Origin of the sequence: Paenibacillus sp. 11B (assembly GCF_030487755.1) — a bacterium.
Lineage (GTDB): Bacteria > Bacillota > Bacilli > Paenibacillales > Paenibacillaceae > Paenibacillus > Paenibacillus vandeheii.
The window spans coordinates 228,757-322,525 of the sequence record NZ_JAUKNS010000008.1 but is presented as its reverse complement, the minus strand read 5'-3'; the positions used below and the strand labels follow the sequence as shown (position 1 = coordinate 322,525).

The 93,769-nt window shown below is 39.4% G+C and carries 98 protein-coding genes and 3 pseudogenes (1 of these 101 cut by a window edge); 87 read left to right on the top strand and 14 right to left on the bottom strand.

All coding sequences use genetic code 11. From position 1 onward, the window contains the following. The first annotated feature begins 227 nt into the window (after positions 1-227). Entirely contained in the window at positions 228-704 is a 477-nt protein-coding gene (locus Q0V21_RS28975) for a DinB family protein (RefSeq protein ID WP_301881821.1), read from the top strand. A 578-nt stretch (positions 705-1,282) separates the two neighbouring features. On the opposite strand, the gene Q0V21_RS28970 is transcribed toward Q0V21_RS28975, so the two are convergent. After that, positions 1,283-1,693: a hypothetical protein gene (locus tag Q0V21_RS28970; RefSeq protein ID WP_301881820.1), complete on the bottom strand. Its 411-nt coding sequence runs from the start codon at positions 1,691-1,693 to the stop codon at positions 1,283-1,285. Then, a complete protein-coding gene (locus Q0V21_RS28965; RefSeq protein ID WP_301881819.1) occupies positions 1,677-2,150 on the bottom strand; it encodes a MerR family transcriptional regulator in 474 nt (157 codons plus the stop codon). The genes Q0V21_RS28970 and Q0V21_RS28965 overlap by 17 nt, the downstream gene beginning before the upstream one ends. 498 nt (positions 2,151-2,648) lie before the next feature. Between Q0V21_RS28965 and Q0V21_RS28960 the strand changes: the two genes are divergently transcribed. The 8 genes from Q0V21_RS28960 to Q0V21_RS28925 all read left to right on the top strand — a co-directional run bounded on the left by Q0V21_RS28960 (position 2,649) and on the right by Q0V21_RS28925 (position 8,440). Continuing rightward, positions 2,649-3,125 (top strand): hypothetical protein, encoded by a 477-nt coding sequence (locus Q0V21_RS28960; protein WP_301881818.1) that lies wholly within the window; start codon positions 2,649-2,651, stop codon positions 3,123-3,125. A gap of 78 nt (positions 3,126-3,203) precedes the next feature. Continuing rightward, positions 3,204-3,392: a hypothetical protein gene (locus tag Q0V21_RS28955; protein WP_301881817.1), complete on the top strand. Its 189-nt coding sequence runs from the start codon at positions 3,204-3,206 to the stop codon at positions 3,390-3,392. A 173-nt stretch (positions 3,393-3,565) separates the two neighbouring features. Then, positions 3,566-4,012: a hypothetical protein gene (locus tag Q0V21_RS28950; protein WP_301881816.1), complete on the top strand. Its 447-nt coding sequence runs from the start codon at positions 3,566-3,568 to the stop codon at positions 4,010-4,012. A gap of 317 nt (positions 4,013-4,329) precedes the next feature. Next, positions 4,330-5,028 (top strand): response regulator transcription factor, encoded by a 699-nt coding sequence (locus tag Q0V21_RS28945; RefSeq protein WP_079346661.1) that lies wholly within the window; start codon positions 4,330-4,332, stop codon positions 5,026-5,028. 2 nt (positions 5,029-5,030) lie between these two features. Beyond that, on the top strand, positions 5,031-5,954 hold the full coding sequence (locus Q0V21_RS28940; protein ID WP_079346659.1) for a sensor histidine kinase: 924 nt from the start codon (positions 5,031-5,033) through the stop codon (positions 5,952-5,954). Positions 5,955-6,050: 96 nt separating this feature from the next. After that, positions 6,051-6,974 carry an ABC transporter ATP-binding protein gene (locus Q0V21_RS28935; RefSeq protein WP_079346657.1) on the top strand — a complete coding sequence of 308 codons (924 nt, stop codon included), beginning with the start codon at positions 6,051-6,053 and terminating at the stop codon, positions 6,972-6,974. Further along, a complete protein-coding gene (locus Q0V21_RS28930) occupies positions 6,961-7,701 on the top strand; it encodes an ABC transporter permease (RefSeq protein ID WP_301881815.1) in 741 nt (246 codons plus the stop codon). The genes Q0V21_RS28935 and Q0V21_RS28930 overlap by 14 nt, the downstream gene beginning before the upstream one ends. A gap of 10 nt (positions 7,702-7,711) precedes the next feature. After that, positions 7,712-8,440, top strand: a complete 729-nt coding sequence (locus tag Q0V21_RS28925) for an ABC transporter permease (protein WP_301881800.1) — start codon at positions 7,712-7,714, stop codon at positions 8,438-8,440. 1,047 nt (positions 8,441-9,487) lie between these two features. On the opposite strand, the gene Q0V21_RS28920 is transcribed toward Q0V21_RS28925, so the two are convergent. After that, on the bottom strand, positions 9,488-9,775 hold the full coding sequence (locus Q0V21_RS28920) for a DUF6809 family protein (protein WP_301881814.1): 288 nt from the start codon (positions 9,773-9,775) through the stop codon (positions 9,488-9,490). A gap of 152 nt (positions 9,776-9,927) precedes the next feature. On the opposite strand from Q0V21_RS28920, the gene Q0V21_RS28915 reads away from it, so the two are divergent. From Q0V21_RS28915 to Q0V21_RS28855, 13 genes and pseudogenes are all read left to right on the top strand, one after another. After that, entirely contained in the window at positions 9,928-10,152 is a 225-nt protein-coding gene (locus Q0V21_RS28915; RefSeq protein WP_018883096.1) for a helix-turn-helix domain-containing protein, read from the top strand. Between the two features lie 187 nt (positions 10,153-10,339). Then, complete coding sequence (locus Q0V21_RS28910; RefSeq protein ID WP_301881807.1) at positions 10,340-10,846, top strand: DUF1643 domain-containing protein; 507 nt, start codon at positions 10,340-10,342, stop codon at positions 10,844-10,846. A 176-nt stretch (positions 10,847-11,022) separates the two neighbouring features. After that, positions 11,023-11,463 (top strand): GNAT family N-acetyltransferase, encoded by a 441-nt coding sequence (locus tag Q0V21_RS28905; protein WP_024634491.1) that lies wholly within the window; start codon positions 11,023-11,025, stop codon positions 11,461-11,463. A gap of 235 nt (positions 11,464-11,698) precedes the next feature. Next, positions 11,699-12,073 (top strand): hypothetical protein, encoded by a 375-nt coding sequence (locus Q0V21_RS28900; protein ID WP_079346667.1) that lies wholly within the window; start codon positions 11,699-11,701, stop codon positions 12,071-12,073. A 210-nt stretch (positions 12,074-12,283) separates the two neighbouring features. Further along, complete coding sequence (locus tag Q0V21_RS28895; protein ID WP_301881806.1) at positions 12,284-13,015, top strand: class I SAM-dependent methyltransferase; 732 nt, start codon at positions 12,284-12,286, stop codon at positions 13,013-13,015. 223 nt (positions 13,016-13,238) lie between these two features. After that, the gene (locus tag Q0V21_RS28890; RefSeq protein WP_079346665.1) at positions 13,239-13,703 is read left to right on the top strand and encodes a hypothetical protein; all 465 of its coding nucleotides are present in this window, start codon (positions 13,239-13,241) and stop codon (positions 13,701-13,703) included. 330 nt (positions 13,704-14,033) lie between these two features. Continuing rightward, positions 14,034-15,530, top strand: coding sequence for a serine hydrolase domain-containing protein (locus tag Q0V21_RS28885; protein ID WP_301881803.1), 1,497 nt, complete (start codon positions 14,034-14,036; stop codon positions 15,528-15,530). Between the two features lie 382 nt (positions 15,531-15,912). Continuing rightward, the gene (locus tag Q0V21_RS28880; RefSeq protein ID WP_301881802.1) at positions 15,913-16,611 is read left to right on the top strand and encodes a response regulator transcription factor; all 699 of its coding nucleotides are present in this window, start codon (positions 15,913-15,915) and stop codon (positions 16,609-16,611) included. 2 nt (positions 16,612-16,613) lie between these two features. Further along, positions 16,614-17,537 (top strand): sensor histidine kinase, encoded by a 924-nt coding sequence (locus tag Q0V21_RS28875; protein ID WP_079346659.1) that lies wholly within the window; start codon positions 16,614-16,616, stop codon positions 17,535-17,537. Positions 17,538-17,633: 96 nt separating this feature from the next. Then, on the top strand, positions 17,634-18,557 hold the full coding sequence (locus Q0V21_RS28870) for an ABC transporter ATP-binding protein (protein ID WP_079346657.1): 924 nt from the start codon (positions 17,634-17,636) through the stop codon (positions 18,555-18,557). Continuing rightward, the gene (locus Q0V21_RS28865; protein ID WP_301881801.1) at positions 18,544-19,284 is read left to right on the top strand and encodes an ABC transporter permease; all 741 of its coding nucleotides are present in this window, start codon (positions 18,544-18,546) and stop codon (positions 19,282-19,284) included. Before Q0V21_RS28870 ends, Q0V21_RS28865 begins: the two co-directional genes overlap by 14 nt. 10 nt (positions 19,285-19,294) lie before the next feature. Next, positions 19,295-20,023: an ABC transporter permease gene (locus tag Q0V21_RS28860; RefSeq protein WP_301881800.1), complete on the top strand. Its 729-nt coding sequence runs from the start codon at positions 19,295-19,297 to the stop codon at positions 20,021-20,023. A gap of 469 nt (positions 20,024-20,492) precedes the next feature. Then, positions 20,493-20,928 (top strand): annotated as a pseudogene (locus tag Q0V21_RS28855) (IS30 family transposase); the annotation flags it as partial. Positions 20,929-21,110: 182 nt separating this feature from the next. On the opposite strand, the gene Q0V21_RS28850 reads toward Q0V21_RS28855, so the two are convergent. Continuing rightward, positions 21,111-21,818: a CAP domain-containing protein gene (locus Q0V21_RS28850; RefSeq protein ID WP_079346650.1), complete on the bottom strand. Its 708-nt coding sequence runs from the start codon at positions 21,816-21,818 to the stop codon at positions 21,111-21,113. Positions 21,819-22,538: 720 nt separating this feature from the next. Here Q0V21_RS28850 and Q0V21_RS28845 point away from each other — a divergent pair. The 29 genes and pseudogenes from Q0V21_RS28845 to Q0V21_RS28705 all read left to right on the top strand — a co-directional run bounded on the left by Q0V21_RS28845 (position 22,539) and on the right by Q0V21_RS28705 (position 50,823). Beyond that, a complete protein-coding gene (locus tag Q0V21_RS28845) occupies positions 22,539-23,060 on the top strand; it encodes a GNAT family N-acetyltransferase (RefSeq protein ID WP_024634496.1) in 522 nt (173 codons plus the stop codon). Between the two features lie 227 nt (positions 23,061-23,287). Continuing rightward, entirely contained in the window at positions 23,288-24,055 is a 768-nt protein-coding gene (locus tag Q0V21_RS28840; RefSeq protein WP_024634523.1) for a nucleotidyltransferase domain-containing protein, read from the top strand. Between the two features lie 188 nt (positions 24,056-24,243). Next, entirely contained in the window at positions 24,244-24,963 is a 720-nt protein-coding gene (locus Q0V21_RS28835) for a ferritin-like domain-containing protein (RefSeq protein ID WP_024634522.1), read from the top strand. A 234-nt stretch (positions 24,964-25,197) separates the two neighbouring features. Then, positions 25,198-25,980, top strand: a complete 783-nt coding sequence (locus tag Q0V21_RS28830) for a nucleoside phosphorylase (RefSeq protein WP_029881540.1) — start codon at positions 25,198-25,200, stop codon at positions 25,978-25,980. Positions 25,981-26,329: 349 nt separating this feature from the next. Beyond that, a complete protein-coding gene (locus Q0V21_RS28825) occupies positions 26,330-26,725 on the top strand; it encodes a hypothetical protein (protein ID WP_301881798.1) in 396 nt (131 codons plus the stop codon). Positions 26,726-26,904: 179 nt separating this feature from the next. Beyond that, positions 26,905-27,591: a hypothetical protein gene (locus Q0V21_RS28820; RefSeq protein ID WP_301881797.1), complete on the top strand. Its 687-nt coding sequence runs from the start codon at positions 26,905-26,907 to the stop codon at positions 27,589-27,591. A 186-nt stretch (positions 27,592-27,777) separates the two neighbouring features. Continuing rightward, the gene (locus tag Q0V21_RS28815; protein WP_301881796.1) at positions 27,778-28,029 is read left to right on the top strand and encodes a hypothetical protein; all 252 of its coding nucleotides are present in this window, start codon (positions 27,778-27,780) and stop codon (positions 28,027-28,029) included. A gap of 407 nt (positions 28,030-28,436) precedes the next feature. After that, entirely contained in the window at positions 28,437-28,886 is a 450-nt protein-coding gene (locus Q0V21_RS28810) for a DUF1569 domain-containing protein (RefSeq protein WP_301881795.1), read from the top strand. Between the two features lie 125 nt (positions 28,887-29,011). Continuing rightward, positions 29,012-29,092 (top strand): annotated as a pseudogene (locus tag Q0V21_RS28805) (VOC family protein); the annotation flags it as partial. A 228-nt stretch (positions 29,093-29,320) separates the two neighbouring features. After that, positions 29,321-30,004 (top strand): helix-turn-helix transcriptional regulator, encoded by a 684-nt coding sequence (locus Q0V21_RS28800; protein ID WP_301881794.1) that lies wholly within the window; start codon positions 29,321-29,323, stop codon positions 30,002-30,004. A 35-nt stretch (positions 30,005-30,039) separates the two neighbouring features. Beyond that, on the top strand, positions 30,040-31,215 hold the full coding sequence (locus Q0V21_RS28795) for a MalY/PatB family protein (protein ID WP_301881793.1): 1,176 nt from the start codon (positions 30,040-30,042) through the stop codon (positions 31,213-31,215). 32 nt (positions 31,216-31,247) lie between these two features. Next, on the top strand, positions 31,248-32,735 hold the full coding sequence (nhaC, locus tag Q0V21_RS28790; protein WP_301881790.1) for a Na+/H+ antiporter NhaC: 1,488 nt from the start codon (positions 31,248-31,250) through the stop codon (positions 32,733-32,735). 80 nt (positions 32,736-32,815) lie between these two features. After that, positions 32,816-33,199 (top strand): RidA family protein, encoded by a 384-nt coding sequence (locus Q0V21_RS28785; RefSeq protein ID WP_079346636.1) that lies wholly within the window; start codon positions 32,816-32,818, stop codon positions 33,197-33,199. A 428-nt stretch (positions 33,200-33,627) separates the two neighbouring features. Then, complete coding sequence (locus Q0V21_RS28780; RefSeq protein WP_301881789.1) at positions 33,628-34,671, top strand: LacI family DNA-binding transcriptional regulator; 1,044 nt, start codon at positions 33,628-33,630, stop codon at positions 34,669-34,671. A gap of 640 nt (positions 34,672-35,311) precedes the next feature. Then, on the top strand, positions 35,312-36,274 hold the full coding sequence (locus tag Q0V21_RS28775) for an ABC transporter permease (protein WP_301881788.1): 963 nt from the start codon (positions 35,312-35,314) through the stop codon (positions 36,272-36,274). A 15-nt stretch (positions 36,275-36,289) separates the two neighbouring features. Next, positions 36,290-37,174: a carbohydrate ABC transporter permease gene (locus Q0V21_RS28770; RefSeq protein WP_024633886.1), complete on the top strand. Its 885-nt coding sequence runs from the start codon at positions 36,290-36,292 to the stop codon at positions 37,172-37,174. 43 nt (positions 37,175-37,217) lie between these two features. Next, positions 37,218-38,849: a type 2 periplasmic-binding domain-containing protein gene (locus Q0V21_RS28765; protein ID WP_301881787.1), complete on the top strand. Its 1,632-nt coding sequence runs from the start codon at positions 37,218-37,220 to the stop codon at positions 38,847-38,849. A 42-nt stretch (positions 38,850-38,891) separates the two neighbouring features. Beyond that, the gene (locus Q0V21_RS28760; RefSeq protein ID WP_301881786.1) at positions 38,892-40,163 is read left to right on the top strand and encodes a Gfo/Idh/MocA family protein; all 1,272 of its coding nucleotides are present in this window, start codon (positions 38,892-38,894) and stop codon (positions 40,161-40,163) included. A 266-nt stretch (positions 40,164-40,429) separates the two neighbouring features. Further along, positions 40,430-40,798, top strand: a complete 369-nt coding sequence (locus Q0V21_RS28755) for an NIPSNAP family protein (RefSeq protein WP_301881785.1) — start codon at positions 40,430-40,432, stop codon at positions 40,796-40,798. Between the two features lie 287 nt (positions 40,799-41,085). After that, positions 41,086-41,610, top strand: coding sequence for a GNAT family N-acetyltransferase (locus tag Q0V21_RS28750; protein WP_301881784.1), 525 nt, complete (start codon positions 41,086-41,088; stop codon positions 41,608-41,610). Between the two features lie 510 nt (positions 41,611-42,120). Further along, a complete protein-coding gene (locus tag Q0V21_RS28745) occupies positions 42,121-43,245 on the top strand; it encodes a GntR family transcriptional regulator (RefSeq protein WP_301881783.1) in 1,125 nt (374 codons plus the stop codon). A gap of 523 nt (positions 43,246-43,768) precedes the next feature. Continuing rightward, positions 43,769-45,070, top strand: a complete 1,302-nt coding sequence (locus tag Q0V21_RS28740; protein ID WP_301245133.1) for an ABC transporter substrate-binding protein — start codon at positions 43,769-43,771, stop codon at positions 45,068-45,070. Positions 45,071-45,140: 70 nt separating this feature from the next. After that, on the top strand, positions 45,141-46,076 hold the full coding sequence (locus tag Q0V21_RS28735; RefSeq protein ID WP_301881781.1) for a carbohydrate ABC transporter permease: 936 nt from the start codon (positions 45,141-45,143) through the stop codon (positions 46,074-46,076). A gap of 17 nt (positions 46,077-46,093) precedes the next feature. Then, positions 46,094-46,930 carry a carbohydrate ABC transporter permease gene (locus Q0V21_RS28730; RefSeq protein WP_301881780.1) on the top strand — a complete coding sequence of 279 codons (837 nt, stop codon included), beginning with the start codon at positions 46,094-46,096 and terminating at the stop codon, positions 46,928-46,930. Positions 46,931-47,222: 292 nt separating this feature from the next. Then, on the top strand, positions 47,223-47,633 hold the full coding sequence (locus Q0V21_RS28725) for an ApeP family dehydratase (RefSeq protein ID WP_301881778.1): 411 nt from the start codon (positions 47,223-47,225) through the stop codon (positions 47,631-47,633). Between the two features lie 246 nt (positions 47,634-47,879). After that, a complete protein-coding gene (locus Q0V21_RS28720) occupies positions 47,880-48,416 on the top strand; it encodes a GNAT family N-acetyltransferase (RefSeq protein ID WP_301881830.1) in 537 nt (178 codons plus the stop codon). Between the two features lie 31 nt (positions 48,417-48,447). Further along, entirely contained in the window at positions 48,448-49,173 is a 726-nt protein-coding gene (locus Q0V21_RS28715) for a hypothetical protein (RefSeq protein ID WP_301881776.1), read from the top strand. A gap of 184 nt (positions 49,174-49,357) precedes the next feature. Beyond that, positions 49,358-49,954, top strand: coding sequence for a chloramphenicol phosphotransferase CPT family protein (locus tag Q0V21_RS28710; protein WP_301881775.1), 597 nt, complete (start codon positions 49,358-49,360; stop codon positions 49,952-49,954). Positions 49,955-50,490: 536 nt separating this feature from the next. Further along, a complete protein-coding gene (locus Q0V21_RS28705) occupies positions 50,491-50,823 on the top strand; it encodes a DUF3139 domain-containing protein (RefSeq protein WP_301881774.1) in 333 nt (110 codons plus the stop codon). A gap of 83 nt (positions 50,824-50,906) precedes the next feature. On the opposite strand, the gene Q0V21_RS28700 is transcribed toward Q0V21_RS28705, so the two are convergent. Further along, positions 50,907-51,863, bottom strand: coding sequence for an IS30 family transposase (locus Q0V21_RS28700; RefSeq protein WP_301881772.1), 957 nt, complete (start codon positions 51,861-51,863; stop codon positions 50,907-50,909). Positions 51,864-52,206: 343 nt separating this feature from the next. Here Q0V21_RS28700 and Q0V21_RS28695 point away from each other — a divergent pair, with 343 nt between their 5' ends. Together Q0V21_RS28695 and Q0V21_RS28690 are read left to right on the top strand one after the other, a co-directional pair. Then, positions 52,207-52,485, top strand: coding sequence for a hypothetical protein (locus Q0V21_RS28695; protein WP_301881771.1), 279 nt, complete (start codon positions 52,207-52,209; stop codon positions 52,483-52,485). Between the two features lie 212 nt (positions 52,486-52,697). Continuing rightward, the gene (locus Q0V21_RS28690) at positions 52,698-53,489 is read left to right on the top strand and encodes an ABC transporter substrate-binding protein (RefSeq protein WP_301881770.1); all 792 of its coding nucleotides are present in this window, start codon (positions 52,698-52,700) and stop codon (positions 53,487-53,489) included. A 255-nt stretch (positions 53,490-53,744) separates the two neighbouring features. On the opposite strand, the gene Q0V21_RS28685 is transcribed toward Q0V21_RS28690, so the two are convergent. Beyond that, complete coding sequence (locus Q0V21_RS28685; protein WP_301881769.1) at positions 53,745-54,065, bottom strand: hypothetical protein; 321 nt, start codon at positions 54,063-54,065, stop codon at positions 53,745-53,747. A gap of 103 nt (positions 54,066-54,168) precedes the next feature. Between Q0V21_RS28685 and Q0V21_RS28680 the strand changes: the two genes are divergently transcribed. The 19 genes from Q0V21_RS28680 (at position 54,169) to Q0V21_RS28590 (ending at position 71,344) form a co-directional block, all read left to right on the top strand. Further along, the gene (locus tag Q0V21_RS28680; RefSeq protein ID WP_301881768.1) at positions 54,169-55,557 is read left to right on the top strand and encodes a Tle-like phospholipase domain-containing protein; all 1,389 of its coding nucleotides are present in this window, start codon (positions 54,169-54,171) and stop codon (positions 55,555-55,557) included. 5 nt (positions 55,558-55,562) lie between these two features. Beyond that, the gene (locus Q0V21_RS28675) at positions 55,563-55,868 is read left to right on the top strand and encodes a WXG100 family type VII secretion target (protein ID WP_301881767.1); all 306 of its coding nucleotides are present in this window, start codon (positions 55,563-55,565) and stop codon (positions 55,866-55,868) included. Between the two features lie 477 nt (positions 55,869-56,345). Further along, positions 56,346-56,603, top strand: a complete 258-nt coding sequence (locus Q0V21_RS28670; protein WP_301881766.1) for a hypothetical protein — start codon at positions 56,346-56,348, stop codon at positions 56,601-56,603. 65 nt (positions 56,604-56,668) lie between these two features. Then, the gene (locus Q0V21_RS28665) at positions 56,669-57,028 is read left to right on the top strand and encodes a hypothetical protein (protein WP_301881765.1); all 360 of its coding nucleotides are present in this window, start codon (positions 56,669-56,671) and stop codon (positions 57,026-57,028) included. Between the two features lie 85 nt (positions 57,029-57,113). Then, the gene (locus Q0V21_RS28660; protein ID WP_301245163.1) at positions 57,114-57,419 is read left to right on the top strand and encodes a hypothetical protein; all 306 of its coding nucleotides are present in this window, start codon (positions 57,114-57,116) and stop codon (positions 57,417-57,419) included. A gap of 364 nt (positions 57,420-57,783) precedes the next feature. After that, a complete protein-coding gene (locus Q0V21_RS28655; RefSeq protein WP_301881764.1) occupies positions 57,784-59,580 on the top strand; it encodes a serine hydrolase domain-containing protein in 1,797 nt (598 codons plus the stop codon). Positions 59,581-60,179: 599 nt separating this feature from the next. Further along, positions 60,180-60,707 carry a hypothetical protein gene (locus Q0V21_RS28650; RefSeq protein WP_301881763.1) on the top strand — a complete coding sequence of 176 codons (528 nt, stop codon included), beginning with the start codon at positions 60,180-60,182 and terminating at the stop codon, positions 60,705-60,707. A gap of 246 nt (positions 60,708-60,953) precedes the next feature. Next, complete coding sequence (locus Q0V21_RS28645) at positions 60,954-61,844, top strand: hypothetical protein (RefSeq protein WP_301881762.1); 891 nt, start codon at positions 60,954-60,956, stop codon at positions 61,842-61,844. A gap of 158 nt (positions 61,845-62,002) precedes the next feature. Then, entirely contained in the window at positions 62,003-62,512 is a 510-nt protein-coding gene (locus Q0V21_RS28640; protein ID WP_301881761.1) for a hypothetical protein, read from the top strand. A 179-nt stretch (positions 62,513-62,691) separates the two neighbouring features. Further along, positions 62,692-63,465 (top strand): hypothetical protein, encoded by a 774-nt coding sequence (locus Q0V21_RS28635; RefSeq protein ID WP_301881760.1) that lies wholly within the window; start codon positions 62,692-62,694, stop codon positions 63,463-63,465. A 230-nt stretch (positions 63,466-63,695) separates the two neighbouring features. Continuing rightward, positions 63,696-64,805 carry a hypothetical protein gene (locus Q0V21_RS28630; protein WP_301881759.1) on the top strand — a complete coding sequence of 370 codons (1,110 nt, stop codon included), beginning with the start codon at positions 63,696-63,698 and terminating at the stop codon, positions 64,803-64,805. Between the two features lie 225 nt (positions 64,806-65,030). Then, positions 65,031-65,681: a hypothetical protein gene (locus Q0V21_RS28625; protein ID WP_301881758.1), complete on the top strand. Its 651-nt coding sequence runs from the start codon at positions 65,031-65,033 to the stop codon at positions 65,679-65,681. A 145-nt stretch (positions 65,682-65,826) separates the two neighbouring features. Next, positions 65,827-66,225 carry a P-loop NTPase family protein gene (locus tag Q0V21_RS28620; protein ID WP_301881757.1) on the top strand — a complete coding sequence of 133 codons (399 nt, stop codon included), beginning with the start codon at positions 65,827-65,829 and terminating at the stop codon, positions 66,223-66,225. A 206-nt stretch (positions 66,226-66,431) separates the two neighbouring features. Continuing rightward, the gene (locus tag Q0V21_RS28615; protein ID WP_301881756.1) at positions 66,432-66,956 is read left to right on the top strand and encodes a DUF1643 domain-containing protein; all 525 of its coding nucleotides are present in this window, start codon (positions 66,432-66,434) and stop codon (positions 66,954-66,956) included. A gap of 148 nt (positions 66,957-67,104) precedes the next feature. Continuing rightward, positions 67,105-67,677, top strand: a complete 573-nt coding sequence (locus Q0V21_RS28610) for a hypothetical protein (protein WP_301881755.1) — start codon at positions 67,105-67,107, stop codon at positions 67,675-67,677. Between the two features lie 186 nt (positions 67,678-67,863). Further along, on the top strand, positions 67,864-70,248 hold the full coding sequence (locus Q0V21_RS28605; RefSeq protein ID WP_301881754.1) for an SEC-C metal-binding domain-containing protein: 2,385 nt from the start codon (positions 67,864-67,866) through the stop codon (positions 70,246-70,248). A 99-nt stretch (positions 70,249-70,347) separates the two neighbouring features. Continuing rightward, positions 70,348-70,572: a hypothetical protein gene (locus Q0V21_RS28600; RefSeq protein ID WP_301881753.1), complete on the top strand. Its 225-nt coding sequence runs from the start codon at positions 70,348-70,350 to the stop codon at positions 70,570-70,572. Between the two features lie 220 nt (positions 70,573-70,792). Continuing rightward, the gene (locus Q0V21_RS28595; protein ID WP_301881752.1) at positions 70,793-70,978 is read left to right on the top strand and encodes an aspartyl-phosphate phosphatase Spo0E family protein; all 186 of its coding nucleotides are present in this window, start codon (positions 70,793-70,795) and stop codon (positions 70,976-70,978) included. Positions 70,979-71,017: 39 nt separating this feature from the next. Beyond that, a complete protein-coding gene (locus Q0V21_RS28590; RefSeq protein ID WP_301881751.1) occupies positions 71,018-71,344 on the top strand; it encodes a hypothetical protein in 327 nt (108 codons plus the stop codon). A gap of 100 nt (positions 71,345-71,444) precedes the next feature. Here the strand turns inward: Q0V21_RS28590 and Q0V21_RS28585 are convergent, their stop codons facing one another. From Q0V21_RS28585 to Q0V21_RS28575, 3 genes are all read right to left on the bottom strand, one after another. Next, positions 71,445-73,127, bottom strand: a complete 1,683-nt coding sequence (locus tag Q0V21_RS28585; RefSeq protein WP_301881750.1) for a type 2 periplasmic-binding domain-containing protein — start codon at positions 73,125-73,127, stop codon at positions 71,445-71,447. Between the two features lie 104 nt (positions 73,128-73,231). Further along, positions 73,232-74,842 (bottom strand): response regulator transcription factor, encoded by a 1,611-nt coding sequence (locus tag Q0V21_RS28580; RefSeq protein ID WP_301881749.1) that lies wholly within the window; start codon positions 74,840-74,842, stop codon positions 73,232-73,234. A gap of 231 nt (positions 74,843-75,073) precedes the next feature. Further along, the gene (locus Q0V21_RS28575; RefSeq protein WP_301881748.1) at positions 75,074-76,876 is read right to left on the bottom strand and encodes a sensor histidine kinase; all 1,803 of its coding nucleotides are present in this window, start codon (positions 76,874-76,876) and stop codon (positions 75,074-75,076) included. A gap of 276 nt (positions 76,877-77,152) precedes the next feature. On the opposite strand from Q0V21_RS28575, the gene Q0V21_RS28570 reads away from it, so the two are divergent. The 3 genes from Q0V21_RS28570 to Q0V21_RS28560 are packed head-to-tail and all read left to right on the top strand — an operon-like array spanning position 77,153 to position 79,120. Beyond that, complete coding sequence (locus Q0V21_RS28570) at positions 77,153-78,010, top strand: ABC transporter permease (protein ID WP_443146425.1); 858 nt, start codon at positions 77,153-77,155, stop codon at positions 78,008-78,010. Positions 78,011-78,026: 16 nt separating this feature from the next. Next, a complete protein-coding gene (locus tag Q0V21_RS28565; RefSeq protein WP_301881747.1) occupies positions 78,027-78,899 on the top strand; it encodes a carbohydrate ABC transporter permease in 873 nt (290 codons plus the stop codon). Positions 78,900-78,925: 26 nt separating this feature from the next. Continuing rightward, the gene (locus Q0V21_RS28560; RefSeq protein WP_301881746.1) at positions 78,926-79,120 is read left to right on the top strand and encodes a hypothetical protein; all 195 of its coding nucleotides are present in this window, start codon (positions 78,926-78,928) and stop codon (positions 79,118-79,120) included. 109 nt (positions 79,121-79,229) lie between these two features. On the opposite strand, the gene Q0V21_RS28555 is transcribed toward Q0V21_RS28560, so the two are convergent. Then, entirely contained in the window at positions 79,230-79,634 is a 405-nt protein-coding gene (locus Q0V21_RS28555; protein ID WP_053780275.1) for a VOC family protein, read from the bottom strand. Between the two features lie 522 nt (positions 79,635-80,156). Further along, entirely contained in the window at positions 80,157-80,744 is a 588-nt protein-coding gene (locus Q0V21_RS28550; protein ID WP_053780276.1) for an NAD(P)H oxidoreductase, read from the bottom strand. Between the two features lie 212 nt (positions 80,745-80,956). Here Q0V21_RS28550 and Q0V21_RS28545 point away from each other — a divergent pair, with 212 nt between their 5' ends. From Q0V21_RS28545 to Q0V21_RS28520, 6 genes and pseudogenes are all read left to right on the top strand, one after another. Continuing rightward, positions 80,957-81,346, top strand: a complete 390-nt coding sequence (locus Q0V21_RS28545) for a winged helix-turn-helix transcriptional regulator (protein ID WP_079346536.1) — start codon at positions 80,957-80,959, stop codon at positions 81,344-81,346. Positions 81,347-82,119: 773 nt separating this feature from the next. Then, positions 82,120-82,983 (top strand): DUF4085 family protein, encoded by an 864-nt coding sequence (locus Q0V21_RS28540; protein WP_079346532.1) that lies wholly within the window; start codon positions 82,120-82,122, stop codon positions 82,981-82,983. A gap of 42 nt (positions 82,984-83,025) precedes the next feature. Continuing rightward, positions 83,026-83,341 (top strand): annotated as a pseudogene (locus Q0V21_RS33035) (oxidoreductase). A gap of 62 nt (positions 83,342-83,403) precedes the next feature. Then, the gene (locus tag Q0V21_RS28530; RefSeq protein WP_079346530.1) at positions 83,404-83,877 is read left to right on the top strand and encodes an NUDIX domain-containing protein; all 474 of its coding nucleotides are present in this window, start codon (positions 83,404-83,406) and stop codon (positions 83,875-83,877) included. Positions 83,878-83,910: 33 nt separating this feature from the next. After that, on the top strand, positions 83,911-84,186 hold the full coding sequence (locus Q0V21_RS28525) for a hypothetical protein (RefSeq protein WP_079346528.1): 276 nt from the start codon (positions 83,911-83,913) through the stop codon (positions 84,184-84,186). A gap of 35 nt (positions 84,187-84,221) precedes the next feature. Beyond that, complete coding sequence (locus Q0V21_RS28520) at positions 84,222-85,085, top strand: imm11 family protein (RefSeq protein ID WP_079346526.1); 864 nt, start codon at positions 84,222-84,224, stop codon at positions 85,083-85,085. A 237-nt stretch (positions 85,086-85,322) separates the two neighbouring features. Here the strand turns inward: Q0V21_RS28520 and Q0V21_RS28515 are convergent, their stop codons facing one another. After that, positions 85,323-85,604: a hypothetical protein gene (locus Q0V21_RS28515; RefSeq protein WP_079346524.1), complete on the bottom strand. Its 282-nt coding sequence runs from the start codon at positions 85,602-85,604 to the stop codon at positions 85,323-85,325. Between the two features lie 332 nt (positions 85,605-85,936). On the opposite strand from Q0V21_RS28515, the gene Q0V21_RS28510 reads away from it, so the two are divergent. From Q0V21_RS28510 to Q0V21_RS28485, 6 genes are all read left to right on the top strand, one after another. Beyond that, positions 85,937-87,355 carry an HAD-IIIA family hydrolase gene (locus Q0V21_RS28510; RefSeq protein WP_301881744.1) on the top strand — a complete coding sequence of 473 codons (1,419 nt, stop codon included), beginning with the start codon at positions 85,937-85,939 and terminating at the stop codon, positions 87,353-87,355. Between the two features lie 71 nt (positions 87,356-87,426). Then, positions 87,427-87,990, top strand: a complete 564-nt coding sequence (locus Q0V21_RS28505) for a MepB family protein (RefSeq protein ID WP_094937650.1) — start codon at positions 87,427-87,429, stop codon at positions 87,988-87,990. A 260-nt stretch (positions 87,991-88,250) separates the two neighbouring features. Continuing rightward, a complete protein-coding gene (locus tag Q0V21_RS28500) occupies positions 88,251-88,667 on the top strand; it encodes a MerR family transcriptional regulator (RefSeq protein ID WP_024628148.1) in 417 nt (138 codons plus the stop codon). Positions 88,668-88,692: 25 nt separating this feature from the next. Beyond that, positions 88,693-89,664 (top strand): aldo/keto reductase, encoded by a 972-nt coding sequence (locus Q0V21_RS28495; RefSeq protein ID WP_301881741.1) that lies wholly within the window; start codon positions 88,693-88,695, stop codon positions 89,662-89,664. Between the two features lie 408 nt (positions 89,665-90,072). After that, on the top strand, positions 90,073-90,456 hold the full coding sequence (locus tag Q0V21_RS28490; protein WP_301881739.1) for a hypothetical protein: 384 nt from the start codon (positions 90,073-90,075) through the stop codon (positions 90,454-90,456). Positions 90,457-90,595: 139 nt separating this feature from the next. Continuing rightward, positions 90,596-91,636 carry a glycine-rich domain-containing protein gene (locus Q0V21_RS28485; protein WP_024628151.1) on the top strand — a complete coding sequence of 347 codons (1,041 nt, stop codon included), beginning with the start codon at positions 90,596-90,598 and terminating at the stop codon, positions 91,634-91,636. A gap of 146 nt (positions 91,637-91,782) precedes the next feature. On the opposite strand, the gene Q0V21_RS28480 is transcribed toward Q0V21_RS28485, so the two are convergent. After that, on the bottom strand, positions 91,783-92,211 hold the full coding sequence (locus tag Q0V21_RS28480) for a hypothetical protein (protein ID WP_301881736.1): 429 nt from the start codon (positions 92,209-92,211) through the stop codon (positions 91,783-91,785). A 603-nt stretch (positions 92,212-92,814) separates the two neighbouring features. Further along, positions 92,815-93,769, bottom strand: partial view of a cation diffusion facilitator family transporter gene (locus tag Q0V21_RS28475; protein WP_301881733.1) — the 3' portion only. It continues 14 nt past the right edge of the window; the window shows 955 of its 969 coding nt (coding positions 15-969); its start codon lies beyond the right edge, outside the window — the gene reads right to left on this strand; it ends in the stop codon at positions 92,815-92,817.

The following is a 93,769-nucleotide window of genomic DNA, read 5'->3' as shown; positions in this document are numbered from 1 at the left end:
CTATAAAGAAGAAGCTATTTTAGTCATTGAGATTTTGAATGCAGTTCAATGAAGCGAAGTGCTTCGTATAACATAATATTCATTCTTTGGCTCCGATGGAGCCTTGGTCTGATAGATGGATTTCGAGGAGGCATTTCGGCTGACAACCCCTTTGGGGTTCATGAATACAGAAATGTTATAAGAAATTGGGGCAAAGGATATAAAAACAACTCAAAGGAGTAATGTACATGGCGAAGACCTCTTTGGAAATGGTGGAAGAATTCAAAACCTTTATTGATTTTGTACAAGAGTTAAAGACTATAGATGAGGAACATTGGAACAGTCCCATTTCAGAAGGGAAATGGTCATTGAAAGATGTTGTAAGTCATATCATGCTTTGGGACAAATATTTTTATGAGGAAGGCATAGAGAAGATTAAGCTTGGTCAATCCGTGACTGTAAGGCATTTGAACTTTGATGAATTCAACGCTAATGCAAGGGAATATGCAAAGACCCAAACAAGAGATTCTATCATTAACCAATTCATTGAACACAGAAACAAGATCATTGATGATATCACCGGATTACCAGAGGAAGATTATATAAAGGAATATAAAGACGGAGACAGAAAGAAGTTTTCGATTAGGGGATATTTAAGAGGATTTATTCCCCACGATAAACATCATAAAAAACAAATTGAAAAGTACGTAAAGTCAATACAGTAAAGTGTAAGCGAATTCAGGGATGGCCCCAACATCTTATAACACTGTGTTCCAGCTTCGCGTCTGTCGCCGCTCGGTCTGCCTGAAGGATATCAAGGAAGCGGATTCAGGCAGACACATCAATTCCCCTAAGATAAGAGCTATCTATGGGGAATTGATGTCAGGAACACAACAACGTTAACTGAAATCTCCGGAAAGAGTATTTTAAGATCGATAAGTACAATTTAAGTTTCAGTAAGTCAAATAGGAAAGAAATATAAAAGCATTACTTAAATTATCTTAGTTTGTTTAGATTTTGCGATGTCTAGATCCGAATTGAATGCATAGGGTTACCTAGAAAGTACGTGCGTTTAATAAGAGATGATATTGTGAAATGTCCTTGGTCGAAAGTGAATGACCAGGGGCATTTTTTATTTATAGGCTCTGTTATCCTTGATTGTTGATTTGCTACTAAAAGAAAAAACCGCCACATTAGACGGTTTATTCTGAACTTGTTTCCCGTTAGCGTATTGCAAATCAATGGCAGTGAAACGCAGTTTAGTGCTTCAAACCTTCCTACTGGTTTGTGATGATTGACCTCCTTACTCTTTTTTCTCTATTCTTGTGCCCAGTATAATGAAAGCGGCATAGATTAAGATGGCAATCGAATCGATTAACGTATTCGTAAGTGTCGAAACATCATAAAATGCGGTTACACCGAGAATGACCATCAGACGAATGAGCAGAAGTGACACGATCATCCACGCAGCAAACCGGATCTTAGATTTCTCGCTTTGAAATGACAGGATAATGAATACTATGCCGAAAACCAGATTCTCAGCGGTGATAATGTGCCAGACATACGTAAATGTTATCCGTGTATCCAAGGCTATATCATTCACTAAGAGTGTCGGCAGTACAGCGGATTGCCCGTTCCATGCGTGCGTAACAGCAAAAAGTATTGCAAGAACGCCGGCAATCAAACAATAATAATTCTTAATTTTGATGTCCATCACAATCCTCCTTAGTTATTTCAGGTTCCTTCTTGTGAAGATCCCGGTAAATCTCCCGAACGAATACTGCCAGCCGTTGGTCACTTTCATGATTAAAGTCCCTTAGCGTTTTAACTGCTACGTCGAGCAACTGACTGACCTTTTCAAGATGTGCGATTTTCTTGCGTGTTTCTGCTTTCTTGGCATCAAGGAATTCAGCGACCTCCTGGCAATAAGCAGGATCTACACTCTGCATTCTGTGGAACTGAAACTTCCCCTTGATTTCTTCTAGAGAAAAGTCCGCATACTGCATGATTTGAATATTCATCAAATCAACGATGTCGTCCCTAGAATACCTGCGATAAGAATTGTGTCCCCGAGACGGCGATACGATTCCAATACGGTCATAATACCGCAGCGTATCCTTCGGGATACCAAGTATCCGTGAAACCTCTTTTATAGAATATTGTTTTTCCATACATTCAAAATAACATTGGAGTAGACTCCAATGTCAATCGTTTTTACTATCTTTTTGCACGCGGTATTCATGCAATCCATGCAACTATGCTGCCCGGTACTTCAATAAAAAAATTAACAATACAGTTTAACAAAGTCTATTTAAAAGAAGTAGTGAAATAAGAAAGGGAATGGGATACAATTCGAAATAAAGGTTTGAATAAGGTTTGAATAAGGGCTGAATAATAGCGTATTTTGAAAGCAGCTTAAGATGTCGGAGACATCAGTTAACATAGTATTCACGCGGCGAAGCCTGGCGGCTCCTTGGTTCGCCCGAAGGGATCGGCAGAGTAGTGGAATCAGGCGAACAACCCTGCGAACCTAACCGCAGTCGCGGCCGCCCCAGACGGGGCTTAAGGTTCTCGGGTTCGTGAATACAGGAACGTTATCGGAAATTCTCATAAAATATACTGAATAAAAAAACTGTACAGGAGGTGTAAAGAATGTTCAGCAACATGAGATGATTATAAGAGCAAACGATCAATTTGGATTAATCTTTGAAGTATGTTTAGAGGCAATAGAGTTTTCTTGGACATTTACTAAAAATTATCAGATCAGTGCCTGGATATTTGCTGGTTTTTTATCTCAAACCAATAATTCATTGTATTTAGCGATTTTATCATTAATTAGAAAGCATACTGTTCAAACAAGCTTTAATTTACGTTTATCAATTGAGTCTGCAGTATTGGCGTGTTATGCATTGTATAATCCTAAAATTGATAGTTTTGCTATCAAAAATGATCAAGGTTCAATGGTAGAGAAATCAGGAGTAAAATCAAAAGCAAATAAATGGATTGAAAATAATTATAAAGAAGACATGTCTGATACAATTCATGTGTATAAAAAGCAGATTAATAGTAAATTCGCGCATTCTAGTATCTTAAGTGCATTTGGAAATTTTGAATTGAGTGAAGAACACTATCAAGGAGTTTCTTGAATATTTGATAGAACTGAAGATAGAGATATTCATTTTCAACTACTAAGTTTGGTTAACCTTGTTCTTATACAGGTTGAAATGTTTTATAGAGTAATTAAAGATTATCCCATAGTTGGAATTGTTGATGACTTTACTTTCCGTTATGAAAAGATACATGGTACAGTGACTTTATTAAATGACTTTTATAAATTGATTGCTGAAGAACTTGCTAAAGGGGAAGTAGTTGAAATACCTATCTTACGTACATTGAATGAAGAAGAAACATGAGAACATCCGATAACATAATATTCAAGTAGCGGCTCCGTTGAAGCCTAAGTCTGCTGGAAGAATTTCGAGGAGGAATTTCAGCAGACACATCCGACTAAGTCGGACGTCATGAATACAGGAACGTTATCTGAAACCGATGATATCATTATTAAAACCTATTGGAAGTGGAGACATTGAATTATTCAGACCTGTCAAACTTTAAAGACATATATTTAGACCAGATTTATGAAACAAGAGATAATCATCTTAGATTAGTTCTAAGTAGAAGTAAGTCTAGCGAAGCAGCTGAAACAATTATTATAGGAAGTACGGAAATCAAAGATTCATATTCAATTGACATTGATGAATCATTGCCGTTTATACAATTGGATTTTGAATGGTACATCGGATATTCGGTAAGGAACGAAAGCTATACTGTTTGGGATGATTATGAAGAATTCAAAGGTAAGATATTTAGAATATACAGTAAGTCAAGATATCTTGATTTTATTAAATCAAGTACATTTGCAACTGAAGAATATCCCGGACCATATAAGCATTATGGAATATCTTGTTTGAACCATATCATTGATATTGTTTCAACAACAGAACCAATAATAAAAGAAATCCAAAGAGTTTAAATTTGAATGTATCTCAGGAAGTCATTGGCATCAGATAACATTATATTCACGCTTCGGATCCTGGAGGCTCCTCGGTCCGCCCAATGAGTTTGGCAGGGAAGCCAATTCAGCGGACACATCTGCACCGACTAACCACATCGCGGCCGGCTCCGGGCGGAGCCTTAAGTCGGTGAGACGTCGTGAATACTGGAACGTTAGACGAAATGACCAGAAGGGAGGAAATTCAAACTATGAATATGTTAATTTTATATCTGGGAAATAGTATATTAAATCCGCTGCAGCACTTAGTTTGAAAGAAAAAGGGGCGAAGAAACCTCATGACAAGTAGAATACTCATCATAGATGATGATATGGAATTGTGCTCATTAATAAAAAAATGCGTATCACAAGTAAACATAGAAACCGATATGGCATTTAACGGCCAAACGGGATTACTTCAAATCATGAATGAAAACGACTCGTATTCCCTAATTATTTTAGATGTAATGTTACCTAATATGGACGGCTTTCAAGTATTATCAGAAATAAGAAAATATAGTAATGTGCCCGTACTTATGCTGACGGCTAAAGCAAGTGAGCCGGATAAGGTAACAGGTCTTAGCCTTGGAGCAGATGACTATTTAACAAAACCATTCAGTATCAATGAACTTATTGCTAGAGTGCAATCTTTAATTAGAAGATATACTACTTTTAATTCTGGGGATTCCGTGAGCATGCTTATCTTTAAAGGAATTGTAATTGATAAAGAAATAAGAACTGTTCATGTTGAAGACAAGCTAGTTGATTTAACAGGCAAAGAATTTGATTTATTAGTATTTTTAGCTTCGAATAAAGGTCGTGTATTTACGAAGAAACAAATCTATACACAAGTTTGGAAAGATGATTATTCTTTTGATGACAATAATATTATGTCCTTTATAAGTAAATTGAGAAAAAAAATAGAACCCAATTCAGAACAGCCATTTTATATTTTAACGGTACACGGAGTAGGTTATCGTTTTAATAAGGAGGCTTAATTATGGAATGGATCTATATTCTACTTATGGCTCTAGCTTTTTGTATTATTGTTATCGTTTATTTGGTAACAAAACTGTATAAGGTTTCTGAACAACTTTCAATTATTGAAGATTCTTTAGTCGATATAAAAAAAGGAAATTGGAATCGTCGTATTTTGGTAAATGAAAATGATATCACCAAAACAATTTGTTATTTCATAAATGATATAGCAATGAATAGTCAAACTCAACTCGTACAGTTAAAGCAATCCGAACAGGCTTATAAGCGACTTATGACGAGTTTATCTCATGATGTAAGAACACCCTTAACTTCTTTAGTTGGCTATTTAGAAGCAATTCAAGAGAAGTTTGTTACAGGCAAAGAAAAAGAAGAATATCTTGAAATCGCTTTGAGTAAAGCACATCACTTGAAGGGTTTTGTTGAAGTTTTATTTGATTGGGTTAAACTTGACGCAAAAGAGCAAGTGTTTAAACTCGAAGAACATGATATAAACGAATTTACTCGTGATATATTGATAAATTGGATACCAACCTTTGAGGAAGAGCATTTTCAATACAATATTGATATTTCTGACAAAGAATGCTTCATCCGATTAGATCCAAATGCTTATATAAGAATTATTAATAATTTAATTCAAAATGCTATTGCACATAGTGAGGGAACTAAAATTGATCTAAAAATAAGCGGAAATGAACAAAACATTATCGTTCAGGTTAGTGATAATGGGAAAGGGATATCTACTCATGACCTGCCACATATATTTGATAGACTGTATCAAAGTGATGAATCACGTTCGACTAACGGAAATGGTTTAGGGCTTGCTATTGCTAGAGAACTTGTTTATCTGCATAAAGGAACAATCAATGCTCAAAATTTACTATCTGGTGGTACAACATTTATAGTCAAACTTCCAAGAGCTCTCTAATTTTTGAGGGCTTTTTTGTTAGCAAGAAACAAACAAGATTTCGGCAAGATTTTGGCAAGATATGTTTGATAAAATGTAAATAAAGGAGGTATTCATATGACAAACTATACCATAGAAACTAAACAACTTACTAAAATCTATAAGGATCAGAAAGCTGTAAATAATGTAAATATCCATGTGAAAAAAGGACGTATTTACGGTTTACTCGGTCGTAATGGCGCCGGTAAAACCACAATTATGAAAATGATCTTAGGGTTAACGTCTACCTCTTCCGGTGAGGTAGACGTATTTGGTAAGAACATTAAAGGTAGAGAAAAGCAGGTATATCCCAGAATTGGAGCGATTATTGAAACGCCTGGATTCTATCCAAACTTAACTGGAACAGAAAATTTGAACATTTTTGCAAAACTGCGTGGTACATCTGCTCCTAACGCTGTAAAGAACGCACTGGAAATTGTAGGATTACCGTATAAGGATAAGAAGTTGTTTGGTGAGTATTCTCTCGGTATGAAACAACGTCTGGGTATAGCTAATGCTATTTTGCATGACCCTGAACTATTAATTTTAGATGAACCTACAAACGGCCTGGACCCTATAGGTATAGCAGAAGTCAGGGATTTCATTAAGAATTTAAGCGTTGAACGTGGGAAAACAATTCTTATTTCCAGCCATATTCTTTCGGAAATCTCATTGCTTGCGGATGATATTGGAATTATCGACAATGGTGTTCTGTTAGAAGAAAATAGTATGGAGGAACTTAAACGAAAAAATGGTAAGTACATTCTACTTGAAGTTTCTGATGCTGCTAAAGCTAGCTTGATCTTGGAACGTCAATTCGATTTGAAAAGTTATTCTGTGAAAGACGATCATACCTTGCAAATCTATGATAATTCTCTGGATATGGCATCTGTTAATAAGGCACTAATATTGGGAGATGTGTCGGTTATTAGTTCTCAGCTTTGTAATGACACTTTAGAGGACTATTTTAGGAAAATTACGGGAGGAGATGGCATTGCTTAAACTTATTCAAATAGAATTTCTTAAGTTACGACGCAGAACATTTGTGTGGATTATGATGTTTTCAGCTCTCATCATGCCATTCCTAGCGTACCTATTATTCAAATATGCGTGGGATACAGGTGGTGACCCTGTACAGTTTTATAAATGGTCAGCGTTCGGACTTACACTTTTTATTATCTTACCTGTTGTTTTAGGAATATTAAGCACAATGCTAATGTACAATGAAAATCAATACGATATGCTTAAACAACTTTGGATTGTGCCTGTCAGCAAAATGAGATATTTTTTTAGCAAATTTTTTGTGGTTTTGATTTATTCTGTTTGCTTCATGTTAGTTACAGCTGTAGGTACCGTTATATTTAGCATACTTCTCGGAGATATCGCATTTGATTGGCAAAACGTTTTGTTCTTGATAAGGAAGTGTTTGGAGATTGGTGTTATTACAGCTTTTGCAATGCTGCCGATTTTGGCAATTGCTACAACGCAAAACGGATATATTCTTCCAGTTGCTATAACACTAGTTTATGCTTTTCTTGGTTCTATTATAGTTTCGATAAATATGTATATACATCCGTTATCCAGCATGGCAGTGATCGTTGCTCGAAACGGAGATATTCCAGGACTAAACTATACACAGGTAATTAGCATCCCTATGGCATTTCTTGGCATTTTTATCTGGGGGATTGTATCCGTACTCCTTGCAAACGTTGCATTAGCAAGAAAGTGAGGTGTTAATAATGCGAGCATTACTTTGGGCGGAACATCAAAAGATTCGCCGGTTAAGTTTTGTTTGGATTGCAATTTTTGCGACGGTTATGGTAGCAGTTATTGTTTTTTTATCCGGCTTAACAGACAATGACGGTATTCGAGATATAGATACTACAGGTTGGTATATGGCTGTGGCTCAACCACTGGCAACATTTTTCGTTCTTCCAGCGGTAATTGCTCTTTTAGGTAGTTACATGATCTGCCGTGAAGAACAGGAGCATACAATTGATTCACTTCGACTTATCCCTGTGAATGAAGCAAAGTTGACAATTGCAAAAATGATTATAACCCTCGTATATAGTATCGTTTTTTACTTGTTACTCTTTTTTATAACATTTTTCACTGAAGCAGCTTTACATTTTTCTGATTTATCCTTAGGGTTAGTCATGAATTTTTTGAAAGCTTATTTATTGGATGGTATATGTATATTTCTTGCAATATCACCTATTATTGCTTTGGTGTCATACATGAAAAAAGGATACTGGATCGCGTTAGTTATCACTGAATTTTATTCTTTTATTGGATTATTTGCGAGTACGTCAAATACCCTAAAAGCTTTATATCCTATTACAGCTGTATTTACCATATCTGGCTACTATGAAGCATCGACAATTCAGGTCATGCTTAGTTGCATTAGTTTACTATTTTGCGTAGGACTTGCCGCAGTAACACTTGCAGGCATGAACAAATGCAAATGAAATAGGGCATCTATTTGCCAAACCTCCAAAAAATCCTTTCCGACAATATGAGAAGTGAAGGTTATAAGAATGCTTGTTTAAGAGCTAAAGAACATATTAAAGATAGATTTCTTTAAAGCCCCCTGATCCAATTGGACACTCGAAGCCACCTCAGATACACTAAATGAAATGAGTCTGCAAGATGGATTTCGAAGAGGCATTTATGCAGACAACTCTTTTGGGATTCGTAAATACAGGAACGAGAAGAAGTTCAGTGAGAATTTAATTAAAGAATCATGTACTAAATAAAGTGAAATGATGCCTTATGATTGCAGGATAGATGGTATTCTTTATATTTGGAGTACATGTGAAAGAACAGCCCAGACATTAAACTGTACCTACTTTGTTAGTGAAGTCTAACAAAAGGTCAATTCAGGGGCTGTTTTTTCTCTATTCCTGTCTTCGTTTTGAGGCACGTACTGTACTCAATAAAATTGATATTCCTGACAACATAAAAATCGTTTCGTATCCTGATCTAGAATTTTCAAAAAGCTACCCAACACTCGGACCTTATGGAATTATTTCAACCGATATTAATGGCTTAGCATGTAGCATCGAATTATATCTTAGAATTGATATATTAAAATATGGAAATGAAAACTTAATTCCAGTCCAATGGAAAGGATATAATCAGTTATTAAAAAAATATCAAGGAGAGATCTTGAATAAAGAACAAATACTACAAAGGATATTTCAAATTACTTGATAATTTTGAAAAGGGGAAAGCATTCCGCATGATTGGGGTGGTATAAATACTATCCTTAATATGATTTATAGGGCGTTTGATTGATGATTTTGATTGTAACTCAAAGTTCAATCGTATAACAAACGCATTCACGATTCGGGGCTTACGCCCCTTGGTCGTCCGATGTATAATCATTGAAGAAGCTCAGACGAAACACGAGCCGGCCTAAGATAGGAGCTATCTAAGTCCGGCTCGCGTCATTAATACAGTGAACGTTATACGACAGAATCGAAAATAATAGAAAAAGAGCGTCACATAACACTCTAAATGCTATAGTTTTGCAATTCACTAAAGAGTTGTAGAGCATCTTTGAAACCTTGTATGTAGATACTTCTTTCTAAGATGGATTGAAGAGAAATTTGAGCGTCTTCGTAAAGAAAGACCGTATGTTTAAGTTGATCGGGCAAAGCATCACGAAGTGTTTTAAAGTATTGATCTGTCTCCGCAGAAAGCTGATTGTATTCCGCATGACATCCCATAAGTTCAGTATAGAGTAATTCTAGACGTATTCTTATAAGCGGTTCTGTTAGCGATTCTAATGTATTAACCATATCTATTCCTTCTTTGATTAACTTTATAGAGTCATTATATAACCCTATAAAGTTAATTGCAAGGTGAGTATTTGACTTTATAGAGTTAAAACTTCACTTTTCGTTGATAATTACTAGTGTGGAAGATAAGATAGAGGTATGGAGGGGAAAAGATGAACGTAATCAAGTGTAATATACGAGAACTCATGGCAGAACATCGAATAGATGATATAACCGAATTGATGGTGAGATCAGGTCTAAGTCGTAACTCAATTAACAAGTTATACAGGGAGACGAATATAGAAACAACAAAATTAGAAACACTTTTCAAGTTGTGTGATACGTTTAATTGTAAGTTGTCTGATTTGATCGAATATGTACCAGAAGAAAACAAATAGTGAGATCCGTTTCGAGAAGAGATTCCGTCGTATAACATAATATTCAAGCAGCAGCTCCTTCGGAGCCTTGGTCTGAGAGGTGGATTTCGGAGAGGGATTTCAGCAGACAACCCCTTCGGGGTTCATGAATACAGGAACGTTATGGGAAATACCACTAAAGAAATTTTATAGAAAGGAACGAAATTATATGACAATAATTCAAGAAGCTAGTATACAATCAAAAGTGATTTTTTCAAAAGATAAAAGGCACAGATATTTGCTTGAGAGAGTTTGGAACAGTGAGAAGAAAAAGGCGACTGTGATTATGATTAATCCGAGCTTTGCAGATGAATTGAAAACGGATGTGAGTGTTTGTAAATTGATGAATTTCCTAATAGATAATGATTTTGGAGCACTTAGGATAGTAAACTTATATGCATTTATTTCAACAGACCCTTCTGCTTTATCAAATAATTCAGAGGCCGTAGGTGAGTTAAATGATCAATATATTGAATGTTCTATAGCAGATACTGACTTGATAATTATTGGATGGGGAATTGAAAAGTCAAAATACACCAAAAGAAAAGCATACATAAGAAACCTATTAAAGAAAACTAATGTAGAAATCAAAGGATTCATAGATAATGAAGGGCGTATAGGGAGACATCCAAGTAGGATAAACCAATTTATATTGAGTGATTGTTCCTTGGAGTAAGGTACTTCCCATAACATAATATTCAAGCTACTGCTCCTATGGAGCCTTGGTCTGCTGGGTGATCTCGAGAAGGGGTTTCAGCAAACAACACCTTTGGGGTTCATGAATACAGGAACGTTAGATGAAAGACATGCAATTAAAAAAACAAAAAAACATTCGAATAGAGTTGATTAAAAATGGAACTTAAATCATTTGAGAGAAACGATCTCCTGAGATGTACCAATACTTTCACTAATGTATTTAATCAAGAACCATGGAATGATGAATGGTCTACAGAAACTGCATTTCAATATTTACTTGATTACACCAACTCATCTGGATTTATTGGTATTATCGCTGAAGACAGAGAAGAGATAATTGGTTTTGTTTTTGGTGTCCGGAAGCGTTGGTGGAGTGGAGATGAGTTTTTTATTAATGAAATGTGTGTAAGTGTAGAGAAACAAAAAACAGGAGTAGGATCAAAGCTTATGAAATTCTTAGAGAAAAAACTTGAATTTGATGGGATTGAGAACATAACTTTATTAACCGATAGAGGTATTCCTGCAGAGATATTTTATAAGAAGAATGGATTTACTGAAGTAGACAGAGTAATGTTTTTAAATAAGAACATAACATGAGTTTTATTTTGAATGTGAATTCAAGAGGGCATTGCCCATCGTCTAACATAACATTTCTGCATCGTCGCGTTCGCTCCTCGGTCGCCAAGAGGGGATTCTGAGAAGTGATTCAGACGACACATCCAACTGGCTAAGTCTGGAGACCCAGTGCAATACGTACCTTAAGCCACTTGAACGTCAGAAATGCGCAAACGTTATAAGAAATCCCCACAAGAATAAAAAGGAGTGAATCATAATGACTTCAGTTCATGACAATGAAGTGATTTCTTATGAAGTCAATCTGAAGAATAAACACATCGTTATTAATACAGAGAATAGAGAAAAAACAGTGAATATAAAGTTCTTCAATGTAATGGCGCATCTATTTGAAGATCATTTATATGGAAGTATCCTATTAGATATTGAAAATTATGAAATTGATGAATTTATAAAGGGAAGTAAAGATTTATTTGAAAGACATAAACCGTATTGTTGGCCAGTGAATTATGAAAGCATAGATGAACTAAAAGAATTACTAATTAAAGAGCAATATAAATGCTATATAATTTCTTCTTCTTATGGATTTAATGGATGGGTACTAGCTAAAGAAATGAGTATAACTAAGGCATAAAGATTTAAAAAGTTGACCTTAGAAGATGGGGACATCTTATAACAAAGTATTCAAGCTTCGGGCTATCGCCTCTTGGTTGTCAGATGTATAATCATGGAAGAAGCGCAGACAACAAACGACCCAGCCTAGATAAGAGCTATCTAAGGCTGGGTCGTTTCGTGAACACCAAAACGTTAGATGAAATTACGAAGATAATTGTGGAGGTATAACATGAAGCAGAATCTTTATGACAACCCAGAGTTCTTTAAGATGTATAAGAAATTAAGAGAAACGAGAATCACATACAATGACTTTATTGAACAACCTGCAATAAGAAAATTATTACCAGTCCTTAAGGATTTACAAGTACTAGATTTGGGATGCGGCTTTGGTGAACAGGCAAATTATATTATCGATAACGGAGCAACTCATGTTACAGGTGTAGATATTTCAGAGAAGATGTTAGATATGGCAAGAAAACGATCTAAAATTCATTATCTCCATAGTTCCATGGAAGAAATTGATTTCAATAATAATGAATTTGATTTGGTAGTCAGTTCATTAGCCTTTCATTATATTGAAGATTATAATTTATTAATTAGTAGGATTGCAAAATGGATTAAACCAAATGGCTACTTGGTGTTTTCTACAGAGCATCCTATTGTATTGTCAAATAAGAGTAAAGAAGGATGGATTAAAGATTCCGATAACAATATACTTCATTGGCCTATTGATAATTATGGAGAAGAAGGACTCAGAACAGAGTTTTGGGGAATCGATGGAGTAATAAAATACCACAGAAAACTCTCAACTTTACTTAATGTATTGATACAAAATGGGCTAGTTGTTCAAGAAATTGTTGAACCTGAATCAATTCCAGAGGGTCTTGAGAAGATGCCCAAATTAATATATGAAAGAAAGAGACCATCTTTTATATTAATTAAGGCAAAAAGAATTGTGTAGGTAAATCAATGTAACATCATCTAACAAAATTTTCACGCTGCGGGCTAAAGCCCTTGGTCCGACCGAAGTTTTAAGGAGTGGATTCGTTAGAAGTATTTCAGTTGCATGGAAGATAATCAGTCGGACACATCCCTTACCCTAAGATAAGAGCTATCTAAGGGTAAGGGACGTCGTGAACACGGGAACGTTAGATGAAATTACCAGAGCAAAGTGATGTGAACCCATGAAAAGGATTCAAATACACAAATGGATAATTGAATATGATTTTAATAAAACCAAAGAATTCTATAAATCTTATCATTTAATTACTGAGGGTTGCGAATGTTTAAACTGTAAGAACTTTGTTGAGGCAACTCCATTCCTACCGAAGGATGTTGTAACCTTTTTTGATAGTTTAGGAATAGATCCAAGAAAAGAAGGAGAAGTATCCGAATACTGTGAGAATGAAGATGGAACCCATTTATATGGCGGGTTCTTTCATATAGTTGGTAGATTGATTAGTGGACCTGATGTATGGAACAAAAATGATGAATCAGGAACAGTGAATTCATTAGACAAAGATTTATATAAAATCGATAACTTCAGATTTGGATTTACGAATGAGAAAAATTTAGTGCGTGATGGATTTCCAGAGCCAATATTACAAATTGAATTTGAAGGGATCGTTCCGTGGGTAATTTCGGAGTAGTCTGGTAACTTCATCTAACATGATATCCACGCATCGGAACCTAGGGGCTCCTCGGTCCGCCCGAAGGATATAAGCAGAGGAGCTGAATCAGGCGGGCATATCCGCACCGACTAACCGCATCGCGGCCGCTCGCGTTGGTCACTAAGTCGGTGGGACGTCGTGAATACAGTGAACGTTATCGGAAATCAGCGCAAAGAATTAAATGGCTTTAAGAACTATGTTTCTCTAAGCCATAACGGCACAAAGTAGGTATTTATGGATGGTGTTTAATTATATAATAGTTTGGTTCATTATTATTTTTTTAAAAGACTTACAATAGGGAGAACCACAATGAAGAAAATACTAAGTAAAACAGGCACATCAACAGTATGTATCATCCTACTTATCACAATCATTACAACTATAGTGTGTTGGAATGAACTTGGGAGTTTGGTAAGGACAGGGAATTATGATAATACGGATAATATGGTGGAAACCATAATGGCCAAATCAGCGACTCCAGGGGTGGCTATGGTAGTATCAGAGCAGGGCAAGACAGAATATAGGAATTACGGATATGCAGATGTTAATAATAAGAAGAGGGTAACTGAAGAGTCATTATTTGAGTTGGGATCGACTACAAAGGCATTTTCGGCTTTGGCCGTTATTCTATTAGAAAATGAGGGCTACTTATCTCTTTCAGATTCTACTACAGATTATATTCCATCGTTTGAGCCAACTATTAAGGGTGAGAAAGTTAATATTACGATTCATCAATTGTTAGCTCATACAAGTGGAATTCCACCGTGGAGTATTCGGTTAATTCCTGAAGGTACCACGGAGGATATGCTTGAAAAAACGATACATAATGTGTCAGACATTGCATTAGATACGTATCCTGGGACAGCATATAATTATGCTACAGTTAATTATGATATTTTAGCGATGATTATTGAAAAAGTTACAGGCAAACGTTATCAGGATTACATGACTGAAAACATACTGGTTCCTTTAGGGATGACTGATAGTTATTTTTCAACAGGTCAGGAAAAGGAATCTGATAAACTTACTAAAGGATATCGTGTATTTTTTGGAAGAGGCTTAGAATATGATGCCCCTAGATATTATGGGAATATCGCTGCAGGATATTTGGTAACGAATTCAAAAGACTTAGAACGCTGGATTAATGCCCAAATGGGGATAGGCGATATGCCAGATAATTTATTAAAAGCGATACAACAATCTCATCAAGTCGACATCAAAACGGCGGGATACGAAGATGAAAATCAATACTATTCATTCGGATGGAGTATTGATACGAAAAATAGAGTTGTTAGTCATAATGGATCTAATCCTAATTACTCCTCACAGGTTCTTATTGATTTAGAAAAGCAGCAGGCCATATTTGTTCTGGCTAATTTGAATTCAACTGCACCATCGCTAATTGCTAATAACATTTATGAGAATATGAATGGAAATCATATGAATAAATTTAATTATGATGACGTGTATCTATTAATTGATTTGGTATTTTCATTCTTAGTAATAATAGCCGTCGTTATCTTATGTGTACAAGCAATTAAACTCGTTAGAGGAATAAAACTAAATATTAAAGTTGAAAAGACAAGGTTCAGAAAAATGACAGGAAGTAGTATCGAACTAATCTTAAGCATTATGCTTTTGGTATTGGTAATGATCTTGCCTTATCTATTAGACAATAATTATTTAATGATAAAGGTGTGGATGTCGTATTCAATGTTTATTTGGATGGGGCTTACTTCTATCAATTGTATTTTATCGATAATAATTAATATTAAAAAAATCGGAATTATTAGAAGCAGTTTATAAAAAAAATATGAGGTGAAATGTGAAAATCACATACGATTGTTTGTCTGATCTTGATTTCTCAAATCTTTAAAGAAGAATAGGTATATTTCGAAGAAGGCGCTGAAATCCGATAACAGAGCATTCCTACAGCGGGCATTCGCCCTTGATCGCTAAAAAGGATTTCCAAGGAGATTATTCAAGCGATACATTCAACCAGCTAAGTCTGACGACACGTTTCCTACGGTCACTTAAGCTGCTTGAACGTCAGGAATGCCAAACGTTAGACGAAATGACCAGAAGGGAGGAAATTCAAACTATGAATATGTTAATTTTATATCTGTAAAATAGTATGTTTAATCAGCTGCAGCACTTAGTTTGAAAGAAAAAGGGGCGAAGAAACCTCATGACAAATAGAATACTCATCATAGATGATGATATGGAATTGTGCTCATTAATAAAAAAATGCGTATCACATGTAAACATAGAAACCGATATGGCATTTAACGGCCAAACGGGATTACTTCAAATCATGAATGAAAACGACTCGTATTCCCTAATTATTTTAGATGTGATGTTACCTAATATGGACGGCTTTCAAGTATTATCAGAAATAAGAAAATATAGTAATGTGCCCGTACTTATGCTGACGGCTAAAGCAAGTGAGCCGGATAAGGTAACAGGTCTTAGCCTTGGAGCAGATGACTATTTAACAAAACCATTCAGTATCAATGAACTTATTGCTAGAGTGCAATCTTTGATTAGAAGATATACTACTTTTAATTCTGGGGATTCCGTGAGCATCCTTACCTTTAAAGGAATTGTAATTGATAAAGAAATAAGAACTGTTCATGTTGAAGACAAGCTAATTGATTTAACAGGCAAAGAATTTGATTTATTAGTATTTTTAGCTTCGAATAAAGGTCGTGTATTTACGAAGAAACAAATCTATACACAAGTTTGGAAAGATGATTATTCTTTTGATGACAATAATATTATGTCCTTTATAAGTAAATTGAGAAAAAAAATAGAACCCAATTCAGAACAGCCATTTTATATTTTAACGGTACACGGAGTAGGTTATCGTTTTAATAAGGAGGCTTAATTATGGAATGGATCTATATTCTACTTATGGCTCTAGCTTTTTGTATTATTGTTATCGTTTATTTGGTAACAAAACTGTATAAGGTTTCTGAACAACTTTCAATTATTGAAGATTCTTTAGTCGATATAAAAAAAGGAAATTGGAATCGTCGTATTTTGGTAAATGAAAATGATATCACCAAAACAATTTGTTATTTCATAAATGATATAGCAATGAATAGTCAAACTCAACTCGTACAGTTAAAGCAATCCGAACAGGCTTATAAGCGACTTATGACGAGTTTATCTCATGATGTAAGAACACCCTTAACTTCTTTAGTTGGCTATTTAGAAGCAATTCAAGAGAAGTTTGTTACAGGCAAAGAAAAAGAAGAATATCTTGAAATCGCTTTGAGTAAAGCACATCACTTGAAGGGTTTTGTTGAAGTTTTATTTGATTGGGTTAAACTTGACGCAAAAGAGCAAGTGTTTAAACTCGAAGAACATGATATAAACGAATTTACTCGTGATATATTGATAAATTGGATACCAACCTTTGAGGAAGAGCATTTTCAATACAATATTGATATTTCTGACAAAGAATGCTTCATCCGATTAGATCCAAATGCTTATATAAGAATTATTAATAATTTAATTCAAAATGCTATTGCACATAGTGAGGGAACTAAAATTGATCTAAAAATAAGCGGAAATGAACAAAACATTATCGTTCAGGTTAGTGATAATGGGAAAGGGATATCTACTCATGACCTGCCACATATATTTGATAGATTGTATCAAAGTGATGAATCACGTTCGACTAACGGAAATGGTTTAGGGCTTGCTATTGCTAGAGAACTTGTTTATCTGCATAAAGGAACAATCAATGCTCAAAATTTACTATCTGGTGGTACAACATTTATAGTCAAACTTCCAAGAGCTCTCTAATTTTTGAGGGCTTTTTTGTTAGCAAGAAACAAACAAGATTTCGGCAAGATTTTGGCAAGATATGTTTGATAAAATGTAAATAAAGGAGGTATTCATATGACAAACTATACCATAGAAACTAAACAACTTACTAAAATCTATAAGGATCAGAAAGCTGTAAATAATGTAAATATCCATGTGAAAAAAGGACGTATTTACGGTTTACTCGGTCGTAATGGCGCCGGTAAAACCACAATTATGAAAATGATCTTAGGGTTAACGTCTACCTCTTCCGGTGAGGTAGACGTATTTGGTAAGAACATTAAAGGTAGAGAAAAGCAGGTATATCCCAGAATTGGAGCGATTATTGAAACGCCTGGATTCTATCCAAACTTAACTGGAACAGAAAATTTGAACATTTTTGCAAAACTGCGTGGTACATCTGCTCCTAACGCTGTAAAGAACGCACTGGAAATTGTAGGATTACCGTATAAGGATAAGAAGTTGTTTGGTGAGTATTCTCTCGGTATGAAACAACGTCTGGGTATAGCTAATGCTATTTTGCATGACCCTGAACTATTAATTTTAGATGAACCTACAAACGGCCTGGACCCTATAGGTATAGCAGAAGTCAGGGATTTCATTAAGAATTTAAGCGTTGAACGTGGGAAAACAATTCTTATTTCCAGCCATATTCTTTCGGAAATCTCATTGCTTGCGGATGATATTGGAATTATCGACAATGGTGTTCTGTTAGAAGAAAATAGTATGGAGGAACTTAAACGAAAAAATGGTAAGTACATTCTACTTGAAGTTTCTGATGCTGCTAAAGCTAGCTTGATCTTGGAACGTCAATTCGATTTGAAAAGTTATTCTGTGAAAGACGATCATACCTTGCAAATCTATGATAATTCTCTGGATATGGCATCTGTTAATAAGGCACTAATATTGGGAGATGTGTCGGTTATTAGTTCTCAGCTTTGTAATGACACTTTAGAGGACTATTTTAGGAAAATTACGGGAGGAGATGGCATTGCTTAAACTTATTCAAATAGAATTTCTTAAGTTACGACGTAGAACATTTGTGTGGATTATGATGTTTTCAGCTCTCATCATGCCATTCCTAGCGTACCTATTATTCAAATATGCGTGGGATACAGGTGGTGACCCTGTACAGTTTTATAAATGGTCAGCGTTCGGACTTACACTTTTTATTATCTTACCTGTTGTTTTAGGAATATTAAGCACAATGCTAATGTACAATGAAAATCAATACGATATGCTTAAACAACTTTGGATTGTGCCTGTCAGCAAAATGAGATATTTTTTTAGCAAATTTTTTGTGGTTTTGATTTATTCTGTTTGCTTCATGTTAGTTACAGCTGTAGGTACCGTTATATTTAGCATACTTCTCGGAGATATCGCATTTGATTGGCAAAACGTTTTGTTCTTGATAAGGAAGTGTTTGGAGATTGGTGTTATTACAGCTTTTGCAATGCTGCCGATTTTGGCAATTGCTACAACGCAAAACGGATATATTCTTCCAGTTGCTATAACACTAGTTTATGCTTTCCTTGGTTCTATTATAGTTTCGATAAATATGTATATACATCCGTTATCCAGCATGGCAGTGATCGTTGCTCGAAACGGAGATATTCCAGGACTAAACTATACACAGGTAATTAGCATCCCTATGGCATTTCTTAGCATTTTTATTTGGGGGATTGTATCCGTACTCCTTGCAAACGTTGCATTAGCAAGAAAGTGAGGTGTTAATAATGCGAGCATTACTTTGGGCGGAACATCAAAAGATTCGCCGGTTAAGTTTTGTTTGGATTGCAATTTTTGCGACGGTTATGGTAGCAGTTATTGTTTTTTTATCCGGCTTAACAGACAATGACGGTATTCGAGATATAGATACTACAGGTTGGTATATGGCTGTGGCTCAACCACTGGCAACATTTTTCGTTCTTCCAGCGGTAATTGCTCTTTTAGGTAGTTACATGATCTGCCGTGAAGAACAGGAGCATACAATTGATTCACTTCGACTTATCCCTGTGAATGAAGCAAAGTTGACAATTGCAAAAATGATTATAACCCTCGTATATAGTATCGTTTTTTACTTGTTACTCTTTTTTATAACATTTTTCACTGAAGCAGCTTTACATTTTTCTGATTTATCCTTAGGGTTAGTCATGAATTTTTTGAAAGCTTATTTATTGGATGGTATATGTATATTTCTTGCAATATCACCTATTATTGCTTTGGTGTCATACATGAAAAAAGGATACTGGATCGCGTTAGTTATCACTGAATTTTATTCTTTTATTGGATTATTTGCGAGTACGTCAAATACCCTAAAAGCTTTATATCCTATTACAGCTGTATTTACCATATCTGGCTACTATGAAGCATCGACAATTCAGGTCATGCTTAGTTGCATTAGTTTACTATTTTGCGTAGGACTTGCCGCAGTAACACTTGCAGGCATGAACAAATGCAAATGAAATAGGGCATCTATTTGCCAAACCTCCAAAAAATTCTTTCCGACAATATGAGAAGTGAAGGTTATAAGAATGCTTGTTTAAGAGCTAAAGAACATATTAAAGATAGATTTCTTTAAAGCCCCCTGATCCAATTGGACACTCGAAGCCACCTCAGATACACAAAATGAAATGAGTCTGCAAGATGGATTTCGAAGAGGCATTTATGCAGACAACTCTTTTGGGATTCGTAAATACAGGAACGAGAAGAAGTTCAGTGAGAATTTAATTAAAGAATCATGTACTAAATAAATTAATAACACAAAGAAAAAAATGTATCAAAGCGTGAAATAAAAATGAAAGTGACAATAAGAAATGCAAGTAGTGTTAAGCAGAAAAGCAGACTCTCATTAAGCCTCTCGGGTTTATAAACATGACGGATTGTAATATGAAGTGCGACACCTACTGGAAATAAAAAAAATGGCCCATAGCCTGGATCTATGCAGGTCGTCTATTGAAAGGTGCTTTGCATGTACTCCGACACAAGGGTAAGCGTCAGAAACCTGCGGAAACACGCCGTAAGTTTGCGGTAGGCAGACCCATTTCACAGCGTCCGAAGGATCCTGCTGCAGCTTTTCAAACTGCTACAACAGACCGTGGCAAGGAATTTGCCTGCTACGCGAACTTGGAGGAAACGCACGACGTACATATCTATTTTGCAGACCCTTACTCTTCCTGGCAACGAGGTTCAAATGAGAATGCAAACGGCTTACTTTGTGAGTTTTTTTCCCAAGGGCACAGACTTTACTCAAATATTAGATGCAGCATTGGAGCGTTCGCTTCATTTAATCAACCATCGCCCTCGGAAATGTCTGGGCTGGAAAACCGCTCACGAATCTTTCACAGAGGAACTGTCGCACTTGGTTTGACAATCTATCACATAAAAACGGTAGGTGAAATTAATGCAAATAAGATGAAGATGGATAAGATTTACAATTTAATCCGGTTCGAGGAAACAAAACAACTGGTGGCGTATGCAGGATCTGTAAGTATCAAAAACCCGACATAAATTGCGGGTTTTTGATACTTTATTGTTGGGAGATGAAAGGCGCTACCCAGTAAATTCCTGGACCCATGTGTTGTTATAATAAGCAATACCGATATGAGTATAACTATTATTCAGTATATTTGCTTTGTGGCCAGGGCTATTCATCCACTCCTTCATAACCTGGGTAGGGGTGGTTTGCCCTTTTGCGATGTTTTCTCCAGCGGTATTATATGTGATCCCGTATTCCTTCATCATATCGAAGGGGGATCCATGTGTTGGCGAATTATGATCAAAGTAACTGTGGTTGTACATGTCCTGTGCCTTGACCATAGCCACATTTGACAATTCTTCATTCCTACTCAAGGAACTTAATCCTGTTTTGGCCCTTTCTTGATTGACTAGATCCAGAACCTGCTGCTCAAAATCGGTTTTATCCGTAGTATTTTTTTTACCTTCCTGTACTTGTCCTGTTGGCTCCTTTTTTTCAGGATTTCCTGAAGGTGCCTGGTTTACTGGATTTCCATCCGGTGTTCGAATCATATCCAACAAATCCAATGGAATTCCATTTTGGGCTTCTTTTGTTGTAATAGATCTCTCTTGCCAAGATGTAGCTGTTGATGATGCCTGTGTGAGGACAGAGTTTGGTGCAGTAGCATGATCATGAATTGAAATTTGTTTTTGCTCAGGAGTCACTTGTTTTTGCATCATATTGTTATGGGACGAACAGCCTGCCACCAATAATAATATTGTTAAAACGAAAAACTTTGCCATTTGCCAACCTCCTAGATCCGTTAGTTATTGAAGTTCCCGGATTTATGTTTTCCTGTATGCCATTTACTTATTCCTAATATTTTATCCAGTACTTTTTTATGATCGATACCATTTAGATAGCCTTGTCTTTTTTTGTGTCTCGAGGAAAGCAAAGCGTGTTGCGAATGGTTATGGATAAAGAAGGCCATATCGGGTCATAAATGCATCACGGGATGAATGTTATCTATTTCAATGGGATTCCTGATGATTGGAGTATTTCGATGGATAATTGGGAGAATCTATTCAAACTAATTTCACTCATTCATTATTGCCGCGAGATACAGTGTACTTTTCGAAGTCCTGCTTAACTAAACGCCCCCGTTGGCGGTATAGACAATTTTATAGAATATAAACCATATGCTGCATCATATAAAACAAGCTGAAAGCGAGTATTTGATAATTCCATGAAGTCAGAAACTGCGTTTAACAAAGTATTCAAGCTGCGGGGCTATCGCCCCTTGATTGACAGATGTATAATCATGGAAGAAATCTCAGTCAACAAACGCCCCAGCCTAAGATAAGAGCTATCTAAGGCCGAGCGTTTCGTGAATACAAGAAAATTATGAGAAATCATCGTAAATAAATTACAAGATAGGAACTGTATAATGCTACTCATTATATACAGTTATGGCTAAGTGCTTGAGATATTCGTTTTAACTAATCCTATGAGGTGGTTATATTATGCAAATAAGAAAAGCAACGATTAATGATGCAGAAGGCATTGCAAAAGTTCATGTGGATAGTTGGAGAACAACTTACAAAGGTATTATTCCAGATGAATTCTTATATAATCTTTCATATAAAAAAAGAACTGAATTATGGATCAAAAATATTGAAAGAGAAGATAATTTTGTAGTTATAGCAGAAAACCCAGAAGGAGAAATTATTGGATTTGCAGATTCTTGGAAGAGAGAAACAAATATAGTAGCCAATTCTAGTGATTTAACATCTATATACATACTTAAGGAATATCACGGAAGAGGTTTAGGGAAAGAATTACTTAAACAACTGTTTCTACAATTTAAATTTTTAGGCTATCAAAAGATATTTGTTGAAGTTCTAGAAGATAATAAGACACGATATTTCTATGAACATTATGGAGCTAAATTATGTAAATCAATTCAAATAATAATCGGGGGAAAAGTTCTAAATGAATTAATTTATGAATGGGATAACATTGATGAGGTTTTAGCGAAATTATAAGTTTATTAAACTTTAATTGAAATAAAACCACATTTAATAATATTCTTGTATTTCATTGGAGTCGATGACATCTCATAACATTATATTCACGCATCGAGCATACGCCCTTGGTCCGGCAGAAGTATTTCAGGGAAGCAGAGGCTACCGGACACACACTTGGCATACGCCAAGCGTCGTGAATGCGGGAACGTTAGCCGAAAGAAGTTCTTAGTGTAGGAGGAGTCTATATGATATTAGAAAAAGTTATAAATAGAATTGTAATACAAAGTGAATATAAGGATTTTGTTGATAAGTATATAGATCATATACTTGCCGAATTTAAAGATAAGATTCATAGCATTTATATGTGTGGCTCGATTCCAAAAGGAACTGCTAAACCTTTTAAGTCAGATGCAGACTTTACTATTGTATGTGCAAATCCCAAAGATATTGATTACGAAAGATTGTCAAATATTAAAGACAGGCTTTTGGAAGAATATCCAGTAGTAACTAAGATTGATACGATAATTTGCTCGATTGACGATGTATTAAGTAAACCAAATGAGTGGGGTTTTTGGGTTAAGATCATTTGTGTTTGCCTATATGGTCATGACGTTGGTGAAAAAGTACCACCGATAATTATTTCTCCAGAGTTTATTTTAGACTTAAATACAGAGACCAAGGAGGAAGTAGATCGTATACATCGTTTACTTTCTAATGCTAGTGATCACACAATGAAAACTAGATATATTAAAGGTTACTCTAAGAGATTAATTCGTGCATTATACTCTTTGGTTTTAGAAGATACAGGGGTATGGCAAGATGACATTATTAAGATGAAGAATGCCATATTAAACTATTGTGAGATTGACTCCGCTTTAGTTGATTATCTGTATGCTTGTTACTTGGATAGTAATGTACTTGTTGAAGAGTTTCTGGGAATTGCAGATAAAGTATATAGCTATTTTGAGAACGCCTTAAATACAATGGCTGCCTCCAGAAATTCCCTCGGCTAACATCATATTGACGATCCGGGTCACTCTGAGAAGCGAGTGACCACATCCAGCCCCCTAAGCCCGTCGGGAAGTCACTGCATTAGGTGTTCGGCAAGCCTCACAACTATAAGCAGCGACTCTAAGGGGCCAGGACGTCGTCAATACAAAACGTTATCTGAGATAAACCTATTACATTTTAGGAGCAAATAATGAATATCACTTTCTCGAAATGGGTGCAATATTATCGAAGAAATAATCAAAACCTCAAATATATTCATTGGGATGACAACTATAAATTAACAACTAATGAAAGAGAAATAATCATTAAGTCAATTCAACAGTTTCAATTAGGAGAAAAATCTGAAGGTAAACATCTAATTAAACGTGCGCAAGAATATGTACATCAGACACAAGATCAGGATTACTATGAAGCACTTATAGAATTCATTAAAGAAGAACAAAGGCACGCTAGAGATCTAGGCAGATTTATGAAGGTACAAGGAATCCCACTCCTTCGTAGACATTGGGTGGACAATGTATTTAGAAGATTACGTCGATATGCGAGTCTAGAACAATCAGTCATTGTTCTATTAACTGCTGAGATCATTGCTAAGTTGTACTATAAAGCCTTGCAAAAATCTACAAAGTCAGAAGTATTAATAGATTTATGTAATCAGATTTTAAGTGATGAGGAGAAACATGTTCAGTTTCAATCCGAAACACTTCATAAATTTGCTCAAAATAGAAGCGTTCTCTTTAACAGAATAGTTTATATCCTTCGTAGAATCCTTTTTGAAGGAACGCTAATTATAGTGTGGTATCAACATAAGCCTGTATTTAAAGCTGGGGGATATAAACTCAAAAGTTATTACCATGAATGCCGTCATGAGTTTAACTTAACAAAGAAGATTATAGCTAATTCACAGTAGAGGTTTACGTCAGATAACATTATATCCAAGCTTCGGGTCCTGACGCTCCCTCGGTCAGCCCGAAGGGAATTGGCAGGGAAGTGGAATCAGGCGGACACATCCGCACCGACTAACCGCATCGCGGCCGCCTCTAACGTGGCTTAAGTCGGTGGGACATCGTGGATACAGTAACGTTATATGTAATAGCCGCAAAGAAATAATAAAAAAATTTAAATTACTTTGGAGGTAAGTGAGATGGAGAGCAAAAAAATTGATAGTAAAGAATTCCCGATATTGGAATTTGATGAATCGCGAGTTGCAATAATTGAGGCAACTAATTTTATCAATCCAAAAGAAGAATTTAAATACTGTGTCATAACATTTTTTAGAGATGTAATTGAAAAAATGAAAACGGAGGGAAAGTTGAAAGAAGTTGCAAGTCTACATTGCGAGACTGTAGATTTGCCAATATATGAAACATATTATCAAGGGAAAAAAGTACATATTACTTTGGGGTATTTAGGAGCTGCAGGTTCAGCAGGATTCTTAGAAGAACTGATAGCCTATGGTTTTCAGAAATTTATAGTTTGTGGTGGTGCAGGTGTATTAAAAAAAGACATTGCTGTTGGACATGTAATAGTACCCGTTTCTGCAGTGAGAGATGAAGGAGTATCATACCATTACATTAAGCCATCAAGAGAAATTGAATGTAATCTAGAGGTATTAAAAATTATTGAGGACGATTTTAATATACATAATATCAAGTATATAAAGGCCAAAACTTGGACGACAGATTCATTTTATAGAGAGACTAAAGAAAAGGTTGAGTTGCGGAAAGCAGAAGGGTGTGTAACTGTAGAAATGGAAGCAGCAGCATTTATGGCTGTTTCACAATTTAGAAATGTAAAATTAGGTATTATCTTGTATGGCGGTGATGATTTAAGTGGTGTCGAATGGGATAGTCGAAGTTGGAATAGCAGATCAGAAATAAGAATAAACCTTGTTCAAATATCAATGCGGATATGCAGTTCTTTTTAACTGGAATAGATTTAATCCATTTATTAATGCATTTATAAAAAGGGAAATACTAAATAGACAACCAAGAGTTAAATGTAAATATGACAACATAAATAAATTATGCGAAATCGAAGAAGGCGGCTACAACATATAACACTGTATTCGCGCTGTGGCCCCAAAAGGGGCCTTGGTTGCCAGAGGCATTTCGGGGAATTGGATTCAGGTAACACACCCGCACCACCTAAGCGCGGTCGCGCTCAGTCGGGAACCGGCTTCGCATATGGTTCCGAGCTCCTTTAAAGTGGTGGGGCGTCGGGAATACAACAACGTTATCAGAAATTACAATTATAAAAAATCGAGGTGTGAATTTGTGAAAGTAAAATTAATATTTGTGAGTACAGCAATGATATTTTTTCTATTATTAATAGGATGTTCTGAAAAACAAATTGCAATAGATCAAATAATTGGTGAATGGAAAGTAACAAGCGAACAGGTTAATCTAGAAAAATTCACTTCGACACATGGAATGATTAGAATATATGAAGGTTTAAGAATTGCAGAGCATTTTGAAGAGGATAACGTAATAACAATACTTGGAGACGGATCAATTGAATTTCCAACAATTACAGGTGGTTATGAGTTGGATTATCAAGATGGACACAATTATATATCAATAATTGGTGATAGTTCTGAATCGGTCCACCCAGTCTATGTTAATGATGATACCCTTCAAATTAATACATATATCTTAAAGAGAATTAAATAATTGAAGAAAATGAAAGTAATTCAAGGTAGTTTTCACTTCTGATAAACATAGTATTCACGCAGCGGCTACGCCTTGGTCACTGTAATGCTTTTGTCAGGGTAGTGAATTCATGTGACAACTTGCTGCGCAAGTTCATGAATACCTGAACGTTATCAGAAAGACTATGAAGGAGGAATAGAATGAAGCTTTTTCATGGAGAAGAAGCCTTAATTCAAGAAATTGATTTTTTACAACCTTCGATATCTACGCCCCTAGGGACCATTGAATTTTTACTTTCTGTCTCCAGCAAGTCTTATCTTTCAACGCAATGTTTTCGGCTTAAACATGGTGGATCATTATACCAATATGGCTACGATTTATTTGATTGCGAGTTAGTGATCTGCAAACCGAAGCTCGATCTTGCTTCACATCTGACAGCAGAGGAATGTTGGGGAGCCGTATTTAGAATCAAACCGAATAAAAATCACCAGATCGATACGTGTAGTTTTTCTGCTTATTGGCGGGAGGGATATAGCTGGAAAGATTACGGATCTAATACCGGGGAAGATCTTGAAGCTATTGAGTATGAGAACGAGAAATACCGATTACATTTAGGAACCCAGGACGGCCCCTTATTAATGGCAAGACGAAACCAAGGCGATAGGATTCCTAAATCTCTAGCTTTGAATTCTGATTTTGAGAAGTATGGTTTTATTATAAATTCGGATAAAGGTATTGAAGTTCCTATGACACGAATTCAATCTCATGAGACATGCCAAGTACATTTTTTAACAGCTTGGAATCGAAAGATAGAAGAAGATGTTTCTACATGGCTAGCGGTAGATCTGCCTTCGAAGCAAATATTAGAGGGAGAAGGACTTTTGTAAGTATTTTCGAAGAGGTCATAGTCCATCTGATAACATAATATTCACGATGCGGACATTCGTCCTGGATCCAGAATGCGCCGGACACTCAACATACGCTGAGTCGTGAATACAGGAACGTTATAGGAAATCAGCAACATATAAAGAGGATCAACTACACCTTACATACTTTCGACGGGAAGTGATTGAGTGAATAAAGATATTCTACTTGAATGGGATAGCAAGTATAATGCGGTGAAACGTACGAAAGAACATTATTGGAAGACATATAGGAAGTGGCGTGATGAAAATAAAGGTGACTATCACAATACTTTTATGGGCAAATTATATGATGAATTAATAACTCTTGAAGAGCGGGCCATATACCTAAAATATAGTTTTAACACAACAGAAGCTGTGGTATTTTGCTCGATTAATATATTCTACGTAGAAGACATATAGGAACCTATGATATAGAGTTCTTTTTGAACGGTGAGATCGCTGATGAGTATCTGGATTTTGGAGATGTGTTACTTAAAGATCGGATTACTAAAGTAAAGCATAGTTTGAAAATTGCAAGAAACGCTCTAAAACTAGGATTTGAAGCATCAGACATTTCGAAAATCACAGAAATCTCACTTGAACATATAGAAATATTAAAAAAGAAATATAGTTGACTTAAGGGAATGGTACAAGAATGATTTGTGTTTCAGAGAATCGGCTGACATCCTATAACATAATATGCACGCTGCGTACATTCGTCCTTGGTCCGGCATTCGCCGGACACCCAGCATACACTGGGTCGTGAATACAGGAAGGTTATAGGAAATCAGCGCAAGAAAACTCTTTTTTCAGGAGGAATCGTTCTAATGAATAGCATTTTTGAACAAAATCATACAAATGAAATTATTGTCCGTATCAAACAATTACGTCCAGATTCACAACCGAGTTGGGGAAAAATGAATGTCGCGCAAATGTTAGCTCATTGCTCATCTTTTCAGGAAATAGCGATGGGGAACTCTTCTTCATCAAGAAGCTGGCTTGGGTTAGTTATAGGAAAGTTTGTAAAACCCATGGTCTATAACGATAAGCCACTTCCAAAGAATATGTCCACAATTCCCAATATCATGATTGTAGATGAAAGATACTTTGATGTGGAAAAAGAAACATTAATACAAAATATAATTACGTTTCAAAATAATGGACCTGAGAAATGTACAACCCGACCACATCCTTTTTTTGGTAAACTTTCTCCTGAAGAATGGGGCAAGTGCATATATAAACATCTAGATCATCATTTAAAACAGTTTGGCGTATAGTTAATGAAATAAGCTATTCAGAGTAGGTGCTGACATCCTATAACAATATGTTCACTCTTTGTAGGGCGGGCCCCCTCGCTCCCGGAAGAAAAGTCGAAGGTGTAATTACCGGGACACATCCGCACCAAAAAGAGATTAGTGAATTTGAAAAGTTTATTTGGATTGAAGATCCTGAAGGTCGACTGATCGAGCTTTTGGAAAAATAACGTGAGTTGTAATTTAGCTGTATTATCGACTAAATGCAAGGAAGTGAGTGAGAAGCTTGCACAGATCACAGGAGTGATCGTGCAGGCTTTTTTTATTTAAATGAGGGTCATCCACAAAAAAAAAAGTTGAAAGCGTTTTATAACTGTGATACTATTTTATCAAGATAATAATTTATTATTCGTACAATAAAAATACATTGTTGAAAGAAGAGAAAGGAGACCAAAGTGATGGAGATTGAGAATCGTCAGTATCTTGAGAGATTTTTTCCGATTGCTTCATTTATCGCGGCAATTATAGGACCTAAATGTGAAGTCGTCGTACATGATATCAGTGATCCGGAGCACTCTATTGTTTTTATTGAGAACGGATATATTAGTGGCCGTGAAGTAGGCGATGCATCCACTGACCTTGTCTTGAGAATCCTCAAATCAGAAGCTTATCATGAGGAACAGTATATAGCCAACTACAAAGCATCAGGCAAATTCGGTCAGAGTTTCCGATCGTCTACCTACTATATAAAGAATGATCAGAATAAGCTGGTTGGCCTGCTCTGCCTGAATATTGACGTATCTCATATGGAAGTAGCGGCTGAATGGGTTCAACATATTTTACAAGGAGGACCTAACCCGTATGTAATGCCTGCTGCTGCTGCTGAAAAGTCGAAAGAAGAAAAGCAAACAACGGAGTACCTGCAAGGAAATGCAGATGATCTGCTGCAACATATGATAACTTCTGTCATTGGCAAATTAAAAATTCCGCCGGAACGTTTGTCATCGCAGGAGAAGATTGAAGTTGTCCGCGAATTAAACGAGCTTGGAGTTTTCTTACTGAAAGGCGGCGTTTCACAGGTAGCAGCTTCTTTATCAATATCTGAACCTACGGTATATCGCTATTTACAAAAGCTGAAATAAACAGAAATCTAGATGGAAAACAAGAAGGTGAGATCATGAGCTATAACTTTGATCAAGTGATTAGCAGAATAGGCACCAATAGCGCGAAATGGGACGGGGTAGTGAACAGCTTGGGGGATGATATGATCGTTCTCTCTGTTGCGGATATGGATATACAAGCGCCTCCTCAAGTCGTGAATAAGGTGAGCGAGATGGCGCGGCACGGAATCTACGGATATACCGATGCGTTCCCTCCGTATTATAAGGTCGTACAACATTGGCTTGATAAAGCTTACAGATGGGATGTACCTCAAGAATGGATTGTGTTCTGCCCGCGGATTGTACAGGCCGTATCGATTATAATCGAGAGATTCACAGAACCTGGTGACCGAATTTTGATGCATACTCCGGCATATCAACCTATCGCTAATGCTGTTGAAATCAACGATAGAAAACTCGTAGAGAGTCGGCTGGTACTTAGTAATGGACGATATGAAATCGATTTTGATGAAATGGAACGCCAAATGAGTGCAGGGGTCAAGATTGTTCTGTTAATCTCTCCACATAATCCGACTGGGCGTGTATGGACAAAGGTGGAATTGGAACGTATAGCCGAGCTCTGCATTCGTTATGATGCATTGCTCGTATCGGATGACATTCATGCCGATTTTATTCACGAAGGACATGAGCATACGATTATCGCGAAATTATCAGAGCAGATTGCGGAGCGTTCCATTATTTGCACTTCGCCAGGTAAAACCTTTAACTTAGCAAGTCTTGAAATCGCTAACATTGTTATCCCAAACAAGCAGTTAAGAGATCAGTTTCAACATGGGTTACGCCAAGCTGGCATTCATAATCCTACTTTTTTTGCCATCCCTGCTTTGGATGTCGCATATACGGAGTGTGATGATTGGCTTAACGAGCTTCGATCTTATATTACGGATAATATTTCATTTACAGAAGATTTTTTTACTGAACATATGCCTGAACTAAAAATCGTGAGAGCGGAAGGAACCTACCTTCTGTGGGTAGATTGTACTGCCCTTAGCAGAAACGAAAGCGATTTAATTGAATGGATTCAAAATAAAAGCCGTGTTAGCGTAAGCTTTGGTTCATCCTTTGGCGTGGATGGTGAAGGTTTTATTCGCCTGAATCTTGGTGCTCCCAGGGCGCTATTGCAAGAGGCTTTTGAGCGAATGGCCAGCAATTACCCTTTAAGTAACAGATAACTTCTTACATCATCGATAGGGGGAACCTTACAATGGCTATGCCAAATAAGGAAAAGACGGTAAAGCAACCAACTCTGTTATTAGCTTTATTACCGATTGTTACTATGATTTTGCTGTTATGTTTAGGATATGTTTTATTCGAATTGCCGCCTGAGCCGTTAATCATTATATCCACAGTGGTTGCCGGAATCATCGCCATCAAGCTGGGTTACAACTATGATGACATTATGGGTTCCATCGCGCAAAAAATCGCAAAGACCATGCCGGCTATCTTGATACTGATTACTGTCGGATTTATGATTGGCGCCTGGATGATCGGCGGTACGATACCGATGATGATCTATTACGGACTTGATATTATTAATCCGCAATTTTTGCTGATTACGGCATTCATTGTCACTTCCATTGTCTCCTTATGTACAGGTACTTCTTGGGGATCGGCAGGTACAATCGGGATAGCATTTATGGGGGTAGGAGCTGGCCTTGATGCGAATCTAGCTGCTGTTGCAGGTGCAGTCGTAGCAGGGGCCTATTTTGGAGACAAGCTGTCCCCGTTATCAGATACAACAAATTTGGCAGCGCTGTCAACTGGCGTTAACCTGTATGAACATATTGGTCATGTGCTCTATACGACAGTACCATCCTTTATCGTAGCAGGAACGGTCTACTTGATCACTGGTTTTAATAGCGGTGGCTCGGATGTGGCAATTCCTGAGAAGGTTATTACGATTATGGATACTTTAAGTACAGTGTTCAACTGGAATTTACTATTACTGCTTCCGGTACTGATCGTATTGTACGGGTCGATTCGCAAAAAGCCTACCATACCGGTGATGCTGATTTCCTCTTTTGTAGCGTTGGCGAACGGTATGATCTTTCAAGGGTTTACACTGCATGATGTAATTACTTCCGTCATTAACGGCTTCGATGTAGCTATGGTTCACATTCAAGGCTTTGATGCAGCTGCTGTGATTCCGGATATTCCTCGCCTTTTGAATCGCGGTGGTATGAACTCTATGATGGGTACATTGTTGATTTGTTTCTGTGCCATTACATTTGCTGGTGTAATATCGCTTACGAAGTCTCTGGAATTGATTGTAGATAAGATCCTCAAGTATGTGCATTCGACGGGCTCGCTGATCCTGGCAACAATTGCCACTGGTTTGACAATGATCGGTGTAACAAGCAATGGTCAGGTATCGATCTTGATGCCTGGTGAAATGTTACGTGAGGCTTATATCCGCCGCGGTTTGCATCCGAAGAACCTGGGCCGGACAATTGAGGACTCTGCTTCCATTGTCGAACCAATCCTGCCATGGACTGCAGCAGGGGCTTATATGGCTGGTACGCTTGGCGTCGCAACCCTTTCATATTTGCCTTGGGCAATCTTATGTTGGACAGGTATTATCTTCGCGACGATCTGGGGCTTCACAGGCTTTGGAATCACCAAGCTGACTCCAGAGCAGCAGCAGGAAATGCTCAAGGAATATGATGATGCAAAAGCAGCTAAATCATTATAAGAGGGGGGATGACACCCCTCGCTTGTAAAAACAGAGAAAAACAAAGCGCATTAATGCGTGGATAAAGGGAGAGAATTTCTATGACAAAACAAGAGAGAAAAACAATCGCAACTTCAAACGCTCCAAGTGCTATCGGTCCTTACTCACAGGCTGTACAATTTGGGAATATGATTATTACTTCCGGGCAGCTTGGAATGAATGCTGCAGGAGAGTTTCCGGATTCTGTATCGGAGCAGACGAAGCAATCGCTAACTAATGTGAAGGCAATTTTGGAAGCGGCAGATTATGCCATGGAGCATGTAGTGAAAACGACGGTATTTCTAAAAGACATGAACGATTTCCAAACTGTTAATGAAGTCTATGCCACCTTCTTTGCGGAGCCTTATCCGGCACGTAGCGCCGTTGAGGTTGCGAAGCTGCCGAAGGGCGGACTTGTGGAGATTGAAGTTATCGCGGTAAAATAACTAGTATTCGATGAGCCTCCGGGAAACCGGGGGCTTTTTTATCGGACAGATTGTCAAACCAATTGCGACAATTTCTCTGAGCGATTCTCCAGCCCAAACATTTTCGTGGTCTATGATCAACTTGAGCAAGGTGGGTGCCTTTCGGGAAAAACTACTGCCTGATACCCTGCGCGAAGCGGCCCGCTTAGTCGGCGCTAGTGAGTTTCGCATATATTTACAGATCATGTTTCCACTAAAAGCTTGATCAGACTTTCACATTTCAAAATAGTAAAAGCTTATGAGAAGTGGAAAAAATCGCGTGTTGATATTATAACAGAACTCGTGTCGCGGCTTGTTTAATTGACGCCAAAATATTACAATATTATGATATGATCATTGCTAAACATAAATTTTGGCTCCAAATGAAGAGAGCAAGGGGAGGTGCTGTAATGCCAAAATTAAAAGATATCGCAGAACGTGTAGGCGTATCCATATCAACGGTTTCGCGCGCGATCAGCAATGATACCAATCGACCGGTCAATGAAGGGACAAAGCGGAAAATTAGGGAAGCTGCTCTTGAGTTGGGATACAATTTGGATGAATCCTCCAAATCCATTGGCAAAGAGATTACCTCAGCCAAACGGATAGCTTGTATCGTGCCACAGGTTTTGATGGACGATCATCCGTATTTTTCACAGGTACTGACAGGCTTTCACGTTAAAATGACGGAAATGGGGCTGCCTCCAGCAATTGTCCGCACTTGCGAAGAACTTAGTGACACCGAACGGATCAAGATGATGCTTCAGGAAACAGGTACTCAAGGTATAGTCGCAATTAGCTGGTACGATCAAAAATTGTTTGAGCTGCTTGAGAAAGAGAATATCACTGTACTGGGTGTGAGTCTCAATGACGAAAGGCTTACTGTACCGGTCGTTGACTGTGACCGAATATATTCTGCCCGCACAGCAGTCCGTCATTTGATCGAGCAAGGCCATACCCGTATTGGATTTATAGGAGGCCCCGCATATTCGGAACAAATAGAGAGCGAAGAAAGGTATGTCGGTTATAAATTTGCCATGCTGGAAGCAAACCTGAATCTGAATGAACATTGGATTATCAACACCAACTGGAATGTGAATCTCAGCTACAGCAGACTGACAGAGCTCCTGACCGAGACGCCCAAGTCTGATTGGCCGACGGCAATTTTTTGTGCAAGTGATATGCTCGCTATTCCTGCCATGCGGGCAGTGGTTGAACAAAATGGCCGTATTCCGCAAGACATAGCCTTCGTGGGCATGGATAATATTTCTATGGCGCAATATACGACACCACCTCTGACGTCCGTGCAAGTTCCAAAATATGAAATCGGCAAAGTGGCAGCACAATTAATTAACGATTATCTGGAAGGACGTTATTCATCTCTCCATAAAGTTTTGTTGCCCAGCACCCTTATTGTGAGGGAATCCTCTGTTTATGATCGTACAAATGACTAGTTAGTTGTGTGATATTATATTACATATGAATCTAGATAACTTTAATATAAAACCTACGAGGAATGCATCCGCGTGGGTTTTTCTTGTTTTTTAGCCAAAAAATGATCCAAATAAAGCCAAAAAAATGTTTGACAACTGTCGATGGGCTATATTATGATGTATGAAATTAAGCGTTTGGATTTATTTTCTATGTTTTTGGATTTAGCCAGCAGCTAAGATTATCGCATAAACTAAATTATTGATTACGCTTACATTCCCCTATAAATAAGTATTTATATAAAATATACAAGAATCCTCTAAAACTCATTAATCTATTATCCAAACTGATATCTACTAATTTACATAAAATAAACTCCAAAATATAACCAAGTGTATATCCAAATATATATCCAAATTGACATCCAAATTCAGATCCAATTTCACATCCCAAAAATCCCTTTGCATTAGATAATGAAGTCATCTCTTAACGCTATTCACTCACTTTGTGTAACAATTTCTAACATATAAGTACTTTAAATCAATCTTAGAAATCAAGGAAGAAAGGTGGGTACTGCTTCGAACAGCGTAAGGACGACGGTGGTTTAACACAAAGACATTTTACCAGGCAGGATTGTAGTGACAATTTCCAGGGGGGATGTTCATGGCCAATACAACTGTACAACCTGCAATGAATGCAGTACATGAAAAGAAGAGAAGAAAACGTCAAAAGTGGAACCCCATTTTACGAAATTGGCAGCTCTATTTGTTAATTTCGCCAGTTGTCGCTTATTACATTGTCTTTCAGTACTTGCCGATGTATGGCATTCAAATCGCTTTTAAGGATTTCATTGCAACGAAGGGAATCTGGGGAAGCCCCTGGGTCGGGTTTGAACATTTTGAACGTTTTTTTCATAGTTATTTCTTCTGGAGATTAATTAGAAATACGCTTGGACTTGGGTTGTACAGCTTGGCGGTAGGTTTTCCAGTCCCTATCATTTTGGCGCTCCTGATGAATGAGGTAAGGGCGGAAAAATTCAAAAAGTTTGTTCAGACCATAACCTATGCGCCGCACTTTCTATCAACTGTCGTAGTCGTAGGCATGATGATGATGTTTTTATCGCCGCGATACGGAATCATTAATCATTTCATTGGTATGTTTGGCGGTACTCCCATTAATTTCTTGTCTGAGCCTTCTTGGTTCAAGACCTTGTTTGTGATGTCGGATGTATGGCAGACCATGGGCTGGAGCTCGATTATTTATTTGGCGGCATTAGCCGGCGTGGACTCTCAGCTTCATGAAGCAGCGCGTGTGGATGGGGCAACCCGGTTGCAGCGAATATGGCATATTAATATACCAAGTATTATGCCGACAATTATCATTTTGTTCATTTTAAATATCGGAAGCATCATGGGTATTGGTTTCGAGAAAGTCCTGCTGATGCAGAACACACTGAATTTAGAAACCTCGGACATTATCTCTACCTACGTCTACCGGAGCGGGATACAAGATGCTGAATACAGCTTCTCGGCGGCGATTGGTCTGTTTAACTCCATCATCAATTTCATCTTATTAGTCACTGTTAACCAGATCTCAAAACGTATGAGTGAAACGAGCCTATGGTAAGGGAGTTGCTGATGCATGCTTGTTGAATCTAGAGGAGATCGTATTTTTAATATAGTTAACCATTTTTTGTTAATTATAATTACGCTCATTGTTATCTACCCGCTTGTTTTTGTGTTAAGTGCTTCGTTCAGCGATCCGCAGGCCGTCCTGCGCGGGGAGATGTTCCTATGGCCCAAGGGGATCAATCTCCATTCTTATGAGAAGATTTTTCAGAACAAAGATATCCTCAGAGGTTATACCAATACACTGATCTATACGTCAGTGGGGACGCTGATTAATCTCGTCATGACGATTCTGGCGGCATATCCGCTATCTCGAAAGGATTTTATAGGCCGCAATGCCATCATGGCCCTGTTTGTTTTCACGATGTTCTTCAGTGGCGGATTAATTCCAACTTATATGCTAATCAAAAACCTTGGCATGTTAAACACATTGTGGGTCATGATCATTCCGAATGCCGTTTCGATCTGGAACATCATCATTATGCGGACATTCTTCCAGCAATCGATTCCACATGAGTTGCATGAGGCGGCGACAATTGATGGCTGCTCCAATATTCAAACGTTAACCCGGATTATACTGCCATTATCCATGCCCATTATAGCGGTGACGATTCTGTTCTATGCTGTTGGGCACTGGAACGCCTTCTTTAACGCAATGTTGTATCTGTCAGACAAGAACAAATTTCCACTTCAACTCATTTTGCGGGAGATTCTGATTCAAGGCCAGACGAACGATATGGTCAAAATGTCAACCGAGTCTGCGATTAAGCAGCAAAGGGAAGTGGAAGGCATCAAGTATGCTGTACTTGTCGTTGCCAACATACCGGTGCTTATGCTTTATCCTTTCCTGCAAAGATATTTTGTTAAAGGCGTAATGATTGGTGCCATTAAAGGATAATTCCTTGTATGGATATATCGATGGGACAAAGGGAGGAATAAGAATGACGCTCAAAAAGTGGGGGAGTATCGCTCTAGTTTGTATGATGTCCGTATCGATGCTGGCCGGGTGCAGTTCCAAGGATGCGGCTGATTCATCGGGAAGTACCAAGGATAAAGGAGCTACCAATGACAAAGTCAATGCGAGTGGATTTCCGATTGTAAATGACACCATTAAAGTGAGCGGATTTGCCGGAAAGTTTTTTGCCAATGCGGACTGGAACGATCTCAGACTCTGGAAAGAGTATGAGAAGATGTCAAATGTTCATATCCAGTGGGATACGGTGCAGAAGGATAATTTGAAGGAAAAACGCAATCTCCTGCTGGCAGGCGGCGCTTACCCCGAGCTGTTCTACGCCTCGGCGTTTTCCAGATCGGATCTGCTGAAATACGGCAAGCAGGGCGCATTCATTCCTCTAAATGATCTGATCGACCAATACGCGCCTAACTTTAAGGCTCTAATGGAGAAGTATCCGGTTATTGGCAAAGGGATTACGATGCCGGATGGTAACATATATGGGCTGCCAACCTTGTATGATCCGGAATTCAAGTCGGTTCTGTACGGAACACCTTGGGTGAAGCAAGAGTGGCTTGATAAATTAGGTTTGCAGGAACCGCAGACATTAGATGACTTCTATAATATGTTGAAAGCATTTAAAGAAAAGGACCCGAACGGCAACGGGCAGAAGGACGAGATTGCCTGGGGCGGTGTGGGAACGGCTGGTGTGGTGAACTACCTGAGAGGTTCATTTGGGGTGAATAATCATGGAACCTCCAACATTAACATTGATACAGATCCTCAGACGGATAAAGTACGCTTTATTCCAACCGATCCCCATTACAAGGAGCTGTTACAGTTCGTGAATAAGCTCTACAAGGACGGATTGCTTGAGCAGGACATTGTATCTGTTAAGAGTACCGAGGTGGATGCTAAAGGAATGGAAAGCCTGATCGGAGTCGTTGATAATGTCGATCCGGTTGCGATATACAATCAGCAAGGTTATGTTGGCATGCCAGTACTGAAGGGTCCTCATGGCGATCAGACCTACAACGCCTATGGTTCTCCACTCGGTAATATCGGGATGTTTGTACTGACAGATAAAGCCCAGAATCCAGAGGCCATGATCCGCTGGATGGATTATTTCTACAGCGATGAGGGCATCAAAACGTTCTTCATGGGCTGGAAAGATGAGACGTATAAAGAAGACGCAGACGGTAACGTAGACTATGTCGACAATATCAAAAACAACCCGGATGGCCTTAATCTGGACCAGGCGGTAGGTCAATACCTGATTTGGCCGGGTGGATACTACCCTGGGTTTGTGAAGCAGAAATACTTCAAGGGTGCTGAAGGTCTGCCAACTTCGATTGAAAATGCGAAAAAAGCAGAGTCTCACATCTTACCACAAGATCAAATTTGGCCTCCGTTTAATTTCACACAGGAAGAACAGCGGGATCTGACCACTTTCCAGACGGATATTGAAACGTATGTAGATGAAATGCGTGACAAATTCATTACTGGTAATGAATCCTTTGACAATTGGGATCAGTATGTGGCAGCTCTTCAAAAGATGGGCGTAGAACGATATGTAGCCATCTATCAATCAGCAGCAGACCGTTATACCCAAGCGGATTAGAAGGTCATCCGTAGATTTCAGATCATAAAGGAGCGAATAAATATGAGTCAACTGAAAGCAGTCCTGATTGGAGCAGGTGCGAGGGGAGCGGGTGGCTATGCACCCTATGCACTTGATTATCCGCACGAGCTTACCTTCATTGCAGTTGCCGAAGCCGATCCAGTGAGGAGAGCAAGATTTGCTGAGAAGTACGGGATTCCGCCGGAACATTGTTATGAGTCTTGGGAGCCCCTGTTGGCTGAACCTAAGCTGGCTGATATTGCGGTTATTTGTACACAGGACAGAATGCATTATGGCCCAACCATGCAGGCTTTAGATAAGAAGTATCATGTCATGCTGGAGAAGCCGATGTCACCTGATCCGAAGGAATGTCTTGAGATGGAACAAGCGGCGAGAGATAATGACCGGCTACTCACGATCTGCCATGTGCTGCGTTACACACCGTTCTGGAATACAATCAAGAAGGTGATACAAGAAGGACGTATCGGAGAAATTGTCTCCATTCAGTTGAATGAGAATGTGGGTTACTGGCATATTGCCCACAGCTTCGTGCGAGGAAATTGGAATAATTCCAACACATCCAGCCCGATGATCCTGTCCAAGTCATGCCATGATATGGACGTATTATCCTGGCTCGTGGATCAACCTTGCCTCAAGGTCAGTTCGTTCGGATCTCTTAAACATTTTCATGAAGGCAATGCACCCGAAGGTTCCACTGACCGATGCTTGGATTGTGCCATAGAACCAACCTGCGCGTATTCTGCACCAAGATTTTATTTGAGTGACCAGTTCAGGGGTTGGGCAGGGCATTTTACACAGGAGCTGACGAAACCGAATATCATACAGGGCTTGCGTGATACCGATTACGGCCGGTGTGTATACCGGAGTGACAATAATGTGGTAGATCATCAGGTCGTGAATATGGAATTTGAAGGTGGAGCTACGGCCATGTTCAGTATGTGCGGCTTTACATTTGAGCAGGAACGTAGAATCCAGATCATGGGGACTAAAGGAGAACTTCGTGGTGAGGAAGATCAAATCACCGTGTACGACTTTTTGACACATCAAAAAACAGAAATCACAATCCCTTCTCAAACCAGTGGCCATGGTGGGGGAGACAGCGGCATTGTGAGGAATTTTCTGGATGAGGTGCGTCACTATAACGGCCAGGAGAGCCTGACATCGGCTGCAGCTTCCGTCCGGAGCCATCTGATCGCATTCGCAGCTGAAAAGTCGCGGCTGAACGGGGGCGAGTCTATCGATCTGAATGAATATGCCCGTCAGCTTATGGTGAAGGAAGAGCTATCTAAATAATCAGCAGTGTATCGAAAAGCTGCCCCTCAAGGTATGAATATATTTTGAGGGATAGCTTTTTTGTTCGTTTGGGGGCGACTATCATGAGAAGGATACCGATCATGTTGTGTCGGCAGTCTTCTCGGCTAACGGGCAGGATAGCACAATAATTTCGCGAATATTCCACGTGTGGAGTGTTTATCGAAGTACGTGAATAAGAGTTATCGGAAACATCCGTAATGCGAGAAAACAAATCTAAATACCAATATCCTCTAGGAGGCAGAGTTATGTTTTATCGAAGAAAGTTTTATATCGTTAGTAATGACTTTGTAGAAATATTTAACAAGCACTTCAATGAAACCAACCTACCTAATCAGTTAAAGAATGGAGCACGACTTGTTGGTAGGTGGATGGCTAAACATTCAGAGAAAACAACTGAAATATTTGCTATCTGGGAATATGATAGCTATGAAAAATATGAAGAAATAGAACGAAATGTTAGAGGTGATAAAGAACACAATAAGAAGATAATTGATTGGTACGAACGATATGGCGGTAGAGATCATGTATACAAGGAATACCTTTTTGAAGTAAGAAACGAGGAGTTAATTACTACACTGTCTGAGGAGAACGGACATTTTAGGACAATAGTATAGAACAATTAAAAAATCAGAGATACAGTAAAGTGATAAACACTTGAGAGTTATTCGAGAAGTCGGATGCATCCGATAACAAAATGTTCACGCATCAGGGGACAAGCCCCTCGGTCTGGCCGAGGTATATCGGGGAAGCTGAGGCAGCCAGACACATCCGCACCGACTAAGTGCATCACGCCTAGTAGCTTCGCTGCCTTAAGTCGGTGGGACGTCGTGAACACAACAATGTTAGATGAAATCATTGCAGAGCGTAACCAACTTTAAGAACAAAGATAGGGGAGGGGTGCATGATGTCTATAACTATTCGAACTGAAAATATAAGTGATTATCTTCAAGTCCACAATGTCAATTTCATTGCTTTTGGAAATCGAGAAGATGAAGCAAGATTAGTTGAACGAATAAGAGCAACTCGTAATTTTGTTCCGCAACTTTCGATTGTTGCTGAAGAACATGGAAAAGTAGTAGGACATCTATTAATGAGCAAAGCCGAAATTATTGAAGGTGAGAAACGACATGAGGTAATTGTTTTAGCACCTATTGCCGTCAGACCTGATTATCAAAGACAAGGTATAGGTAAACAATTAATTCAAGAAGGAATAACGAGATGTAAAGAACTTGGTTATTACATTGTATTACTAATAGGACACCCATCATACTATCCCAAATTTGGATTCAAATCAGCTCGACAATATGGTTTGGAATTAAATCAGTTTGAAGTTTCAGATGAAGTATTCATGGTATGTGAATTGAAAGAAGATGAATTATTGAATATTAAAGGCGAATTGAAATATCCAAGTGTATTTTTTGAATAATTCAAGAGGGCATTAACACCATATTACTGCTGCGGGCCATTCAGCCCTGGGTCTGTCAGAAGCATTTTCAAAGAGGATTAAACAGGCAGACACATCGATCCCCCTAAGATAAGAGTTATCTAAGGGGGATCTACTTCGTGAATACAAGAACGTTATACGACAGATCGGCTCCAAAGACTTGTAAGTGATTTAACCGCAACGTCCTGTTGCTAGATGTTCCACATAATTCTGAAAGGGGATTCTAAAATGTATCTTTCTGAATTAGAAGTGGGTATTTTATCAAAAGACCAAATACATAAAATTTTGTTTGGAGATATTAGTAATGATGGAAAATGTTGAGATTGCGTGTTTGTTCCTTCAGGTAACACAAGTAATGAGATCCATTCCGCTAACATAGTAGACTTGGAAAACTCCATGCCACAGAAGTTCGTCGGTAATCTGAGTAACTTTGCGAATTACTTCTTGTGTAATATACTTAGTATACTAATATTATGATGTCAGGGTGGTTTTGTGGAATTGCATTTATACGAGCAGATATATATCTATATTGTACAAGAGATTAAAGAAGGTCGATTAAAAGAAGGAGACCGAGTCTCTTCTGAAAAAGAGTTGGCTGAAAAATTTGGCGTCAGTCGTATTACATCTAAAAAGGCTCTGGAGAAATTGGCAGATTCTGGGGTTATCAAACGAATGCAAGGAAAAGGTTCATTTGTGGCCGATGGTATAATTGGAGGACAAGAACCGAAGCAATATTCAGAGGTAAGAACGACCTTGGTTCCTGAGGATGACAAGCGGTTGATCGGGTTTATTATACCGAATTTTTCTGACGAGTTTGGCCTACAACTTCTTAGATCGATGGAAAAGCGGAGTGCTGAGCATAATTATCAACTCATTATCAAGCGAACTTGCGGGGATCGGGATGAGGAAAAACGCGCGATCGACTTATTTATTGGTTTAGGCATCAAAGGATTAATCGTGACCCCCATTCATGGTCAACACTATAATTCAGAGCTGCTTCGACTTGTATTAGATCGGTTTCCAATTGTTTTGGTCGATAGATATCTAAAAGGAATTCCGGTTTGTTCGGTATACACAGACAATAAGAAAGCAGCCATGGATCTTACGCGCCATCTGATTAGCAAAGGTCATAAAAAAATTGCCTTTTTATCTCCGCCGGAAGAGAACACTTCAACATTGGAGGAAAGGCTGCTCGGATATACGTTGGCCTTCACCCAAGAAGGAATGAATTTGAACAAAGATTATGTATTGACGAACTTGAAGGGCACCCTTCCCATGAACATAAACGGAACAGCGATTGAAAGTGATAAAGAAACAGTAAAGCATTTTTTGAAACAACACCCTGATGTAAAGGCGTTTGTCGCGTCGGAATTTCTAATAGCTACCATGCTGGCTCAGGTCATCCACTCGATGGGGAAATCTCTGGAGGAATTCGAGATTGTTTGTTTCGACTCCCTGAACGATCACCTGGGCCAACCCATCTTCACTCATATTAAGCAGGATGAGAAGCAGATGGGTGAATTGGCAGTGGATATGCTAATCTCTCAGTTGCATGGAACAGCAGTTCCCGAGCTGAACATTATTGAACATCGTATGGTCGTGAAAAATAACAGGTAGGGTTAGTACAAGTGCAGCTCAACAAAAGCAAGGATATTGTCAAAGTGTCGAGAAGTCCCCAGGGGCTTATCGGCACTTTTTTTGATATCAGAAATATAAACTTCGAAGCAAGGACCTTCCTGATATCGCAAGAAAAACTTCTTCTAGACGAGGTCTGTCTTCTGTGAAGTATGTCGCTAGACATTTTTCTTATGGTAAAGCTTGTTTTACATCGGGGAAGTGGTTGCGAGACCGGAGATTAACGAACCTCGAAGCGTCTATTTATATCTAATTATAGCCATACAGGCATGAACATTTATGTCGTAATATTGCAATTGACACTCTTCATGATGTCATATTAATATACTTAGTATAACTAGTGGGTTTCTATAACACATTCACTTCGTTCATGATTTTCTGTTTTTAATGATTCATATCATCAATCTTGTTAGCGCTTACATAAATTATGGATTTATCAGAAAATGAAGTGGATTTTATAGGAATTCAAGTTAAACTAATTCATTTAACTTAAGGGGGACTTTGAATGAGGAGATCCAAAAAATTCGCGTTTCCAATTCTTGCTTACTTTCTGGCTATGTTACTTCTTCTAACCGCTTGCTCAACGAAGGAAGGCTCAGGCGATCAGGCCGGAGAGGGGAAAACAACGGTTACGATGTGGCATGGTCTTACCTCAATTGATTTAGATAATTTGAATAAAGTTGTAAAGGCATTTGAGGAGAAAAACCCTACCATCAAAATGAAATTAGTTTATACAGAATCCAGCGAGGGATCCGATCAGAAGCTGCTGACTGCAGTCGCAGGCGGCAATCCTCCTGACGTTGCACTTTTCGACCGGTTTAAGGTCGGTACTTGGGCTGCGCAAGGTTCTCTAACTGACTTATCCTCGATGGCAGCAGAATCCGGAATTCGTAAGGAAATGTATTATCCATTTGCTTGGGAGGAGTCCAGTTATCAAGGAAAGCTTTATGCAATGCCGATGGATACGGACTCTCGCCTGCTATTTTACAATAAGGATCATTTCACAGAAGTAGGGCTGGATCCCAACAAACCACCACAAACGATCGCCGAGCTTGAAGCCGCCGCCGAGAAGTTAACCATCAAGGAAGGTAAACGTTTCAAACGGATCGGGTTCATTCCATGGTATTCGCAGGGCTGGCTGTATACTTGGGGATGGGCATTTGGAGGAGAATTCCAGGACGCTGCCACTGGCAAAATTACTGCAAATGATCCTAAAGTCGTTGAAGCGCTACAATGGATGACCGACTTCGGCAAAAAATACAATGTCGAGGATATTGCCGGATTCACAAGCGCAGCTGGCACGGAGGAAATGGATCCGTTCATTTCCGGTCAAGTCAGCATGAAGATAAGTGGAAACTTTACGGTGAAGGGTATCGAAAAATTTAAGCCAGATCTAAATTACGGCGTTGCACCGATACCGACTCCAACAGGAGCGGATTTTACGACATGGTCAGGCGGCGGCTCCGCTATTATTCCTAAAGGCGCCAAGAACGTCGCTGCTGCCTGGAAATTCCTCGAATTCTTAGGGGAAGAAGAAGGGCAAACGTTATTAAACGCTGACTCTCAAATTTCCGTTATCGATTCGGTTAACGACAAATATGGTTACAAGGACGATCCGATTATGAAAGAATTTATCAATATTTTACCCAATTCACATAACCGCCCGGTTATTCCTGAAGGACAACTGCTGTGGAATGAGTTAGCTTCCGCAACGGAAAAGGCTACCCGTGGTAACGGTACTCCGAAAGAGAACCTGGATAGAGTAACAGAGACTGTTAATAAGGCTTTAGAAAAATACGACAAATAGGGTGCTCGGTAGGCAGGGAGCGAACTCTCTCCTTGCCTACTAAAGAATGACAAATGGAAGGAGAATGCACATGGCGAAACTAGCCGATTCAGTTCAAGTAAACGCAATTCCATCGGCAAGGAAACGAGCACTCCACAGAACTAACGTGATTGGGTGGCTGTTTGCTTCACCTTGGGCTATAGGGCTGCTATGCTTTTATGCAATTCCGATGCTAATGTCCATCTACTTCAGCTTCACTACTTACAGCATTCTGCAGCCTGGTGAATTTGTCGGAATGAATAATTATAGAGAGCTTTTTCATGATCCTCTGTTTTGGAAATCCATATACAACACGATTTATTTTACCGTATTTTTTGTTCCCTTAAGTATATTTTTCGGTGTGGCACTCGCTATGATGTTGAATATGAAGGTCAAGGGGATGGCTATATTCAGAACGATCTTTTTCTTGCCTACACTTGTTCCACAAGTGGCTTTGGCTGTTCTGTGGATGTGGTTGTTACATCCAAACTTCGGATTGGTGAACGGGATGTTAGCGCATATCGGTATCGATGGGCCTTCTTGGCTTGGCGGTGAGTCGTGGTCCAAGCCCTCTCTCATTCTGATGTCGCTTTGGGGTATTGGGCAAGCTGTCGTTATCTACCTTGCTGGATTAGGAGACATCCCTGATGAGTACTATGAAGCGGCGCAAATCGATGGAGCTAACTGGTTTCAGAAGACGAGAAAGGTAACCCTGCCTTTGCTCACTCCCGTTATTTTCTACAACCTTGTCATGGGAATGATCGGTGCATTCCAACAGTTTACTCTTCCCTATACGTTGACCAAAGGGCAAGGAACTCCTGCAAATTCCATGACTTTTTACGTCATGTATTTATATGAGAACGGTTTCAGGTATTTCAAAATGGGTTATGCCTCCGCAATGGCTTGGATCTTATTTATTATCGTTATGGCATTAACCGGAATTATTTTTATTACGTCTAAACGCTGGGTTCATTATCAAGGGAAATAAGGAGGAGGAAGTAAGGGATGAATCCTATCGCTATCAAAAGAATCAATCGAGTGTTAGCCTATTTATGTCTAATTGTTGCTTCTGCATTTTTCTTGATTCCGTTCATTTGGCTGCTTTCGACTTCTCTTAAACCACTCACACAAATCTTTACATTCCCACCAGAGTGGATCCCGCATCCCATTCTGTGGAGTAATTATTCCCGTGCCGTTGAGTATATCCCTTTCTGGACATATCTGAAAAACACGGCGATTATAACCATCGTTAGTACGCTGGGTGTGATCATATCCTGTCCCTTGGTTGCATATAGTTTTGCCAAGTTAGAGTACCGTGGGAGAGGTATACTTTTCTTTGTTACCCTCGCTGTGATGATGATTCCCGGACAGGTGACGATGATTCCTCTATTCCTGTTGTTTACTAAATTAGGTTGGGTAGGAACATCTCTTCCACTGATTGTACCCCAATTTTTTGGAGTGCCAATTTACATTTTTCTGTTGAGACAGTTTTTCATGGGACTGCCTGATGCCCTGCGCGAAGCGGCCCGCTTAGACGGCGCTAGTGAGTTCCGCATATATTTACAGATCATGTTTCCACTAGCCAAATCCGCCGTTTTAGCCGTGGCATTGTTTCAATTTATGGGGAGCTGGACTGATTTCATGGGCCCCTTGCTCTATTTAACCAATGAACCATCTTACACAGTTTCGCTAGGATTGCAGCAATTTCAGAGTCAAAAGGGATCCGAATGGGGTCTATTAATGGCCGTATCCACCTTGATGACATTACCTATTATTGTTTTGTTCTTTTTTCTTCAAAAGACGTTTATTAGCGGCATTACATTTAGCGGTATAAAAGGTTGAACATCATAACGATGGATAGGTCTGTTTGAAAAAAAAGTTAATAAGCAAATAGGCAGCGCTGTGTAAAGCAGAAGCTGCCTTTTTGCGTACCAATGCATTCTGCATAATAATGAGGCTCGCGGCAGATGGAACGTTAGTTTATCGCTCTCTGGACGACTCATAAGAAGCAACATGTAGGAGATGGAGGATTAACCCTCTCTTCGTCTAATAATATATATGGAAACATTAAGCGAATTCGTAGATTTGCTCCTACACAGGAAATGGGTGGATTCGTAGAAAAGGAGTCTCTTAAATGATTAATATTCAAGATATTCTGCCTCATAGGTATCCATTTTTGTTAATTGATAAAGTACTGGAAGTCGAAAAAAACAAATGGGCTAAGGGATATAAAAATGTTTCAAATAATGAGTGGTATATGAATGAACGGAATGCTGTTATTCCTAGTACATTGATAATAGAGGCTTTGGCTCAGTTAGGTGCTTTTGCAGTCATTTCAGAAGAGAATGGTGTAGGATTTCTTTCTTCACTTAAAGGAATTGAAGTGATTGGGCAAGCATTTTCGGGAGATCGGATAGATTTATACTATGAGATCATTAAAAACAAGCGTGGATTTGTAGTGGGAAGAGGAGTAGCCTCGGTAGGAAATCAAGTAATTATAAATGCAGAAGAAATCATGATATATTTACAACCTACTATTAAGTAATCCGAAGAACACAACAACTTGTGATAACAGAGGATTCATGCTATGAGCTGACGCCCTTGGTACCGGCCAGAGGTAATTCAGGTAAGCAGAATCTGCCGGACACATCTGACTTTGTCGGATGTCATGAATACAAGAACCTTATAAGAAATCACTCTAAATAATATAAATGACTAATTGTATGTTGCAATTTGTTTCTATACTTTTATAAAAATTAGTTTTACTAAAAAAATTTAGGGGATGATTATGTTGCAGATCAGAGAAGCTACGATTAATGACGCTGAAAGAATTGCAAAAGTACATGTGGATAGTTGGAGAAGTACATACGAGGGTATTATTCCAGAGGAATTCTTAACCAATCTATCATATAAACAAAGAACTGAATTATGGATTAAAAATATCGGAAAAACAGACAATTTTGTGATATTAGCAGAGAACACAGAAGGGGAAATCATTGGATTTGCTGATTGTTGGAAGAGAGAGACAAATACGGTGCCCGACTCAGGTGATTTGACTTCAATTTACATACTTAAGGAATATCAAGGGACAGGATTAGGGAAGGAATTACTTAAAAGTATGTTTTTTCGATTCAATTCATTGGGTTATCAGAAGATATTTGTTAATGTTCTAGAGGATAACAAGGCACGCTATTTTTATGAGTATTATGGTGCTAACTTGTGTAAATCAGTTCAAATAAAAATTGGAGGAAAAGTCCTTAATGAATTAATTTATGAATGGAATAACATTGATGGAGTGTTAGCGAGGTTAACTAAAACTAATTGGTAATTTGGTTGAACAGAGAGAGGGAATGGTACAAATGGATCAGCAGGAGTATGGGCGCTATTTGTTAGCACTGAGCGGAGAAGAAATAGAACCAGATGATGATATGGAGGTCGAAGCAGATCATCTCTACGGCTTTTTTCAAGGGTTCATGCCATCTGGAACAGGAGTGGAACGTGTGTTTGAGCCCATTCCGGACGGCCAACGTTTTTTGGATAGAATACGTCCGATCTATGAGATGTTGAATCCTGAGGATTTCGCCGGCGAATATGTGCCAGGTTATTTCAACGGTGGAAATGAGGATGCTTCCGAAGGAACGTTGCGTGGTCTGGGGGAGGAGCTGATTAAAAGATTGAAGAGCTTGTTCTCCATAGTGCCCGAGAAAGATGTAGAGGCGGACTCAGCGAAGGAAGCAATCCGGGCTTTGGCATGTGTAAAGGAGGTCGTCGTATTGCCGCCGGGTGAAATTGGCAAGTTACAGCAAAGACTGATTCAAGGCACGGATGAAGAAGATAGTGAAGTCGTTTACGAAGCACTCGGAGAGCTCATCCGTTCACGTAGCGATTACAGCGAAAATATCGAGCTATTGAGCGAAGCGTACTATTCCATCGCTTGCGATTATTGGGTAGCCTATTATTTACAATGGCCCCGCTATCAAGGTTTACAGGAAGCGGATGACTGCCTGTATCCTTACTTTGAGCTATACCGTTATGGCTATAATCTTCATTGGAGTCAAAATAAGCTATTTATCGGCAGACGTTAATACCACTACAATTGTTTTGACCGAACTTCTAAAAAGGATACGAAGCAATGGGGAGGATGTTCATTGTCAGTTAGAACACCAAGGTATTAGCACAATTCAGTGATTTACAGGCCAGCTTAGACTTAGCAAAAACAACAATGTGATCTGAAAGGTACTGCCAATTTTAATGATAAGGGTGATTAATGTGGAACGAGGACTCATTATATTTTTGAACGGAACGTCAAGCTCGGGGAAGACGAGCATCGCGGTGGAATTGAAAAATCAGGGAGAGATTCCATTTCACCATCTATCTGTAGATCAATTTTTCCAAAATTATGATCATTTCATCGATACTACATATCCAGATATGAAACCAACAAGAGAATTGGAAGCCAATGTGATGTCAGATATCCTTTTTGACCCAATTGGCTCATTGTACTATGCAACCATTAAACTGTTTTCGGAGTTGGGTTTGAATGTCATCGTGGATACCGTCATCAGTAATGACAAGTGGTTTAATGGTTTTTATGATTTGCTTTCGGATTATCCGATATTGTTTGTAGGCGTACACTGCTCAAAGGAAGAACTCACCAGAAGAGAGCAAAGCAGGGGAGATCGAGCGATTGGACTCGCCCATTCCCAGTTCGACTACATATACTCCTATGATGAATATGATCTGGAAGTGAACACGGAAGAGCTTAGCTCAGCTGCATGTGCGGAAAAGATATTAAGTTATATAAATTCCGAACAGGAATACTCGGCATTTAAGAAATTAAGTAGAAGAGAGATTAGTGTTTCATAGAACATGGATGCCTCAGATCACACCCTACGCATAGAGACTATTGCCTATTTGATCCTGAGCCAGGTTAGAAATGAACTCATAGATATGACTTCTGTTACGTGGAAGAATTCCCACCTCGTCCTGCCTGTTGTCGATTCGCTTTAAATATTAAATAATCCTGTACGAATATATATAAATTTACAATTCAAAAGGCTTAATGGCCGTGGTGTAGAAGCTGCTAAATGAATCGACTCACTCCTAGATACACTTAGTCCAATCTATTGTTCCAAATTTATATGGCAAGCTTTTTACTATGGAGAGGGTTTTGAGATTTCTGATAAAGGTAAAATCGGTGATACTAATTTTTTTGTAACTCCTCAGCGTTTACTAAGTCTAACCATTTTGTTTATACAACCTCTTTTAAAGCTGTACGCAAGTAATTATGAATAAAAGCTACACAGAAACTCTGACTTTTCAAAAGTTAAAGAGTTTCTTTTCTTTAGAGATTAAAGTTGGTTTGATAGAATTAATGCCAATATTACCGTTAGGAGGTTTATATGAAAAAAACGGGAAGCATAAAAATGATTCTGAGTGGTGCTATAATTCTAGTCTTATTATTAATAGTCGGTTTTTATGTATTCTTACAGTTCAAATACAATTCTCTTGAAGCAAGCCTAAAAGAACACCTTATAAATGTCGAGGGATATAAAGAAGAAGAAATTGTTAGTATAGAGGCTAAGTTAAGCTCTATGCCTAAATATCCTGTATACGTTGTATTTTCAGATGATCCAGAAACTAAATATATCTTTACGGATGGAGATGGTGAGGTTCCGAAGTGGCATCAATTAGATCCTAAAACTCCTCAACGTTTAAAAAAAAGCGAAGAATAATTATTCAGTTTGATAAAGCAACGGAAGGTTATCTGATTCCTTATGGAATGGAGAAGAACCTTCCTTTTTTATTTGACAGATTGTCAAACCAAGTGCGACAGTTCCTCTGTGAAAGATTCGTGAGCGGTTCTCCAACCCAAGCATTTTCGTGGTCTGTGGTTTATTAGATCTAGTGAATTGGCAAGATCTTCATCCTCAACTTGAGCGAGATCGGTGCCTTTCGGGAAAAACTCTCGAAGCAATCCATTCGCATTCTCATTGGAACCGCGTTGCCAAGACGAATATGGATCAGCAAAATAAACGTGCAGGTCATGGCTTGTTTCCAGATTGGCATAGCATGCAAACTCCTTTCCCCGGTCAGCCGTGGCGGTGAGGAAAGTGCCTGTGGGATACTGTGAGATGGCTACACCAAGCGCAATTTCCATAGACAAAGCGGTGCGATCAGGCATGAGAATGGCGGTATATAGACGGGTTTTGCGTTCAATGAGCGTGGCTATGCATCCCTTACTTTTCCCACGACCTGATACGACGGTATCCAGTTCCCAGTGCCCAAACGTTTCACGAGAACGAACCTCTTGGGGACGATCCGAAATGGATCTGCCAATGGCAAATTTACCGCGATTTTCTGCGGGTTTCTGACGCTTTCCTTTGTGCCGGAGAGCCTGTAACGTGCCTTGAACCAGTCGACCTGCGTAGATCCAGCGATAGATCGTTTTGAAGGATACTGCTGGCAAGCCTTCGGTACGGAAGCGTTGATTGATCTGTTCCGGAGACCACGTTGCCTTCAGTTTTTCCTCCAGTGAAGCAGCTAAGGTGTCTGACCATTTACCTGAAGAGACAGAGGATTGACGACGCTTCTCATAAGCGTTCTGAGCGTGTTCTGCCTGATAGGGATACGATGAATTAGCACGATCTAGTTCACGGCAAATCGTGGACGAATGCCTCCCCAGTTCTTTTGCAATAGCTCTTGAGCTTTTGCCTTGTCTGTGGAGGATTTCTAGCTTGCTGCGTTCGATTATGCTAAGATGTGAATAACTCATGGACTGATTCTCCTTGTGTGAATGCTGGTGTGGTAACTTTCATTCTACACGAATCAGGCTATGAGCCATTTTTTTATTTCAGTAGGGTGTCGCACTTCATATTACAATCCGTCATTTCAAATTCTCGGTGAAACGATAACTAGTTGAAATAGAGGGTAGTTTCCCGAATGCATGAAAGTGCTATTCTCAAAGAAGACTCTGGTCAATTCAATTAAAATGTCTCCTGTCACTATCAGCATAATTATTTTTTGTTCGCTAATTTATTATTCAAAACGTATCCGTATGAACTATTATATTCGTAGTTTCAGATACATCTTGAAATGATGGTAAGGAGGGCAACTCTATGAATCCAGAAGATCATATCCAACACATGTTGCAGGCGATCATTGAACAAACACAAACCATCATAAACGACACTCATAAACAATCCTTCGGTTCTCTGGAATATTTCCTGGGACATATTTTAGAGTATCGCGATGAAAAGTATTACCTGACAGACGAGTGGCATATCCGTACACCGCGCTGGCTAGGGGAGTATGGAAATACGCCAGAGGAAGGAGAGTTTCTTTCAGACATTTACCGACTGCAAGCGTATATCGCTGAGAAATTAAAGGGCGGATAAGCGGCTGGTGATGTCGCATTAGTCCAGCTCAAATGTCGCAAAAGTACATGGTAACGCGATGAGGAGATCGTTTATACTCTCTTTATGTTTCGATAATGAAAATCATTATCATTAAATACATAAGGGGGGATTCATCATGAAACAAGGAATTGGCTTCTTCGTACGAGTCGGACCAAGGCCCGGTGATATGCCATATGCGAGGTGAACATCAAGTGACTGAATCACCACAGCGTATCGCCGTGCTGGATGTTCAATATGCCGATCATTTGCTCGCGCTTGGATTGTCTCCAGCAGGAAGTGTAGGATCGGGAGGTGCGGTGGTCAATTTCCCTCAATATATCAGAGCAGGACTTCAGGGTACCGAATTACTCGGGACGTATGAGTACCCTAATCTGCTTGTGGTGGAACAATTATTACCGGATCTGATTATCTGCACTGAGGTGCATGATCAGCATCATGAACGGTTAAGTCGAATCGCTCCAGTGATTATATTCAAGCGTAATGAGAGCTGGCAGACCATCCTGAGTCTGTTCGGTGAACTGACTGGCAAGCGGGCAGAGGCCAAGCGAATACTTGCGGATTATCATCGACGTACTGCTTTGCTGTCCGAAGAACTGGCTCCGGTACTGGCAGGTAAGAGTGTGGCACTGATCCGTCCGCTGGATTCTCTCGTTCGGGTTCACTCTGCTGCTCATCGTACAGGTGCTGTGCTGTACCGTGATCTGGGTCTGCCTGTTCCATTATTTGTGGCGGACACTTCCGACACGGCCTATCATATCTCGGTTGATAGACTACCGGCAGTACAGGCCAGTCACTATTTTTTGCTTAGTAACGAAATGATGCAGGAGGGCATATCCGCGACAGAACAACGTGTCTGGGGGATGTTAGATACAGATGAGCGACAGCAAATATACTCGGTAGATGCCGCGACATGGATCGGTTGTTATGGGCCAACAGGTATTAATGGGATTGTGGATCAGATCGAGCAGAAGTTGTTGGGATGAGGGGGAGTTCTGCTGTAACTCCCTCTATTTTTGTATATTCAGAATTCATCGAATTAGTGGATAACTTCTTTAAACAGAGGTTTATCATATCTTAAGAACACAATCATTCTATTATGTAGATCGCATTTGTTTCTTCATTTTATTGTTGCAAGGAACGTTGACAGAAGTAATTGACGAAAGATACAATCCATATATTCCCTATAGTTTCAAAAGCGTTTATATCGATTGATCGTTTTAAAAATATACTTCAACTCTCTATTTGGAATTTGGTTTCTTGGATATTCCTTCAGGGAGCGATAGTGTCTTAATACTTAGAGGATCGTATTGCACGAAAACAAATACCTTCTTTTTCTTATCGCCTTCAATGTAGCCGTGGAGGCCTAACGACTTGCTTAGATCGGGAGGAGAGAATCTATACTCCGTAAAACGAACGGTTTCACCGTACTTTTCGAGAATATAATTTGCAGCGAACTTCTCGGCGGAGGATACAATCATCTTTTCCTCTTCGGAGGCACATGCTCCAAGCAAGAGAGATGAGATAATTAAGATTACAAAAAGGAAGAAAGGTTTTCTCAAAAGGGACACCTCTACTTTCATAGACTGGTATTAATATACTATAAAGATTGAATTATCACTAGTTTACATAATCATATTGAAATGTTCAATTCAGGAGGTACTTATGCGGAACGATTACATTAGCGATGAGTTGTATAAGGAAATATCTGACTTAGCCTACCAGAAAAACGTTACTGCAGGAACATCACTTACGGAGGAGGGGGATTATGCACAATGGAAGGTCATTGAACCGGAAGGTGCCAAGCTCCACAATAAAGTGTCGGGTTTCGATTCCGTCATCCTCCACAACAATCAGACGAATCAGATTGTCATCGGTTACCGCGGAACGGAGCCAGATGGGAGCTGGCTTGGGAGAGCAGCCGATTACGAAACAGATGTGTTCGATGTTTTAGGTGGACGTACCAGAGAACTGGAGGATGCCGTAACTGACCCAAATCATCATAACATTTTCAAGAAAAGTTTTATTCAATCCATTAAGGACGATATCGATTGGGAGAACAACCAATTTCATCAGGCGGAAGTGCTTTATGAACAAGTCAAATCAAAATATCCTGACGCAAGTATCTCTCTTACGGGACATTCGCTTGGAGGTGGTTTAGCGCAATATGTGGCAGCGCGACAGGATTTGTCGGCCATGACATACAGTGCTCCGAGTGTAACCAATCTGCTGGACGATGCAAGCTTGGCGAAAGTGAATGAGGGTTATTATGATAAAAAAGTGGTGAACATCGTTCAGCCAAACGATTCAGTAGGTGCAGGAGGACTTTTTGAATATGACAGACATGTTGGCAGCACGTACTACAAAGGCCAGGATTTTGACTCGGCCAATGCGATGTACCAAAACTGGAGGCTGCAATTCCAGCTCATGGTGCCGATTCGTCCGATGGGGCCCAGCGGCCCGTTAGTCACATACAATTTCCCAATTGATATCGATCTGGACAAGTTTCAGGTCGGTAATATTGTTCGATTGATGGACTCGTTTTCCAAAAAAGAAGGCAAGGGATATCACTCGATGAACCAGTATCAGTTTGATGAACAGGGTAACTTGGTCGGTCCACTTATCGATCGCGCAACAGGAAAACAAATTGACATCTCACCACGCTGGAATGCTTATCAGGAATCACGGATGGCTTTGTCAAACCTCGTTGGCGGGTTGGTGGCCCCCTTGATTGCGGCTGCATCCAATGGAAAGTCAGGTCAAGGTGGTGGCACAATCCGACTAACGCCGGAGGAATTGGCACAGGCAGCCAAGGAAATGCGCTTTAGTCTGAGCGGGTTTTCCAGTGATGCACAAGCTTCCATCCGAATGTTCGAGGCTTATACTTCCACAAGTGAAAGCCATTCCTTCACGTCAATCGCTTACGAAGCTACGGCGACACTGGAACGAATTAACCGTTGGTATCAGGAATCCATCAGCGAGATTGCCGAGTACATTGAACGCAAGCACGAAGATTTCATTCAGGCAGACCAGTTCATTAACGGGAGGAGGTAAGTGACATGGCGAGAATATCGGTATTTTTATCCGATCTGAGAAGAGCCGTTCATCAATGCGAGCAGTTGCAAGAGCGCTTAATGCAGCAGGAGCAGAAGATGCGTTCAATACATAGTAGACTGGAGCAAGATTGGGCAGGAAATGCTGCCACAACGCTAGGATTCAAGATGCAATCATTTCTAGAGGGGACATCCAGCCGAATGGATGAATTGGAGGCGCATAAAGAAGCATTGCGACGATACATCCACAGGATGGAGGAAGCTGACCGTGAGGACTTCAGAGACCGGAGGGAGCACAGCATGCTGAGCTGAGATATCCGAACAGTGGTATGCAGATTCTGCTGCAACAAAGATCGGCACAGGGTTGTAATGAAGAAAGCCTGAATGTCAATCCACGAATTTATGACACTCTCCACGAATTTATGACACTCAGATGATGTTGCGGATCGATCACAATGCTAGTGTGGGCGTTTGCTCCTTCGCATAGCGTCGGTACCTTGCCTTAGATATAGCGGTGGTAGTTGTTGAAGCTATTGATGTGTTAAGTCGTAATGAGAAGGAACAGATCCTTTCTTAAAATTAAAAAAACAAAAGAAACCGTTTCGTAGTAAATGGAAGTGAGAGCAACCATATACCAAAGGAGACGGTTTCTTTGTACATTTTACATACTCAAGTGAGGATACATTGGACTAGGTTGGGTGTTATGAATACAGGAATGATATATGAAGTAAAGGTATATGTTAAAATGATAGAAAGTTGAACAAATACGAATAACAGGAGGTATAACACATGAAATGGCAAGAGGTTAGAGAACTGTTCTCTGACCAATTTGTTCTGGTTTCTATCATTCATTATCATGAGGAAGATAACAAAAAAATTGTAGATGAAGTTGCACCAATTCGTACTGTATCAGAAAAAGATGCGAATAAAGAATTTTTTCGAGTAGAGCCTGGTAACTTTGTATATCATACTTCGAATCAAGACTTTGTGATTCATCTCCGTAAAGATCCATTAATGAGAGTGAGACGTAATACGAATGAAAATTAACTATGATGGACAAGGCTTCAATCATGTTGTTATAGGAAAACTGGAGATGGGTGGTAGACAGTCCTATGAACGAAAAAGCTAAAGGCAAATTAAAAAAGCAATTTCTATTCATCGTTCTATTTATTTTTATAATCGTAATTCAAGTAACTACCAATAACTTAGCATATCATCCTCCTGCATGGACAACTGCGTTATCAATTTTTTGCTTTATTGTATTTTGTATACTTGGCTGTGTAACATACCTTGATCTCAAGAAACAAGAGCAGTTCAACACAATTGGACAAATAGTTGATGTGAATAATAACATCGTAATAGTCAAAGGATTGGGAAGAGGTAATACCAAGATTAAAATAGAAATAACGAGATTAAAATATTCAAAAATGATAACGAAAATAGTATATAAAGAACAAGAGATAGATCCTTGATCAAGTCATTGAAGAGTGTGGTACTTATAAATAAAAATAGAGGATATATCTTGATGTCCGTCTGAGGTAGAGGGAAAGAAGGTAAATGAAAAACATAAATTCTCATAATTGCAACCTAAATATAAGGTATGATCTGCCTGATGAGGTATGGGATAAAGTTTCTAAAGTGTATGAGAGTATGCCAGGGTGGATCGGTTATAAAAGTGGAATTCCATATTGGTTTGGGTCTGAAGAGGATGATGTTTTTATTGAAGCATCCGTTGAGCCTAGTGGATTAGCATTTTATGCACAGATGAATAATGATGATTGGACTTCTTGGATAGAAACGTTCAAATTGGAAGCGTCAAAAATAGGTTTTGATGTTGGTGAACCTGAAGATGGATATATGTGATGAATGAAGGATATTTATAAGAAAGAATAATGTGAGTAAAGTCGTTCGTTCCAATGGATTATTTTATAGGTATGGTGATCCGGATGCTAACAACGCAGGAAAAATCACATTACATATCGTTTCTGAGGAGAAGAATTCGAAGGCTGGACAAAAGAATATATAAGATACAGAAGAGCAGCATTAACACCAAAATGGACCGATGAGATCATCACGCCCAAATTAATAGGAAAAATGCTCCGACCTCTCTCCTGAATGGAGTGTAATTGCATTTGAGAATAACCTTGATTCATGCGGACTCTTTTGAAAACGCATACGTGAGAACAAGAGTATGTAATTAACATTTAAAATAAAAGGAGAGAAGCTAATGCAGATGAATCGTGGATATCACACTGTAAACAAAGTAATCGCTTGTGTTTTGTCATTCATATTTATCATTATGGCAATAGCAGTACCTGCCCTCGCTGATGAGAAACAGGTTGAGACTACACCATCCAGGATTCCTATATCCAAGTTAGAGGAAACGATTGATACTTATGTTGCCTCGTATGAGAAGTATACCGCTGCCGTTTCGGTTGTGGCTATTAAAGATGGCGAAACCATTGTGAATAAGGCATATGGTTACGCAGATATTGAGAATCAGCGAAAGGCGGATACCTCTACGGTTTTTGAATGGGCTTCAATCTCGAAACTGTTGGTCTATACGAGTGTGATGCAGCTTGTCGAACAAGGAAAGCTTGATTTGGATACGGATATCCAAGAATATCTGCCAGAGGGATTTTTCAAAAAGCTGAAATACGATGATCCAATTACCCTATTGAACCTGATGCATCACAATGCGGGTTGGGAAGATCAAACAGCGTCCGAAGTGTATTATTACGACGAGATTGAAAATGTTGATTTAGGAGAAACGTTGCGTAAAAACGAGCCGAAACAGATATACAAACCGAATAGCGTCGTTGGTTATTCAAACTATAGCGTTGGATTAGCCGGTTACATCGTGGAATTGGTAAGTGGGCAACCTTATTATGAATATGTTAATCAACATATTTTTGAACCTCTTCATATGAACGACACTACGGTTCATCCAACGGGGCAAGATCGTCCGGACATCGTGCAAAGAAGGAATGAGATTGAGGGGTATACGAAAGATTTGAAACGGATCCCTGAGAACAGAGTATACGTAACGTTTTATCCTACAGGGGCAGCGATCGGGACAGCAGAAGATTTAGGGAAATTCCTTGCAGCGCTGATGCCTGTTGATGATAGCCATGTATTATTTGCGAAGAGGGATACGTTAGACGAAATGTTGTCAACAAGTCTATATTATGACGAGACTTCGATTCCTCGGTTTGCGCATGGATTCGTTGAGATGGAATACGGGGTATCTACGCTGTTGCATGAAGGGAATTTAAAAGGATTTTCAAGCAAAGTTGTCTTTGATCCAGTATCCAAATTTGGAATGGTGGTCATGACAAACATTGCGTTCGAGGAGATTTATTATTATGGACTTATTAGCAAAATCTTCGGTAATAGTACATATGTTAATTCAGTCACTTCTGAAGGAGGATATTTTCAATCCGCACGACGGCCAGCCGCTAGATTTACTGATTTATTCAGGCAGCTTGATATAACCAAATTTTCAAAAGCTGAGTTAAGTAGTCTTTATAATGTTGTCGAGCATAATGGCGTTGTTGAGAAAATTTCCTACACTCCTTACATGGATTACCTACCTGTATCGAATTTGAAGGTGAACTTGATTGTAATATCTTTTATTCCTGTTGCGCTAGCCATCGTTTTCAGTTTAAGTGTGTTGATCGGCTATTTAATCCGGATGCTTCTTTACAAACGAAATAAACGGGGAAATCCTCCAAACCATTTTGATAAATATTGTCTTGCCATTAATTTCGCAGGTGCGGTACTTCCTCTTAACCTTTTAATCATACACACGAGACTTCCAAGTTATCCCGCTTATTCTTCGCTACGGATCAATTTAATGTTTAATTTACTTTATGTGGTTCTAGCAGTGGCATATCTTGGCTTGCTTATTTACAGACTGCGGAAGAACAATTACAGCAAAAAACAAAAGATGATGTACATCATGTCTGGCATCTCGGCTTTCATCTTGGCTGCTTTTGTTTTGGGATGGCATTTGTATGTTTAGAACGGTAAACGAGAATATAGATGTTTCAAGTATTACAAAGGCTCGGAGGATTACCTAAATGAAGTGATATTAAGTAGGGCCAATTATAAAAAACGTAAAGACAGCAGTTCCTATGGGGGGGCTGCTGTCTTGGTTTTAGTTCGCTCTTTGGCTAGTTTTTTCATGAACAATCTTCTGGTCGACATCTTACTGAGCGGAACGTGCAGGAGGTTTTTGAAGAAGTAAGACGACATGCAGGAATTGTAGAAAAGGTAATTATTCATGCTCTGAGACACTCCTTCGTCCTCATTTACTGGAAAACGGGACCAATCTACGATACTTTCAGGAGCTACTCGGTCATGCGAGTGCACTAACAACTCAGCGATATATGCATTGATAGTACGAAAAATATTAAGCGTATTAAAAGCCCACTGAATCGTATGGACATGGGGGATTGAGCATCCTAATAATTCTCCCTTTTTCACCAAATTTTTCTTCGCAAATATATCCGTATAGGTTATCATATACGTAGTTCAGATATCTGGCAGGATGTGTGGTATTTACGAAGTACATAGATTAGATGTTAGATGAAATTGCCGAAATGAAGGGATACTAATTCTATGGGAAACACAATAGTTTTGAAAAGAAATAGAGAAAATATTCAACCACTCTCAATGACTAATACTTTAACAGCAGTGTTCTTAGAAGTAATAGTGATAAGTGGTTCTATGACAGCAAAAACAAATCGTGAAAAAGAACTTATTATATGGTTGGCTCAGCGAGATCAGGAAGTTGTTGGAATAGGAACAGTAGGTTTTGATATCGATGAACTACCATGGGCAACGGAAAACTTTATAGAAGAGAAAGAGTTCCTAATAGAAGCATTAGATAATGCAATATGTGGGCAAGTTTGGAGCAAGTTGAGTTATGAGCCTAATAAAGAAATGGTCATTACGTGTTTAGAACATTTCAAAAAAATGATTATAGCATTTGAAGTAAATGATGTAGATGAGCAACAGTATTTAGAATGGATAGAAGACAATGATCAAGATGAGACACCAACAATACCAGTAGGTTATCCAAAATGCGACAAACATAATATTCTATTGTCATGTCACGGATGCTTGATATGTAATAATGAATATTGAGAATGGTATATCAAGAAGCCGGCAACATCATCTAACATCATATCCACGCTTCGGATCCTGACGGCTCCTCGGTCCGCCCGTAGGGGAATAGCAGGGAAGCAGAATCAGGCGGACACATCCGCACCGACTAACCGCATCGCGGCCGGCTCCTGACGGAGCCTTAAGTCGGTGGGACGTCGTGGATACAGTAACGTTATAAGAAATCCTCAAAGTATTTATAACAAGGGCTTAAAGGAGGTGGTAATCTTGTTATTACCGCACTATGGTATTGATCAAGAAGTGTTTGAAGTTCCGATAATGATTGAAAAAGCACTTAATCAATTAAGAAGTCGTGGCTATATTATTCACAATAACTGTCGATTTGAAGAATATAAAAAAAGAACTTTCAAGGATTATATTATTGCTATAACTTCTAAGGACTACAAAGCAATAAATGAAAACTATAAAAATTTATTAGAAGGCTATAAAGACTATTGGGAATTGATAACGATTGCAAACTCAAATAGTGTTTTATCATGTACAGATAATGCAGTTCGCGATGAAATTCAATTGATGTTTAAAGGGAGTATCATTGAAAATAATAAGAACACTGCACCATGGAATTACCAATTTCAATATTATCTAAGTTCAATATTCGAAAGATCCGGTCTGGAAGTCGAGCTTGAGGAACCAGATTTTACGTTTAATTTCAAGGGGAAGAAATATTCAGTAGCAGCTAAAAGATTAAATAGGCGAGGAAGCATTGAAAGCAATATTAAAGAAGCAGAAGCACAGATAAAAAAGACTGATCATTACGGATTTATTGCACTTTCACTTGATAAAATTTATAAAAATATGAATACAGTAGAAACGTTCAATCACGCAGATAAGTCAGTGAGAGCCGCCACTGAATTAATACGAGTAATTATCAAAGAGCAGTTAAATCAGAAATATTTTAGCGACCGATCTAGTCAAGTGCTTGGAATAATTGCACATATAGGATTTCCTTTTTTGCTGAAATCAGATAAACCCTTATTCGAATTAGGTTATGCAGCATACACTATGTTTTTACCAATGGGGGAGCCGGATTCTTCAGAGTGGAATGAAGTCATTGAAATAAATAATGCTCTTCATAGATTTAATATAAGAACGATTTGATTGCTGAGCATGGGAGTGGAGGACATCTTATAACATAATATTCACGCTGCGGGCATATGCCCTTGGTCCGGCATTCGCCGGACACCCAACATGTGTCGGATCGTGAATACAACAACGTTATCAGAAATAAGTAAAAAATATAAAAAGGGGAAAATAACTTGACTCAGAGTAGAGAAGAGATATTAATGGTATTAGCCCAGAATTATTATGAATTCTTATGTTCTTTACCCTTCGAGAATAAATTATATATGATTGGTATAAATGAAGGGAAAAATAAATTTTTGACAATATTACATATCCACTTATTAAAAAAAAATATATCGATGAAGCCAGCAGATAAACACTTTACTACTGATTACATTTCATCATTAGCTTTAAAAGTTCTCAAATCTGGAAAAAGGTCAGGATTGCGCTATGAACACTTGGTTCCGAAACAAAAATATATTCAAAAACCATGTGAAGATCTAGCAAAGGAAAATAGATTAACAATTGAATTCATTTACGACCAGTTAGAGAAATACCTTTGGACAGCTACCATTACTGAACAAGAAGAGAAGTTACTGACAAGAACTAATATGCCAAAAGAATGGGATAATATTGATATAAAAGCGAGATATTATGCAGTAGGAATTGAATTAATAGAACATCAAAGAGATTTTCATTTGTAACTCAATGATGGAACTCACTTCTGATAACATAATATTCACGCTGCGGCCGTTCGGCCCTGGGTCTGCCATAGATAACTCGGGGGAAGCGGATGCATGCAGACAACCCCTACGGGGTTCATGAATACAGGAAAGTTATCGGAAATTCTCGAAAAGACACAATAGTGGAGGTATATTACAAGATGTATTACATGCAAAGGAATGGAAAGATAAACCTTGAAAGTATTAAAATTAGCTTTAAAGATTTTCGTGTGTTTTTTGGTGAAGTTTATTTCTATTTTTATAATAAAGGATATTTTCAACTTGCTTTTGAGGGAGACAAACATAAGCCGTGTCTTATGGAACCCAGTCCGTCAGGATATTTTTTCTTACATACTGGAAACAACAAAGTTTATCCTATATATGAGTACTATCAAAGGTATGACCAAGAAACTTTATTTACTGTTATTGAGATATTACATAAGTATATTAGAATACGTGATGATTTTGAGGTTTATTGGAAAGAAGAGGCTCAAATAGAATTTAGAATACAAATAAATAAGTTTCTTCGGTTTTTGGATGATGGTTATGAATTGAATGATAAAGGATGGATTATTAATACCACAACAATGGCTTTAAATGATCTACTGAATAAGGATTTACCTATTGAAACAAGCGATGAAATAACCGAACAGATTGAAACGGCAATAAAAATGTTCTTTCATTACACAACAAATAACGAACAAAAGAAGAAGGCTATAAATATATTAGCAGATGTTTTAGAGCCAATAAGAGATCAGATGTTGACACTAACCTCTAAAGAACATGACAAAATGATATTTGGTATAGTGAATAACTATAAAATTAGGCACAATAATGATAAACAAATGGATGATTATGACAAAGATGTTTGGTATGAATGGATGTTTCATTATTATTTATCCACTATACATGCTGTATTAAAATTAACTAAATGAGGAAAGAAAATGTGAGAAAGTTCGAATATGTCGATAACATCCGATCACACCTTATCTACGCTGCGGAACTTTTGGCCCTTGGTTCGCAAGAAGTGTAAGCGGAGAAGTGGAGTCAGCTGACAACCTTGCGAGGCTAAGTCCGTCGGACCCGGTCGCTTTGCTCCCTTAAGCCTCTCGGGTTCGTAGATACAGGAACGTTATCTGAAATATCTGAAACAAGGAGGAAGATTATGAATCTTTTTTATTCAGAACTAGATAAAGAAAAATTGCACAAAAACTTTTTGGCTATCCGTGAAGATTCATATATTAAGAAAGTATTAAATGATTGGGCTCAAGGATTTGTAGACAGGGATAATAAATTTGTTACAGAATTTCAAACAACATTCAATTCAAGTTTTTGGGAATTGTATTTATTTGCTTGCTTTAAGGAATTAAAGTTAGATGTCGATTTTAGTAATCAATCCCCTGATTTTTTTGTTGAAGGAGAAAACAATAAAGAATTCTTAGTTGAGGCAGTGATTGCAAGTAATCCTAAGGACGGACTTCCCGAATGGGAAAGAGAAAATGTACTTCATGATATAGAATTGTTTGACAAGTACACAGAGTACAGTAATATCGTTGAGCTTGCAACTATCCGATTAATGCAGGCTTTGACATTTAAGTTTAATAAGTTTATTGATGACTACTCCCAAAAAGATTATTGTAAGAATAAACCTTTTGTTATTGCAGTAGCTCCTTTTGAGCAACCATTCTTTTTTACTCAGAATACCAATGCGATAAGAAGATTGCTCTATACATTCGATATACCTGATTACGAAGACATAGATGGAGAAAGATTTGTCTATGGTAATAAAAAAGTAAAAGCGGTTATCAAACCAAATGGAACAAAACTACCATTAGGACTGTTTTTGGATCCTAAATATGAAGGCATTAGTGCTGTTATGTTTAGTAATACTGCCACTTCCGGAAAGGCAAGAGTTCTAAGCGAAGATGACAGACTTATTTTGATTGCTTTTGAGAAGTATAACGATTATGGTCTTGATAAAATTAAAGGTGTCGAAGAGAAAAATATTTATAGAGAATCTTTAATAGAAGGAATTAATATATTTCATAATCCCTATGCAAAACATCCTCTAGAAATCGAGGAACTGCAGCATCCTGATATTGTGCATCATTATTACGATCCTGAAGAAGAGGAGTTCTATACAAAAATCAAACATGAAGCTTTGTTCCACAGATTAGTTTACACCGTTAGGAATAGCCATTTATTAACTAAGAGAGATAGGGAAAAATATAAAAAAGACATTATAAACAAGATTTTCAAAAATACTTCCGAGTAATTTCAAGAAGACAGATACATTCAGATAACAATATATTCACGCTTCGGGGCTTATGCCCCTTGGTCGTCCGATGTATAATCATGGAAGATAACTCGGACGACACACGAGCCGGCCTGAGATATGCTATCTAAGGTCGGCTCGCGTCGTGAATACAGGAACGTTATGTGCAATTACCGCAAAAGAAAAACTGAAAATAATGATTAATATTCAATTGGAGGATAGAAAATGAGAAAAATTGAAGAGAACTACACCCTACTCGTTAATAATATTAAGTATAAAGCGAATAATTTCGGTACTGAACTAGATTCTATTTTAGATGTTATACCCTATGAAGTTGAAATTGATTTTGAAAGCAGAACGGTATTAAATACTTATTTTAAAGCTGAAACTGAAGCGGAATTGAAAGAATTTGAAGGTTACTTTTTTTCATTTGTAGAGATGTTAAACAGATCCTTAATAGAAGAATATTCTAATGTATATTCATTTATTGAAACTAGTGCGAAGATTATTATTGATGAGATGAATAAAGAACAAGAATACAAAAGATATAAAAGAGACACCAGATTTGTGGGGAAGTCTGAACTTTTTAAGATGATTAGATTTATTGACGATAATATTTTCAAATTTAATACCTATGATTACATAACTATCGATTTTATTGATGACCATATAAGAAAATTTAGAAATAACGATCAACATAATCCGTACGAAAGTTTAGGAAACGTGATAACAAAAGCAATTTTAAAAGATAACAAAAATGTTGATAGTAAACTTAGAGCTGTCTTTTCCGGCTATGCAGAAAATATTAATTCTTTATATGAAGTAGCAGAAAATTACAAATCGATATTATTGAAAATACTTTCTGATAAAGTATAAAAATTTGAGAAGTAACTCACAGAAGGCGGTAACATCACATAACAACATGTTCCCACTGCGGGGCTTAAGTCGGTGAGGCGTCGGGAACACAACAACGTTAGTTGAAAGATAAGTGAAATTCATTCTTAAGAGAGAGGTTATTTACATGGGAGTGGCTTATACATTAAATTGCAAACAGTGCTCTTACAATCAAAATGTTTCTTTAGGAATTGGTTTTAACTACATAGATTTGAAAAATATTTTGGAATGGTATGAACAAGAAGAAGGGCGGCAACAAATCTTAAAATATATGAATGAAGAAGATACAAGTTTTGAATGTTATGACGGGCTTTATGTTTGTCAACAATGTGGATACTTATTAAATTGTACATTTCTGCATATAACATCAAAAGATTATTCTTATACAAATAACTTTGAGTGTCCATGTTGTCATATGCAAATGCCTAAAAAGCCTTTGCTAGATGAAATAGAAGAGAATTTTCTAAAGTGTCCTGACTGTAAGGACGAAGAATTAAAAATACAAGCATATTTGGACTGGGATTAAATACTTTTGTGTCAATCATAAAAGAGCCTATTGAACATTTGGAGAGCAACTCAACGAAGACTTATCCATCATCTAACATCATATTCACGCTGCGGGCATATGCCCTTGATCCGGCATTCGCCGGATACCCGACATACGTCGGGTCGTGAATACAGTGAATGTTATATGAAATAGCATTGAATTATATAATTTAGGAGAGTTGAAAAATGGAAGTAACAGGAACTGTTAAAACAAAAGCTATCTACTCTGATGCCAATAGAAACTACAGATATTATTTAGAAAAGAGTGCCGTAGAGAAAGCTAAACAAGGTGAGAAAATCGCAACAATTATTATGTTGAATCCTAGTTATGCCGATGAATACAAACTAGATTTATCTATAATGAAAGTATTTAATATGCTCCTTAAAGAAGGCTATACGACTTTAAAAGTGGTCAATTTATTCGCTTTTGTAGCTACTAAACATTCGGCTCTTGTTAGTACCGTAGCTAGTACTGGGGGGGAGAATGATAAGTGGATTAAAAAGGCAATTACAAACATTGATTTATTAATAATTGCATGGGGATCTAATGAAGACCAATATAAAAGAAGAAAATATCAAGTAAATAAAATTATTAATAGTATGAATATAAAAGAAAAGCCAAAGCAAATAAAGTGCTTTATTGACAAACAAAAACGTAAAGGTAGACATCCAAGTAGATTAGGTGAATTGGAACTTATTAATTATCCATAGAAGCATGCTACCTCATATAACATAATATTTACGCTACGGACAAACGCCCTTGGTCCGGCATTCGCCGGACACTCGACATGCGTCGAGTCGCGAATACAGGAACGTTATAAGAAATAGCAGGAAGATAAAAGAAAAGGAAGGATAGAGCATGAAGAACATAAACATCTCTTATATTGCTTTAGTAGTTTCACTAGCCGGTCTGCTAGTTTCTTTTATTAATGTTAACAGACAGAAGAAAGCTGCATATAAGAATGAAACAGAAAAATTTAAAAGAGATTTAAGATTAAAAGCTAATGATGAATTTATCGAATTGCTTTTTCAATTTCTAGAGAATACAAAAGAAAATCGAACACTTAGTATTCCATTTGATGATAGATATCTAAATAGTGATATAAAAACAAGAATAAGTGAATTTGATGAGAGGTTTTGGAAGATCACAAAAACTTGGGTCGAGTGTCACAGTGCACTAGAGATTTTTTATTTAAAACGTATTGTTGTAATAAAACAGTATAGTGATATGTACACAAAAATTAGACAATCAGGAATTAAACTTGATCAGGCTTTATGGGAATTGAAAAGTGAATACATTGGAACAGAGGACATAATACTTATAAGAGATAAAATAAACACATACCAGTTAAGGGCTGAAGAATTTATAAGTCTTTTAGAGGAAAGTATACAAAAGTTGCAAAAGGATTTTTTAGGGCATTTATTTGAATAGGTTATATCGGAGAAAGCTGATTCATCTTATAAAAAAATTTCTGATTATTTTAAGCGTGTCTAATTGGATTAAACTCGTTCTTCATTCGCTTGGTTGGTTTCCCCAGACACCCAGTATATGCTGGGGCGCGATAACAGAGACGCTGGATGAGATTAGAATTCTAAGCTATGTTAAGAGGTGATAGTTTTGATAAATATAGAATTAGATTATTTTGCTATCAAATGTGCTAATGGGCACCTAAATGAATGTACAAATGATGTATGTAAGGAATGTAATATATCACTTGAGGATCAACGACAATCTGATGATCCGTATGTAGAATCTCGCAAATTGTTATTGGACAATGTAGTATCATACATTGAAAATAGCGAATTGGAATATAAAGATCTAAAAAAAGCTATTAGAAAGGGTATAAGAACTAAGAATTGCTATGAGAATGAAATGGAGAAAGTTTCGGAGTATATTAGTATATTAAGTAACGAATTAAGGTTTGACATTTTCTACTCAATAAATATGACACAGGAGGGTATTAAGTTAGTTGAAACTAATCAAATTATTAATGACATAAACACATTTTTGATTAAATTATATGTTCTATTAGGTGAGGTCACTTTATTTGAGCCTACTAAAGTTTTTAGAAATATTCACAAAAGGCTTCTTCTTACGGTTATTGCTTATAAGGAATCCGTCGTTGAACTAATCATGTCAACTATTGCATTGAACATTGAACATGCTATGAAATTGAAAGACATTTCACAAGTGAAGTTGGATAATTCAGCGCAAGAATTAAAAATACTTTCAAATATATTTGGTGCTCGCAATATCGAAAATGTAACTGATTTGTTTCAGAATGGTGAATTAAACCACTCTGCTATATTAGGAATGGTATGGCAAACCTCCAATGAAGGAACGATTGAAGAGAAAATTAGTGATGTGTGCGAGCAAACAAGTTACTATTTTCGATCAATTTTATCTAGAGATAAAGAACACTACTCAAATGATGATTTATTAAAACTATCTATCTACAAGTATGTTGGTACTATAGCCTTTGATGATGAAAGTTTCTTTAGGAAGGTAAGTATTGCATACAAAACCTATGAGAAAGCTTTTGAAAAGAATAATAGCTTAGTTTGTGAGTTTCTTAGCCGATACACTGCAAAATACAAGTATATGTTTAAAAAGTTAAGTGACCTTTCAATAGCAATTGGATTTGTTTTTGGTCATAATCCTTCTGGTGATGTTCTTATGACAAATGGACTGAAGTGGTATAAAGATCTATGCGAGGGGATATATCGTGATTCCATGATTTTTTTGTTATTAGCAAGTTGCGTAGATAGGGAAAAGAGTTTTGATATCGATGAATTAATTGAATGGACAGGATTTGGTGATATTTGTGGTCAGTTTGCATCACTAACAAATTATAAGCTTAATTACTTTGTTGAAGGTGTAGATAGTATCATACGTCATTCTGAAGCGCATGTAGATTATGATATAGATATAGACAATCAAAGGGTAATACTTAGGAATAGACAAAAGAAAACCAAAACTATCTCCACTAAAGAGTATAGTTTTGATAAATTCTTCAACCAAATCAATCTACTATCTGAGACAGTGTATTCTTCGATTGCAGCATTTACGGTTTTTCTAATTAACAATAAGTATCGAATTGATAATGTAGATTCCTATTTAGCAGAAGATGAAGTGACAAACAAATCACTTGGAGCATACGCTGTATTAGGCTTATTTGGTATCGTAATAGACCAAGAGAGTGAAAATGACAGCGTAATGGAATTATCTGGTGTGTATATTGGAGAAGTTGAACAGTTCTCGTTCGAGTCGATTCTAGCGGTTTTTGCGCCATTAGTTCAGGCAAAACCTCATTTAACCAATGTTAAACTTGAATTGAGAGATCAAGAAGATGAAAAATTTGGGCATATTAAAGTCAGAACGGACTATATTCTAAACTCAATGAATGAAAACGGAATCAAAAAAAATTGTTGGGTATTACTGTCTATGTACACTACTGAAATTCAAAGCAGATATGAGCCTTATCAAGTAGAGAAGAAGAACGATGATAAATTCTTATTCGGTATTTTTCAGTTCATATTTCCTATCTTGGAAGAAATTAATAGTGAGAAAAAAAGAATTATTCGAACTGGGAAAGTTTATACTGCTGGATTTGTAGAAGCAATTGATCAAATAAAATATGTTGAAATGATTACAGGTGAATACTTGGAGTATTCGAGTGAACCAAGGTTATTTCGTCATGTAATTCAAATTCTCAAAAATATTTATACCGCTATAAATATAATTATAGAGCACGATTCTAACCCCAGTATTAACTTAGATATAGAATTCAAGAAAATATCGAATGAAATGATGAATGTAGCACACACTACTGAATACTTATCAGGAAAAATAAGTGAAATGGAACTTTTTTTTAATTATTCAGAAGAAGGTAAGAAATTGTACAAGAACGTTACGCTTAATTCACCTTGCCCTTGTGGAAGCGGGAAAAAATACAAAAAGTGTTGTAAGAATCATAAACTAACGAGTCAGAACACCACATAACACGGCATTATCCGATGAAATAGTTTCTTGAGCAAGGACATGTTTCTCTTTTTTCGCTGAGGCTTTAAAAAGAAGTAACGCCATGATGGCCTCAGAGAAATGAAATTAGGTGATGGAAAAAAACATGATGTGTTGAAGGCTTATGCTGAGGCTGAAGATCTTAAGGATTACTTAATACTTCATAACCAAAAAGTTCAGACCAACAATGGAGAATATCAAATAGATATTATGGCTAAAGTCATGGCCTTATCTGTAAGTTTTAAAGCTATTATCGAATGCGAGCGTTATACAAGACCTGTAGAACGTGAAAAATCGTGGTTTTAGCGGATAAGGTACGAAGTTTTGACACCGAAGGTTTATATCGGTGTTTTTTCATTTTTAATTCGAATTCCGCATTATAGAAATCACAGTTTATCTTACAATTAGGATTAGACGAAAGTATTAGTATACAACATTGGGTATAGATAATCGCATTAAAAATGGCTGCTCACGTCTAGTCTTAACAAGACATGGCGTAGTTTAGACCCATCAGAGAGGTGGATGTATGAGCCGGTTGCTTGACTTATTGGAAGAGGAACGGCGCAAGCTTAATCAGCTTGGAGAGGCATCCTTGAAGCAAGCGATTCCGTTGTGGGACAATCCGGAGGTTCAGGAACAGAGCCGGAGGGTGGATGAACTGGTGGCACGAGTGAGTGAAATGAAGGCGAGACATAGCCGAGTTGTACGATGATGAGTGAGGTACATATTAATGCATAGGGGAGGAGAAGCAATGAATTTTCCACCGTGGTTGGAACAAGCGATTCAGGCGAGGCTAGATGAAGTATCTGCCCGAATCGAGCATGACCCAGAATTGAGTCGTGTACGTGAGGAAAAGGACGAAGCGTTCGAAGGATTGTTTGCTGGCAAGGATATCGAGGAAACACCTGAATATGCTGAGTGGGAGAGCCGATACATTCTCAGTAAAGGAATAGAGAATGAGCGGTTGTATATGCAAGGGCTGAGGGATGGGGTTCAGCTCACAGTATCCTTACTGGACCAGTCGATGCTGGAGGAGAGCAATACAAAGGCTCATCAACCCTCTAACGCGAACCCGTAAGACAGGGGAGCGACCTCAATCTCTACCTAAAAAAACAGCCGAAGCGTGTAACTATCGCTTCGGCTGTTTTTATAATCTCTACTTTTCCAAAATCCAAATCTTACTTCGCACTTACCGATTTAAACCAGTCATTCACTTCTTGCGTGATCTGATCACCGCCATTGGATTTCCAGTTGGCGACAAATTGGTCAAAGGCATCAACCGGCAGTTGGCCGTAGATGATTTTGTTGAAGGTTTCCATCTCAGACTGGCGGAGCAGGTTCCATTTGGAGACCATGGTTGGCGTTGCAGCGCCAGTAAAGTAGTTTTGTTTACGGATGTCGATCTGAGACATAACGACTTTACCTGCATACCAGTTTTCCGGTTTACGGAATTCGGCCATTTGTTTCTCGTAAGGTGTTTCAGGCTTCTCGCCGTTGGCCAGCTTCACGAGTGTTTTCATGTACAGATCCGGGATACGTGCTGGACCGGTCAGGAACGGGAATTCGTTGGAGAAGTCTTTGATCTTCTCTTTGTCACTGGTCGGTTGTCCGTCAATGATATCCCAGTCGTAACCTTTGGCGAAGCCGTATTCATACTCACTGCCCGCAGCCGGGTTAGCCAGGTTATCGAGCAAGTAGTTGTAGTACAGGAAGATGGCTTCTGGATGCTTCGCATCCTTGTTGATCATGATACTTGCGTTGACACCAGAGTTCTGCCACTTCGTACCGATCTTGCCGTCTGGGCCAGCTGGAACAGGGTAAGCTTTATATTTTGAGCCAGGTACGTTCTTCAGCAGGTCAGGTGCAGGCCAGTCGGGTACCCAGTTTGCGCCAGGCAGAATGCCTGCTTGGCCCTTCGTCCAGCTTTCAGCAGATTTACCTTCGTCCCACAGGGCGGAGTCGGCGTGGATATAACCTTTGTTCATCCATTCAGCCAGCTTGGCAAGTGCTTGTTTCGCACCCGGGTTAACGGAGCCGTACTCCAGATTGCCGTTTGCGTCTTTGTTCCATTGCTCCTCGATTGTGCCGTATGCCCCGAACAACCAGTCGAGTTGGCCCATCCAGGTGTTGGTGTTATTTTTCAGCGAGATCGCCAGCGGGAATACTTTGTCTGGAGACAGACCGTCCGGGTTCTCGTTTTTGAATTTGTCCATGATGTTCTCAAGGTCTGCGATGGTTTTGGGAGCTTCCAGGTTCAGCTTCTCCATCCAATCCTCGCGGAGCCAGAGCAGCGTATCGTCGTTATCGGTGTACTCCATGATCGGCATGTTGTATTTCTTGCCGTCCTTGGTGAACGGATACCATAGCTCAGGATGTGCTGCTGCGTGATCTTTCAGGGTCTGGCTTGCGTACTTGTCGAACAACTCATCGATCGCGATGAATTGACCGGAGTCGATCAACTGATTGGTCAATACCGCATTGGTGGGTACGGTTACAAAATCAGGCAACTTCTCGCCAGAGGCGATAGCCAGTTGAAGCTTTTGTCTGTATTGATCGTCATTGGCCGGATACCAGGTATCTTTATGCTTCATACCCAGCGTTTCCAGCATCCAGCGATCGTGAACGTTATTTTCTTTGGTATCCCCTTGCACGTATTTCTTCGGCATCAATACCGAACTGAATTCGATGGGTGGGTCGTATTTTCCTTTAGCAAAAGCAGCTTCTGCTTCAGCTGAACCGACGGTCGCCGGTGTATCATCTTTGGTACCATTGTCACTGGCTGTATCGCCACTGCCGCACGCAGTGATCGTGATGAGCGCGATAACCATGAGCAGTGACCACCATGTTTTGAATTTGATCATTGTTCAATCCCCCTACGATGTATGATCTTTACAAGTGTAACTGTACCAATTTGGACGGGAGGGCATCTATATGAGTTTGTTAGTTTCGATAGGACTCTATTATGTTATTTATGCTGGTCTCGGTACTCTTGCGGCGTGACGCCGAACTGGCGCTTGAACACTTTGATAAAGTAAGCCGGGTCCATATATCCAATCTCCATGCTGATTTCATATACTTTTTTGGTGGTCGTAACGAGCTTGTGACAGGCCCGATCCATGCGCAGGCGCGAGATATAATCACTGATGCCTTCGCCCGTTTCGATCTTATAAATCTTGGACAAATGAGTCGGATGCAGATTAACATGGTCGGCCAGTACACGCAAAGAAACATCCAGATGCAGGTTCTTATCCGTAAAATCCTGAATCTTCTTCACATATTCGGAACGGATGTCCTTGATCTCGTTGGACGTGCCTTCCTTGAGTTTGCCAAGCACACTGAGCGACCATTTGCGCAGTTTACTGATGGTGGTAAAAGCTTCTCCGCTCTGCAACCACTCGATATCGTCTCCCATTAAATTGGCCAAAGTCAGCCTGTTCCGGTGTGCGAGATTGGTGAACGAAGCCGTAATTAGAAAACCAGCCTCCATACAATGCTCCCACGATTCCGACCATTTCTCATCCAGCTCCGCACAGACGGCTAGTATTTTTTCTTCTGCCGTATCCCATTGACCACTCTCTAACAGATGAATGAAAGTGGGTGGGGTATACAGGACATCCAGCGGACCTTGTGCCGACGGAGTCTCCACGTCGCTGACCCGCATGACGAATTCACGCTCGTCGCCGACAATTTGCCGGAAATAAGCGGAGGCTTGCCGAAAACGATCATATAGCTGATCTGGAAACGCGAACCACTCGGTGATGACGATGGAGAGGGACCCCTTCAGGAACTGCTTAACTTTGGACTGAAGCTGTACGGAAAGCTTCTCCAGTATGGTTTCTTTGCCAATGTCCGTATCGTTCTCTTTCAGTTGAAGCAGAAATACCAGATATCCATGCTCCTCCTTCACGCCCCACACTTCCATAAACTCACCCATAATCTCTTCCGCCATATTGATGACCGCATATTCAAGCAAGGTTTGATCGTTGTTGTCATATTGTCCGAATTCTTCTTCCATACGTACAAGCATTAATGCACAATCCCCGGCGTAGAAGGGCAGATCGTAATTCGCAAGTTTACGTGCCCATTCGCTGGAGGCAATTCGATGTCCTTGCAAAGCTTCAAGGAGCAGTCGACCCCGCAAATGCGGCAGATTCTCCCGCAGGGTAAACTGGGTTCGTTTCAGTGAGCTTACGAGTTCCCATTCGGTGTTTAATTGATCGATGGCCTTCTGAACGGCACCCATCAATTCATCGTCTGTTGGCGGTTTCAGCAAGTAATCAACGGCCTCGAACTGGATGGCTTTTTTGGCGTAATCAAATTCGGAATGTCCGGATAAAAGAATGCATTTTATTTTTTTGTCACGGACTCTGATCCGTTCGATCAGTTCAATACCAGTCATTTCAGGCATTTGAATATCCGAGATCACAATATCTATAGGGTGGGTATCGATTAGTTGAAGTGCTTCGTGCGCCGAGTATGCTTTGTGCACCTGTTCGATCCCCAGCGTATGCCAGGGCTTGGTCATGGAAAGGTTATCTACCCAGTGTGCTTCATCGTCTACGATGATCATTTGCATGTTGTATTGTCTCCTTAGTGGTTGAACGCAGACATCTGTACACTTGCCACTTCGATGACAGAATAACCTTCCGATCGCTGTTACCCCCGGATTTATTGAATGAATTTTATAATGTGTAAATCTGGTGATAAAGGCGAGCACTCCGTTTCTTCAGGTTTTTTCTGTCCTCTGCGTTATCGTGTACGTGATCTTGTTCAAAATTAAATCGTCAATTTATTGTTTGTATTAACTTTAACTCTTAGAAACATCTTCTCGCTCGGTATCCTCTTTCGGTATCTCCCAGATCATTTCGGTTCGGAATCCGCCGAGAGGGGAGGGACCGAATAGAAGGTAGGATTGATTGCCGAACAGGTGCATGATTCGCTGATTCGTGTTCCAGAGGCCGCAGCCCATTTCCTCCTGCAGCGGCTGCTGCATTTTCAGATTCAACGCCTCCAACTGATCCGGGTTCAAGCCGGGTCCGTCGTCATCGATGTAAATTTTGCAGAACCCGTTCGAGCTCTCGCCAGTAATTCGAATTTCACCGGATGAATACGACTTCGCCACGCCATGAATGACCGAATTTTCCACAATCGGTTGCAGCATTAATCGTGGTACGGACTGGGCGAGCATATCCTCAGGGATGTCGATGTGATATTCGATTCGTCCATTACGCAGCTTCTGGATGTCCAAATAGTTGACGAGCAGATTGATTTCTTCTTTTAGAGAAGATGTCTCTCGCTCCACTCGTGTCGTATAACGATAGTAGGCACTTAGGTTATGGGCCATGGAAACAACGGCTTGCTCGTCTTTCATCTGGGCCATGTTGATGATATAGCCAAGACAGTTATATAGAAAATGCGGATTGATCTGCGCCTGAAGTTGCTTCAGCGTAGCTTCCTTGGCTCTGATTTTTTCCTGGAACACGTTCTCGATCAGGTCTTGAATCTGATGTGACATATCATTGAATCGATGGAACAAAAACGAGAACTCATTCTGGTTCTTGCTATGCAGACGTACGGAATAATCTCCGCGCTGTACGCGGCGTAAGCCCTGGATCAGCTTTTTGATCGGATATTGAATGTTTCTATATAACAGGATCGAAGCGGAAATGCCCACCACAAACAGCAGAATCATAAAGAGATAGAACAAGTTCCGACTGAGCGAGATCGGCTGTAGAATCTGATAGAGTGGAACCACATCGACCAAATGCCAATCCAGATAGGAGGATTTCACCGAGCTAACCAGATACTTTTTCCCGTTCAGCTTGACGACATCCTGTGTGGTGTCCTCGGACGAGTGTTCATCCAGATAACGAATGAGTTCCTCGGATAGTTGCTTGTCTGCACTGCGGTTCAGAATGGGTGAATTTCCTTTGTGATAAAAGAAGGGATCACCTTGCCCACCTTCCTTATACGAATCCAGCATGTTCTGAATGTTCTCATAACTGAAGCTGGCTTCAATCACCAGATTGCTTCCCGTCAACATGCCCGGCTGGGCCAAGGAATCCGTAAAGAACCAGTAAAAAGATTGCATATCCTCTTTGGACTCGGAACCATCACCATACGTCCATTGTCCGCTCATATTTCTTTTCAGGTAATTCTCATCATACCCTGTTGTTCTATTGTAGTTGGCAATCACATCTTGGTTCTGCTGTGAATGCACCGCATATCGGGTAGGCCATATATCGGTAACCCCGGATTGCAGCATCAGCTTTTCTTGAATGACATAACGGGTCTGCATCTTGTCATAACGATCATTCCAAATGTTCAAGCCATTGAATGCTCTGACATTGGGATCTCTGGAGAGAATAAGACTGAAATCCATCATCTGATTGATGCGGGAATCGATCTGACTGGATAAAAACGTGAGCTGCTTCGTATTGGAAACCTGTAGCTCTTTGCTTACAACATCATAAGTGACGTTGTTCGAGTAGGTATACATGATAATAATGGGGATGAACAGGACCACAATTAAACAGTTTATTTTGGCAAACAGACTAAACCGGGATCTGGATGTTCTTCCAAATGATATAAAGCGCTTCCATATATTCATAAAGTGTCTCCTTCAAATTCTTATGTTAACAACCTCTTCAGATGATATTCCTAACAAAACACTATCAAGCCTAACAATGTTATATAGTCAGACCTGAGAAATGCCTGATACTATTTATATCAGAGATCCCCATTACACACAAAAACTTTTTTTTGGGAACAGGAGCGCGCTATGGAGGCTAATATGGAAGCTAACCGGGTACCTCAAGCGGACATTGGGAGCAAGCCGAACAGAAAAACAAAAAAACGCTATAAACAACCATGGATTCTGCACTTGATGGTGTTGCCGGCGGCTATTATGGTCTTTATTTTTTCATACATTCCGATGTCCGGGATTTTGATGGCATTTCAAGATTATAAACCTGCACTTGGTTTTTTCGATTCCGAATGGGTCGGGCTGAAGCATTTCAGATACATGTGGGAAAATGATTACTTCCTGCAAATTACGTGGAATACGCTGTTTTTTGCCTGTTCCAAGATCGTCATGAACCTGATCATTCCGTTTATCTTCGCCTTATTACTCAATGAGGTACGGAAGATGGCGCTGAAAAGAACGATTCAAACGCTTGTGTATCTACCACACTTTCTGTCATGGGTAACGTTATCAGGCATTCTGATCGACATTCTGGCCCAGACAGGGATCGTCAATCAGTTCCTGGTCTCGGTATTCGGTATCAAGCCGATCTTCTTCCTGGGGGATGGCAGCTGGTTCCGATTCACGATTATTGCGAGTGATGTCTGGAAGGAGTTTGGATTCAACACGATCATCTTCCTCGCGGCACTGTCCGGCATTAACCCGTCACTGTATGAAGCGGCTGAAGTGGATGGGGCGGGACGCTGGAAGCAAACGATGTATATTACCATCCCGGCACTTATTCCGATTGGGATCGTCATTGCAACGCTGGCACTGGGTAATGTGCTCAACGCCAACTTTGACCAGATCTTTAACTTATACAGTCCATTGATTTACCAGCAAGGGGATATTATCGATACGTTTGTGTATAGAGAAGGTCTGCTAAGTGGACAGTTCAGTTTCGCTACCGCCGTGAATCTGTTCAAATCGGTCATTAGTTTGATCCTGATTGTGATCTCCTACCGACTGGCTTACCGATTCGCCGGATACCGAATTTTCTAGAAAGGATGACGAACTCATGTATCATAAAACGATGCCTTACCGCATATTCAGCATAATCAACAATGTGTTACTGACCATCCTTTCACTGCTCTGCTTGCTGCCATTGTATCACTTACTCATGGTATCGCTTAGCTCAACTGCACCTGCTAATGCTGGACTCGTTACGTTCTGGCCGATTGGTTTTACACTGGAGGCGTATGCGAAAACATTCGCTAACAGCAATTTCCTTTCCTCCCTGTGGGTGTCCGTAGAGCGGACGGTACTGGGAACAGGGCTTGCGTTAATCGTCAATACGATTGCAGCATACGCGCTCTCCAAGGAGACGCGGGTGTTCCGTGCACGCAACATCTATCTATGGTATTTTGTCATCACGATGCTGTTCAGCGGTGGCCTCATTCCGGGGTATATCCTGATTCTGAAGCTGGGACTGATGAATACTTTGTTAGCATTGATCCTGCCGGGTTTGGTTGCGGTGTTCAACATCATTCTGCTGCTGAATTTCTTCCGTACCGTTCCCAAGGATCTGGAGGAAGCTGCATTTATTGATGGGGCAGGGCACTTTCAGACGTTTATCAAAATCTATCTGCCCGTCTCCGTACCCGTCATTGCAACCGTTTCTCTCTTCATGATGGTTGGACATTGGAACTCGTACTTTGACGGGATCATCTACATTCGTGATGCAGAAAAGCTGCCACTGGCGACATTCATGCAGACGATCATCGTTCAGGCGGATATGTCGAAGCTTGATCCGGAAGCTGTTGCGAACCTGTCCCAACGGACCATTCGGGCTTCGCAGATATTTATCAGTGCACTGCCGATCCTGCTGGTGTACCCGTTCCTGCAACGGTACTTTGTAACCGGGATCGTGGTTGGGGCTGTGAAGGAGTAGTTGAATGTAGGGGTTAGAATAGGGTTGTGAAAAAGGAGTTGCTGAACTGGTGGAAGGCCAGGGAGGTGGCTTCTTTTTTTGATGAAAAAATAACAATAAATGGGTGTCTTTACCCATCCCCTCAAAATGGTGGAATAAGAAACCTTCAAAACTCCATGCTCATATCCTACAATGCAAAACGAGCGCTTTTCTCTTATTCAAGAAAGGCGCTCGTTGATTGAAGACTTGATTTAAAGATAACTTTATTATATTAGAGGAATACGGCAATGAATATATTTTACGAATCGTTGCCACTCCCTGAATTGAGGCCTCACTCACTTTAAATGTCTGTCAACGCCTACCACTGAACCGTTTGATCGCTTCCTCGGTCACCGGCTCGAAGAGGTTAACGAGGTTGCCGTCGGGATCACGGAATAGCACAGAACGATTCCCCCACGGCATCGTGGTTGGTTCCTGTACCCAATCAGCGACAAACGGCTTCAAGCGCGCGTATTCGGCTTCGACATCGTCGACGCGGAACTCGATGATGACAGTATGATTGTTGGCTGCCACTACGGAACCAGCGCCGAATAGTTGCGCTGTCTGAGAGTGGCCGATTGCCAGGGTGCATGATGGCACAACGAGTTCGGCAAAAACGGGTGCGGGGCGCTCAGCAGTAACACCCATGACTTTCTCATAGAACTCGACGAGACGATCCACGTCGTCGGTAATGATGCGTACAGAAGCGAAATTCACAAAATATCATCCTTCCTATAATAAATAATACAATACATCATTTTGGACCAGAACCAGTGAAGCTTCCGTAAGGGGCAAAGTAGCTGTAGCAAATAGCCAAGCATCAAACAGCCCATTAGAAGGCCTAATTTGCGGGTTGACCGATGTTCGCTAGTTGTTGGTCTAATGACCATCCTTCCACGCCTAGTTGCGGCTCAATTGATGCATAGAGTGTCCCCAGCCGATGCAATTCATACTTCGCATTTATCTCTCGCTCCTTTACGTTTACTTACTCCGATTATAAAAAAACGCTACTGACAACGGTATGTCAGTAGCGTTTTAATATCTTTTTGGCTTCCTCACGAATCCAATTTCGGTACGGTCTGTGGCTACGAAGAAGAAAGGGTATAGCATGTTCTGTCATCGCCAGAGGTTAACGTGCTGGTAAACGTGATTTATTTTCGCAAAGAGGCATGAAGATATAGAATTTGAAACGGATCATCAGACTTTATATCAGGAATATCATTGAGCGCCATAATACCGTTATAATGTCGAAGTATCTTTGCCATAATTCAGTCCCAACTGATACGCCTGCTTCAACAATGTCTCGTAATGCTCAGGCTTCGCATCCAGCGTTTCATATAAAAATTCAACGCTCGACTGGGGCACGCCACAGTAATTGGCAATACCCACATTGAGCAAATTAGTGATCGACTCATCATAGTTGCGCTTTTGCATCTGTTCCTCCGTCACGCCCGCAAGAGCAATCCACAATATCTGCTGATGATGAAGTTTGTTCGAGCCGTAGGCAAACCCGTTGTTCAGGACACGATCCACATAGCCTTTCAGCATGGCTGGCAGATGCCACCACCAGAGAGGAAACACAAAAGCGACAGCATCGTGCTTCTTCAATCGCTCCATCTCCGTATCAATCTCAGGGGAGAACACCTGATGTTCTTCGGTAAAGTCAGGTTCATCCATGCCTCGGAGAATCGGGTCGAAGCCAATCTCATGCAAATCCAATATCTCATAACCGTGACCAGCCTCGGCCAGACCCTGCACGAAACGATCGGTAACCTGAAAGGTCAGGGAATCTTTTCTCGAATGCGACACAACGACTAATACGTTCATAATTGCATTTCACTACCTTTCTCAATAGCAGTCTTGTAGCCATGGCTTCATCGCTGATGCTATTATAAACAGGAATGAAAACATCTGGAAGTACGCACTTTGATGTTCTATAGGAAGAATGAAGTGCCATAGGAACATGAATGTACCCTGAATTGATCCACTGAAATAGGGTTTAAATAGTGGAACGAAAAGAAGCGGAGAAGGAGGGATGAATGTTGACGGAACATGGACAAACGGGCTCTCCCAAGAAATATAGAGTAGGCGTGGAGGTGGCTTTGGAAGTGATGGGTGGAAAGTGGAAGCCTTTGATTATTTATCATTTGATGACAGGGCGGAAACGTACTTCAGAATTGCGGCGGTTAATACCGGACATTACGCAGAAAATGCTGACAACACAGCTCAGAGGTCTGGAAAAAGATGAGATTGTACAGCGAAAGGTATATTCGGAGGTTCCCCCTAAAGTGGAATATGAGTTAACGACTTACGGCTGGGGGTTAAAACCTGCCCTGGACCATTTGTGTTATTGGGGAGAGGAACATCTTGAAAAGGTTCACGGGGATAAATCTAAAGTTTTGGAGGAATTTGACTCTCCAGAGCGTTGAAGAGAGGGGGGGGAAGATAGGGTATCTGGACGAGAGCTAGCCTGTCCAGTTAAATCATGAACATAGCGATTACCCATGGATGACGTTTGACGAAGCGAAATTGCCGGAAGCGATGATATTTTGCATTTTGTTGAAAAGCATTTTGCCAAGAAGACTCCTTCCAAATGGCTGCGGATTGAGGAAATTTGAATAGGAGGAATATCTTATCACATATTCGACGACTTACCCAAGAGCTGTACTGAATTTAATATGCATGCTAGCCATTGAAGTTATTTTTTTCAGAAATGTTATATTCGACGAAAATGGTATTCTGAAGTATTTCCTGATCGTTATATTGATCTTTATTCTAGGTAATATCATTTTTCTGATTCGGCGTTTGTTTTTTACCAAACCCAGCATTACGCTGGAAAGCGATCATGTAATTTCTACAAAACATCGGAAATATGATGCATCCCAGATTGAGTGTATTTATGTAAATTACAAACGGATAGGTTTTAAACTCTATGGAAAACGGTTAGTGCCGATGGATTTATGCTTTTATTTCCAAAGAAATCAGGAGACCGAAGGATTAGAGGAGTTACATGCATGGGCAGCACGGAATCATAAAGATATGAAACACAAGTTCTTTCAAACCTTAGCTTAGAATTGTACTTTTATTGCATTGAGACCATCTTGTCATGAGGGCATAATGCTGTTCACTTTTTCCAGTTCCCTTACATCAGTGAGCGGTGAATTTAAAGGTCTAATTCAGAATATCAACAGGAGAGATGCTCATGAAATATTTAACAAAAGAATGGTACGAAACGTGTCAGCAGATGGGTCTTCATTTTGGCTTAAGAGTACATAGCGGAGCTTGCAAATGGAACGAAGCTCTTTTCCAACGGCTGTATAAACGCAAGGAAAAAGAGCATGTAAAGCAGGAGCGCGGGATTTATGATCTGGACCCTCGTTTTATGCTGGAGCATGATGGTCAGGTCATGACTCGTGTAGAGAAAGCTTTTAGCGGGGAAGAGGTAACGGAAGAGGATCAGATGGTATACCACATGCCACCGGAAGAGAGAGCACATATTGAGAAGCTTATTGCGGAGTATGATGTCCGCCCACCTTTTGACGCGAAGAAATGCAAAGAAGAGTACAAAGAAGCGATGAAGTGGAATTTTGAGCATCAGACGGAGCGTTTGCCAAAGGAAATCCTGGAACAAATTGCAGATATCCGTGTGTTTACGCTGGGGTATTGCACAAGAGAAGTATTGAGACAATTAAAGAAAAAGAGCGCAGAAAATACGAAAGAGATGGAACGCGTATCGAAAGAATACAGGGAAGCTGTTGTGGCACAGGATATTCCAGGTGAAATACATAGCCGGGTTCAATTTCATGATTGTACAGTGACGGAACTGCTGACAGGAGAGGAATTTGTCATTCGTTTTGACACCCATGGAGGTTTCACCAATATAAATAAACTTACGCTCGTTAAACCCGAAATCATCAAGCAAGAGGGAGAGATTGTGGGCAGTTACTGGCTGTATCAAGAATTATATCGGATAGATCAGGGGTATGAGCTACACGTTCTTTTTGGAGGGGAACCTATGCCTGAACTGATTGTTCGCTGTGAAGATATTCTCGCTGATGAAGAGTGAGACAGAACCTAAGAGGCTGAGTATGGGGGGAATGTAGTGAATATCAGTACCATAAAAATCAAATTAGCTTGAAGATACGATGAGTTCGATCGTGAACAAGACGGTAATAAAAACACGAAATTTGCTGACATCATTATTGATGGTAAATCGCTCTATCAAAGTTTGAAATAAGCCACATGAATCCATGTATTATAGATATCCGATTTTAGTTTGTCCTTGGTGTGGAGATGAAGAATGTGGATTTATCTCTGTGAAAATTGATAGAGAAGATGATGTTGTGATCTGGAGAGATTTTGTATTGAATGATAAAAAATTAGATGTAGGTCCGTTTTATTTTCATTGGGAACATTATAAATAAGCCATTGAAAACACTTTTGGTACGGCAGGGGTTCAGTAACTAAAAAAGGAGGTCCATTCTACATGGGTATGTCTAACTATTATAAAAATCTTAGGGATAAGATCGGTAACCAGCTTATTTTTATGCCGGGTGTGGCTGGGGTTATTCGAAATGAACAAGGAGAAATTTTGTTCGGCCGTAAACACAATGAAACCAACTGGGGCTTAATCGCTGGAGCAATCGAGCTTGGAGAAACACCTGCTCAAGCGATTGTAAGAGAGGTATTGGAAGAGACAGGACTTATCATAGAACCGGAGAAAGTAATAGGGATTTATGGCGGCGAGGAGCAACGGTTTACATATAGTAACGGTCACCAAGTCGAATATTTAACCATTGTATTTGAATGCAGCATCAAGTCTGGACAACTAACACCCGATAATGAAGAGATGAAGGATCTGCAATTTTTCCCCGAGCAGGGGCTTCCACCTATTTCAAACAAGTATCCAGATTATATTTTTAGTTCCAACCAAGAGGAAAGAGCGCATTTTATTAAATAATCAATGAATCTATATGGGAGGAAATCAGAAGGTATGGATATTGAATGGAATACCAGCACATTTGGTTATTTATCCATTCCGGTGTCTGTCGTGGGTATTGTGTTGTACTTCTTTCCCGATATTTTATATAAATGTTTTGTTCTGATGAGATATAGGGGAATAAAACCAAATGAGGGATTTGAGGATATCCTGCCAAACGGTCAGATCTCTAAGTCTATAGAAGTTATCTTAAAAGTACTAGGAAGCATCATGATGATATTAGGAATCATATGGTTTTGGTTAGAGTTTTATCGTTTTTGGTTTGTTTAGCAAGAGTACTTATCTTACAAGCAGGAGTGAAATGAATGAAAGCATGGTTGTTAGATTACTATCCACCGAATAATACGATTGAGTTTAGCGATTCGGTGAAATTGGATCAAGTATACGAGGCATTAGGCTGTAATAAGCCTATTATTCAGGAATGGTCTGCACCTAGCGTAGAGTTTAATGATGTGGGCAAGCCAGCCGATATTTTAAACAGATACACGGGAGCGCTTGTCATCAGTAGGAAAATGAAAGAACTATTGGAAATGAACCAGATCGAACATATCGAGTTTTTGCCACTCTCAACGGCTACTGAAGAGGAATATTATATTTTACACGTGCTGAGTGTTATCGATTGTATAGATCCGGAAAACTCGAAAGTAAGAACTTATTATGACGACATTCCTCAGTTTGATGAGTATTCACTCGTTTTAGATCAAAAAGCATTGCAAGGACAACACATATTCAGAATAAAGCTTCCAAGTGAGGACAGAGAGTTATCTTACATATACGTTTCAGATTTTTTGAGAGAAATATTAAGTCAATCCATCGTGGGTTATCAATTAGTTGAGATCTGGGATTCTGAATTTTCCTGGAAAGCCAAAGAAGAGAAGCATGAGCAGATGAGTCGAGAAATTGATCGCTCCCTGCTAGAAGTGTTTGATTTTGATAAAGCCAAGAAGTTCGCTCGCAAAAATAAAGGCCATATGGTGTACTCCGGTAAGTGGGCGATCAAGGCAGATAAGGAAAAGCGAATTTGGTTAGGGAACCTTCAATTGGATGGGAGCTACTCATGGATCAACCCCATCTATTATCCTCCCATTTTGTTGGAACTTCAGTGGGGAATTCCAGAAAGAAGTAAAACGATGTTTAGCCGTTTGAAAGAGAGTATAGGCTTTAAGTAACAAAATAATGGAGGCCCACCTAAGATAATAGTTATCGGGGGAGGCCTCCATTATTAATTATATCTTCGTTAATTAAAGGATTTAAATAACCTTACTCATTCGTAATATTTATCGTTTCATCGGTTATGGTCTTACCGTCACTCCCCAATGCTTGAACATTCATGTGGTGATGCACAGACTTACCCGTAATATTCCACGTTATTTTCCAACCATCGTTCTCATTGGTATCGTATCCGATCAGTTCTCTTTCTCCCCAAGTATCTGTCCTGTTGGAACGCTCCAGAAAAGAAGGGTTTCCGCATTGGTCGCCTCTACTGTGACATTTAACTCTGTGCTATCTGTAGGAATTACAATCCAACCATCTTTTTTGGGAAAGTTAGTCTCAACATTCGTAATTATGGGCAGAGCTTCATTTCTTAGGACAACTTCAGTGTCGTGATTTTCAGCAGGAACTTCTGAAGCACAGGCTGTGAGAAGAAGGAAGAGCAGAAGAATCGGGAAAAATGCTCTATTTGTCATGATTATTACCTCTTTCTATATAGTGGTATTCACAAATCCTTCAGAGTAATTCCGTCGCACTTGGTTTGACAATACGTTTTATGCATGTAAACATAACAGTTAATCAATTACAGTTTAATTGTGGTTCTTATCTTTGCTGCAATAATACGTTATGCCATAGATTCATCTAAAACTTCGAAAAAGCTGGATATATTAATCAAAGAAGTACATTATCTGAAAACTGAAATTAAAACAGCAACACCATAAGCAGCAAGATGATAGCAAGCATATTATCGATGAGAAAGTATAGATGAACGACACGACTTGAAATTTTTCTAAGAAAGGAACAGACCATGATGAAACCACAGGGGAACGTACAAGCTGTTTTTATAGACAGAGATGGAACAATCGGTGGTACAGGTCATTTTATTCATCCGAGAGATTTCAGATTATACCCAAATGCTCAAGAAGCATTTATGCGTTTGAAACGAGAAGGAATTATGGTACTGGCTTTTACTAATCAATACCGAATCTCACGTGGAGAAGCAAGTGTTGAGGATTTTGAAGAGCAATTTCGCGAGTACGGATTCGATCACTCCTATATATGTCCGCATGAGCAAGAATGCAGCTGCAGAAAGCCTAAACCCGGAATGTTATTACAGGCCTCAGAGGAACACGGTCTGGATTTATCCAAATGCATAGTTATTGGAGATGTAGGAGATACAGACATGCTTGCTGCCCATGCCGTAGGTGCGACAAAGATCATGGTAAGAACAGGCTGGGGAGAATCTTCATTAACCAAATTCAGAGACAAATGGACGGAGACCGAACCTGATTATATCGCAGAAGATATTTGGAATGCAGTACAATGGATCATTCATGGAAGGGAACTATATGAGGAGAACCATATGCTAATCAATCCAACGATTAATGAGATCAATAACTTATTCAAGATGCATCATATTAACGAAGAAATAACTAAAATTAAAAGTTTGTCAGGTACCACAGCTGGACGTGTTTATCGGTTGAGTACCAATCTGAATAAGCATTATATTCTGAAATCAGATGAACCCGAACAGATTCACATCGCCCAGCAGTTTTTGGATACCTATAAGAATTCTTCGTTATTGCCTGAAGTTTTGTTGACTGATCGGGACAACACTTATCTAATTTACTCCTATATAGAAGGCACAACCCATTTCAATCGGGGACAGAAAAGAGACTGGTTAACTCGTCTGGTGAAAGACCTGTTCAATACATATGTGCGTTCTTCAGAACCGAAATCATGGGGCAGAATAGAATTCCCACAGAAGACATGGAAAGAATTCAATCAGATTAGTATTCATGAAGCAAAGATGAATATCGGAAGTATTTTAACGACAGATGATTATAATCTGGTTCAGTCCAAAGTGGATCGTCTCTTTCATGAGCAAGAAGAGAAGTTTCTTTTGCATGGCGATACGGGGGTTCATAATTTTGTATATGCTCAAAATGAACTCATCGGCGTCATTGACCCATCTCCAATGGTTGGACCTATCCTCTATGATTTCTTGTATGCTTTTAGCTCCTCGCCGGATGATATCAATACCGAAACATTATTTGCTGCGTTCGAACTTCTGGAACAGGTGGAAATGGAAAAATCCAGATTGATAGAGGAAGCTCTGGTCCATCTATATTGCCGAATTGGGCTGAGTAACAAGCATCATCCTGATGATCTGCCTGAATACTTGAAGGCATGGCAGGAATGGAAGCGATTATGTCAGGAACTTTGAACTAGCAAACTTTTTACAGCTATCGCAAATGCCTTAGTTCAGACTATACAAGACAGGAGAGATATCACAAGTTGGATAACAAAAGTAGTTTGAATCGTCCGAATATTTGGACGACCCCAGATATATTTCATGGCGACTTACTTGCCAGTAAAGAACTCATCTATGACAGGTGTGGCTTTGTTTGCTCACAACCACATGAAGAAGCACAAAATGCTGAATACGGGGCGTATGTATTCACCTTAAATTCTCTCTCCATTCGATTTCGCGTCGCCAAAACCACACCAACCAAGATTGGACAATTTGTTACCCTGTGGCAGCGGAGTGAGGATAGATCGACACAGCCATATGATGTATCAGATCCAGCAGATATGTATGTCATTAGTACGCGCACAGGTAGCAACTTTGGTCAATTTGTATTTCCGAAGCATGTATTGTTACAGAGAGATATTGTATCGGATCAAGGCAAAGGTGGCAAGCGGGCTATACGTGTATATCCGCCTTGGGACAAGCCAACAAGTAAGCAGGCTCAAAAAACGCAACAGTGGCAACTGGAATACTTCATGGAAGTACCTTTTACCGAACCGTTGAACTGTGATCAGGCCCGGGTACTTTATGGCACCGAACAATTAAAGTAAGTGAAACAATTGCTCAGATTCTCCAAGTTCTTTTCCTCCGAATCCCAGCTTTTCACCGATCTTTTCAACATATCTCCTCTATTCGTTATTTCCCAGTACTGAAGCGTGTGTTATGTCCTCCATTTGTTAAAAATAGTGAACGTCAGTTCATTTAATTTTTTTTGAAATTTGTGCTTGCCTTAATGTGAACATTAAGCCTTAGGATGTAAAAGAACCGGCCAAATGCATCCAAAAATGAACATAAAGGAGGAGTCAGCATTATGGCTTTCTCGATAAAAGAAGCTTCGGAGCGGCTGGGTTGTCCTGCACATAAAATTCGTTACTACGAGAAGGAGGGACTGCTCCCTTACATTAGGCGGGATCAACATGGAAATCGGATGTTCGAGGAAGAACATTTGGATTGGATGAGACTAATGTCTTGTTTCCGGGCAACGGGTATGAAAGTATCTACACTGAAACATATGGTTAGTCTGGCACTGGACGGGGATTCAACCATTCCACAACGGAAAGCGATCCTTCACGAATATAAGGAAGAATTACATCGCCGCCAACTAGAAATTGCCGAAGCACTTGCAGCGGTAAATAACAAATTGACCATCTATGAAGACATAGAAACAGGAAAGCTTCCTTCAGAAAGCAAGCTGCTAGATCAAATGGAAAGCATCGGTAAGGACTAATATTAACGGATGGAGAGATGGAGAAATGAAACAAAGAGTGCTGGGAAATAGCGATATAGTCGTATCTTCGATTGGATTGGGAATTATGGGCATGTCTCCGGGGATGTACGGGGAAACCAATGATGAGGAGTCAATGAAAACCATCCATCACGCGCTGGAGATTGGCGTTACATTGCTAGATACAGCTGATGTGTATGGTAATGGTCATAATGAAGAACTACTGGGGAAAGCGCTGAAGGGACGTCGGGATCGGGCCATTATTGCTACCAAATTTGCGTATACCCCAAACTATGAGACGTTGAATGGTCATCCGGATTACGTGAAAAAGGCTGTAGAAGCAAGTCTTCGCAGGCTGGACACCGACTATATTGATCTGTACTACCAACACAGGGTAGATCCTCAGATTCCGATTGAAGAAACTGTTGGCGCAATGGCTGACTTGGTTAAAGAGGGGAAAGTACGCTGCCTTGGCTTGTCGGAAGCATCGGCTTCCACTTTACGCCGTGCACACGCCGTTCATCCGATTTCTGCGTTGCAGAGCGAATATTCCCTGTGGAGCCGGGATATTGAGGACGAGATTCTACCGACTGCGAGAGAATTGAATATTACTCATATTGCATACAGTCCATTAAGTAGAGGGTTTATCTCAGGTGAGATACGTAAATTCGAAGATTTGGATGTTAATGATCTGCGCAGATATATGCCGAGGTTCCAAGGAGACAATTTCGCTAGAAATATAGAAGTTGTGGATAAAATCAAAGAGATCGCGATGGAGAAGAGTTGTACGCCTGCACAATTGGCTTTAGCTTGGACTATGGCTAATAACGCATTGCCGATTCCGGGAACGAAACGAATCAAATATTTGGAGGAAAACGCGAACGCTGCAACGATTGAACTGACACCTGATGACTTAGCTCGCATTGAAAAGGTAAGTCCCCAAAATGAGGTCCATGGAACACGATATATGAAAGAAATGATGACTCAGCTTAATGGGTAAAAATGTCCTTATAACTTATTATTAGTAGCGAAGTAGTTGCTCAGTAAAATACAAATATAGAATACAATAGAGACTCTCCTTTAGTGAAAGTCTCTATTTGTATTGATTCCCAATCGAGAGACACGATGTTGAAAGAGCGAGTGGATTCCATAGATCATATGAAGATGCTACGATGTTTGCGAGGGTGAGCTTCTATATTACAAACTTATTGAATGTTACTGTGGTTAACGGACAGGCAGGGGAGTCGAAAAGGCAAAAAAGGAAGTATGATTTAGTGTCATATCCTGTATAATTTAGAGAACAATCATGTTTGCATTTCTGTAGTGAATGAAGGATCTACGATTGGAAAATAAGGCATCCCTATTATGGGAGTGATTCTACTGCCACTTTGAATACTGGAGTGTGGTTATGATCGTATTAACGTCATCAATAGTATTTACCATCCTGATCCTAATCGTGATTCTCTTTCAAGTTGCTTTAGCGGTAGGTGTGCCGTGGGGCGAGTATGCCATGGGTGGGAAGTTTCCCGGGAAATACCCCCGATCCATGCGATTTGCCTGCTTGTTTCAGATCGCCATTCTAGCCTTTATCGCTCTAGTTGTCCTGAGTAAATCAGGTCTGATCTTGCCTGGATGGTCTACGTTTGCAGGTACGGCGATTTGGTTTATTGTTGCGTATTTGGTGCTAGGTACGATATTAAACCTCATTACAAGAAGCGTATGGGAACGAAGAATCTGGGCTCCCGTAACTTTGCTCCTACTTTTAACCAGTGTAATCATAGCCATCTCATAACAATGTGCCGAAATGAAATGCACGACCTTACAGCCCTGGCATTTATGCCAAAGGGCTCTTTAATAGTTGTGGGTCGTCATTTATACTAATGGGAGTTTAGCCCATACATAGAAAAGATCAACGGAGAGGAGAGGCCACGATGTCGCCTATCTACTACTACCTAGCAGCAGGTGTATTGGTTGTTGCAGCATATTTATTTTGGCGTAAACTCAGGATTTTTCGTCCAGCAGGAAGCCGCAAGAAGCACACGAAGATTACCTATAGACGAAAAAAAGTGCCTATGAATCTTGGACTTCGTGAAGAAGTCTCCTATGAGCAAACCGTTCAACAATTGGAAAAGAGCTTCAATAAGCATTTTGCCAATAAACTCAAGATCCGAATTCAACAGGAATATCCCCATATGAAAACGTTGGAGTATCGTTGGAAACTGCTGGAGCTGAAGCGGTACTTCATTATGGCTTCTTTGCTAAAGCAGGTGCCGATGTTCAGCGAAGAGGTAGACGAGCTATGGCATGAAATGTTGATGTTTACCAAGTCATATGCAGACTTTTGTGCGGAATTTATGGGTTCCACGGTACATCATGAGCCGACCGTTACCCGCCGCGAAACGCCAGGAGCAAGAGCCTGGTTTGACTGGGTGTATTGCCAATTATTTGAGTTCACTCCCTATAGCTCCGCGATCTGGGGTGATTTCTTCAGCTATCCGTTATCCAGTGATATGCAGAAGCTGATCGCGCATGGCAATCAATCTGAACTGGTGAACCAACTCTTTCATGCTAGACGCATGCAGGAGGATCCTGAAGCTGCGGGGGTTATTACCTACTTGATTGAACGACTACAAAGGTCAGCAAGCCTGAGCGAGGAAGAGCTATCTCTTGAAACTTCGGGTGGGAGCGATGTGGCTCTCATCATGGCTAGTGCCATGGTGTATCACTCTATGCATCACGAGCCGACATATGGAGTGCATATGGGGCGTCTGGAGCAGGAGATTCTTCCACAGGAAAAGGCCGCCTATGGTGCTTCGTCAAGCAGTGGTTGTACGAGCAGTTCCAGCTGTTATGCAGATCATTGTACTGACAGCAGTGGCTCCTCAGGAGATTCCGGATCATCCTCTGGGTCATCATCCGATTCTTCCTGCAGCTCATCCAGCTGCTCATCTTGTGGCGGTGGTGGAGATTAATGAAGGAGGGAAAGGCATGACCGAGAGATTTCATTTTAGATCAAGTAACCCAGGGGTATTACCTTTAAACAATCGGCGCCCACTTAATAAAAGATTGATTAGAGTGGGCGCCGATTATTAAATATGCTAACGTTAAATAACTCAAATTACTCGTTCGTAATATTTATCGTTTCGTCGGTGAGTGTCTTTCCATCACTCCCTAATGCTTGAACAACCAAGCGATGATGCAAAGACTTACCGGCAATATTCCACGTTACATTCCAACCATCTTTCGCGTTAATATCGTAACCAATCAGTTCTCGCTCTCCCCAAGTTTCCGTCCCCGTTGGAACAATCCAAAAAAGGAGTGTTTCTGCGTTGGTCGTCTCTACTGTGACATTTAATTCTGTACTTTTTGCAGGGACGACGACCCAACCTCCTTTCTCGGAAAAGTTAGTCTCAACACTCATGATTACAGGTGCAGTCTCATTTCTTGGGATAGTCTCCGTGTCCTGATTTTCAGCAGAATCTTCTGAAGCGCAGGCCGTGAGAAGAAGGAAGAAGAGAAGAAACGGATAGAATGCTTTTTTTGTCATGAACGTTACCTCATTCGATAAGTTTAATATAAGTAAGGAGTTGTTAACCTAAATGGATCTCTTTGGAGCTTTAATATTATTGTTTATATGTTTTTTTTGTATTTCTTATCATTGTAGTAGTTGTACGTTATGCCATAGATTCGTCAAAAACATCAATAAGACTTGAGTATCTGATCAAAGAAGTGCATGAGTTGAAAACTGAAATCAAAAAACAAAACAACAATAAACAAGATGAGAAAAAATTTATCATTGACGAGAGAATATAGATGTTAGTTATATATTCCTTTAATGATGATGACTTGTAGTCTATTGTTTTCCCTTAACTCCAGGTAGTTAAGAAGCAGAAGAAGCGTGATCAGGACAAGGATCACTGACAAAAACTTTTGGAATTTTCCCATGATCGATTTGACCTCCTCGTTATTATATTTGTCAGGTTAAGCGCAACAAAAAAAGCACTGTGCATTAACACGATGAATTCGAAAATGCCATCCTGTAATACATAACAACTGGAAGGAATTAAAGTTATAGACGAAATGAAAAAAAGGACTATTCCACTACCGGGAATCAGTCCTGTTTCAATTTACAGCCAACGGTCTCTAAATCTCAATGATGATGATGCGCATGAGCATCCGGTGTTTCACCTTTGACGGTGCATAATACCGAGGTGTCGTGCAGATGCTTTTCAGACTCTACCTGCAAGGTCACATGTTTGATTTCTTTATACTCCAGCAAATGCTCGATCTTCTGAACAAGCACCTCGGATGCATACACATCCATCGTTCCGTCCACCACAATATGTGCAGTCAGTGCATTCAGGTTGCTGGTGATGGACCAGACATGCACGTCGTGCACGCCTTTGACACCATCTACCTTCTGAATCGTTTGCACAAGGTCACTCACATCGACATTCGCGGGCGTTCCCTCCATCAAGATATGCAAGGATGATTTTGTGACGAAGAATCCACTGCGCAGGACCAGTACGGCAACAATGACACTCGCAAGTGGATCGGCCCATCCCCAACCGAAAAACATCATGAGCAAAGCCGCAGCAATGGCGCCAACCGATCCCAGCATATCGCTGATGACGTGGAGATAAGCTCCACGCATGTTCAGGTTTTTCTCGGTGTCACTACCGCGCATCATGATCCATGCCACCAGAATATTGATGAGCAAGCCAATGATGCTGATGATCAACATGCCGACCGTTGCGACTTCTGGCGGATGAATGAAGCGACCAATCGCTTCGTAAAAGATGTAGAGGGAGATAGCGATTAAGGTAACCCCATTTAACGTGGCTGCCAAAATCTCAAAGCGTCTGTACCCGTATGTTTTGCCTGTGTTCACCGCTTTTTCGCCAAAAGTGAACGCCAGCAAGGCAATCCCCAAAGCTATGGAATCAGACAACATATGACCTGCATCAGAGATGAGGGCCAAGCTGTTCGTCATGAATCCACCAACGGCTTCAACAATCATATAAACGGTAATAATAATGAAGGAAAACAATAGTACTTTCTTGTTATTGGTATGAGCATGATTGTGTCCATGGTCGTGATTGTGG

Bases quoted from the DNA above. Each gene is read 5' to 3' on its own strand.
- Q0V21_RS28905 (WP_024634491.1), top strand. From the start codon at position 11,023: ATGGAACTTAAATCATTTGAGAGAAACGATCTCCTGAGATGTACCAAT.
- Q0V21_RS28525 (WP_079346528.1), top strand. From the start codon at position 83,911: ATGGATATTGAATGGAATACCAGCACATTTGGTTATTTATCCATTCCG.
- Q0V21_RS28835 (WP_024634522.1), top strand. From the start codon at position 24,244: ATGAATATCACTTTCTCGAAATGGGTGCAATATTATCGAAGAAATAAT.
- Q0V21_RS28780 (WP_301881789.1), top strand. From the start codon at position 33,628: ATGCCAAAATTAAAAGATATCGCAGAACGTGTAGGCGTATCCATATCA.
- Q0V21_RS28495 (WP_301881741.1), top strand. From the start codon at position 88,693: ATGAAACAAAGAGTGCTGGGAAATAGCGATATAGTCGTATCTTCGATT.
- Q0V21_RS28490 (WP_301881739.1), top strand. From the start codon at position 90,073: ATGATCGTATTAACGTCATCAATAGTATTTACCATCCTGATCCTAATC.
- Q0V21_RS28770 (WP_024633886.1), top strand. From the start codon at position 36,290: ATGCTTGTTGAATCTAGAGGAGATCGTATTTTTAATATAGTTAACCAT.
- Q0V21_RS28850 (WP_079346650.1), bottom strand. From the start codon at position 21,818: ATGGCAAAGTTTTTCGTTTTAACAATATTATTATTGGTGGCAGGCTGT.
- Q0V21_RS28485 (WP_024628151.1), top strand. From the start codon at position 90,596: ATGTCGCCTATCTACTACTACCTAGCAGCAGGTGTATTGGTTGTTGCA.
- Q0V21_RS28935 (WP_079346657.1), top strand. From the start codon at position 6,051: ATGACAAACTATACCATAGAAACTAAACAACTTACTAAAATCTATAAG.
- Q0V21_RS28750 (WP_301881784.1), top strand. From the start codon at position 41,086: ATGATGTCTATAACTATTCGAACTGAAAATATAAGTGATTATCTTCAA.
- nhaC (WP_301881790.1), top strand. From the start codon at position 31,248: ATGGCTATGCCAAATAAGGAAAAGACGGTAAAGCAACCAACTCTGTTA.
- Q0V21_RS28860 (WP_301881800.1), top strand. From the start codon at position 19,295: ATGCGAGCATTACTTTGGGCGGAACATCAAAAGATTCGCCGGTTAAGT.
- Q0V21_RS28890 (WP_079346665.1), top strand. From the start codon at position 13,239: ATGAAAAGGATTCAAATACACAAATGGATAATTGAATATGATTTTAAT.
- Q0V21_RS28700 (WP_301881772.1), bottom strand. From the start codon at position 51,863: ATGAGTTATTCACATCTTAGCATAATCGAACGCAGCAAGCTAGAAATC.
- Q0V21_RS28795 (WP_301881793.1), top strand. From the start codon at position 30,040: ATGAGCTATAACTTTGATCAAGTGATTAGCAGAATAGGCACCAATAGC.
- Q0V21_RS28840 (WP_024634523.1), top strand. From the start codon at position 23,288: ATGATATTAGAAAAAGTTATAAATAGAATTGTAATACAAAGTGAATAT.
- Q0V21_RS28660 (WP_301245163.1), top strand. From the start codon at position 57,114: ATGAAAAACATAAATTCTCATAATTGCAACCTAAATATAAGGTATGAT.
- Q0V21_RS28570 (WP_443146425.1), top strand. From the start codon at position 77,153: ATGGTGTTGCCGGCGGCTATTATGGTCTTTATTTTTTCATACATTCCG.
- Q0V21_RS28510 (WP_301881744.1), top strand. From the start codon at position 85,937: ATGATGAAACCACAGGGGAACGTACAAGCTGTTTTTATAGACAGAGAT.
- Q0V21_RS28670 (WP_301881766.1), top strand. From the start codon at position 56,346: ATGAAATGGCAAGAGGTTAGAGAACTGTTCTCTGACCAATTTGTTCTG.
- Q0V21_RS28620 (WP_301881757.1), top strand. From the start codon at position 65,827: ATGGGAGTGGCTTATACATTAAATTGCAAACAGTGCTCTTACAATCAA.
- Q0V21_RS28540 (WP_079346532.1), top strand. From the start codon at position 82,120: ATGAAATATTTAACAAAAGAATGGTACGAAACGTGTCAGCAGATGGGT.
- Q0V21_RS28970 (WP_301881820.1), bottom strand. From the start codon at position 1,693: ATGGACATCAAAATTAAGAATTATTATTGTTTGATTGCCGGCGTTCTT.
- Q0V21_RS28705 (WP_301881774.1), top strand. From the start codon at position 50,491: ATGAAAAAAACGGGAAGCATAAAAATGATTCTGAGTGGTGCTATAATT.
- Q0V21_RS28785 (WP_079346636.1), top strand. From the start codon at position 32,816: ATGACAAAACAAGAGAGAAAAACAATCGCAACTTCAAACGCTCCAAGT.
- Q0V21_RS28875 (WP_079346659.1), top strand. From the start codon at position 16,614: ATGGAATGGATCTATATTCTACTTATGGCTCTAGCTTTTTGTATTATT.
- Q0V21_RS28585 (WP_301881750.1), bottom strand. From the start codon at position 73,127: ATGATCAAATTCAAAACATGGTGGTCACTGCTCATGGTTATCGCGCTC.
- Q0V21_RS28515 (WP_079346524.1), bottom strand. From the start codon at position 85,604: ATGACAAATAGAGCATTTTTCCCGATTCTTCTGCTCTTCCTTCTTCTC.
- Q0V21_RS28755 (WP_301881785.1), top strand. From the start codon at position 40,430: ATGTTTTATCGAAGAAAGTTTTATATCGTTAGTAATGACTTTGTAGAA.
- Q0V21_RS28930 (WP_301881815.1), top strand. From the start codon at position 6,961: ATGGCATTGCTTAAACTTATTCAAATAGAATTTCTTAAGTTACGACGC.
- Q0V21_RS28910 (WP_301881807.1), top strand. From the start codon at position 10,340: ATGACAATAATTCAAGAAGCTAGTATACAATCAAAAGTGATTTTTTCA.
- Q0V21_RS28580 (WP_301881749.1), bottom strand. From the start codon at position 74,842: ATGCAAATGATCATCGTAGACGATGAAGCACACTGGGTAGATAACCTT.
- Q0V21_RS28610 (WP_301881755.1), top strand. From the start codon at position 67,105: ATGAAGAACATAAACATCTCTTATATTGCTTTAGTAGTTTCACTAGCC.
- Q0V21_RS28885 (WP_301881803.1), top strand. From the start codon at position 14,034: ATGAAGAAAATACTAAGTAAAACAGGCACATCAACAGTATGTATCATC.
- Q0V21_RS28975 (WP_301881821.1), top strand. From the start codon at position 228: ATGGCGAAGACCTCTTTGGAAATGGTGGAAGAATTCAAAACCTTTATT.
- Q0V21_RS28545 (WP_079346536.1), top strand. From the start codon at position 80,957: ATGTTGACGGAACATGGACAAACGGGCTCTCCCAAGAAATATAGAGTA.
- Q0V21_RS28945 (WP_079346661.1), top strand. From the start codon at position 4,330: ATGACAAGTAGAATACTCATCATAGATGATGATATGGAATTGTGCTCA.
- Q0V21_RS28880 (WP_301881802.1), top strand. From the start codon at position 15,913: ATGACAAATAGAATACTCATCATAGATGATGATATGGAATTGTGCTCA.
- Q0V21_RS28530 (WP_079346530.1), top strand. From the start codon at position 83,404: ATGGGTATGTCTAACTATTATAAAAATCTTAGGGATAAGATCGGTAAC.
- Q0V21_RS28775 (WP_301881788.1), top strand. From the start codon at position 35,312: ATGGCCAATACAACTGTACAACCTGCAATGAATGCAGTACATGAAAAG.
- Q0V21_RS28500 (WP_024628148.1), top strand. From the start codon at position 88,251: ATGGCTTTCTCGATAAAAGAAGCTTCGGAGCGGCTGGGTTGTCCTGCA.
- Q0V21_RS28600 (WP_301881753.1), top strand. From the start codon at position 70,348: ATGAAATTAGGTGATGGAAAAAAACATGATGTGTTGAAGGCTTATGCT.
- Q0V21_RS28925 (WP_301881800.1), top strand. From the start codon at position 7,712: ATGCGAGCATTACTTTGGGCGGAACATCAAAAGATTCGCCGGTTAAGT.
- Q0V21_RS28625 (WP_301881758.1), top strand. From the start codon at position 65,031: ATGAGAAAAATTGAAGAGAACTACACCCTACTCGTTAATAATATTAAG.
- Q0V21_RS28715 (WP_301881776.1), top strand. From the start codon at position 48,448: ATGGATCAGCAGGAGTATGGGCGCTATTTGTTAGCACTGAGCGGAGAA.
- Q0V21_RS28760 (WP_301881786.1), top strand. From the start codon at position 38,892: ATGAGTCAACTGAAAGCAGTCCTGATTGGAGCAGGTGCGAGGGGAGCG.
- Q0V21_RS28810 (WP_301881795.1), top strand. From the start codon at position 28,437: ATGAATAGCATTTTTGAACAAAATCATACAAATGAAATTATTGTCCGT.
- Q0V21_RS28565 (WP_301881747.1), top strand. From the start codon at position 78,027: ATGTATCATAAAACGATGCCTTACCGCATATTCAGCATAATCAACAAT.
- Q0V21_RS28615 (WP_301881756.1), top strand. From the start codon at position 66,432: ATGGAAGTAACAGGAACTGTTAAAACAAAAGCTATCTACTCTGATGCC.
- Q0V21_RS28735 (WP_301881781.1), top strand. From the start codon at position 45,141: ATGGCGAAACTAGCCGATTCAGTTCAAGTAAACGCAATTCCATCGGCA.
- Q0V21_RS28900 (WP_079346667.1), top strand. From the start codon at position 11,699: ATGACTTCAGTTCATGACAATGAAGTGATTTCTTATGAAGTCAATCTG.
- Q0V21_RS28550 (WP_053780276.1), bottom strand. From the start codon at position 80,744: ATGAACGTATTAGTCGTTGTGTCGCATTCGAGAAAAGATTCCCTGACC.
- Q0V21_RS28870 (WP_079346657.1), top strand. From the start codon at position 17,634: ATGACAAACTATACCATAGAAACTAAACAACTTACTAAAATCTATAAG.
- Q0V21_RS28895 (WP_301881806.1), top strand. From the start codon at position 12,284: ATGAAGCAGAATCTTTATGACAACCCAGAGTTCTTTAAGATGTATAAG.
- Q0V21_RS28730 (WP_301881780.1), top strand. From the start codon at position 46,094: ATGAATCCTATCGCTATCAAAAGAATCAATCGAGTGTTAGCCTATTTA.
- Q0V21_RS28955 (WP_301881817.1), top strand. From the start codon at position 3,204: ATGTTTTATAGAGTAATTAAAGATTATCCCATAGTTGGAATTGTTGAT.
- Q0V21_RS28650 (WP_301881763.1), top strand. From the start codon at position 60,180: ATGGGAAACACAATAGTTTTGAAAAGAAATAGAGAAAATATTCAACCA.
- Q0V21_RS28725 (WP_301881778.1), top strand. From the start codon at position 47,223: ATGATTAATATTCAAGATATTCTGCCTCATAGGTATCCATTTTTGTTA.
- Q0V21_RS28920 (WP_301881814.1), bottom strand. From the start codon at position 9,775: ATGGTTAATACATTAGAATCGCTAACAGAACCGCTTATAAGAATACGT.
- Q0V21_RS28575 (WP_301881748.1), bottom strand. From the start codon at position 76,876: ATGAATATATGGAAGCGCTTTATATCATTTGGAAGAACATCCAGATCC.
- Q0V21_RS28765 (WP_301881787.1), top strand. From the start codon at position 37,218: ATGACGCTCAAAAAGTGGGGGAGTATCGCTCTAGTTTGTATGATGTCC.
- Q0V21_RS28865 (WP_301881801.1), top strand. From the start codon at position 18,544: ATGGCATTGCTTAAACTTATTCAAATAGAATTTCTTAAGTTACGACGT.
- Q0V21_RS28830 (WP_029881540.1), top strand. From the start codon at position 25,198: ATGGAGAGCAAAAAAATTGATAGTAAAGAATTCCCGATATTGGAATTT.
- Q0V21_RS28915 (WP_018883096.1), top strand. From the start codon at position 9,928: ATGAACGTAATCAAGTGTAATATACGAGAACTCATGGCAGAACATCGA.
- Q0V21_RS28800 (WP_301881794.1), top strand. From the start codon at position 29,321: ATGGAGATTGAGAATCGTCAGTATCTTGAGAGATTTTTTCCGATTGCT.
- Q0V21_RS28695 (WP_301881771.1), top strand. From the start codon at position 52,207: ATGAATCCAGAAGATCATATCCAACACATGTTGCAGGCGATCATTGAA.
- Q0V21_RS28595 (WP_301881752.1), top strand. From the start codon at position 70,793: ATGAGCCGGTTGCTTGACTTATTGGAAGAGGAACGGCGCAAGCTTAAT.
- Q0V21_RS28940 (WP_079346659.1), top strand. From the start codon at position 5,031: ATGGAATGGATCTATATTCTACTTATGGCTCTAGCTTTTTGTATTATT.
- Q0V21_RS28675 (WP_301881767.1), top strand. From the start codon at position 55,563: ATGGCGAGAATATCGGTATTTTTATCCGATCTGAGAAGAGCCGTTCAT.
- Q0V21_RS28520 (WP_079346526.1), top strand. From the start codon at position 84,222: ATGAAAGCATGGTTGTTAGATTACTATCCACCGAATAATACGATTGAG.
- Q0V21_RS28665 (WP_301881765.1), top strand. From the start codon at position 56,669: ATGAACGAAAAAGCTAAAGGCAAATTAAAAAAGCAATTTCTATTCATC.
- Q0V21_RS28740 (WP_301245133.1), top strand. From the start codon at position 43,769: ATGAGGAGATCCAAAAAATTCGCGTTTCCAATTCTTGCTTACTTTCTG.
- Q0V21_RS28655 (WP_301881764.1), top strand. From the start codon at position 57,784: ATGCAGATGAATCGTGGATATCACACTGTAAACAAAGTAATCGCTTGT.
- Q0V21_RS28820 (WP_301881797.1), top strand. From the start codon at position 26,905: ATGAAGCTTTTTCATGGAGAAGAAGCCTTAATTCAAGAAATTGATTTT.
- Q0V21_RS28630 (WP_301881759.1), top strand. From the start codon at position 63,696: ATGAATCTTTTTTATTCAGAACTAGATAAAGAAAAATTGCACAAAAAC.
- Q0V21_RS28635 (WP_301881760.1), top strand. From the start codon at position 62,692: ATGTATTACATGCAAAGGAATGGAAAGATAAACCTTGAAAGTATTAAA.
- Q0V21_RS28680 (WP_301881768.1), top strand. From the start codon at position 54,169: ATGCGGAACGATTACATTAGCGATGAGTTGTATAAGGAAATATCTGAC.
- Q0V21_RS28590 (WP_301881751.1), top strand. From the start codon at position 71,018: ATGAATTTTCCACCGTGGTTGGAACAAGCGATTCAGGCGAGGCTAGAT.
- Q0V21_RS28960 (WP_301881818.1), top strand. From the start codon at position 2,649: ATGATTATAAGAGCAAACGATCAATTTGGATTAATCTTTGAAGTATGT.
- Q0V21_RS28845 (WP_024634496.1), top strand. From the start codon at position 22,539: ATGCAAATAAGAAAAGCAACGATTAATGATGCAGAAGGCATTGCAAAA.
- Q0V21_RS28480 (WP_301881736.1), bottom strand. From the start codon at position 92,211: ATGACAAAAAAAGCATTCTATCCGTTTCTTCTCTTCTTCCTTCTTCTC.
- Q0V21_RS28965 (WP_301881819.1), bottom strand. From the start codon at position 2,150: ATGGAAAAACAATATTCTATAAAAGAGGTTTCACGGATACTTGGTATC.